108 protein-coding genes (2 of these 108 cut by a window edge) are annotated in these 114,783 nt (G+C 62.0%); 70 read left to right on the top strand and 38 right to left on the bottom strand.

The features are described from left to right. The 18 genes from nuoF to BLP76_RS11010 form a co-directional block, all read left to right on the top strand. Positions 1-121, top strand: the end of a protein-coding gene (gene nuoF, locus BLP76_RS11095) for an NADH-quinone oxidoreductase subunit NuoF (protein ID WP_092812634.1). 1,187 nt of this gene lie to the left of the window's left edge; the window shows 121 of its 1,308 coding nt (coding positions 1,188-1,308); its start codon lies off the left edge, out of view; the stop codon is at positions 119-121. Positions 122-123: 2 nt separating this feature from the next. Further along, positions 124-453 (top strand): hypothetical protein, encoded by a 330-nt coding sequence (locus tag BLP76_RS11090; RefSeq protein ID WP_092812631.1) that lies wholly within the window; start codon positions 124-126, stop codon positions 451-453. Positions 454-478: 25 nt separating this feature from the next. Then, positions 479-2,584 (top strand): NADH-quinone oxidoreductase subunit NuoG, encoded by a 2,106-nt coding sequence (gene nuoG, locus BLP76_RS11085; RefSeq protein ID WP_092812628.1) that lies wholly within the window; start codon positions 479-481, stop codon positions 2,582-2,584. A 5-nt stretch (positions 2,585-2,589) separates the two neighbouring features. Next, positions 2,590-3,651, top strand: coding sequence for an NADH-quinone oxidoreductase subunit NuoH (gene nuoH / locus BLP76_RS11080; protein WP_092812625.1), 1,062 nt, complete (start codon positions 2,590-2,592; stop codon positions 3,649-3,651). Between the two features lie 6 nt (positions 3,652-3,657). Next, the gene (locus BLP76_RS11075) at positions 3,658-3,873 is read left to right on the top strand and encodes a M48 family metalloprotease (RefSeq protein WP_092812622.1); all 216 of its coding nucleotides are present in this window, start codon (positions 3,658-3,660) and stop codon (positions 3,871-3,873) included. Continuing rightward, the gene (nuoI, locus tag BLP76_RS11070) at positions 3,873-4,364 is read left to right on the top strand and encodes an NADH-quinone oxidoreductase subunit NuoI (protein ID WP_092812619.1); all 492 of its coding nucleotides are present in this window, start codon (positions 3,873-3,875) and stop codon (positions 4,362-4,364) included. The genes BLP76_RS11075 and nuoI overlap by 1 nt, the downstream gene beginning before the upstream one ends. Before the next feature lie 71 nt (positions 4,365-4,435). Beyond that, entirely contained in the window at positions 4,436-5,050 is a 615-nt protein-coding gene (locus BLP76_RS11065; protein ID WP_092812616.1) for an NADH-quinone oxidoreductase subunit J, read from the top strand. Then, positions 5,047-5,355 carry an NADH-quinone oxidoreductase subunit NuoK gene (gene nuoK / locus BLP76_RS11060; protein ID WP_092812613.1) on the top strand — a complete coding sequence of 103 codons (309 nt, stop codon included), beginning with the start codon at positions 5,047-5,049 and terminating at the stop codon, positions 5,353-5,355. The genes BLP76_RS11065 and nuoK overlap by 4 nt, the downstream gene beginning before the upstream one ends. Before the next feature lie 3 nt (positions 5,356-5,358). Next, entirely contained in the window at positions 5,359-7,407 is a 2,049-nt protein-coding gene (gene nuoL, locus BLP76_RS11055) for an NADH-quinone oxidoreductase subunit L (RefSeq protein ID WP_092812610.1), read from the top strand. 10 nt (positions 7,408-7,417) lie between these two features. Continuing rightward, a complete protein-coding gene (locus BLP76_RS11050; protein ID WP_092812608.1) occupies positions 7,418-8,932 on the top strand; it encodes an NADH-quinone oxidoreductase subunit M in 1,515 nt (504 codons plus the stop codon). A gap of 24 nt (positions 8,933-8,956) precedes the next feature. Further along, a complete protein-coding gene (nuoN, locus tag BLP76_RS11045; protein WP_200170518.1) occupies positions 8,957-10,378 on the top strand; it encodes an NADH-quinone oxidoreductase subunit NuoN in 1,422 nt (473 codons plus the stop codon). A 2-nt stretch (positions 10,379-10,380) separates the two neighbouring features. Further along, positions 10,381-11,205 (top strand): biotin--[acetyl-CoA-carboxylase] ligase, encoded by an 825-nt coding sequence (locus BLP76_RS11040; RefSeq protein ID WP_092812605.1) that lies wholly within the window; start codon positions 10,381-10,383, stop codon positions 11,203-11,205. Between the two features lie 2 nt (positions 11,206-11,207). Further along, complete coding sequence (locus BLP76_RS11035) at positions 11,208-12,890, top strand: ribonuclease J (RefSeq protein ID WP_092812810.1); 1,683 nt, start codon at positions 11,208-11,210, stop codon at positions 12,888-12,890. Between the two features lie 8 nt (positions 12,891-12,898). Further along, positions 12,899-13,303, top strand: a complete 405-nt coding sequence (gene mce / locus BLP76_RS11030; protein ID WP_092812602.1) for a methylmalonyl-CoA epimerase — start codon at positions 12,899-12,901, stop codon at positions 13,301-13,303. A 3-nt stretch (positions 13,304-13,306) separates the two neighbouring features. Beyond that, complete coding sequence (locus BLP76_RS11025; protein WP_092812599.1) at positions 13,307-13,558, top strand: DUF1467 family protein; 252 nt, start codon at positions 13,307-13,309, stop codon at positions 13,556-13,558. Positions 13,559-13,925: 367 nt separating this feature from the next. Next, positions 13,926-15,251, top strand: coding sequence for a proline--tRNA ligase (gene proS / locus BLP76_RS11020; protein ID WP_092812596.1), 1,326 nt, complete (start codon positions 13,926-13,928; stop codon positions 15,249-15,251). A 110-nt stretch (positions 15,252-15,361) separates the two neighbouring features. Then, a complete protein-coding gene (locus BLP76_RS11015; RefSeq protein WP_092812807.1) occupies positions 15,362-16,591 on the top strand; it encodes a lipoprotein-releasing ABC transporter permease subunit in 1,230 nt (409 codons plus the stop codon). Then, entirely contained in the window at positions 16,588-17,289 is a 702-nt protein-coding gene (locus tag BLP76_RS11010) for an ABC transporter ATP-binding protein (protein ID WP_092812593.1), read from the top strand. The genes BLP76_RS11015 and BLP76_RS11010 overlap by 4 nt, the downstream gene beginning before the upstream one ends. Positions 17,290-18,012: 723 nt before the next feature. Here BLP76_RS11010 and BLP76_RS11005 read toward each other — a convergent pair. Beyond that, entirely contained in the window at positions 18,013-19,194 is a 1,182-nt protein-coding gene (locus tag BLP76_RS11005; RefSeq protein ID WP_146612145.1) for an esterase-like activity of phytase family protein, read from the bottom strand. Between the two features lie 213 nt (positions 19,195-19,407). Between BLP76_RS11005 and dnaE the strand changes: the two genes are divergently transcribed. From dnaE to lpxB, 15 genes are all read left to right on the top strand, one after another. After that, positions 19,408-22,890, top strand: a complete 3,483-nt coding sequence (gene dnaE, locus BLP76_RS11000; RefSeq protein ID WP_200170517.1) for a DNA polymerase III subunit alpha — start codon at positions 19,408-19,410, stop codon at positions 22,888-22,890. A 259-nt stretch (positions 22,891-23,149) separates the two neighbouring features. Continuing rightward, positions 23,150-24,307, top strand: coding sequence for a 30S ribosomal protein S2 (locus BLP76_RS10995; RefSeq protein WP_092812587.1), 1,158 nt, complete (start codon positions 23,150-23,152; stop codon positions 24,305-24,307). Between the two features lie 31 nt (positions 24,308-24,338). Further along, positions 24,339-25,265, top strand: a complete 927-nt coding sequence (tsf, locus tag BLP76_RS10990) for a translation elongation factor Ts (protein WP_092812584.1) — start codon at positions 24,339-24,341, stop codon at positions 25,263-25,265. 86 nt (positions 25,266-25,351) lie between these two features. Further along, positions 25,352-26,101, top strand: coding sequence for a UMP kinase (gene pyrH / locus BLP76_RS10985; protein WP_092812801.1), 750 nt, complete (start codon positions 25,352-25,354; stop codon positions 26,099-26,101). Beyond that, a complete protein-coding gene (frr, locus tag BLP76_RS10980) occupies positions 26,098-26,658 on the top strand; it encodes a ribosome recycling factor (RefSeq protein ID WP_092812581.1) in 561 nt (186 codons plus the stop codon). Before pyrH ends, frr begins: the two co-directional genes overlap by 4 nt. A 149-nt stretch (positions 26,659-26,807) precedes the next feature. Next, on the top strand, positions 26,808-27,563 hold the full coding sequence (locus tag BLP76_RS10975; protein WP_092812578.1) for an isoprenyl transferase: 756 nt from the start codon (positions 26,808-26,810) through the stop codon (positions 27,561-27,563). Further along, complete coding sequence (locus BLP76_RS10970; protein WP_092812575.1) at positions 27,556-28,440, top strand: phosphatidate cytidylyltransferase; 885 nt, start codon at positions 27,556-27,558, stop codon at positions 28,438-28,440. The genes BLP76_RS10975 and BLP76_RS10970 overlap by 8 nt, the downstream gene beginning before the upstream one ends. Position 28,441: 1 nt before the next feature. After that, positions 28,442-29,623, top strand: coding sequence for a 1-deoxy-D-xylulose-5-phosphate reductoisomerase (gene dxr / locus BLP76_RS10965; protein ID WP_092812572.1), 1,182 nt, complete (start codon positions 28,442-28,444; stop codon positions 29,621-29,623). A 70-nt stretch (positions 29,624-29,693) separates the two neighbouring features. Continuing rightward, entirely contained in the window at positions 29,694-30,827 is a 1,134-nt protein-coding gene (gene rseP / locus BLP76_RS10960) for an RIP metalloprotease RseP (RefSeq protein WP_092812569.1), read from the top strand. Between the two features lie 159 nt (positions 30,828-30,986). Further along, a complete protein-coding gene (gene bamA / locus BLP76_RS10955) occupies positions 30,987-33,350 on the top strand; it encodes an outer membrane protein assembly factor BamA (protein ID WP_092812566.1) in 2,364 nt (787 codons plus the stop codon). A gap of 40 nt (positions 33,351-33,390) precedes the next feature. Then, on the top strand, positions 33,391-34,446 hold the full coding sequence (gene lpxD / locus BLP76_RS10950; RefSeq protein ID WP_092812563.1) for a UDP-3-O-(3-hydroxymyristoyl)glucosamine N-acyltransferase: 1,056 nt from the start codon (positions 33,391-33,393) through the stop codon (positions 34,444-34,446). 37 nt (positions 34,447-34,483) lie between these two features. Further along, the gene (gene fabZ / locus BLP76_RS10945) at positions 34,484-34,942 is read left to right on the top strand and encodes a 3-hydroxyacyl-ACP dehydratase FabZ (RefSeq protein WP_092812560.1); all 459 of its coding nucleotides are present in this window, start codon (positions 34,484-34,486) and stop codon (positions 34,940-34,942) included. 3 nt (positions 34,943-34,945) lie between these two features. Beyond that, positions 34,946-35,746, top strand: coding sequence for an acyl-ACP--UDP-N-acetylglucosamine O-acyltransferase (gene lpxA, locus BLP76_RS10940; RefSeq protein ID WP_092812557.1), 801 nt, complete (start codon positions 34,946-34,948; stop codon positions 35,744-35,746). 2 nt (positions 35,747-35,748) lie between these two features. Beyond that, on the top strand, positions 35,749-36,597 hold the full coding sequence (locus BLP76_RS10935) for an LpxI family protein (RefSeq protein ID WP_170130433.1): 849 nt from the start codon (positions 35,749-35,751) through the stop codon (positions 36,595-36,597). Further along, positions 36,594-37,787, top strand: a complete 1,194-nt coding sequence (gene lpxB, locus BLP76_RS10930) for a lipid-A-disaccharide synthase (protein WP_092812553.1) — start codon at positions 36,594-36,596, stop codon at positions 37,785-37,787. The genes BLP76_RS10935 and lpxB overlap by 4 nt, the downstream gene beginning before the upstream one ends. Before the next feature lie 12 nt (positions 37,788-37,799). Here the strand turns inward: lpxB and gltA are convergent, their stop codons facing one another. Both gltA and gltX read right to left on the bottom strand, forming a co-directional pair. Next, complete coding sequence (gltA, locus tag BLP76_RS10925; RefSeq protein ID WP_092812551.1) at positions 37,800-39,095, bottom strand: citrate synthase; 1,296 nt, start codon at positions 39,093-39,095, stop codon at positions 37,800-37,802. A gap of 202 nt (positions 39,096-39,297) precedes the next feature. Then, complete coding sequence (gene gltX / locus BLP76_RS10920; RefSeq protein ID WP_092812548.1) at positions 39,298-40,722, bottom strand: glutamate--tRNA ligase; 1,425 nt, start codon at positions 40,720-40,722, stop codon at positions 39,298-39,300. A 97-nt stretch (positions 40,723-40,819) separates the two neighbouring features. Between gltX and BLP76_RS10915 the strand changes: the two genes are divergently transcribed. Further along, a complete protein-coding gene (locus tag BLP76_RS10915) occupies positions 40,820-43,024 on the top strand; it encodes a ComEC/Rec2 family competence protein (RefSeq protein ID WP_092812546.1) in 2,205 nt (734 codons plus the stop codon). A 27-nt stretch (positions 43,025-43,051) separates the two neighbouring features. On the opposite strand, the gene lexA is transcribed toward BLP76_RS10915, so the two are convergent. The 8 genes from lexA to BLP76_RS10875 all read right to left on the bottom strand — a co-directional run bounded on the left by lexA (position 43,052) and on the right by BLP76_RS10875 (position 51,517). Continuing rightward, a complete protein-coding gene (gene lexA / locus BLP76_RS10910; RefSeq protein ID WP_092812544.1) occupies positions 43,052-43,765 on the bottom strand; it encodes a transcriptional repressor LexA in 714 nt (237 codons plus the stop codon). Between the two features lie 100 nt (positions 43,766-43,865). After that, a complete protein-coding gene (locus tag BLP76_RS10905) occupies positions 43,866-45,071 on the bottom strand; it encodes a molybdopterin molybdotransferase MoeA (RefSeq protein WP_092812542.1) in 1,206 nt (401 codons plus the stop codon). Beyond that, complete coding sequence (gene moaC, locus BLP76_RS10900; RefSeq protein ID WP_092812540.1) at positions 45,068-45,550, bottom strand: cyclic pyranopterin monophosphate synthase MoaC; 483 nt, start codon at positions 45,548-45,550, stop codon at positions 45,068-45,070. The genes BLP76_RS10905 and moaC overlap by 4 nt, the downstream gene beginning before the upstream one ends. Next, positions 45,547-46,359, bottom strand: a complete 813-nt coding sequence (trpC, locus tag BLP76_RS10895) for an indole-3-glycerol phosphate synthase TrpC (protein WP_092812538.1) — start codon at positions 46,357-46,359, stop codon at positions 45,547-45,549. Before trpC ends, moaC begins: the two co-directional genes overlap by 4 nt. Then, positions 46,356-47,396, bottom strand: coding sequence for an anthranilate phosphoribosyltransferase (gene trpD / locus BLP76_RS10890; RefSeq protein WP_092812536.1), 1,041 nt, complete (start codon positions 47,394-47,396; stop codon positions 46,356-46,358). The genes trpC and trpD overlap by 4 nt, the downstream gene beginning before the upstream one ends. Then, positions 47,393-48,013: an anthranilate synthase component II gene (locus BLP76_RS10885; RefSeq protein WP_092812534.1), complete on the bottom strand. Its 621-nt coding sequence runs from the start codon at positions 48,011-48,013 to the stop codon at positions 47,393-47,395. The genes trpD and BLP76_RS10885 overlap by 4 nt, the downstream gene beginning before the upstream one ends. A gap of 110 nt (positions 48,014-48,123) precedes the next feature. Beyond that, positions 48,124-49,632: an anthranilate synthase component I gene (gene trpE / locus BLP76_RS10880; RefSeq protein WP_092812532.1), complete on the bottom strand. Its 1,509-nt coding sequence runs from the start codon at positions 49,630-49,632 to the stop codon at positions 48,124-48,126. A gap of 1 nt (position 49,633) precedes the next feature. Continuing rightward, entirely contained in the window at positions 49,634-51,517 is a 1,884-nt protein-coding gene (locus tag BLP76_RS10875; RefSeq protein ID WP_274605694.1) for a peptidylprolyl isomerase, read from the bottom strand. A 134-nt stretch (positions 51,518-51,651) separates the two neighbouring features. On the opposite strand from BLP76_RS10875, the gene tpiA reads away from it, so the two are divergent. The 7 genes from tpiA (at position 51,652) to eno (ending at position 58,714) form a co-directional block, all read left to right on the top strand. Beyond that, positions 51,652-52,416: a triose-phosphate isomerase gene (tpiA, locus tag BLP76_RS10870; RefSeq protein WP_092812528.1), complete on the top strand. Its 765-nt coding sequence runs from the start codon at positions 51,652-51,654 to the stop codon at positions 52,414-52,416. Positions 52,417-52,483: 67 nt separating this feature from the next. After that, positions 52,484-53,218: a preprotein translocase subunit SecG gene (gene secG, locus BLP76_RS10865; protein ID WP_092812526.1), complete on the top strand. Its 735-nt coding sequence runs from the start codon at positions 52,484-52,486 to the stop codon at positions 53,216-53,218. Positions 53,219-53,351: 133 nt separating this feature from the next. Then, positions 53,352-54,980 carry a CTP synthase gene (locus tag BLP76_RS10860; protein ID WP_092812524.1) on the top strand — a complete coding sequence of 543 codons (1,629 nt, stop codon included), beginning with the start codon at positions 53,352-53,354 and terminating at the stop codon, positions 54,978-54,980. Positions 54,981-55,073: 93 nt separating this feature from the next. Next, entirely contained in the window at positions 55,074-55,934 is an 861-nt protein-coding gene (locus tag BLP76_RS10855) for a VOC family protein (RefSeq protein ID WP_092812522.1), read from the top strand. Beyond that, positions 55,931-56,794 (top strand): 3-deoxy-8-phosphooctulonate synthase, encoded by an 864-nt coding sequence (gene kdsA, locus BLP76_RS10850; RefSeq protein ID WP_092812519.1) that lies wholly within the window; start codon positions 55,931-55,933, stop codon positions 56,792-56,794. Before BLP76_RS10855 ends, kdsA begins: the two co-directional genes overlap by 4 nt. 222 nt (positions 56,795-57,016) lie before the next feature. After that, positions 57,017-57,322, top strand: coding sequence for a hypothetical protein (locus tag BLP76_RS10845; protein ID WP_139163734.1), 306 nt, complete (start codon positions 57,017-57,019; stop codon positions 57,320-57,322). Positions 57,323-57,436: 114 nt separating this feature from the next. Next, entirely contained in the window at positions 57,437-58,714 is a 1,278-nt protein-coding gene (gene eno / locus BLP76_RS10840; RefSeq protein WP_092812515.1) for a phosphopyruvate hydratase, read from the top strand. Positions 58,715-58,758: 44 nt separating this feature from the next. Here eno and BLP76_RS10835 read toward each other — a convergent pair whose 3' ends face one another. After that, complete coding sequence (locus tag BLP76_RS10835) at positions 58,759-59,517, bottom strand: class I SAM-dependent methyltransferase (protein WP_244514550.1); 759 nt, start codon at positions 59,515-59,517, stop codon at positions 58,759-58,761. 417 nt (positions 59,518-59,934) lie between these two features. Between BLP76_RS10835 and BLP76_RS10830 the strand changes: the two genes are divergently transcribed. The 6 genes from BLP76_RS10830 (at position 59,935) to BLP76_RS10805 (ending at position 65,693) form a co-directional block, all read left to right on the top strand. Beyond that, the gene (locus BLP76_RS10830; RefSeq protein WP_092812511.1) at positions 59,935-60,258 is read left to right on the top strand and encodes an FtsB family cell division protein; all 324 of its coding nucleotides are present in this window, start codon (positions 59,935-59,937) and stop codon (positions 60,256-60,258) included. 137 nt (positions 60,259-60,395) lie between these two features. Then, the gene (gene pdhA, locus BLP76_RS10825) at positions 60,396-61,541 is read left to right on the top strand and encodes a pyruvate dehydrogenase (acetyl-transferring) E1 component subunit alpha (protein WP_092812509.1); all 1,146 of its coding nucleotides are present in this window, start codon (positions 60,396-60,398) and stop codon (positions 61,539-61,541) included. Positions 61,542-61,552: 11 nt separating this feature from the next. Continuing rightward, positions 61,553-62,995, top strand: a complete 1,443-nt coding sequence (locus tag BLP76_RS10820) for a pyruvate dehydrogenase complex E1 component subunit beta (RefSeq protein ID WP_092812507.1) — start codon at positions 61,553-61,555, stop codon at positions 62,993-62,995. Between the two features lie 88 nt (positions 62,996-63,083). Further along, the gene (locus BLP76_RS10815) at positions 63,084-63,674 is read left to right on the top strand and encodes a Uma2 family endonuclease (protein ID WP_092812504.1); all 591 of its coding nucleotides are present in this window, start codon (positions 63,084-63,086) and stop codon (positions 63,672-63,674) included. A gap of 22 nt (positions 63,675-63,696) precedes the next feature. Then, positions 63,697-65,082 carry a pyruvate dehydrogenase complex dihydrolipoamide acetyltransferase gene (locus BLP76_RS10810; RefSeq protein WP_092812502.1) on the top strand — a complete coding sequence of 462 codons (1,386 nt, stop codon included), beginning with the start codon at positions 63,697-63,699 and terminating at the stop codon, positions 65,080-65,082. A gap of 14 nt (positions 65,083-65,096) precedes the next feature. Then, positions 65,097-65,693 (top strand): DUF2585 domain-containing protein, encoded by a 597-nt coding sequence (locus BLP76_RS10805; RefSeq protein WP_092812500.1) that lies wholly within the window; start codon positions 65,097-65,099, stop codon positions 65,691-65,693. Positions 65,694-65,707: 14 nt separating this feature from the next. Here BLP76_RS10805 and BLP76_RS18945 read toward each other — a convergent pair whose 3' ends face one another. After that, entirely contained in the window at positions 65,708-65,947 is a 240-nt protein-coding gene (locus BLP76_RS18945) for a Flp family type IVb pilin (RefSeq protein ID WP_092812498.1), read from the bottom strand. A gap of 172 nt (positions 65,948-66,119) precedes the next feature. Here BLP76_RS18945 and BLP76_RS10795 point away from each other — a divergent pair, with 172 nt between their 5' ends. Together BLP76_RS10795 and BLP76_RS10790 are read left to right on the top strand one after the other, a co-directional pair. Further along, complete coding sequence (locus tag BLP76_RS10795) at positions 66,120-67,526, top strand: L-serine ammonia-lyase (RefSeq protein WP_092812496.1); 1,407 nt, start codon at positions 66,120-66,122, stop codon at positions 67,524-67,526. A 143-nt stretch (positions 67,527-67,669) separates the two neighbouring features. Next, positions 67,670-68,107, top strand: coding sequence for a DUF1489 family protein (locus BLP76_RS10790; RefSeq protein ID WP_092812494.1), 438 nt, complete (start codon positions 67,670-67,672; stop codon positions 68,105-68,107). Here BLP76_RS10790 and panC read toward each other — a convergent pair. Then, positions 68,104-68,946, bottom strand: coding sequence for a pantoate--beta-alanine ligase (gene panC / locus BLP76_RS10785; protein ID WP_244514549.1), 843 nt, complete (start codon positions 68,944-68,946; stop codon positions 68,104-68,106). The genes BLP76_RS10790 and panC overlap by 4 nt on opposite strands. Before the next feature lie 105 nt (positions 68,947-69,051). Here panC and BLP76_RS10780 point away from each other — a divergent pair, with 105 nt between their 5' ends. Together BLP76_RS10780 and BLP76_RS10775 are read left to right on the top strand one after the other, a co-directional pair. Then, positions 69,052-69,774 carry a hypothetical protein gene (locus BLP76_RS10780; protein WP_092812796.1) on the top strand — a complete coding sequence of 241 codons (723 nt, stop codon included), beginning with the start codon at positions 69,052-69,054 and terminating at the stop codon, positions 69,772-69,774. 7 nt (positions 69,775-69,781) lie between these two features. Next, positions 69,782-70,474 (top strand): DnaJ domain-containing protein, encoded by a 693-nt coding sequence (locus tag BLP76_RS10775; RefSeq protein WP_092812492.1) that lies wholly within the window; start codon positions 69,782-69,784, stop codon positions 70,472-70,474. Positions 70,475-70,510: 36 nt separating this feature from the next. Here the strand turns inward: BLP76_RS10775 and BLP76_RS10770 are convergent, their stop codons facing one another. Continuing rightward, on the bottom strand, positions 70,511-71,989 hold the full coding sequence (locus tag BLP76_RS10770) for a D-alanyl-D-alanine carboxypeptidase (protein ID WP_244514548.1): 1,479 nt from the start codon (positions 71,987-71,989) through the stop codon (positions 70,511-70,513). A 323-nt stretch (positions 71,990-72,312) separates the two neighbouring features. On the opposite strand from BLP76_RS10770, the gene BLP76_RS10765 reads away from it, so the two are divergent. From BLP76_RS10765 to BLP76_RS10745, 5 genes are all read left to right on the top strand, one after another. Further along, positions 72,313-72,642: a phasin family protein gene (locus tag BLP76_RS10765; protein WP_092812491.1), complete on the top strand. Its 330-nt coding sequence runs from the start codon at positions 72,313-72,315 to the stop codon at positions 72,640-72,642. Between the two features lie 229 nt (positions 72,643-72,871). Further along, on the top strand, positions 72,872-73,207 hold the full coding sequence (gene clpS, locus BLP76_RS10760) for an ATP-dependent Clp protease adapter ClpS (RefSeq protein WP_092812489.1): 336 nt from the start codon (positions 72,872-72,874) through the stop codon (positions 73,205-73,207). Between the two features lie 29 nt (positions 73,208-73,236). Further along, positions 73,237-75,651, top strand: coding sequence for an ATP-dependent Clp protease ATP-binding subunit ClpA (gene clpA, locus BLP76_RS10755; protein WP_092812487.1), 2,415 nt, complete (start codon positions 73,237-73,239; stop codon positions 75,649-75,651). 160 nt (positions 75,652-75,811) lie between these two features. Then, positions 75,812-76,540 carry an AzlC family ABC transporter permease gene (locus tag BLP76_RS10750; protein ID WP_244514547.1) on the top strand — a complete coding sequence of 243 codons (729 nt, stop codon included), beginning with the start codon at positions 75,812-75,814 and terminating at the stop codon, positions 76,538-76,540. After that, positions 76,537-76,881, top strand: a complete 345-nt coding sequence (locus BLP76_RS10745) for an AzlD domain-containing protein (RefSeq protein ID WP_092812483.1) — start codon at positions 76,537-76,539, stop codon at positions 76,879-76,881. The genes BLP76_RS10750 and BLP76_RS10745 overlap by 4 nt, the downstream gene beginning before the upstream one ends. On the opposite strand, the gene BLP76_RS10740 is transcribed toward BLP76_RS10745, so the two are convergent. The 4 genes from BLP76_RS10740 to BLP76_RS10725 form a co-directional block, all read right to left on the bottom strand. After that, entirely contained in the window at positions 76,882-77,313 is a 432-nt protein-coding gene (locus BLP76_RS10740; protein WP_092812481.1) for an HIT family protein, read from the bottom strand. Between the two features lie 33 nt (positions 77,314-77,346). Next, positions 77,347-78,522, bottom strand: coding sequence for a GNAT family N-acetyltransferase (locus BLP76_RS10735; protein WP_092812479.1), 1,176 nt, complete (start codon positions 78,520-78,522; stop codon positions 77,347-77,349). 66 nt (positions 78,523-78,588) lie between these two features. Beyond that, positions 78,589-79,308, bottom strand: a complete 720-nt coding sequence (locus BLP76_RS10730; protein ID WP_171904391.1) for a glycerophosphodiester phosphodiesterase family protein — start codon at positions 79,306-79,308, stop codon at positions 78,589-78,591. A 4-nt stretch (positions 79,309-79,312) separates the two neighbouring features. Further along, positions 79,313-79,774, bottom strand: coding sequence for a RidA family protein (locus BLP76_RS10725; RefSeq protein WP_092812475.1), 462 nt, complete (start codon positions 79,772-79,774; stop codon positions 79,313-79,315). 124 nt (positions 79,775-79,898) lie between these two features. Between BLP76_RS10725 and BLP76_RS10720 the strand changes: the two genes are divergently transcribed. Next, complete coding sequence (locus tag BLP76_RS10720; RefSeq protein ID WP_092812473.1) at positions 79,899-80,762, top strand: cell envelope integrity EipB family protein; 864 nt, start codon at positions 79,899-79,901, stop codon at positions 80,760-80,762. A gap of 23 nt (positions 80,763-80,785) precedes the next feature. Here BLP76_RS10720 and BLP76_RS10715 read toward each other — a convergent pair whose 3' ends face one another. Together BLP76_RS10715 and BLP76_RS10710 are read right to left on the bottom strand one after the other, a co-directional pair. After that, complete coding sequence (locus tag BLP76_RS10715; RefSeq protein ID WP_092812471.1) at positions 80,786-82,105, bottom strand: DNA polymerase IV; 1,320 nt, start codon at positions 82,103-82,105, stop codon at positions 80,786-80,788. Further along, positions 82,102-82,398, bottom strand: coding sequence for a DUF3572 domain-containing protein (locus BLP76_RS10710; RefSeq protein ID WP_092812469.1), 297 nt, complete (start codon positions 82,396-82,398; stop codon positions 82,102-82,104). The genes BLP76_RS10715 and BLP76_RS10710 overlap by 4 nt, the downstream gene beginning before the upstream one ends. A gap of 96 nt (positions 82,399-82,494) precedes the next feature. Here BLP76_RS10710 and BLP76_RS10705 point away from each other — a divergent pair, with 96 nt between their 5' ends. Together BLP76_RS10705 and BLP76_RS10700 are read left to right on the top strand one after the other, a co-directional pair. After that, complete coding sequence (locus tag BLP76_RS10705) at positions 82,495-82,866, top strand: response regulator (protein WP_092812467.1); 372 nt, start codon at positions 82,495-82,497, stop codon at positions 82,864-82,866. A gap of 10 nt (positions 82,867-82,876) precedes the next feature. Further along, the gene (locus tag BLP76_RS10700) at positions 82,877-84,241 is read left to right on the top strand and encodes a PleD family two-component system response regulator (RefSeq protein WP_092812465.1); all 1,365 of its coding nucleotides are present in this window, start codon (positions 82,877-82,879) and stop codon (positions 84,239-84,241) included. Between the two features lie 463 nt (positions 84,242-84,704). Here BLP76_RS10700 and rpmG read toward each other — a convergent pair whose 3' ends face one another. From rpmG to topA, 6 genes are all read right to left on the bottom strand, one after another. Continuing rightward, a complete protein-coding gene (rpmG, locus tag BLP76_RS10695; RefSeq protein WP_092812463.1) occupies positions 84,705-84,872 on the bottom strand; it encodes a 50S ribosomal protein L33 in 168 nt (55 codons plus the stop codon). Between the two features lie 62 nt (positions 84,873-84,934). Then, positions 84,935-86,119: an MFS transporter gene (locus BLP76_RS10690; protein WP_170130436.1), complete on the bottom strand. Its 1,185-nt coding sequence runs from the start codon at positions 86,117-86,119 to the stop codon at positions 84,935-84,937. 10 nt (positions 86,120-86,129) lie between these two features. Next, a complete protein-coding gene (locus tag BLP76_RS10685; protein WP_092812459.1) occupies positions 86,130-86,870 on the bottom strand; it encodes an NUDIX hydrolase in 741 nt (246 codons plus the stop codon). Then, positions 86,867-87,277 (bottom strand): DUF983 domain-containing protein, encoded by a 411-nt coding sequence (locus tag BLP76_RS10680; RefSeq protein ID WP_092812457.1) that lies wholly within the window; start codon positions 87,275-87,277, stop codon positions 86,867-86,869. Before BLP76_RS10680 ends, BLP76_RS10685 begins: the two co-directional genes overlap by 4 nt. A gap of 14 nt (positions 87,278-87,291) precedes the next feature. After that, the gene (gene rnr, locus BLP76_RS10675) at positions 87,292-89,589 is read right to left on the bottom strand and encodes a ribonuclease R (protein WP_244514545.1); all 2,298 of its coding nucleotides are present in this window, start codon (positions 89,587-89,589) and stop codon (positions 87,292-87,294) included. A 2-nt stretch (positions 89,590-89,591) separates the two neighbouring features. Beyond that, positions 89,592-92,225 carry a type I DNA topoisomerase gene (topA, locus tag BLP76_RS10670; protein ID WP_092812453.1) on the bottom strand — a complete coding sequence of 878 codons (2,634 nt, stop codon included), beginning with the start codon at positions 92,223-92,225 and terminating at the stop codon, positions 89,592-89,594. A 178-nt stretch (positions 92,226-92,403) separates the two neighbouring features. On the opposite strand from topA, the gene BLP76_RS10665 reads away from it, so the two are divergent. After that, a complete protein-coding gene (locus BLP76_RS10665) occupies positions 92,404-92,604 on the top strand; it encodes a hypothetical protein (RefSeq protein ID WP_092812451.1) in 201 nt (66 codons plus the stop codon). A gap of 27 nt (positions 92,605-92,631) precedes the next feature. Here BLP76_RS10665 and dprA read toward each other — a convergent pair whose 3' ends face one another. From dprA to BLP76_RS10650, 3 genes are read right to left on the bottom strand one after another with little or no spacing between them, the layout of a single operon-like run. Beyond that, positions 92,632-93,765 (bottom strand): DNA-processing protein DprA, encoded by a 1,134-nt coding sequence (gene dprA, locus BLP76_RS10660; RefSeq protein ID WP_092812449.1) that lies wholly within the window; start codon positions 93,763-93,765, stop codon positions 92,632-92,634. After that, positions 93,762-94,376, bottom strand: a complete 615-nt coding sequence (gene plsY / locus BLP76_RS10655; RefSeq protein ID WP_244514544.1) for a glycerol-3-phosphate 1-O-acyltransferase PlsY — start codon at positions 94,374-94,376, stop codon at positions 93,762-93,764. Before plsY ends, dprA begins: the two co-directional genes overlap by 4 nt. A 24-nt stretch (positions 94,377-94,400) precedes the next feature. Next, positions 94,401-95,708 (bottom strand): dihydroorotase, encoded by a 1,308-nt coding sequence (locus tag BLP76_RS10650; protein WP_092812447.1) that lies wholly within the window; start codon positions 95,706-95,708, stop codon positions 94,401-94,403. A 78-nt stretch (positions 95,709-95,786) separates the two neighbouring features. On the opposite strand from BLP76_RS10650, the gene BLP76_RS18595 reads away from it, so the two are divergent. Both BLP76_RS18595 and BLP76_RS18940 read left to right on the top strand, forming a co-directional pair. Further along, entirely contained in the window at positions 95,787-96,356 is a 570-nt protein-coding gene (locus BLP76_RS18595; RefSeq protein WP_139163733.1) for a hypothetical protein, read from the top strand. After that, entirely contained in the window at positions 96,349-96,588 is a 240-nt protein-coding gene (locus tag BLP76_RS18940) for a hypothetical protein (RefSeq protein WP_200170512.1), read from the top strand. Before BLP76_RS18595 ends, BLP76_RS18940 begins: the two co-directional genes overlap by 8 nt. Before the next feature lie 19 nt (positions 96,589-96,607). Here the strand turns inward: BLP76_RS18940 and BLP76_RS10640 are convergent, their stop codons facing one another. Further along, complete coding sequence (locus tag BLP76_RS10640) at positions 96,608-97,558, bottom strand: aspartate carbamoyltransferase catalytic subunit (RefSeq protein ID WP_092812443.1); 951 nt, start codon at positions 97,556-97,558, stop codon at positions 96,608-96,610. A gap of 163 nt (positions 97,559-97,721) precedes the next feature. Here BLP76_RS10640 and BLP76_RS10635 point away from each other — a divergent pair, with 163 nt between their 5' ends. Continuing rightward, positions 97,722-99,377: an isovaleryl-CoA dehydrogenase gene (locus BLP76_RS10635; protein WP_244514543.1), complete on the top strand. Its 1,656-nt coding sequence runs from the start codon at positions 97,722-97,724 to the stop codon at positions 99,375-99,377. A 3-nt stretch (positions 99,378-99,380) separates the two neighbouring features. On the opposite strand, the gene ruvX is transcribed toward BLP76_RS10635, so the two are convergent. Continuing rightward, positions 99,381-99,863, bottom strand: a complete 483-nt coding sequence (gene ruvX / locus BLP76_RS10630; protein ID WP_092812439.1) for a Holliday junction resolvase RuvX — start codon at positions 99,861-99,863, stop codon at positions 99,381-99,383. Positions 99,864-99,927: 64 nt separating this feature from the next. Here ruvX and parC point away from each other — a divergent pair, with 64 nt between their 5' ends. Beyond that, a complete protein-coding gene (parC, locus tag BLP76_RS10625) occupies positions 99,928-102,195 on the top strand; it encodes a DNA topoisomerase IV subunit A (protein WP_092812437.1) in 2,268 nt (755 codons plus the stop codon). 23 nt (positions 102,196-102,218) lie between these two features. Here parC and BLP76_RS10620 read toward each other — a convergent pair whose 3' ends face one another. The 6 genes from BLP76_RS10620 to BLP76_RS18790 all read right to left on the bottom strand — a co-directional run bounded on the left by BLP76_RS10620 (position 102,219) and on the right by BLP76_RS18790 (position 107,657). Further along, positions 102,219-103,190 carry an endonuclease/exonuclease/phosphatase family protein gene (locus BLP76_RS10620; RefSeq protein WP_139163732.1) on the bottom strand — a complete coding sequence of 324 codons (972 nt, stop codon included), beginning with the start codon at positions 103,188-103,190 and terminating at the stop codon, positions 102,219-102,221. Next, positions 103,184-103,930, bottom strand: a complete 747-nt coding sequence (locus BLP76_RS10615) for an arginyltransferase (RefSeq protein WP_092812433.1) — start codon at positions 103,928-103,930, stop codon at positions 103,184-103,186. Before BLP76_RS10615 ends, BLP76_RS10620 begins: the two co-directional genes overlap by 7 nt. A gap of 11 nt (positions 103,931-103,941) precedes the next feature. Next, complete coding sequence (locus BLP76_RS10610) at positions 103,942-105,744, bottom strand: SLC13 family permease (RefSeq protein ID WP_092812431.1); 1,803 nt, start codon at positions 105,742-105,744, stop codon at positions 103,942-103,944. A gap of 92 nt (positions 105,745-105,836) precedes the next feature. Then, a complete protein-coding gene (locus BLP76_RS10605) occupies positions 105,837-106,328 on the bottom strand; it encodes an RDD family protein (protein WP_092812429.1) in 492 nt (163 codons plus the stop codon). Between the two features lie 70 nt (positions 106,329-106,398). Further along, on the bottom strand, positions 106,399-107,430 hold the full coding sequence (hemB, locus tag BLP76_RS10600) for a porphobilinogen synthase (protein ID WP_092812427.1): 1,032 nt from the start codon (positions 107,428-107,430) through the stop codon (positions 106,399-106,401). Between the two features lie 83 nt (positions 107,431-107,513). Beyond that, the gene (locus tag BLP76_RS18790) at positions 107,514-107,657 is read right to left on the bottom strand and encodes a hypothetical protein (protein ID WP_170130437.1); all 144 of its coding nucleotides are present in this window, start codon (positions 107,655-107,657) and stop codon (positions 107,514-107,516) included. Positions 107,658-107,713: 56 nt separating this feature from the next. Here BLP76_RS18790 and BLP76_RS10590 point away from each other — a divergent pair, with 56 nt between their 5' ends. The 6 genes from BLP76_RS10590 to BLP76_RS10565 form a co-directional block, all read left to right on the top strand. Beyond that, complete coding sequence (locus BLP76_RS10590; protein WP_092812423.1) at positions 107,714-108,787, top strand: enoyl-CoA hydratase/isomerase family protein; 1,074 nt, start codon at positions 107,714-107,716, stop codon at positions 108,785-108,787. Next, positions 108,784-109,191: a DUF6163 family protein gene (locus tag BLP76_RS10585; protein ID WP_092812421.1), complete on the top strand. Its 408-nt coding sequence runs from the start codon at positions 108,784-108,786 to the stop codon at positions 109,189-109,191. The genes BLP76_RS10590 and BLP76_RS10585 overlap by 4 nt, the downstream gene beginning before the upstream one ends. A 237-nt stretch (positions 109,192-109,428) precedes the next feature. Continuing rightward, positions 109,429-109,944 carry a transcriptional regulator LdtR gene (gene ldtR / locus BLP76_RS10580; protein WP_092812419.1) on the top strand — a complete coding sequence of 172 codons (516 nt, stop codon included), beginning with the start codon at positions 109,429-109,431 and terminating at the stop codon, positions 109,942-109,944. Between the two features lie 384 nt (positions 109,945-110,328). Further along, the gene (locus BLP76_RS10575; RefSeq protein WP_244514542.1) at positions 110,329-111,435 is read left to right on the top strand and encodes a L,D-transpeptidase family protein; all 1,107 of its coding nucleotides are present in this window, start codon (positions 110,329-110,331) and stop codon (positions 111,433-111,435) included. A gap of 171 nt (positions 111,436-111,606) precedes the next feature. Then, complete coding sequence (locus BLP76_RS10570) at positions 111,607-112,518, top strand: DMT family transporter (RefSeq protein ID WP_092812415.1); 912 nt, start codon at positions 111,607-111,609, stop codon at positions 112,516-112,518. Between the two features lie 143 nt (positions 112,519-112,661). After that, positions 112,662-114,783, top strand: the 5' portion of a protein-coding gene (locus tag BLP76_RS10565) for an esterase-like activity of phytase family protein (RefSeq protein ID WP_092812413.1). Its footprint extends 68 nt past the window's final position; the window shows 2,122 of its 2,190 coding nt (coding positions 1-2,122); its start codon is at positions 112,662-112,664; its stop codon lies off the right edge, out of view.

Here is a 114,783-nt window from a genome sequence, read left to right as displayed (position 1 = left end):
GGCGGCATGGCCGGTTCAGGGTCTCATTCGGCATTTCCGCCCCGAGATCGAAAAGCGCATCGACCAGTACGCGGCCAATCCGAAAACGGAGAACAGGGTCGTTCTGGAGGCTGCGGAGTAGGTTTGTTTCAGGTTGCGGCAACAATGAGAGGGACGCGCATGCGGAGGGACGGTCACCGATTCGGCGGTCTGCCTGCTTTTGCCGCCTGCGCGACCCGCGGCCCGCTTGTCGGCCTGCAAAATTCCGGGACCGACCGGGTAAAAGAGGCTGACGCTATTGGCGTCTCGCTTGAAATCATTCTAAACGAGCCCGGCATCGTTCATTTCCAAGAGATGGCAGATCGGGACGGGGCGGAGATCGCCTGGAACAACGGATATATTGACCGCAAGCGCTACATGGGATGCAGCCGTTCGCTGCCGCATGCAGCGTCTTTGATGGCCGCCGGTCGGTGAAACGGCGACAGGCGCAGGACGGATCATGGCAGATACGCGAACACTCATAGTCGACGGCACCGAAGTCGAGGTCCCCGTAACGTACACGCTTCTGCAGGCCTGCGAGGCCGCAGGTGCGGAGATCCCGCGCTTCTGTTTCCACGAGCGGCTCTCGATCGCAGGCAATTGCCGCATGTGCCTCGTGGAGCTGAAGGGGGCGCCGAAACCCGTCGCTTCCTGCGCTTACGCGGTGCGCGACTGCCGGCCTGGACCGAATGGCGAACCGCCGCAGGTGCTGACGAAGTCGCCTTTGACCAAAAAGGCGCGCGAAGGGGTGATGGAGTTTCTGCTCATCAATCATCCGCTCGACTGCCCGATCTGCGACCAGGGCGGAGAATGCGATCTGCAGGACCAGGCGATGGCCTACGGTGTCGACACCTCTCGCTTTGAGGAAAACAAGCGCGCGGTGGAGAACAAATATATCGGTCCGCTGGTGAAGACGATCATGACGCGTTGCATCCATTGCACGCGCTGCGTCCGCTTCACGACCGAAGTTGCCGGCGTCTCCGAGCTCGGCGCCACCGGTCGCGGCGAGGATATGGAGATCACGACCTTCCTCGAGCGGGCCATGACCTCTGAACTGCAGGGCAATGTCATCGATCTTTGTCCGGTCGGAGCCCTGACCTCGCGGCCTTACGCGTTCAAAGCGCGGCCGTGGGAGCTCAACAAAACCGAATCGATCGACGTCATGGACGCGCTCGGCTCTGCCATTCGCGTCGATTCGCGCAACACGGAAGTGATGCGCATCCTCCCGCGCACCAACGAACTGGTGAACGAGGAATGGATCTCCGACAAAACCCGCTTCGTCTTCGACGGGCTTCGGACCCAGCGCCTCGACCGTCCCTATCTGCGTGAGAATGGCCGTTTGCGGGCCGCAACCTGGCAAGAGGCGTTCGCCGCCATTGCCGATAAGGTGAAGGCCGCAGCACCGGAAAAGCTCGGCGCCATCGCCGGCGATCTCGCCAACGTGGAAGAAATGTTCGCGCTGAAGGAGCTGATGTCCTCACTCGGCTCGCCGAACATCGATTGCCGGGAGCCGTATTCGCCGCTGCATCCGAAAAACGGGCGAGCGAGCTACGTTTTCGGCTCCACGATCGCCGGCATCGAAGACGCCGATGCGATCCTTTTGATCGGCACCAATCCGCGTGTCGAGGCGGCGGTTCTGAATTCGCGCATTCGCAAGGTGTGGCGCGCTGGACAGACGCAGATCGGCTTGATCGGTGAGCCGGCGGATCTCACCTATTCCTACGCGCATCTTGGGGCCGGACCTTCCTCCCTCGATTCGCTCGCTGCCGGTGAACTCGATTTCCTCGATGTTCTGAAAAAGGCCGAGCGGCCGATGATCATCATCGGGCAGGGGGCGCTCAATCGCGCCGACGGCGCTTCGATCCTGTCTCGGGCTGTGAAGCTTGCCGATTCGATCGGGGCCTTCGGCGAGGAATGGAACGGCTTCAACGTTTTGCACACGGCGGCGGCAAGAGTCGGTGGTCTCGATCTCGGTTTCGTGCCGGGCGAGGGCGGCCTAGCGACCGCCGAGATGCTCGGGATGGAGGGAACGGCACCGCTTGACGTGCTCTTCCTCTTGGGAGCCGACGAATACAAGCTCGATGCGATCTCTGACACGTTCAAGGTCTATATCGGCAGCCATGGCGATCGTGGGGCTCACGGTGCCGACGTCATTCTCCCGGGTGCGGCCTACACCGAGAAATCGGGAACCTACGTGAACACGGAAGGGCGGGCCCAGATGGCGAACCGTGCGATCTTCCCCCCGGGACAGGCTCGGGAGGATTGGTCGATCCTGAGGGCGCTCTCGGCTGTCGTCGGAAAAACGCTGCCCTTTGATTCGCTCACGGAACTGCGCAATCGTCTTGCAGAGAGCGATCCCCGTTACCTGGCGCTCGACGAGATCGGCGATGTGGCGATGGATGGCCTCAAATCTCTCTCAGGCCACGCCGGCGAAAAGCCGGGCAGCGAGCCTTTCGTCAGCTGCGTTCCGGACTTCTTCCTGACAAACCCGATCGCCCGTGCTTCGGCAGTGATGGCAGAATGTTCTTCGCTGCGGCTCGGCCCGCGCGCTGAAGCCGCGGAGTAGGCCCGATGGATACGTTTCTGCACAGCTACCTCATCCCGGGTGCGATCATCGTCGGCCAGAGCCTTCTGCTTCTGGTCGTGCTGCTCGTCGTCATCGCCTATCTGCTTTATGCCGACCGAAAGATCTGGGCGGCCGTGCAGATGCGACGCGGTCCGAACGTCGTTGGGCCCTGGGGTCTGTTTCAGTCTTTCGCCGATTTGCTGAAGTTCGTTCTGAAGGAGCCGGTCGTTCCCGCGGCGTCCGACAAGACGATTTTCCTTCTGGCGCCGTTGATGTCGACGGTTCTCGCGCTGGCGGCCTGGGCGGTGATCCCGGTCGGCTCCGGATGGGTCATTTCCGACATCAATGTGGGCGTTCTCTATGTTTTCGCCGTCTCCTCGCTCGAGGTCTATGGCGTGATCATGGGCGGCTGGGCCTCGAATTCGAAGTATGCTTTCTTGGGATCGCTGCGGTCTGCGGCGCAGATGGTGTCCTACGAAGTTTCGATCGGCTTCATCATCATTGCTGTGCTCTTGTGCGTCGGCTCGCTCAATTTCTCTGACATCGTGTTGGCACAGACCACGGGCATCGGCACGGTGCTGGGCCTTCCCAACTCCTTCCTCGACTGGCACTGGCTGCCCTTGTTCCCGGCGTTCGTGATGTTCTTCATCTCGGGTCTGGCGGAAACGAACAGGCCGCCCTTCGACCTTCCGGAAGGTGAGTCGGAGATCGTCGCCGGCTTCATGGTCGAATATTCTTCGACCCCGTACATGCTGTTCATGCTCGGGGAATATGTGGCGATTACGGTCATCTGCGCCTTGATGACGACGCTGTTCCTCGGCGGTTGGCTGCCGCCCTTCGACTTCGCGCCGTTCACCTGGATCCCCGGGGTCGTCTGGTTCACCTTAAAGCTGTGTTTCGTCTTTTTCATGGTTTCGATGGTGAAGGCGATCGTGCCGCGCTACCGCTACGACCAGTTGATGCGGCTTGGTTGGAAGGTGTTCTTGCCCCTGTCTCTCGCCTTCGTCGTGATCGTCGCGGTCGTGCTTCAGTTCACGGGCTGGGGCGGCGTTCCGACGGCCGGGTGAGGCGCGATGAGTATCGCTCTCATCGGTTTGGTCGTCGGGCTGGTCTTTGCCATTGCCGACTACATGTTATTCGGCATGGTGCTTGAGCGCGCCAAAAGGCGCGGGGAGAGCGGTTCCGGCGTCGCTGCAATCGATCTCGCCCGCAAGGCGCAGCTGGTTCTGTTTCCCATTCTCGGCTGGTTTCTTGGACCGCTGCTTTACAGATATTTCGGAGGTGGATGATGGCGTCTCTGCGTCAGGCGGCCGGATCCTTGTTGTTGAAGGAATTCGTCTCCGCCACCATGCTGGCCATGCGCTACTTCGTGGCGCCGAAGGCCACGCTGAACTACCCGCACGAGAAGGGGGCATTGTCGCCGCGTTTCCGTGGCGAGCATGCGCTTCGGCGTTATCCCAACGGTCAGGAGCGGTGCATCGCCTGCAAGCTTTGCGAGGCGATCTGCCCGGCGCAGGCGATCACCATCGAAGCCGGTCCGCGGCGCAACGATGGCACCCGGCGCACGGTCCGCTACGACATCGACATGGTGAAATGCATCTATTGCGGCTTCTGTCAGGAAGCCTGCCCGGTCGATGCCATCGTGGAGGGGCCGAACTTCGAGTTTTCCACGGAGACGCGCGAAGAACTCTACTACGATAAGGAGAGACTGCTCGAAAACGGTGACCGCTGGGAGCGTGAAATCGCTCGCAACATCGCTCTCGACGCGCCTTATCGGTAAATTGAGCCTGGCCCCGCTGGACGCTCCGGCGGGGCTTCGTTAAAGACTTTCAGCACCCGAAGCCCGGACCCATGATCCTGCAGCCGATCTTTTTCTACCTCTTCTCCGCCGTGACGATTGCCGCGGCTTTGATGGTGATATCGTCGCGCAATCCTGTGCATTCGGTGCTCTTCCTCATCCTCGCCTTCTTCAACTCCGCCGGCCTCTTTGTGCTTCTCGGAGCCGAGTTCATCGCCATGATTCTGGTGGTGGTCTATGTCGGGGCGGTGGCTGTGCTCTTCCTCTTCGTCGTCATGATGCTCGACGTCGATTTCGTGGAGCTTCGGCAGGGCTTTCTGCAATATCTGCCGATCGGCGCACTGATTGGAATCATCTTGCTCGTGGAGCTCGTCGCAGTGCTCGGCGGCACCATCATCGCGCCTGAGGTTGCACAGCAGGTGGCGCAGCCGATCCCACCGCTTGCGGAGGCGAGCAACATCGCCGCGATCGGCGAGCTTCTCTACACCAAATACATTTTCTTCTTCCAGACGGCCGGACTCGTTCTGCTCGTGGCGATGATCGGGGCGATCGTCTTGACGCTGCGCCATAAGGAAGGCGTCAAGCGCCAGGATATCGGGGCTCAGGTGGGCCGCACGCGCGAAGCCGCCGTCGAGCTGGTAAAAGTCAAATCGGGGCAGGGGATATGATGATCGGTCTCGGCCAGTACCTCACGGTCGCCGCCGTGCTGTTCACGCTCGGCGTCTTTGGCATCTTCCTCAACCGCAAGAACGTGATCATCATCTTGATGTCGATCGAGCTCGTTCTCTTGGCGGTCAACATCAATCTCGTCGCGTTCTCCGCGTTCCTTGGCGACCTCGTCGGTCAGATCTTCGCGCTTCTCGTCCTGACGGTCGCTGCAGCGGAGGCGGCGATCGGCCTCGCCATTCTCGTCGTCTTCTTCCGCAACCGCGGTTCGATCGCGGTCGAAGACATCAACATGATGAAGGGCTGAGCTTTGTATACGGCGATCGTTTTTCTGCCTCTGCTCGGCGCCATTCTCGCCGGCTTGATCACGATGGCAGGCGCGCAGGCGCGCCATCCTGTCGGCCAGACGTCGGAGCGGCGTTCGCTGCGTGACCGGCACGCCGAGGGTGATGATCATCATCACGCACCGGCGGCGGCCGGATCTCGGGCCGCCGAAATCATCACCTGCGCGCTGCTTATCCTGTCTGCGATCCTCTCCTGGGTCGGCTTCTTCGACGTCGCGATGGGCGAGCGCCAGGGCTTCACCGTCCCGGTGATGACCTGGGTGCAGTCGGGCGGCATGTCGGCCGATTGGACGTTGCGCATCGATTCCCTGACTGCGGTGATGCTGGTCGTGGTCACGACCGTCTCGGCCGTCGTCCACGTCTACTCGATCGGCTACATGGCGCATGACCCGCATCGGCCGCGCTTCTTTGCCTATCTCTCGTTCTTCACCTTCTCGATGCTGGCGCTGGTGACGGCGGACAATCTCCTGCAGATGTTCTTCGGCTGGGAAGGTGTCGGTCTCGCCTCCTATCTCCTGATCGGCTTCTGGTATCAGCGGCCCGCGGCCAATGCGGCTTCGATCAAGGCCTTCGTCGTCAACCGCGTCGGCGATTTCGGCTTCATGCTCGGCATTTTTGGCCTCTTCGTGCTTTTCGGCTCGATCAATTTCGACACGATCTTCGCCAACGCTGAGGCTCTCGCGTCCGACCAGAGCGCCACGCTGAATATGTTCGGGACCGTTTGGAGCGGCGAGACGGCGCTCACGGTCGTCTGCCTGCTGCTTTTCATGGGCGCGATGGGCAAGTCCGCTCAGGTGCCGCTGCACACATGGCTGCCGGACGCCATGGAAGGCCCGACGCCTGTGTCCGCTCTCATCCACGCCGCGACGATGGTGACCGCGGGCGTCTTTATGGTGGCCCGTCTTTCGCCGATCTTCGAGTTCTCCATCAGCGCCTTGACGGTGGTGACCTTCATCGGAGCCGTGACCGCGTTCTTCGCGGCAACCGTCGGTCTCGTGCAGAACGACATCAAGCGGGTGATCGCGTATTCGACCTGCTCGCAGCTCGGCTACATGTTCGTGGCGCTTGGCGTTGGCGCCTATCCGATCGCGATCTTCCACCTTTTCACGCATGCCTTCTTCAAGGCGCTGCTCTTCCTGGGAGCCGGCTCGGTCATCCATTCCGTCTCCGACGAGCAGGATATGCGTAAGATGGGTGGCCTGTGGCGGAAGATCCCGGTCACCTACGTCATGATGCTGGTCGGCACGCTTGCGCTCACCGGTTTTCCGATGACGGCCGGCTATTTCTCCAAGGACGCCATCATCGAAGCCTCTTTCATGGGCCATAACGGGATGGCGGGTTTTGCCTTCGTCCTTTTGACCGTGGCCGCCGCCTTCACGTCGTTCTATTCCTGGCGGCTCATCTTCATGACCTTCCATGGGCGCCCGCGCGCGTCGACCGAGGTGATGAACCACGTGCACGAGAGCTCGGCTGTCATGCTGGTTCCTCTCTTTGTGCTCGCGGCCGGCGCGCTTTTCGGTGGCATCCTGTGCAGCGCCGCCTTCATCGCTCCCGAGGAGTCGGCTGAATTCTGGAAGGGCGCGCTCTACGCGGCTCAAGACAACCATATCATTGAAGAGATCCACCATGTTCCGGGTTGGGTGAAACTGGCGCCCTTCGTTGCGATGGTGGGGGGCTTCCTCGTCGCTCTCTTCTTCTACATTCTGCGTCCCGAGACGCCGAAGACGCTGGCCCGACAGATGGGCAGCCTCTACCGGTTTCTTCTCAACAAGTGGTACTTCGACGAACTCTACAACGCGATGTTCGTGCGGCCGGCTTTCGCCTTCGGCCGCTTCCTGTGGCATCGCGGTGACGAGGGGACGATCGACAGGCTGGGGCCCGACGGGATCTCAGCGCGTGTCGTGGACATCACCGGGCGCGTTGTCCGGCTCCAATCCGGCTATCTCTATCACTATGCCTTCGTCATGCTGATCGGTGTCGCTTTGCTCGTCACCTGGATGATGTTTGCAGGATGACGGTGCGAAAATGCTGAACTGGCCCATCCTTTCGACGATTACGTTCCTGCCGCTGGTCGGCGCCGGGATCATTTTCTTCTTCATTCACGGTGATGAAGAGGTGCATCGGCGCAATATGCGCCATGTCGCTCTCGGTGTGACCGTCGTGACCTTCCTTGTCTCGCTGCTGCTGTGGATCGGTTTTGATCCTCAGAACCCGGGCTTCCAGTTCGTCGAGAATGCGGATTGGCTCGGCGGCTTCATGAGCTACCGGATGGGCGTCGACGGCATATCCATGCTGTTCGTCATCCTGACGACGTTTCTGATGCCGCTTTGCATCCTGGCGAGCTGGGAATCCGTGCAGAGCCGCGTCAAGGAATACATGATCGCGTTTCTCGTCCTCGAAACGCTGATGATCGGCGTGTTCTGCGCGCTCGATCTCGTGCTCTTCTATGTGTTCTTCGAGGGTGGCCTCATTCCGATGTTCCTGATCATCGGTGTGTGGGGCGGTCCGAGGCGGGTCTATTCCGCCTTCAAGTTCTTCCTCTACACGCTGCTCGGCTCGGTTCTGATGCTGCTGGCCTTGATGGCCATGTACTGGGATGCGGGAACGACCTCCATTCCGGAGCTCCTCAATCATCAGTTCCCGGCAAGCATGCAGTTCTGGCTGTGGCTCGCGTTCTTCGCTTCCTTTGCGGTGAAGATGCCGATGTGGCCGGTGCACACCTGGCTGCCGGATGCGCATGTGGAGGCGCCGACCGCCGGATCGGTCATCCTGGCTGGCATCCTTTTGAAAATGGGCGGCTACGGATTTCTGCGCTTCTCTCTGCCAATGTTCCCGCTGGCGAGCGCGGAGTTCGCGCCTCTCGTTTATACGCTTTCCGTTATCGCCATCATCTACACCTCCCTCGTCGCACTGGCGCAGGAGGACATGAAGAAGCTGATCGCCTATTCCTCCGTCGCCCATATGGGCTTCGTGACGATGGGCATCTTCACGGTGACGGCGCAGGGCGTGCAGGGCGGTATCTTCCAGATGCTTTCGCACGGGCTCGTTTCGGGTGCGCTCTTCCTCTGCGTCGGCGTGATTTACGACCGCCTGCACACGCGCAAGATCGACGCCTATGGCGGTCTGGTGAACCGCATGCCCTGGTATGCCTTCGCCTTCCTTCTTTTCACCATGGCCAATATCGGTCTGCCCGGCACGTCCGGCTTCGTCGGCGAATTCCTCACCATGCTCGGTGCGTTCCGAGTGAACACCTGGGTCGCGCTCTTCGCGGCGTCAGGCGTGATCTTCTCGGCCTGCTATGCGCTGTGGCTTTATCGCCGTGTCGTGCTCGGCCAGCTGGAGAAGGAAAGCCTCAAGGCGATGCTCGATCTTTCCGGGCGCGAAAAGCTCATATTGGTGCCATTGATGTTGCTCGTTCTCTTCTTCGGCGTTTATCCGCAACCGGTGATGAACGTCACCGCGGCTTCCGTCGACAATCTCGTGGCCCAGGTGGAGGCCGCCCGCGAGGGTGCCACTTCCGCCGCAATGCTTGGCCGCTAGGAGGTCTCTGTGCCGGAAGTGATCATGATGCCGACCCTGACACCGCTCCTGGCGGAACTGGTTCTCGCCCTTGGCGCCTTGGGTCTCTTGATGTTTGGCGTGTTTGCGGGGGAGCGTTCCGCACCGACCGTGACGGGCGTGTCGATCGGGCTCCTGGGGCTTGCCGTGCTTCTCGTCTTGTTTGCGGGAGGCGACGGCACAACCTTCAACGGCGCCTTCATTCAGGACAGCTTTGCGCGGTTCATGAAGGTCTTGACGCTGATCGCGTCGGGCTTCGCGATTGCCATGTCCGTTGGCTATGCGCGCCTCGCGGGCTTTCAGCGCTTCGAGTATCCGATCCTCATCGTGCTTGCCACGCTCGGCATGCTTTTGATGATCTCGGCCAACGACCTGATCAGCCTTTATCTGGGCCTCGAACTTCAGTCGCTGGCGATCTACGTGCTCGCCGCCATCCACCGCGATTCCATTCGCTCCACGGAGGCCGGCCTCAAATATTTCGTCCTCGGTGCACTGTCGTCCGGCATGCTCCTCTACGGATCATCGCTGGTCTACGGCTTTACCGGCCACACCAATTTCATCGAGATCGCCAACGTCCTCGCCGATGGGCGCTCGACCGGCCTCGTGATCGGCCTCGTCTTCGTCATGGCTGGCCTTGCTTTCAAGATTTCCGCAGTGCCGTTCCATATGTGGACGCCGGACGTCTATGAGGGGGCACCGACGCCGGTCACCGCCTTCCTGGCGGCCGCGCCGAAGCTTGCCGCGATGGCCCTCACCATCCGCGTCGTGACCGAAGCGTTCGCTCCGATTTCGATGGATTGGCAGCAGATCGTGGCCTTTGTCTCGATCGCATCGATGGTGCTTGGCGCATTCGCCGCGATCGGCCAGCGCAACATCAAACGGCTGATGGCCTATTCGTCGATCGGCCATATGGGTTACGCACTTGTGGGTCTTGCTGCCGGAACCGAGCTCGGCGTGCAGTCGGTCATCGTCTATCTCGTGATCTATGTTCCGATGACGCTCGGCGCCTTTGCCTGCATTCTCTCGATGCGCCGCCAGGAACACATGGTGGAGGACATTGAGTCCCTGGCAGGGCTCTCGCGCACCCAGCCGATGACGGCCTTCATGCTGGGGGCGATCATGTTCTCGCTCGCGGGCATCCCACCGCTCGCCGGCTTCTTCGCCAAGTACTACGTCTTCCTCGCGGCGATCGAAGCCAATCTGTATTGGCTCGCGGTCATTGGCGTCGTGATGAGCGTCGTCGGCGCCTTCTACTATCTCAGGATCGTCAAGCTCATGTACTTTGACGAGGCGGAAGCGAGCTTCGAGCGTATGCCGGGCGAGTTGAAGGCGGTGCTGGTCCTCTCCGGTGCCTTCGTGGTTGCGTTCCTGGTGTTTGCCTCCCCGATCATCAACGCGGCTGGCACTGCGGCAGCAAGCCTCTTTTAGGGATGGGGTTCACCCTAGGCGCCAAGGCTCGTGCCGCAGGCTTCAGGCTTCTGGCGCTTCCCTCCGTCGGGTCCACCAACTCGGAGGCGATGCGGCTCGCGCGCGAAGGCGATGCGGGTCGCCTGTGGGTGGCGACGACGCATCAGACGGCCGGGCATGGACGGCGTGGGCGGGCATGGTCCACGGAGCCGGGCAATCTTGCTGCAAGCCTGCTTCTCCTCGTGCCGCGAGGCGTGAACGCGGCCAATCTGGGCTTCGTGGCGGGCCTTGCGCTTCACGATGCACTCGGGGCTTGCGCTCCGGCTCTTCGGCTTAACGTCGGTCTCGACGGGGCGACGGATGGCAAGAAAAACCGACTGACGCTCAAATGGCCGAACGATGCGCTGATCGACGGTGGTAAAGTGTCTGGTATCCTGCTCGAAGCGTCGAATGTGGGCGACGGCTTTATGGCTGTGGTCATCGGGATCGGCGTCAACGTCGTTCAGACGCCTCCGGATCTGCCTTATGCCGCGACCTCGCTCGTTGACCTCGGCGTTGATGGAATCTGTGCGGAAGACGTGTTTGTGAGACTGGCCGACGCCTGGGTGGATCAGGAGAATCTATGGGCCGGCGGCCGCGGCTTTGCTTCCGTCCGTGATGCGTGGTTGAAGCGTGCCTCCGGCCTTGGCGCACCTGTCGCCGTCAAACTGGGTGAAGAGATTATCCGCGGCACCTTCGATTCCATCGACGACGAAGGACGCCTACTTGTGCGGACAGCAAGCGGAGCGATGAGAGCGGTGACCGCGGGCGAAGTTCATTTTAGCGCCGCTGCGACCGTACGGATTTGATGATGGTTCATACGAACAAAGAAAAGAGCGAAGGCCTCGTCTTCGTACCCTTGGGTGGTGTCGGCGAGATCGGCATGAATCTCGCGCTTTACGGGATCGGCCCGGCACGCCGGCGACGCTACATCGCCGTCGATATGGGCGTGGCTTTCGGCCACGACAATTTGCCCGGGGTCGATGCCGTCCTGCCGGATATCTCCTATCTCGTGGAGCGGGCGGATCGCCTCGATGGGATTTTCATCACCCATGCGCACGAGGATCATTTCGGCGCGCTCTTTGATTTCTGGCCGAAGCTGAAGGCTCCCGTCTACATGACGGCCTTCGCCGCAGGCCTTCTGGCCGCCAAGCGGGCGGGCGAAATCGGTGCGCCCGACATCCCGGTGACGGTGGTCGAACAGGGTGACAGGGTCTCTGCCGGCCCGTTTGACGTCGAGTATGTGCCGGTTTCCCACTCGATCCCAGAACCGAGTGCCCTGGTCATCCGCTCCGAAGCCGGCACGGTGGTCCATTCCGGCGATTGGAAGATAGATCCGACGCCGGGCCTCGGTAAACCGATCGACGAGGTGCGCCTCGCCGAAATCGGTCGAGAGGGGGTGCGGGCGCTCGTCTGCGATTCGACCAATGCCGTGCGCGACGGCATCAGCCCGAGCGAGGCCGAGGTCGCTGTCGTTTTGAAGGAAATCATCGCCGGTGCCAGGCAGCGCGTTGCGGTCACCACCTTCGCCAGCAATGTGGCGCGGTTGAAGGCGGTCGCGGAGGCGGCCCTGGCGGCAGAGCGTGAGGTGGTCGTCGTTGGACGGTCCCTCGATCGCGCCATCAATGTGGCGCGCGAGCTCGGCTATCTCGACGGGCTTCCACCGTTCCACAATCAGGACGCTTACGGCTACCTCCCGCGCGATAAGGTGGTTGCCTTGATGACGGGAAGCCAGGGGGAGCCGCGTGCAGCGCTGGCGCGTATCGCCGCCAACGATCATCCCGCCGTGGCGCTTTCGCCTGGCGACATGGTGATTTTTTCCTCGCGCACGATTCCCGGCAATGAGCGGGCGGTCAACGGCATCATCAACGGTCTGATCGATCTCGGCGCCGAGGTGATTACCGACCGGCTCGGCCTCGTGCATGTCTCCGGGCATCCAAGGCGAGACGAGCTGCGCCGGCTCTATGAGCTTCTTCGCCCGGAATTGCTGGTGCCCGTGCACGGCGAAGCTCTGCATCTCCACGAGCAGGCGAAGCTCGGGCGCGCTGCCGGAATCCCTGAAGTTCTGGAGGTGCGCAACGGCGACCTCGCGCGTCTTGCCCCGGGTCCCGGAGAGGTTCTCTCCAAGGTCGGGGGAGGGCAGATGTTCCGCGACGGGCGGCTGCTCTTGGCACCCGAACAGAGCGGTGTCGTCGAACGGCGCCGCCTGTCTTTCGCAGGCGCCGTTTTCGTCTCCCTCGTCATGAGCGAGAAGGGCGAGCCCCTCGACGACCCCCAGGTTGCGATGATCGGCCTGCCTTCATGCGACAGCGACGGCGAGTTGCTGCAGGCCATCGTGGAGGACACGGTGGACGACACTCTCGATTCCCTGCCCAAGGCAAAGCGTCGCGATGAAGCAAGTGTCCAGGAATCGGTTCGACGCGCTATACGCAGCGAGATCGCGGCGATCTGGGGCAAAAAGCCTTCCGTCGCCGTCACCGTCAGTTACGTCTGAGGAATACCATGCTGGGTCGGCTCAATCATATTGCTATCGCCGTCAGTGATCTTGCCGCCGCCACGGCGCTTTATCGCGACACGCTCGGAGCGGAGGTCTCTGAGCCGCAGCCCTTGCCGGAACATGGTGTGACCGTCGTGTTTGTGGTTTTGCCGAACACCAAGGTAGAGCTTCTGGAGCCGCTCGGGGAAAACTCGCCGATTGCTGCCTTCCTTGAGCGCAGCCCGGCCGGCGGCATCCACCATATCTGCTACGAAGTCTCCGACATTCTCGCGGCCCGTGACCGCCTGAAGGCTGAGGGAAAGCGCGTGCTGGGCGATGGCGAGCCGAAGATCGGCGCGCATGGCAAGCCGGTTCTGTTCCTTCACCCCAAGGACTTCAACGGCACGCTCGTGGAGATCGAGGAGGCCTAGGTCGTGTCCTGGATCAGCGCCCTTGCCGTATATTTCGTGATCTGGTGGCTGGTGCTGTTCGCCGTCCTGCCGTTCGGGGTGCGTACCCAGGAGGAGGAGGGGGAGGTGATCCTTGGCACAGACCGTGCCGCGCCGGCAGTTCCGCGTATGTGGTGGAAGCTTCTGGCGACATCTCTGGTCGCGGCCGTCCTCTTTGGCGCCGTCTATATCGCCATCGCCGTCTTCGGGGTGACGTTGGAAGATCTCGTGGTCTAAGCTGGTCGCGACCTGCGCTGAGGCGCGAGAATCGCCAATAAAAAAGGCAAGGCCTCAGCCTTGCCTACTCGTTTAGTTCTTTGTTCTGTTGCCGCTTCTCGTTTGACGCGGGAGCAGCTTGATTCCGTTTCCTTCCTAGACCGGCCGCCGTTTATGCGTTGTTTAATCGCATGAGGCAGAGGCAACAGTAACGAAGTGACGCAGGCTTGTCACCTGGCTTCCACAAGAAATGCGTCTTTTTTGATCGAAGGCTGCCCAAACTTGGTGCAGGCGATTGTTGGCTTGGGAAACACCGGCTGCGCGCTTGCCAAGCCGCCCCCGATACGGTTTCAGTGCGCGCGAACAATCTGACCTATGGATCGCTTCAATGCGACTGTCCCGATATTTCCTTCCCATCCTTAAAGAAGACCCCAAGGAAGCGGAGATCGTCTCCCATCGCCTGATGCTCCGCGCGGGTATGATTCGCCAGCAATCTGCTGGGATCTATTCGTGGTTGCCGCTCGGCAAGCGCGTGCTCGACAAAGTGAGCGCTATTGTCCGGGAGGAGCAGAATCGCGCTGGTGCGCTCGAAATTCTGATGCCGACGATCCAATCGGCGGATCTCTGGATCGAAAGCGGGCGCTACAACGATTACGGACAGGAGATGCTGCGCATCCGCGACCGTCATGATCGGTCGCTGCTCTATGGTCCGACGGCGGAAGAGATGGTCACCGACATCTTCCGCAGCCATGTGCGCTCCTATCGGGATCTGCCGCTCAATCTCTATCATCTGCAGTGGAAGTTCCGCGACGAGGTGCGTCCGCGCTTTGGCGTCATGCGCTCGCGGGAATTTCTGATGAAGGACGCATATTCCTTCGATCTCGATTATGAGGGCGCCCGTGCGGCCTACAACCGGATGTTCGTTGCCTATCTGAGGACGTTCTCCCGCTTCGGCCTGCAGCCGATTCCGATGCGTGCGGAAACCGGACCCATCGGCGGCGATCTCAGCCACGAATTCATCATTCTCGCCGACACCGGCGAAAGCGCGGTCTATTGCGACAAGGCGCTATTGGATCTGCCGATTCCGGGGGAAGACACAGATTTCACCGCCGATCTGACGCCGATTTTCGACGCTTGGACGGGGCCTTATGCGGCGACCGACGACATGCACGATCCTGCGGCCTTCGAGGCGGTGCCGGAAGAGCGGCGGGTTTCCGCACGCGGTATCGAAATCGGCCATATTTTCTACTTCGGCACCAAGTACTCAGAACCGATGAAGGCCATGGTGACGAATCAGGACGGGGAAATGGTGCCGGTGCATATGGGCTCCTATGGCATCGGCCCGTCTCGCGTGGTCGCGGCGATCATCGAGGCGAGCCACGACGATGCGGGTATCATCTGGCCGAAGAGCGTCGCGCCGTTCGACCTTGGTCTCGTCAATCTGAAGCCGGGCGACGCGGCGACGGACGAAATCGCGGAAGGGTTGACCGTGCGCTTGGAGAAGGCCGGCCTTGAGGTTCTCTACGATGACGTCGATGCGCGCGCCGGTGCCAAGTTCGCAACGATGGACCTGATCGGCCTGCCCACTCAGCTCGTTGTCGGCCCGCGCGGCGCGGCCTCGGGAGAGGTTGAGGTCAAGGATCGCGCCACGGGCGCCAAAGAGACATTGTCGCTGGATGAAGCGGTCAATCGCCTCGTGCACGAAAAGGCCTGAGCTTGGTGGAAAGAGCCGCAAAGGGGGAGGCCGAGGCCGCCGGAGAATCGGCAGGCAAACGCCGCAGCACATCGAACGCTGCGACGCGGCCTTTCTCGGCCTATGAATGGATGTTGGCGCTGCGCTACCTTCGGCCGCGGCGCAAAGAGGCTTTCATCTCCGTCATTGCGGGTTTTTCCTTCCTTGGCATCTGCTTAGGCGTCGCGACGCTCGTGATCGTCATGGCCGTGATGAACGGCTTCCGTGCCGAGCTTCTCGACAAGATCCTCGGGATCAACGGCCATCTCATTCTGCAGCCGATCGACACGCCTTTGACCGATTACGATGCGGTCTCAAAGCGTGTGACCGCTGTGCCGGGGGTACGCGCGGCGATACCTTTGGTCGAGGGTCAGGCGCTCGCCTCGGGTGCCACGAGTGGCGGCTCGGGCGTGCTGGTGCGCGGCATCCGAGGAGCCGACCTCGAAAAGGTCCCGGGCATTGCCGGCAACATTCAAGAAGGCGGCGGGATTGCCGATTTCGATACGGCGGGGGGCGTTGCCGTCGGCAGTCGGCTTGCCCAGTCGCTCGGCCTCTTTGTTGGCGACAACATCACCCTGGTCAGTCCGCGGGGCGCGGTGACCCCGATGGGTGTTGCGCCACGGGTCAAAGCCTATCCGATTGTCGCGATCTTTGAGATCGGCATGTCGGAATACGATTCCACCTTCGTGTTCATGCCGCTTCAGGAGGCCCAGGCCTATTTCAACAAAGGCGAAGAGGTTAGCGCGATCGAGGTCTATATCGACAACCCCGACGATGTTGAGGCGATGCGCGGCAAGGTCGAAGAGGCGGCCGATCGACCGATCTATTCGTCCGATTGGCGGCAGCGCAACGTGACGTTCTTCTCCGCGCTTGAGGTTGAGCGCAACGTGATGTTCATCATCCTGACGCTGATCGTGCTCGTCGCGGCCCTCAACATCATCTCCGGCCTGATCATGCTGGTGAAGGACAAGGGACACGACATCGCCATCCTTCGCACGATGGGGGCGACGCGCGGGGCGATTTTGCGGGTCTTCTTCATCACCGGCGCAAGCATCGGTGTCGTCGGCACGCTCGTCGGCGTGGCGCTCGGTGCGCTCGTCTGCGCCAACATAGAAAGCCTGCGCGAATTCGTGACCTGGATCACCCGCACCGAAGTGTTCTCGCCCGAGCTCTATTATCTCAGCCGTCTTCCCGCCGACATGGACGTGGGGGAGACGATGTCGATCATGGTGATGGCGATCATTCTCTCCTTTCTGGCGACGCTCTATCCCGCCTGGCGCGCGGCCAAGCTCGATCCTGTTGAGGCATTGCGCTACGAATGAGCGACACGAGAGATATCCCCGCGCTCAGCCTTGAGAAGGTCGTGCGCGTCTATCAGAGCGGCAGTGGAGACCTCCCGATCCTGCAAGGGGCGGATCTCACGCTGTTTCCTGGCGAGCTCGTGGCGCTCGTCGCCCCTTCGGGCGCCGGCAAGTCGACGCTCCTGCATATGGCCGGACTGCTCGAGAAGCCCGATGACGGGCAGGTCTGGGTAGCCGGGGAGGCGACGGTGGGGCTAGATGATGGCGAGCGCACCGCTTTGCGGCGACGCACCATCGGCTTTGTCTACCAGTTCCACCATCTTCTGCCGGAATTCTCCGCTCTCGAGAACTGCGTCATCCCGCAAATGATCGCCGGCCTTTCCCGCCAGGAAGCGATGGAGCGGGCGCGCCAGCTGCTTGCCTATTTGCGCGTCGATCATCGCGCCGATCATCGCCCAGCCGAGCTCTCTGGCGGCGAACAGCAGCGCGTGGCGATCGCCCGGGCCTTCGCCAATGCGCCGCGGCTCCTTCTTGCGGACGAACCGACCGGCAATCTCGATCCGAAGACGTCGGATCATGTCTTTGATGCCTTGACCCGCCTCGTGCGCGAGACCCGCCTGGCTGGGCTGGTTGCGACCCACAATCTCGCTTTGGCAAAGCGCATGGACCGCACTGTCACGCTGAGAGACGGCAAGATCGTACCTTACGAGGGCGCCTGACGCCGCCGGCCATCGCAAGCCGGATAGCTGAACGACGTCGTGCCGTTTCGAGAGCACGCCTTGCCGGCGATTTCAAATCCAGACGATTCTCTCCGGGCAATCGCCGATTGAGCGCGCATGCCACTGGGCTTTTGTGCCCTTGGCGTGTCGGTAGTCCGCGCTCCCTCTGCTCGCGCACCTCCTCGTCACGATAGGCGCCGTGCGGCCAAGTGCGTTCAGCGTCCGGACGCGGGCCCATGAGGGCCATGAGGGGCCATGGGGGGCGGCGACGCCTTCGCTGACGAGCGTCCGTATCAGAGCTGGTCTCGTCATTTTGCGAAAATCGTACCGCGCCGAGCCTTGCGACACAGGAGACCCGCCCACGCCGTGTGAGACGGCCAGGCGGAGGCGGGGTTGACAGAAATCAAAAAGCAGAACAGGATGAGAACAAAGAGGGAGTATACGATGAATATGTTCGCTTCTGAGCTTCTGTCTTTCGCTGCAACCGTCGTGCTCACGGCCTCTTTATACGTCCTGAGCCTTGGAATGTTCGCGCCCCTTTGAGGCCTTTCCCGTACGAACGGCCGGGAGGGATCTTCGGCCGCGATTCTGGAAGTCCATCTTGTCGCCGGCAAGCGACCGGTAGGTCTTGGCCGGTCTAGAATGGTGCCGGACGGGTCCCGGAACGGCCGGGCAGGGCGTGATGGTCGCCTCTACCGAGGCGGATCGGTCGACCACGTCGGATCAGTCGGGGCTGCCGGGTTTTTGCGGTGACACGGGCAGTGCACCTGACGGTTCTGTGCCCGGAATGGCGTTCGGCGCGGTGAAGGTGAAAAGCAGGAACTGTGTGACCTGGCCGAGCGGATTGAAATTGTCGTCTGAGGCAAGGACGAGCGACGGGTGGCCGTCGATCATCGGGCCGAAGCTTGCGGCCTCGATGTTGTCGAGGTCGAGGCCAAAACTCCCCTCGTCGAGGATGAGCCAGGGCGTCTTTCGCACCGCGCGGACATCGTGATCCGCGATGCTTTCAAGACCCGAAATGTCGTCTGCACCGTCGAGGTCGATGACATAGATTGCGATGTGGTTGCCGACGCCTGCCGCATAAGAGCGTTCGATGACGAGGAGCCGGCCGTCGGGCAGCGCGAGCGCTTCTGAGACGCCGCTGTCTGCGCCGCCCAGCGGAAATGCCGGGGCGCGAAAAATCGGATCGGTTTCGTAGACGTATTCGGCAGCGACTTTGCCGGAGGCGAGGTCGAAGACGATGATGCGTGACGGGCTTCCCGCATAGAGCGTCGCCTGGCTGCCGTCCTGGATGAGCGCGTTTTCGGTGATCGCGTAAAGGCGTGTGTTGTCTGGGGAGAGGGCGATCGCCTCAAAGCCGAGATTGTCGCGCACACCCTGGGTACCATTGGGGCGGCTGCCATCGAGATTGGGCAGATAGGCGTCAGGCACAGAGAGCTGACCATTCGTGTTGCCGTCGAGGTCGGAAATGAAGATCTCCGGAGTGCCGTTCCCGTTGCCTTCGCTCGACCAGTAGAAATGTGTGCCGGACGGAGCGAGCCTCAAAGCCTCCGGATCGATATCTCCTTCAGAGAACTCGCCGCCATCCGGTGGCCTGAGGACATGCATGGACGTGATGTCGATGCCGTGGATGCCGTCGGCGTCGAGGGTCAGGCGGAGCGTGTAATATCGTGCCGGACCACGCTGCGCGCGGTCGTCTGAGAGCGCGTAAAACGTGTCACTGACCGCATCATAATCGAGGCCGGAAATTCCCCCGAAAGGCGTTCCCGCCATCTTGAGGTTTTTCGGCAGGATCAGGGCTCCGCGGAAGACGGGCGTGGGGAGGCTTTCGGTCTCTTCGGCGTCTCCCGGGCTCGGCGCTGCGATGGCGGCGAGAAAGACGAAGAGGAGGGGGGCGAGGGACACGGGAGACAGGGTCAAGGAGGGGACGGAGGGCACGGTAGGTCTTCGAGCGATTCGTATCGTTCTTACGAAGCGCAACTTGGCGACGGATCCGTGACGGCGCCATCGCGGGTTGGCTGACGCGGCGTCGCAGCGGGGGCGGAGTGCAACGACGGGACTGAGAGAGATGGGTGGGGACGAGGACCGCTCGTGCCTGTCGCTCGGGCGCCAGCGGCGATACAAGAGGCGTGGAGGAGTTCACCCTTGGCACCGCATTTTATCCATCTCAATTGTCATTCAGCCTTTTCGCTGCTGGAGGGCGCGCTCCCGGTTGCAAAGCTCATCAAGCTCGCCAAGAGCGCGGGCATGCCCGCTGTGGGGGTGACCGATTCGGCCAATCTTTTCGGCGCGCTCGAATTCTCGCAAAAAGCTTCCGGCTCGGGGATCCAGCCGCTCATCGGCTGCAAATTGCCCGTGGCTTTGTCGGAGAATGTGGAGCGCCGCGCCGAGCCGCACTTCCGGGCCGCCGGGCGCGAGCATCTCTTCCTGCTCTGCGCCAACGAAACTGGCTGGCAGAACCTCGTTCACCTCGTCACCGCCTATTATCTCGGGGAAGATTCCGCCGGGCTGCCGCTGACGGCGCCGCTCTTGCAGACGTATGGCGACGGGCTTCTGGCGATGACGGGCGGCCATGACGGCGTGCTCTATCCGTCGATCTTCGGCAATCGCCCAGAGGATGCCGCCGGACGGCTAACGGCGCTTCAGACGATTTTTCAGGACCGGCTTTATGTGGCGATCGAGCGCCACGGAATGCAGATCGAGACGGCTGCCGAAGCGGGCGTTCTGGAGCTCGCCTATGCACGCGACGTGCCGATCGTCGCGACGAATGAACCGTTCTTCGCAAGCGAGGACGATTACGAATCGCATGATGCGCTCCTTGCGGTCGCCGAAGGCCGCGTCGTCTCCGAAGACGATCGCCGGCAGCTCACCCGCCAGCACGGATTCCTATCGGCCGAGGCGATGGCGGAGAAATTCGCCGATCTCCCCGAGGCAATAGAAAACACTGTCGAAATCGCTGTCCGCTGCCAGATGCGGCCGAAGACGCGCCGGCCGATCCTGCCGCGTTTCGTGGGCGGGACGGCTGCCGATGCCGAGACAGCGGAGGCGCACGAGGCGACCGAACTGCGCGAGCAGGCAGAGGCCGGGCTCAAGATGCGTCTCGCCAAACATGGCTGCGCCCCGGGCCTCAGCGTGGAGGATTACGAGAAACGTTTGAGTTTTGAGCTCGGCATCATCGAGAAGATGAAGTTCCCGGGCTACTTCCTGATCGTTTCCGACTTCATCAAATGGGCGAAGGAGCACGGCATCCCGGTCGGTCCCGGCCGTGGATCGGGTGCCGGTTCGGTGGTCGCCTGGTCGTTGACGATTACCGACCTCGATCCCTTGCGGTTCAATCTCCTGTTCGAGCGCTTCCTCAATCCGGAACGCGTGTCGATGCCGGACTTCGACGTCGATTTCTGTCAGGAACGGCGCGACGAGGTGATCTCCTACGTCCAGGAGCGCTACGGCAAGGCACAGGTTGCGCAGATCATCACCTTCGGAACGCTGCAGGCGCGCGCGGCTCTGCGCGATGTCGGCCGTGTGCTCGAAATGCCGTATGGTCAGGTCGATCGGCTCTGCAAATTGGTGCCGGCCGATCCCTCGAACCCGGTCACTCTGGCGCAGGCCGTCGCCGACGAACCTCGCTTCCAGGAGGAGATCGAGCGCGAACCGGTGGTCGGTCGTCTGATCGATATCGCCACGCGGCTTGAGGGGCTTTATCGCCACGCCTCGACGCATGCTGCAGGTATCGTGATCGGTGACCGCCGGCTTGAGGAGCTGGTACCGCTTTACCGCGACCCGCGCTCCAACCTGCCCGTTACCCAGTTCAACATGAAATGGGTGGAACAGGCCGGTCTCGTCAAATTCGACTTCCTCGGCCTCAAGACGCTGACCGTGCTCGACAAGGCGGTGCGTCTCCTGCGCAAGCGCAAGATCGATTGCGATCTCGCAGCTTTGCCTCTCGATGATCCGACGACCTTCGCCATGCTCGCCCGCGGCGAAACGGTTGGCGTGTTCCAGCTGGAAAGTCAGGGCATGCGCCGCGCGCTCGTCGGCATGCGCGCCGACCGCTTCGAGGACATCATCGCTCTCGTCGCGCTCTACCGGCCGGGACCGATGGACAACATCCCGACCTACAACCGGCGCAAGCACGGGGAGGAGGAGCCGGATTATCTCCTGCCCGAGCTCGAGCCGACGCTGAAGGAGACCTACGGCGTCATCATCTATCAGGAGCAGGTGATGCAGATCGCCCAGCTCCTGTCAGGCTATTCGCTCGGCGAAGCCGATCTTCTTCGCCGCGCCATGGGCAAGAAGATCAAGGCGGAGATGGACGCCCAGCGTGAGCGCTTCGTGGAAGGCGCCAAGGCGCACGGCGTGAAAGCCGCCGATGCCGCCATGGTCTTCGACCTCGTGGCGAAATTCGCAAGTTACGGCTTCAACAAGTCGCACGCGGCCGCCTACGCGCTGGTCGCCTATCAGACCGCCTTTCTGAAGGCCAATCACCCAGCCGAGTTCCTGGCGGCGTCTATGACGCTCGACATGGGCAACACCGACAAGCTCAACGAATTCCGGCTGGAAGCGAAGCGCCTCGGCATCGAGGTGCTTCCGCCCGACATCAACCGCCCGCGCACATTCTTCGATGTGGAGGAGGGCGCCATCGTCTACGCATTGTCGGCGTTGAAGGGCGTTGGTCAACATGCGGTCGAGCATATCGTCGAAGCCCGGCGCGACGGGCCGTTCACCGATCTTGCCAACTTCGTGGCGCGCACGGATCCGAGGGTGATCGGTCGGCGCGCGATGGAATGCCTGGTGCAGGCGGGCGCCTTCGATTCGCTCGGCCTGGACCGCGCCACCGTCTTTGCCAATGTCGGCCGGCTTCTGCGTTCCGGCACCGAGCATCATGCGCGCCAAGAGGCTGGGGTGGTCGATCTCTTTGCTGCGCCGACCGATGCGCCCGAACTCAACCTTCTGCCCGCCGACCCCTGGATGCAGTCGGAAAAGCTCATGCGCGAGCTTGCCGCCGTCGGAGCCTATCTGTCCGGACATCCGCTCGATGCCTACTCCGACATCGTGAGGAAAAAGGGCGGCAGCTCATGGAAGGATTTTGCAGACAAGGTGAGACGGTTGGGGGCGGAGGCCGGCCTCGTCGCCTCGACTGTCGTACGCAAACAGGAAAAGCGTACGCGCTCCGGCGGGCGGATTGGCATTCTGACGCTGTCCGATCCCTCGGGGCAGTTCGAAGCCGTGCTTTATCAGGAGCAGCTTTTCGAATGGCGCGACAAGCTCGAGCCAGGCCGCTCTTATCTCTTCCGGCTGACCGCCGAGATGGAAGATGAGACGGACGATCTCCGGGTGCGCATTGTCGGCGTGGAACCGCTCGAGGAGACGGCCGCGCAGCTCAGCATGGCGCTGACGGTTTATTTGAACGACAGCGATCCCGTCGAGAGACTGGCGAGCCGCCTGAACGGCCCCGGCCAATCACAAGTTTCCCTGGTCCTTCTCCGGCGTGACGAAAACCGGGAAATCGAGATCAGATTGCCCGGGCGCTATCAGGTTACCCCGCAAGTTGCGAGTGCAATCAAGGCAGTACCGGGCGTCGTTCACGTCGACCTTCAATAACCTGAGAGGGTGGTGGAGAGCCTGGTACGGTCCGTCACGACCGCACTTGGTGCGGTTTTCGGTCTTCCGGCGGCCATCGCGCGAGGCAGTTGAACTCTCTTCAACTTGCGAAGCGCGTCTCGCATGCCCATTTGGGCGTTGCAAAAAAGCGGCCCGCCCCTTATAGGGCCGGCCATCACACACGCAGGGTATTTGCTTTAGAGGCATCCGGTGGCGGTCTGCCGTCCGTCCCTGCGGAGGTACAACCGGAGACGAAAAAATGGCGCTTCCTGACATCTCTATGCGCCAGCTGCTCGAGGCTGGCGTTCATTTCGGTCATCAATCTCACCGCTGGAATCCGAAGATGGCTCCGTACATCTTTGGTGAGCGGAACAATATCCACATCATCGATCTCGCCCAGACGGTGCCGATGTTCTATCGGGCGCTGCAGGCTGTGAGCGATGTGGTGGCGCAGGGCGGTCGCGTGCTGTTCGTCGGCACGAAGCGTCAGGCGTCCGAGGTCGTGGCCGATTCGGCGCGGCGTTGCGCCCAGTATTACGTCAACTCCCGTTGGCTGGGCGGCATGCTCACCAACTGGAAGACGATCTCCAATTCCATCCAGCGGCTGAAGACGCTGGAGGGGATGCTCGAGGAAGGCGTCCAGGGCCTCACCAAGAAAGAGCGTCTGTCGCTGACGCGTGAACGCGACAAGCTTGAGCGCGCGCTTGGCGGCATCAAGGACATGGGCGGTATCCCGGATCTCCTTTTCGTCATCGACACGAACAAGGAATCGATTGCCGTCGCTGAGGCGCGCCGTCTCAACATTCCGGTCGCGGCCGTCGTCGACAGCAACAGCGACCCCCAAGGCATCTCTTACCCGATCCCGGGCAACGACGACGCCGGCCGGGCTCTCGCGCTTTATTGCGATCTCGTCACGCGGGCGGTGCTCGACGGCATTTCGCGCGGCCAGGGCGACATGGGTGTCGATATCGGCGCCTCCGAAGAGGTGAGCGAGGCTGCGCTCGATGATGCAAGCTTCGGCGGCGAAGTGCCGGAAGCCGGACCCGTGACCGAGGAAAGCGCGGCCAACCGCGACGTGCTCGTCGCGGCGGAAGCCGAGGCTGCCAATCCGGATCCGGAATCGAGCGTGCAGGCCGACAAGGCTCCGCCGTCGCCGGGCAAGGCCGGGGAAGTCGAGCCGCTGTTTGCGCGCCCTGAGGGTGATGCGGACGATCTGAAGAAGATCAACGGCGTCGGCCCCGTTTTGGAGCAGAAGCTGAACCAGCTTGGAATCACCCGCTATGCGCAGATCGCCGGTCTCGATCAGGCGGACACGGAGCGTCTCGACGCTGCGCTTGGTTCCGCCGGTCGTGTTGAGCGCGAGGATTGGATCGCGCAGGCGACCGCGCTGGTGAAAGAACAGGAAGCCGCAGCCTAAGGCTGCGCACACGCAAGAGAGGACATGATCGATGGCTGTAACGGCCCAGATGGTCAAGGAGCTGCGCGACAAGACCGGCGCCGGCATGATGGACTGCAAGACGGCACTGCAGGAGGCGGATGGCGACATGGATGCCGCCGTCGACTGGCTGCGTGCGAAAGGTCTCGCGAAGGCTGCCAAGAAGGCGGGCCGCGTTGCCGCTGAAGGCCTCATCGGCATCGCCGAGGCGGACGGCAAGGCCGCCATCGTCGAGGTGAACTCCGAGACCGACTTCGTTGCCCGCAACGATCAATTCCAGGCGCTCGTGTTGAAGGTCGCGGAAGCGGCCCTCTCCACGGACGGCTCTGTCGCCGCGGTCAAGGCCGCCGACATGGCAGGTGCCGGCAAGAGCGTTGAAGGCGCTCTGACGGATGCCGTCGCGACGATCGGCGAGAACATGGTGCTGCGTCGCTCGGCGGTGCTTGAGGCCAATCCGGGTGTTGTTGCCACCTACGTGCACGCAGCTTCCGCGCCGGGCCTTGGCAAGATCGGTGTCCTGGTCGCGCTGCAGTCGAACGGCGACAAGGAAAAGCTTGCGGCTCTCGGCCGCCAGATCGCGATGCATATCGCGGCCGCGAGCCCGCTTTCCGTCGATGTCGATGGGCTTGATGCGGACGTGGTTGCGCGTGAACGCGCGGTCTTTGCCGAGCAGGCACGCGAATCCGGCAAGCCGGCCAACATCATCGAGAAGATGGTCGATGGCCGGATGCGCAAATTCTACGAGGAATCGGTGCTTTTGAAGCAGGCTTTCGTCATCGACCCGGACAAGTCGGTCGAGCAGGCGATTGCCGATGCCGAGAAAGACGCTGGCGCTGCGATTGCTCTGACCAACTTCGTTTGCTTCCGCCTGGGTGAGGGCGTGGAGCGCGAAGAAGAAGACTTCGCCGCCGAAGTTGCCGCTGCTGCCGGCAGCCGCTGAATAGACCCGCGCACTCTTCGCGCGGCGCAAAGAGACAGGGGCGCGAACGTGTCGGGCCGCAAACCGAGTAAGGAATGCAGGCATTTATGAGCGAACGTCCGCGCCCCAAAAGAATTCTTCTCAAGCTTTCCGGCGAAGCCCTGATGGGCAATCAGCCCTTCGGGATCGACGACAACGTCGTCCGCGCCTTCGCAACGGAAATCGTTGCCGTCCACAACGCTGGCACTGAGCTTGCGATCGTCATCGGCGGCGGCAACATCTTCCGCGGAGTGGCCATTGCCGCACGCGGCGGGGACCGCGTCACAGGCGACCATATGGGCATGCTTGCGACGGTGATGAACGCGCTTGCCGTCGAAGCGGCGATCGAGCGCTTGGGCGTTTCAGCCCGCGCCATGTCGGCGATCGAGATGCCCTCCGTCTGCGAAACCTACGTGCATCGGCGTGCCGCCTGGCACATGGACGAGCGGCGCGTGGTCGTGCTTGCGGGCGGTACGGGCAATCCCTTCTTTACGACGGATTCCGGAGCGGCGCTGAGGGCGCTTGAACTGGAGTGCGATGCGCTCCTCAAGGGCACCCAGGTCGACGGCGTCTATTCGGCAGATCCGCGGCTGGATCCGACTGCGACCCTCTACGAGACGGTGAGCTATCAAGAGGTCATCGCCAAGGATCTCCAGATCATGGATACGGCGGCTTTCTCGCTTGCTCGCGACAATAGCTTGCCGATAATTGTATTCAACATTCACCAGCCGGGGGCGCTCGCCCGCATCGTCGCTGGGGAGGCCGTCGGAACCCTCATTTCCGGCGACCGCAAAAACGAAATCCGGGGAAAACCATGAGTGAAGGCGTCGATTTCAAGGACATCAAAAGACGGATGGACGGAGCCGTCTCCGTGTTGCGCACCGAGCTTGCGGGTCTGCGCACCGGCCGGGCTTCTCCGAACCTTCTCGATCCGATCACGGTGAGCGCTTACGGCTCGCAGATGCCGATTTCGCAGGTCGGCACGGTGAGCGTCCCTGAATCGCGTATGCTTTCGGTGCAGGTCTGGGACCAGTCGCTTGTCGGCGCAGTCGACAGAGCGATTCGGGATTCCAATCTCGGCCTCAACCCGATCATGGAAGGCACTCTTCTGCGCATCCCGATCCCCGAGCTCAACGCCGAGCGTCGGCAGGAGATGGTGAAGGTGGCCCACAAATATGCCGAGAACGCGCGTGTGGCCGTCCGCCATGTGCGCCGTGACGGCATGGAGGCACTGAAGAAGTCCGAAAAGGACGGAGAGATCAGCCAGGACGAGAGCCGGGGTCATTCTGACCGGATCCAGTCCCTTACGGACGAGCATATTGCCGCAATTGACGACATGCTCGGCCATAAGGAAAAGGAGATTATGCAGGTCTAAAGACGGTTGCGCCTTCGCGCTGGCCACCGGACCTCTGGTTGCGTTAGCCTCTCGCGATAGCACTCGTTCAGCCGGTAGGGGCACTGGCTTTACGTTTTCCGCTTATGATTGGCGCAACTGGAGCGCGAGCACGCAGGCGGCACAGAGGCATGGGCACACTAGCGCAGATCGATCCGGTGCCGCGCGCGCGGTCCGGTGGAGAAATTCCCGCGCACGTTGCCATCATCATGGATGGCAACGGCCGTTGGGCAAGCGCCCGTGGCCTGCCCCGAATCGAAGGTCATCGCCGCGGGGTCGAATCGGTTCGCCGGACAGTGCGCCATGCGGGCGATCGCGGTGTACGGGTCCTGACCCTCTTCACATTCTCCTCTGAAAACTGGTCGCGACCGCGCAGCGAGATCAACGACCTTTTCAATCTTCTGCGCTTCTTCATTCGTAACGATCTTGCCGAGCTGAAAAAGAACGGCGTGCGCATCCGCGTCATCGGCCGCCGTGAGGGGGTGCCGAAGGATATTGCCGCTCTCGTCGAGAAGGCCGAAACGGAGACCCGTGGCAATGAGGGTCTCGTGCTGCAGGTCGCCTTCAATTATGGCGGTCGCGACGAACTGGTGCGCGCCATGCGGCGGATCGGCGAGAAAATGGTTCGTGGCGAGATCGATCCGGCGGACTTCTCAGAACGCGTTTTTGCCGAACATCTCGATACGGCCGGCATCTCAGATCCGGATCTTCTGATCCGCACATCCGGCGAAGCGCGGATCAGCAATTTTCTTCTCTGGCAGCTCGCTTACACGGAATTCGTCTTTCTTCCTGTCTATTGGCCGGATTTCGACGAGAACGAATTCGACGCTGCAATCGCTGAGTTTCACAGTCGCGATCGCCGTTTTGGAGGGCTGACAGGTGTCTGAGGGCAGGGGCATTTTTTCATTCGACAAGAGCGATCTTCCGACGCGCGTGGTCTCCGCGGCGATCCTGCTGCCGCTCGCGATCCTGCCGACCTGGTTCGGCGGCATTGCCTTTCTTCTTCTCGTTCTCGTTCTGGCGCTCCTCGTTTTCTACGAATGGACGCGCATGAGCGAATGCGAGCAGCCTCAGGCCTGGCGGATCGGTGAGGGGCTGCTTCTGGCCTTCGCGCTGCTCGTGACCTTCGGTGGCTTGCCGGGGGGTGGGATCCTGCTTCTGTTGCTGCCGCTCGTGGCGGTCCCGCTCGTCGCCTCGGGGACGGTTCTGTTCGATCAAGGCGTGGCGAGCGGCCAAAGCGCCGGCGTGCGCGACCGGCGGCCGCTTTGGCTCGCGCTTGGCGTTCTCTATGCCGGCGTTCCGAGCGTGGCCCTCTTGGCTCTGCGCGCTGATGCCGAGACGGGCCGCCTCGTGCTCTTCTTCTTGCTGTTCGTCGTCTGGGTCACGGATATCGCGGCTTATTTTGGTGGGCGCGCCATCGGCGGGAAGAAGCTCTGGCCGCGCGTCTCGCCGTCGAAAACCTGGTCGGGCGCTGCGACCGGCGCGGCCGGCGCGCTCGTCGTGGGAATTTTGTTCGCGGTCTTCACGGAATCTCGATGGGCGTCCGCGATCGGTGCCGCATTGATCCTGTCGGTCGCGGCGCAGCTTGGAGACCTCGGGGAATCGGCGATGAAACGTCGGTTCGGCGCCAAGGATTCCGGCCGTCTTATCCCGGGGCACGGTGGTCTGATGGACCGGATCGATGGGCTTTATGCGGCGGCCGTCGTCGCCGTCCTTCTGGCGCTCAGCGGTTTTGCCGCCCCCATCCCTGATTGGACACAGTAAAATGGCACGTATCGTCACCATTCTCGGCGCCACAGGGTCCATCGGCAAAAGCACCGTCGACCTGATGGAGCGCGACCTCGCCCGCGAGGGTGGCCCGGCGTTCAAGGTGCGTGCGGTGACCGCGGGGACGAAGGTCGACGAACTTGCGGATGTCGCTCGTCGCGTCAAAGCCGAAAGTGCCGTCATTCGCGACAAGAGCCGTTATGGCCGTTTGAAAGAGGCGCTGGATGGGACCGGGATAAGGGTATCGGCCGGTGATGACGCCGTTTGCGAGGCTGCGGCCGAGCCTGCCGATCGGGTTCTCTCCGCGATCGTTGGTGCGGCCGGCGTCGCGCCGACGGCGGCGGCGATCCGCGCCGGCAATGACATTGCGCTTGCCAACAAGGAGTGCCTCATCTGCGCCGGCTCGTCGTTCATGGCGCTGGCACGTGAAAAAGGCGTGCGCATCCTGCCGGTCGATTCGGAACACAACGCCATTTTTCAGTTGCTGGTCGACGTCGATCCGGCGTCGGTCGATCGGCTCGTCCTGACCGCTTCGGGCGGGCCGTTCCGTGCCAAGAGCGCCGACGAGCTCGCCCAGGTGACCGTCGACGAAGCTCTGCATCATCCGACCTGGTCGATGGGGCCGAAAATCACCGTCGATTCGGCGACCTTGATGAACAAGGGGCTGGAATTGATCGAGGCACGGCATCTCTTCGGCTTCCCGCCGGAGCAGCTCGGCGTGCTCATTCATCCGCAATCGAAGGTTCACGCCTTTGTCGTCTTCCGCGACGGTTCGTGGCACGGAGAGCTTGGCGCGCCCGACATGCGCCGCCCGATCGACTACTGTCTCAACTGGCCGGACAGGGCAGAGCGGGCGACAAGCCATCTCGATCTCGCCGAGGTCGGGACGCTCTCCTTTGAAAAGCCCGATTCGGAGCGCTTTCCCGCACTGAGGATCGCCCGCGAGGCCATGGTTGCAGGCTGCGGCGCGCCCACAGTCTTGAATGCGGCCAACGAGATTGCTGTTGCCGCCTTTCTCGAACGGCGCATCGGCTTCATGGCGATCCCGCAGCTCGTCGAACGCGTGCTGGAAGAGGCCGACAAGGCAGGGCTGCTGCATGAGCCGGCGACGGTCGAGGCGGCACTTGTTCTCGACGGCCAGGCTCGGGATCTCGCGGCCGGGCGTCTACTGGCGGCCTGAGACTGCAACGAACGGCGCGCCAGACGAGGCGAATGCCGATCAAAGATACGAATAAGGAGGAAGCGCACACATGCTAGAAACCCTGAGTTCGGCTGGTGAGGTCGCTTTCTTCTACGTCGTGCCGGCGCTCGTCGTGCTGACGGTCGTCGTGTTCATCCATGAGCTCGGCCATTTTCTCGTTGCGCGTTGGTGCGGGGTAGAAATCTCCACGTTCTCCATCGGCTTCGGGCGTGAGCTCTTCGGTTTCGATGACCGACACGGCACGCGCTGGCGGGTGAGCGCGATTCCCCTCGGCGGCTATGTGAAGTTCGTCGGCGACGAGAATGGCGCGAGCTTCCCGGATCCTGAGGTTTTGGCGGCGACAACGCCTGAGGAACGCGCGGGTCTCTTCCATTTCAAGCCGGTCTGGCAACGGGCGGCCGTCGTGTTTGCCGGACCATTCGCGAACTTCATTCTGGCCGTCGTTCTCTTCGCGGCCGTCTTCGGCACGATCGGCAAGCCGGTCACGACGCCTCTGGTGGAGATTGTCAACCCGGGCAGTGCCGCAGAAGAAGCGGGCTTTAAGCCCGGCGACACGATTGTCGCGATCGACGGAAGCCGTGTTGAGACGTTCACCGACGTTCAGCGTGTTGTTGCGCTCGCCTCGGGCGAGACGCTGCATTTCACGGTCGAGCGCGATGGGCGCGAAATTGCGCTGACGGCGACCCCGCAGCGTCAGGAAATTCCTGACGGGCTCGGTGGGACGCAACGCATCGGCGTCTTGGGCGTCTCCCGCGCGGCCGACGTGAAGCTCGAGCGCTTCGGCCCGATCGGTGCGATCGGCGAGGGCATGCGGGAAACCTATGTCGTGGTCGAACGCACGCTGACCTATGTCGGTCGTATCTTCAGGGGGCGTGAAAACGCCGACCAGCTGAGCGGTCCGCTGCGCGTGGCGCAGGTCTCTGGCGTGGTGGCCGAATCGGGCGGCATCCCGGGGCTCGTTCATCTCGCCGCGATTCTCTCCGTCTCGATCGGTCTCTTGAACCTTTTCCCGGTTCCGATGCTCGATGGTGGGCATCTCGTGTTTTACCTGATCGAGGCGATACGCGGTCGGCCGCTCGGGCCACGGGCCCAGGAGATGGGGTTCCGCATCGGCTTCGCGCTCGTCATCATGCTTTTCGTCTTCGTGACATTTAACGATATCGTAAGGATGACCGGGATTTGAGTGCAGTTGCCGAATGGCCACTTGGCCATCAAAAACGGCCGTATCGCTTGGGTTGCCAGTTGCTTCGTGCCGGTATCCCTGCGATACGAACGGCACAATCCGCGGCCCTTCACGCGTATCTGGGCGGCTCCGCAGACAAGAGACCGGGCAAAACGGCACATGAAACATAGATCCTTAGCGGGCTTCATCCGCGGCGCAGTTTTCGCCGCACTGACGATCATGGCGACGGGGCTTGTCTCCGGTCCCGGCTTCGTCTCTCAAGCTGAAGCCGCTGTCGTCAGCTCTGTTGCAGTGAATGGCAATCAGCGTGTCGATGCTGACACCATTCGCGCCTACCTTCTCGTCAAGCCAGGCCGCAGCTTCTCGGCGGAAGACGTCGACGAATCGCTGAAGGCCCTGTTCGAGACGGGGCTGTTCTCCGATGTTCAGATCAATCAACGCGGCAGCACCCTGGTGGTGCACGTTGAAGAGAATCCGATCATCAACCGCATCAATTTTGAGGGTAACAAGAAGTTCAAGGACGACCAGCTGAAGGGCGTCGTGAGCTCCCAGCCGCGCGGTGTTTTCACGCGCGCCAAGGTGCAGAACGACGTGCAGCGCATCCTTGAGCTCTATCGCCGCTCGGGTCGTTTCCAGGGCTCCGTGACGCCGAAGGTCATCGACCTGCCGGAGAATCGGGTCAACCTCGTCTATGAGGTTTCGGAAGGCCCGAAGACGGGCGTGTCCCGCATCACCTTCATCGGCAATCAGCATTACAGCGACGGACGCCTGCGCAACGTCGTTCAGACGCGCGAGAGTGGTCTTCTCAGCTTCCTGCGCTCTGGCGACACGTATGATCCCGATCGCCTGTCTTCGGACGAGGAGCGGCTGCGTCGCTTCTACCTCAATCGCGGCTTTGCCGATTATCAGCTCGTTTCGTCTGTTGCCGATCTCGACCGTGAGCGGAATGCCTTCTTCGTGACCTTCACGATGGACGAGGGCCCGGAATACCGCTTCGGCCAGATCCAGGTCGACAGCATCATCCCGGGCATCGATCCGCAGTCGCTTATGCGTCTGGTCACCACCGACGAGGGCGACGTCTATTCGAGCGAGAAGGTCGAGAAGTCGATGGAGGCTATCACCATCGAGCTCGCCAGCTCGGGCTATGCGTTCGCCCAGGTGCGGCCGCGTGTTGATCGCGATCCGGTCAACCATACGATCGGCATCACCTATATCGTCGACGAAGGGCCTCGCGCCTACATCGAGCGCATCGAGATCTCCGGCAACGACCGTACCCGCGATTACGTGATCCGTCGCGAATTCGATATTTCGGAAGGCGACGCCTACAACCGCGTTCTCATCGATCGCGCCGAGCGTCGTCTGCGGAACCTCAACTATTTCGACAAGGTGACTGTCGGCGCTCAGCCGGGCAGCGCCCCTGATCGTGTCATCGTGACCGTCTCAGTGCAGGAAAAGGCGACGGGCGAACTCTCCTTCGGCGCCGGCTATTCCACGAGCGACGGCGTCCTGGGCGATGTTTCGCTGACGGAACGCAACTTCCTCGGTCGCGGCTATTTCGTTCGCGCCGCGGTTGGTGCGGGTGAATCCTCCAAGACCTACGAGTTCGCGTTCACCGATCCGTACTTCCTCGGACGGCGTGTTTCGGCTGGCTTCAACGTCTATCGCAAGGACTACGAGGACAACGATTACCGTTCGTACGACTACACCACGACGGGTGGCGGCATCACGTTCGGCTTCCCGATCACCGAGGACTTCACCGTCCAGCTCGGTTACAAGATCGAGCAGCAGGAGATCGATGTCCCCGATTTCGACATCGACACGGATCCGATCTCCGCATGCCGGAACTCGTCGAAGGCCGTGTGTCTGGCCGAAGGCGACACGCTGGTGTCCTCCGCGGTGTGGAGCATGATCTACGACACGCTCGACAACCGGCTCGATCCGCGTGACGGCATGTATGGCAAACTGACCCAGGAAATCGCTGGTGTCGGTGGCGATGTGAGCTTCGTGCGCACGACCGCTTCGGCCTCTCTTTATCGCGAGCTTTTGGTCGACCAGGAAGTCATCGGCATGCTCCGCGTTCAGGGTGGTAACATCACGGGCCTTGGCGAGGATGTGCGGCTGCTCGACGCCTTCTATAAGGGTGGCGAGACCATCCGCGGCTTCGAATCCTCCGGTATCGGGCCGCGCGATATCGCCTCCGACGATCACGATGCTCTTGGTGCGAAGTACTTCGCAGCGGCCACGGCTGAAGTTGTCTTCCCGTTCCCGGCGCTGCCGCGGGAGCTTGGGCTGCGGGCGGCTCTCTTTGCCGATGCCGGCACCGCCTGGGGCACCGACATCAGCGAATCCGACGTGCCGGGTATCGATGTCGTCGATGAGAACGGCATCCGCTCCTCGGTTGGCGCCTCGCTTCTCTGGGCCTCTCCGCTTGGCCCGATCCGCGCCGACTTCGCCTATGTGCTGAGCAAGGAAGACTACGACGAGACGCAGTTCTTCCGCATCGGCGGCGGTACCAAATTCTGATCCTCAGGCCGGCCTTGTGCCGGCCTAACCTTTTTTGACCATGACAGATCGCACGCGCTTCTTTCCGCCCTTCGGGCCGCTCTGCCTCGGTGACGTCGCAGAGCTCTCCGGCGCCACGCTTTTGCGTGGCGATCCGGATTGTCAGATTTCCGGTTTCGCTCCAATCGAGATGGCGGGGAGTGGGGATCTGACCTTCCTCGACAATCCGAAATATGTGCGCCATCTGGACGGGACGCACGCGACGGCCTGCCTGTGCGCGCCGCGCTATTCCGGCAAAGTGCCCGAAGGTGTCGCGGTCCTGGAAACCGGCGAGCCGTACCGCGCTTATGCGCGCATTCTGGCTGCCGCCTTTCCCGCCGCGGTCGCGCCGAAGAATTTCGCCAGCACCCCAGAGGAGCCGCTCATCGCCGGCACCGTGCACCCGACGGCGCGCCTTGAAGACGGTGTGCGGGTGGAAGTGGGGGCAATCGTCGGCCCCAATGTCGAGGTTGGCAGTGGCACGGTGATTGGCGCCGGATCTGTCCTTGCTCACGACGTTGCGGTTGGCCGCGACTGCATCATCGGACCGAACGCGACCGTGCAGCATGCGCTTCTCGGCAATCGCGTCCGACTTTATCCGGGTGTCCAGGTTGGCCAGGATGGCTTCGGCTTCGCGATGGGCGCTGGCGGCCATATGAAGGTCGCGCAGATCGGGCGTGTGATCATCCAGGACGATGTCGAGATCGGTGCCGCGACCACCATCGACCGTGGTGCGAACCGCGACACGGTGATCGGTGAAGGCACCAAGATCGATAATCAGGTTCAGATCGGCCACAATGTCGAAATCGGGCGGCACTGCGTCATTGTCGCCCAGGTGGGGATTTCCGGCTCTGCCCGGATCGGAGACTTTGTTGCGATCGGCGGAAAAACCGGCATAAACGGCCATGTCACGATCGGCGATGGGGCGCAGATTGCCTCCGTGAGCGTCGTCCATGGCGACGTTCCTGCGGGCGCGCGTTTTGGGGGTGTTCCTGCGCAACCGGTCAAGGATTGGTTCCGCGAGGTGACGATTCTGCGCCGGATCGCTCGGCGTGAATTGGGGCTGGACAAAGACTGACGACGCCGGAGAGAGGGCGTCGTAATCGGAGAAGATAATGAACGAGATGCCGACGCAGTTGGAGGCGACAGACATCCACGGGATTCTGCAGGCCTTGCCGCATCGCTACCCGTTTCTCATGGTCGATCGAATTCGCGACATTCGTGGCGATGAATCGGGTGTCGGCATCAAGAACGTCACGATGAACGAGCCGCATTTTCAGGGACATTTCCCCGGATTTCCGATCATGCCGGGTGTGCTCCTGATCGAGGGCATGGCGCAGACTGCGGCCGCTCTCTGCGTTCTCTCCTCGGAGACGAAGGCGCCGAAGCGGGTCTTCTTCATGACAATCGACAAAGCGAAGTTCCGGCACCCCGTCACTCCGGGGGATACGGTCGAGTATCACGTGAACAAGCTGAAGCGCCGCGGCACGATCTGGAAATACGCGGCGGTTGCGGAAGTGGCGGGCAAGAAGGTGGCCGAGGCGCAGGTGAGCGCCATGGTCCTCGACGAGTAGCGCGTGGCTTCCATCCACCCAACTGCGATCGTTGCAGACGGCGCGAAGCTCGCTGAAGACGTCGAAATCGGTCCGTTCTGCGTGATCGGGGCCGGCGTCGAACTCCGTTCCGGTGTCGCGCTGCGTTCGCATGTCGTCGTCGACGGTACGACGACGATCGGTGAATGCACCACAATCTTTCCCTTTGCGTCGGTCGGCATGCCGCCGCAGGACAAGAAGTTCCAGGGTGAGGAAAGCCGGCTAGAGATCGGTGCGCATTGCGTTATTCGCGAGCATGTGACGATCAACCCCGGCACCCAAGGTGGGGGCCTCGTCACGCGCATCGGTGATCGCTGCCTGCTTCTCGTTGGGGCCCATGTGGCCCATGATTGCATCATTGGGAACGACGTCATCCTCGTGAACAACGTCCTTCTTGGTGGCCACGTCACGATTGCTGATTTCGGCATCATTGGCGGCGGCGCGGCTCTGCATCAATTCGTGCGCGTCGGCGAGCACGCCTTTGTCGGTGGAATGTCGGCAGTCGAAAACGACGTGATCCCCTTTGGCTCCGCCATCGGCAATCGCGCCAATCTCGGAGGGCTGAATATCGTCGGCCTGAAGCGGCGCGGCTACGAACGTGAGGCCATTCATGCCTTGCGGCGGGCCTACCGGCTCCTGTTCGCGCAGGAAGGTACGCTGCACGAACGCCTGCGTGATGTGGCGCAGGAATTCGCCGACGATGCGAACGTGCAGAAGATCGTCTCCTTCATCGAAGAGGGCGGAAGCCGCGCCATCTGCACGCCGCGCGGAGGCCGCGAGGTCTGAACGTGGTGGAGATTTCCAAGGGCGGCCCGCTCGGTATCCTCGCCGGCGGCGGGGGACTTCCCAATCTGGTGGCGCAGGCGGCCGCGCGCGCGGGGCGTGAGCCGTTGATCTTTGCGCTTGCCGGCGATGCGGAAGAGCGGAAGACGAGTGGCTTTCCCGTTTTCCGCATCCGGTGGGGCGAGATTGGCCGTCTGGAGCGGCTGCTCAAGGAACACCATTGCAAAGAGGTGGTGCTTGTCGGCGCTGTGAAGCGGCCGGAGATCAAGGACATTCGTCCGGATTTCGGGGCTTTGCGGCTGATGCCGCGCATCATAAGTGCAATTCGCTCCGGCGATGACAGCGCGCTCAAATCTGCGGCCGGCATTTTCGAGGAATACGGCGTAGAACTTCTCGATCCTCTGGCTGTCGCGCCTGAACTTGCCTGCCCGCCCGGTCTCCTCGTCGAGGGGCGTACGGCGCTCGATGCTGATGAGCTTGCGAAGGCTGCAGAGGCCGCCCGCATGATCGGCGATCTCGATATCGGGCAGGCGGCGGTTGCATGCGGACGCCGCGTGGTGGCGCTTGAAGGGGCGGAAGGCACCAACGGCCTCTTGTCTCGCGTTCGGGAGATGCGCCTGACGAAGCGTATCCCGAGGCACGGCGGGATTCTGGTGAAATGCATGAAGCCGAGCCAGGACCCGAGACTCGATATCCCGACCATCGGTCCTGAGACGGTGGAAATGGCTCGTGAGGCGGGACTTGACGGGATCGCATGCGAGGCGGGCCGCACCATGCTCGTCGGGCGCGATGAGACGTTCGCCGCCTTTCGCGCGGCCAGGCTCTTTCTCTACGGCATTCGCCGACGCCCATGACCACCCGTCCGCTTCGCATCGCGCTCGTCGTCGGTGAAGCTTCGGGCGATCATCTCGGCGCCGCTCTCCTGAAGGAAATCCGCTCTCGGCATCCCGAGACGGTGTTCTTCGGGGTTGCGGGCGAGCGGATGACGGACGCTGGTGTCGCGAGCCTGTTTCCGCTGGGCGATGTCGCGGTAATGGGCTTTGCCGCAGTCGTTGCACGTCTCCCGCGCATCATCGGGCGGATCCGCGAGACTGTGGCTCATATCGTGATTGAGCGGCCGGATGTTCTCGTCATCATCGACAGCCCCGGCTTTACGCAAAGCGTCGCGAAGCGCGTCGCGCGGCAGCTTCCCGATCTTCCGATCGTCAATTACGTGTCGCCCTCCGTCTGGGCCTGGCGGGAGGGACGGGCGCGCAAGATGGCACGTTACATCGATCACGTGATGGCCCTCCTGCCGTTCGAGCCGGCGGTCCATAAGCGTTTGGGCGGGCCGCCCTGCACCTATGTCGGCCATCCGCTGATTGAGAACCGTGAGAAGCTCCGTCCGGCGCCTGGAGAAAGGCCCGGTCTCGATGCGGACCCGCACGTTCTCATTCTGCCCGGCAGCCGTCTCAGCGAAGTAAAGCGGCTGATGGAGCCCTTCGGTGAGACCGCGCGCCTGATCGCGCAGTCAAAGCCGGATGTGCGTTTCGTGTTGCCGGCCGTCGCCCATTTGCGGTCGGAGATCGAAAGGCGTGCGGCGGAGTGGCCTGTGAAAGTCGAATTGGTCGTCGGCGAGGAGGCAAAGCTCGCGGCCTTCCGAAAGGCGCGTGCCGCGCTCGCGGCCTCGGGAACCGTGACGCTCGAGCTTGCGCTCGCCAAAGTGCCGATGGTTGTCGCCTACCGCGTGGAATGGCTGGCGCGCAGCTTGAAATGGCTTTTGAGCGTGCACTCGATCGTGCTCGCCAACCTCGTGCTCGGCGACAATACGGTGCCTGAATTCTTGGATGAGGCCGGCTCTCCAGAGGTGCTCGCCCGCGAAATTCTGTGCCTTCTGGAGGAGGGGCCGGCTCGTGAAGCACAACTGTCCGGTTTCGCGCGGCTCGATGCGATCATGGAAACGCCGGACGGCCAGACGCCGAGCGAACGCGCTGCCGATATCGTTCTCGACTATGCGCAAAAAGGAAAGGCGGCCAGTGGCCGCCCTTCCAGCATTGCGCAGTGAGGCGAGGAGGCCTCAGGCTGTCCGATCGGACAGATTGACATAGTCGCGCTTGGGCGAGCCCGTATAGAGCTGACGCGGACGGCCGATGCGCTGGCTCGGATCCTCGATCATTTCCTTCCACTGGGCGATCCAGCCGACGGTACGAGCGACGGCGAAAAGGACCGTGAACATCGTCGTCGGGAAGCCGAGAGCCTTCAGCGTGATGCCCGAATAGAAGTCGATGTTCGGATAGAGCTTCTTCTCCAGGAAATACTCGTCGGTCAGCGCGACGCGTTCGAGCTCCATCGCCACATTCAAAAGCGGATCGTCCTTGACGCCGATTTCTTCGAGAACCTCGTGGCAGGTGCGCTGCATGATGCGGGCGCGCGGGTCGTAGTTTTTGTAGACCCGGTGCCCGAAGCCCATGAGCCGGAACGGGTCGTTCTTGTCCTTCGCACGAGCCACGAACTCCGGAATCCGCTCCGGCGTGCCGATCTCCTGCAGCATGTTGAGGGCGGCCTCGTTGGCGCCCCCATGAGCGGGACCCCAAAGACAGGCGATGCCCGCAGCGATACAGGCGAATGGATTGGCACCGGAAGAACCGGCAAGCCGCACCGTCGACGTGGACGCGTTCTGCTCGTGATCCGCGTGGAGGATGAAGATCCGGTCCATGGCGCGCGACAGGATCGGATCGACTTCGTATTCCTGGCAAGGAACGGCGAAGCACATCCGAAGGAAGTTCGTCGCGTAATCGAGGTCGTTCTTGGGATAAACGAAGGGCTGTCCGATATGGTACTTATACGCCATTGCAGCGATGGTCGGCACCTTGGCGATCATCCGAAGCGAGGCGACCATTCGCTGGTAAGGATCGGCGATGTCGGTGGAGTCGTGATAGAAGGCCGACATTGCACCGACCATGGCCACCATGATCGCCATCGGATGCGCGTCGCGCCGGAAGCCCTGGAAAGAGCGGGACATCTGCTCGTGCACCATCGTGTGGTGCGTGACGCGGTAGTCGAAGTCCGCTTTCTGCTCCTTCGTCGGCAATTCACCGTACAGAAGCAGGTAGCAGGTCTCCAGAAAATCGCCATGTTCGGCAAGCTGTTCGATCGGGTAGCCGCGGTAAAGAAGGGTACCCTCGTCACCGTCGATGTAGGTGATTTCAGATTCGCACGCAGCCGTTGAGGTAAAACCCGGATCGTAGGTGAATCGCCCGGTTTCTCGATACAACGATGAGATGTCGACGACCGATGGCCCGATTACTCCCTCGCGAACCGGGAAGTCCCAGTTCTCGTTACCGATGCTCAAGGTCGCCTTGGAATCGCTCATACACTTCACCCCTTTGTGGATCGACACGAGACTCCAGCATGCGCAACTTGGGCTGCGCCTCCCCCCGGAAGAGTCAGCGTCGTGGATGTTTGGCTGTTCCGAGTGCTATCGGCTTTTGCGCTGCACCGCAAGATGAGAGCGGGCCTTGAGCTTACGTGAACGGCAGGGCGGCGCCTGAGGAGGCAGCGCCCCGCCATGAAGCTTACGCAGCGCTCGCTTGGTCGCCGATGCGGGCGAGCGTCTCTTCCCGTCCAAGGGCCAGCATCACGTCGAAGATCCCCGGCGACGACGTCGAGCCGGTCAGTGCAGCGCGCAGGGGCTGTGCGAGCTTGCCGAGCTTGACGCCTTCCGATTCTGCCAGAGTGCGCACGGCGGCTTCCAGCGGCTCGGTTTCCCATGCGCAATGGCCGAGGGCATCCCGCAGAAGACCGAGGCGGCGACGGGCATCCGCGTCGAGAAGGCCTTCTGCCTTGGTGTCGAGCGTCAATGGCCGCGCCGCGAACAGGAAGGCCGCGTTGTTGGCCAGTTCGACGAGTGTCTTCGCACGCTCTTTCAGACCCGGCATGAGTTGCATGAGCTGCGAACGCTGCGCCGCACTCAACTCTGCGGGAAACGCCGGCGGTGTCTCCATCTCCGGGAGGATCTTGAGCATATCGGCAACAAGCCGCTCATCGTCCGCCTGGCGGATATAATGCCCGTTCAGATTTTGCAGTTTGACGAAATCGAAGCGCGCCGCACCCTTGCCGATCGCGTCGAGATCGAACCATTCCGTGGCCTGCTCGGAGGAGAAGATTTCCTCGTCGCCATGGCCCCAGCCGAGGCGTGCAAGATAGTTTCGAAGCGCTTCCGGCAGGTAGCCCATCGCCCGATAGGCTTCGACGCCGAGCGCACCATGGCGTTTGGAGAGTTTGGCGCCGTCCGGACCATGAATGAGCGGGATATGCGCCCATTGCGGCACCTGCCATCCGAGCGCCTCGTAGATGATGCCCTGTCTGGCGGCATTTGTGAGGTGATCATCGCCGCGAATGACGTGGGTGACGCCCATATCGTGATCGTCGACGACGACGGCCAGCATGTAGGTGGGCGTTCCGTCCGAGCGCAGGATGATGAAATCATCGAGATCACGGTTCGGGAAGGTGACACGGCCCTGCACGTGGTCTTCGATGACCGTCTCTCCGTCCTGCGGAGCCTTGATGCGGATGACGGGCTTTACGCCTTCCGGCGCTTCGGAGGGATCGCGGTCGCGCCAACGCCCATCATAACGGGGAGGCCGTCCCTCGGCGCGTGCGGTCTCGCGCATCTCCGCCAGCTCTTCCTGCGACGCATAGCAGCGATAGGCATGGCCGCTTTCAACGAGCTGCCAGGCAACTTCCGCATGGCGGTCCATGCGGGCGAATTGCGAGATCGGCTCGCCGTCCCAATCGAGGCCGAGCCAGGAGAGCCCGTCCAGAATGGCTGCGATGGCAGCATCGGTCGAGCGCTGGCGGTCGGTGTCCTCGATCCTGAGCAGCATCTTGCCGCCTCGGCCCCGCGCATAGAGCCAGTTGAAGAGCGCCGTGCGTGCGCCGCCAATGTGCAAGAAGCCGGTTGGCGAGGGAGCAAAGCGGGTAATCGGATGAGATGACATGGTGGTTTTGGCTGGCAAAGGGGCGGGGCGATTGGTTGATGCCCGGCCCACGTGTAAGATGGGCTCGGTCTAGCCACAGCGCCGGGTGCTTGCAAGCATGGAACCGAGCGGCGGACAGTCAAGCGCGGCGGATGGGGAGCGGCCTTCGCAAGACGATCGCCGCCTCGAAGGCTTCGTGCCGCCCGGCCGGCTCAGGCGCTTCCGCTACGGCGTGGCCTCGCATGCGGCACATCTCAGAGGTCAGGCCTCGCGCGATTTCGAGGAGCGACGCGGCTTTCTGTTTCTGGCGGTTGGTTTTTCCTGTGGCGCAGCCGCCTATTTCATTTTGCCGCGCGAACCTTTGCTCTCCGCACTTCTGCCAGCGACCGCCGCTGCGACGGTTGCGTCATGCCTTGCGTGGTGGCGCGGTGGCGGCGCTTATCCATTGGTGCTCGTCGCCTGTTTTCTCGCCGGGATGTCCGCGGGCAAGCTTCGCGTCGAAGTCCTGCTCGCGCCCGTGCTCGAACATCCGTTGAGCCGTGAACTGACCGGCCGGGTGGTCGCCGTCGAAACACGTGCTGAGCGAACGCCGCGGATCGTCCTCGACCAGGTGCACATTGAACGTCTTCCTGCCGAGGAGACGCCGCACAGGATCCGGCTCACGTTGCGCACCGATCTGCCGCCGATCGGCGCAACGGTGAAGGGTGCGGCGCGGCTCGCACCTTTGCCGGGCCCGGCGATGCCCGGGGGTTACGATCCTGCTCGGGCGGCGTTTTTCGACGGGATCGGCGCGTCGGGCTTTGTCTTCGGCACTTTGACGGTCGTCGAACCACCGAGCGGCGTTCATGTGTTCCTCGCGATTGCGGCCATCCGCCGGGCGATCGCACAGCGGATCACCGATGCCGTGGCGGGCCCGCCCGCTGCGATCGCGGCAGCGCTTCTCGTCGGCGATCGCGGCCAGATCGCGGATGCGGACGTCGATGCGCTCCGGATTGCGGGGCTTGCGCATATCCTCGCAATTTCGGGCCTGCATATGATGCTGATCGCCGGCACGGCCTTCTGGCTCGTGCGGGCGGTGCTGGCTCTGTCGGAACACGCCGCACTCGTTCTGCCGATCCGTAAGATCGCAGCCGCCATCGCGCTCGCAGTCGGCGCCTTCTATTTGTCGATCTCTGGCGGCAATGTCGCGACGATCCGGGCCTTCGTGATGATCGCGGTCATGCTGACGGCCGTCTTTCTGGATCGTCCCGCTCTGTCATTGCGCAACCTCGCGATTGCAGCGTTCGTGGTGGTCGCGCTTCAGCCTGAGAGTGTGCTTGAACCGGGCTTCCAGATGTCTTTTCTGGCCGTGGCAGCCCTGGTGGCCGCCTGGGAGGCCTGGCGCGACCGTCCGCGCCAAAATCTGACCGAGCCCGCCCGCGGGCTTTTGCGGTTTTTCCGCAGGCCTGTGGTGGCGATCGGCGCGGTCGGCTTGACCTCGCTCGTTGCGGGTCTGGCCACATCGCCTTTCGCGGCTTTCCATTTCGGACGGCTCGCGTCCTACTCGCTCCTCGGCAATCTCATTGCGATGCCGCTGGTGTCGCTTCTCGTCATGCCGGCGGGGCTCATCAGCCTGATTGCAATGCCGTTCGGTCTGGAAGCCGTGCCGTTGACCGTGATGGCCTGGGGCATCGATCTGGTCCTCGCCTCTGCGCATTTCGTGGCGTCACTGCCCGGCGCGACGGTTATCGTCCCACCTTTTCCTGCGATCGCACTCATTTTGATGTGCGGCGGTCTTCTGTGGCTCAGCCTCTGGCGCTCGCAGCTCCGTCTCTACGGTTTCGCTCCGCTGCTACTGGGAACACTTCTCGCCTGGTTGCTCGGCGCCGAGCCCGACCTTCTGGTGGACGAGGCGGGCAGGGCAGTGGCCGCCCGTGACGTCACCGGACACCTCCACGTGGTCGGTGCGCGGCAAGGCTCCTTCCTTCACGAGGTCTGGCGCGAAGCTGAGCCCAAGGAGGAGGCCGTCGGAACTCAAGGCTTTCGCTGCGATGCCGAAGCCTGCGTTCTGGAGATGCCCGAAGGACTGACCCTTTCGCGCGTCACAGATCCGGTGGCCTTTTCGGAAGATTGCCGTCGCGCCGAGATTATCGTGACGCAGCTGCGTGCGCCTGAAGATTGCGCGGCCCGAGTGATCATCGACCGCACCGCGCTCGCCGCCCACGGGGCCCATGCTCTTTTTATCTCGCAGATCGGACCGCACGGCGTCGCAGCGCACCTTGATCTTCGTACGTCGCGACCATCCATCCGGCGACCCTGGCAGGGATCGCCGGCGCTCAGATGACCTAAGGCCAGGAAGATCGACGAGCGCTCAGTAGCGGCGCAAAAGCCCCACGAGGCGCCCCTGGATACGAACCCTGTCCGGGCCGAAGATGCGGGTCTCATAGGCGGGGTTGGCGGCTTCAAGCGCGATCGATGCGCCTTTGCGGCGCAGCCGCTTCAAGGTCGCTTCTTCGTCGTCGATCAGCGCAACCACGACATCTCCGCTATCGGCACTGTCCTGGCGGCGGATGACGACGGTGTCCCCATCGAGAATGCCCGCCTCGATCATGGAATCGCCGCGCACCTCAAGGGCAAAATGCTCACCCTTCGAGAGGAGTTCCGGCGGGACGACGATGGAATGGCTCTGGTTTTGAATGGCCGAGATCGGCACGCCTGCCGCAATCCGACCCATCACCGGAACGCTCGCGCCTCGCTCACTCTCTTCGAACGCTTCTTCCTCGACAGGTTGCGGCGCCTTACCGAGCCGGCCTTCGATCACGCTCGGCGTAAAGCCCCGCTGCTGCGGCCGTCCGAAACTCGGATTGACCGCATCGGGAAGGCGCAGAACCTCAAGAGCTCGCGCACGATTCGGCAGCCGCTTTATGAAGCCACGCTCTTCCAAGGCCGTGATGAGGCGATGAATTCCGGATTTCGATTTCAGATCGAGCGCGTCCTTCATCTCGTCGAACGACGGCGGGACGCCTGATTCCTTCAGTCTTTCATTGATGAAAAGCAGAAGCTCGAGCTGCTTCTTTGTCAGCATTGCCGTCCCCTCGCGATGCGAGTCGCATTTCGTGTACAAATCACGAACGCACACTACCTGTTCATGGCGTGTTCCACAAGCCTTGGGGCTGCGTGCGGGCTTAGGAGAGGGCTTGCGCGAGATCTATGACGGATACCACATCACCAGCCGGGGCTGCCGAAGCAAAGGGTGGGCGTATGATAAGGGCGTCCGAACGGGCAAGTGTCGCAAGAAGAGACGAATCCTGGTCGTCAGCGACCGTGACGGCCGTCCGTCCCTGCCATTCGACGAAGCGTGCCCGCAAATATTGTTGGCGGTTGCCGACTTCTGGCAAGTCTGCGGCAAGCGGCAACAGCCGCGTTGGCTCGGCGCCCTCGGCGCCCTGCATTGCCGCGATAAGCGGCTTCAGAAAGACGAGCGCGCAGATGAGGGCGGAGACGGGGTTGCCGGGCAGGCCGAGCACACATGTGCGCCCGAGCGTGCCGAACATGACCGGTTTTCCCGGCCGCATGGCGACCCGCCAGAAATCGACCTTGAGACCTTTTTCGGAGAGCGCTGGCTGGACGAGATCGTGGTCGCCGACCGAGGCGCCGCCGATCACCACCAGGATATCGGCATCCTCCGCGCCCGCTGCAGCGTCGGCAATCGCTTGTTTGTCGTCGACGGCGACACCGAGGTCCCGCGCGACACCGCCGCAGGCGGCAACCATCGAGGCGATCGCCACGCCGTTCGAAGAGACGATCTGATCGGGACCCGGGTCTTCTCCGGGTTCGACGAGCTCGTCGCCGGTCGAAAGAACAGCCACGATCGGCCGCTGGCGCACCGGAACGACGCCGTGGTTCATGGCTGCGGCAAGCGCCGTCTCGCGCGTTCCGATCCGACGTCCGGCCTGAAGAAGCGTTTCGCCCTCCCGGAAATCGACTGCCGCGGCACGTATGTGCCGGCCTGCCGCCACCGGTTCCAGAACCTCGATGCGCTCGCCGTCGGCGCGGGCATTTTCCTGAATGAGGATGGCATCGGCCCCGTCGGGTACAGGCGCTCCCGTAAAGATGCGGACCGTTTCCCCCGGCCGGAGGGTGCCGGAAAAATGCGATCCCGCGCGCGCTTCGCCGATCTGGTGCAGCCATGCGCCCGCGGGCGTGTCTTCCGCACGGACGGCATAGCCATCCATTGCGGAGGCACGGAAAGGCGGCTGGTCGCGCTTTGCTGCAAGATCACGCGCCAGCACACGACCGCGCGCTTCCCTCAGAGGAACACTCTCTTCGCCGAGGTGCGTGACGCCTGCGAGCATCCGGGCAACGGCATCTTCAACGGAGATCAGGCTCATGTGTTGGAACTCCAATCGCCGGAAGCGCCGCCGCTCTTTGCCTCCAGGCGTATCTCCGAAATCGTCATGCCGCGATCGACGGCCTTCGCCATGTCGTAGATGGTGAGACAGGAGACCGAAACCGCTGTGAGGGCTTCCATCTCGACACCCGTCTTGGCTTCGACACGTGCCATCGCACGCACCCGAAGCCCTGGAAGCTCTTCATCGGGAAGAATATCGACGGCGATCTTCGACAAAGCCAGGGGGTGACAAAGCGGGATGAGATCGGAGGTGCGCTTGGCCGCCATCACGCCGGCAATGCGCGCTGTCGCAATCACGTCGCCCTTCTTCATGTCGCCATCGAGGATCAGGCGCAGTGTCTTTGCATCCATACGCACGCACCCGCTTGCGACGGCCACGCGCACGGTGACGGCCTTGTCTCCGACATCGACCATTTCCGCGCGCCCATCTTCGGAAAGATGGGTGAGGTGAGCCTTCATTCTGCTGCCTGCGGAGCCGGTGAGGCGAGGAGCCGACGGGTTGCCTCGGCCACGTCGTCTGAGCGCATAAGGCTTTCGCCGACGAGGAAGGCGTGGATGCGGCAGGCTTTCAGGCGAGCGATATCAGCAGGCGAAAAAATACCGCTTTCTCCGACAATTAGCCGATCTTCCGGAATCAGTTTCGCAAGTCTTTCGGAGGTTGCGAGATCGGTATGAAAGCTGCGCAGGTCGCGGTTGTTGATGCCGATCATCGGCGAAGCGAGGGCGAGCGCGCGCTCAAGCTCCGGCTCGTTATGGACTTCGATAAGCACATCCATACCGTGTTCGAAGGCGCTGTCTTCGAGGGCTTTTACCTCGTCGTCGGAGACCGCAGCCATGATGATCAAGATGCAATCGGCGCCCCAGGCACGCGCCTCCGCCACCTGGTAAGGCGTGAACATGAAGTCCTTCCGCAACGCCGGCAGTGAGACGGCCGCGCGTGCCGAGGTCAGGAATTCTGGCGCCCCCTGGAAGGACGGAGCATCGGTCAGAACGGAAAGGCACGCGGCGCCGCCTTCCTGATAGGCTTGCGCAAGTTCAGGCGGATTGAAATCCGGCCTGATCAATCCCTTTGACGGACTGGCTTTTTTGATCTCGGCAATGAGGCCGGGACGGTCAGCCTCTGCCTTGCTACGCAGAGCCGCCAAAAACCCGCGCGGCGCTTCCTGATCGCCGAGGCGGGCTTTTAGCTCTTGCAGCGGGATGGCAGCCTCCGCGGCTTCGATTTCTCGCCGCTTGTAGGCTTCGATTTGCTTCAGGATGTCGTTCACGAGGCTGGTGCCGCTTCGTTAGAGACACGCAGGAGCGCTTCGAGCGCGGCTTTCGCTTTGCCGGAGTCGATCGATTCCTCGGCCATGTCGGCGGCTTCCTCGACGAGCTCGGACTTGCCGGCGACGATCAAAGCGGCCGCCGCATTGGCGACGACCACATCGCGGTATGGGCCAAGCTCACCGTCGAGAAGCGCGCGCAGGGCAGCGGCGTTTTCCTCCGCAATGCCGCCCTTCAGATCCTCCGGCAACGCTTCTTTGACATCAAAATCCTGCGGATGGACCTCAAAGGTGCGCACATGCCCCTCCTTGAGCTCCGCCACATAGGTGCGGCCGGTGGTCGACACCTCGTCGATGCCGCCGGCCTCGCCATAGGTGCCGTGCACAACCCACGCCGTTTCTGCGCCGAGGTTTTTCAAAGCATTGGCAATGGGTTCTACCCATTCTTTAGAGTAAACCCCGAGCATGTAGCGCTTGACTTTCGCCGGATTCGCAAGGGGTCCGAGGATGTTGAAGATCGTCCGCGTGCCGATTTCGACGCGTGAGGGACCGACATGGCGCATGGCCGCATGATGGTTTGGCGCGAACATGAAGCCGATCCCGGCCTCACGGATGCAGCGTGCAATCCCTTCCGGCTTGAGATCGACATTGACGCCGAGTGCCGTCAGGCAGTCCGCGGCACCCGAACGTGAGGAAAGGGCGCGGTTGCCGTGCTTGGCGACCGGAACGCCGACACCCGCAACGACGAGCGCTGCACCCGTCGAGATGTTGTAGGTGCCGGAGGCATCGCCGCCCGTGCCGACGATGTCGATGGCGCCTTCGGGCGCCTCGACCGGCGTCATGCGGGAGCGCATCGAGGTGACGGCACCCGCGATCTCCTCGATCGTCTCGCCGCGCACTCTGAGGCCCATCAAGACGGCACCGATCTGCGTCGGTGTCGCTTCGCCCGACATCATCACGTCGAAGGCCTGCTGCGCTTCGGCTTCGGTCAGGCTTTCACGGTTGGCAAGCTTGGCAATCAGCGGCTTGAGATCGCTCATGAGAGCACCTTGGGGCTGGCATCTGCCGCGCCCGTCGTCTGACGGAAGTTAGCGGCGAGCTTCAGGAAATTGTCCAGGATGCGATGGCCGTGTTCGGAGGCGATGCTTTCGGGATGAAACTGCACCCCGTAGACTGGATGAGATCGGTGCTGCACGCCCATGATCACGCCATCGGCGGTATGAGCCGTCACCTCGAGGCTTTCCGGCATACTCTCCGGCAAGATGGTGAGAGAGTGATAGCGGGTCGCCTGGAAAGGTCCGTTGATGCCGTGGAACACGCCGGCGCCCTCATGTTCGATGAGGGACAGCTTGCCATGCATGAGGGATGGCGCGCGTACTACCTCGCCGCCATAGGCCTGGCCGATCGCCTGATGGCCGAGGCAGACGCCGAAGATCGGCATCTGGCCGTTCGCCTTCTTGATCAGGTCCAGCGAAATGCCGGCCTCATTCGGGGTGCACGGGCCGGGAGATAGAATGATGCCGTCGGGCTCTGCGGCGAGCACATCTTCCGTCGACCATTCGTCATTGCGCAGAACCTTCGTCTCGGCGCCGAGTTCGCCAAGGTAATGCACGAGATTCCAGGTGAAAGAATCGTAGTTGTCGATGACGATGAGCATGGGCGGCTCGCGTTTGTCTGTCATCTGCACGGATTAGGCGGGCAGGGCGCGGCGGTCAAGAAACGCCGCGCCGCACGGATGCAAGCGGCCTCTCAGATGTCGGAGAAGTGCTATTGTCCGCGGCCGGCTTGGTTGGCGAAGCGGCGCGCCTCTTCGGCTGCTCGAAACAGGGCTTTCGCCTTGTTCACGCATTCCGCCTGTTCCGAATCCGGATCGGAATCGGCGACGATCCCGGCCCCGGCCTGAACATAGATGGTGTCGTCTTTGACGACCGCGGTTCTCAAGACGATGCAGGTATCCATGTCGCCATCGGCTGTGAAATAGCCGACGCAGCCGGCGTATGGGCCGCGCTTCGATTCCTCCAGCTCGTCGATGATCTGCATCGCCCTGATTTTCGGCGCTCCGGAGACGGTGCCGGCGGGAAAGCCTCCCGCGAGTGCATCGATTGCGTCGCAATCCTTGCGCAGATCGCCTTCCACGTTGGAGACGATGTGCATCACCTGGCTGTAATGCTCGAGGAAAAATTTGTCGGTCACGTGCACCGAACCGATCTCGGCAACGCGCCCGACATCGTTGCGCCCGAGATCGAGGAGCATGAGATGCTCCGCGAGTTCTTTCGGATCAGCCAGAAGCTCCTCGCCGAGGCGCTTATCCTCGGCCGAATTGGCGCCGCGCGGCCTCGTGCCGGCAATCGGACGGATGGTGACCTTACCGGCGCGCGCCCGCACCAGGATCTCGGGGCTCGAGCCGACAATTGAGAAGCCGCCGAAATCGAGAAAATAGAGAAATGGCGCCGGATTGACCCGCCGCAGCGCCCGGTAGAGCGAGAAAGCGGGAAGCGGAAAGGGCGTTTCGAAACGCTGCGACAGCACCACCTGAAAAATGTCTCCGGCTGCGATGTACTCCTTCGCGCGGCGAACCTTCTCTTTGTACGCGTTCGGAGTGGTGTTTGACGTGGTTTCCGAGGCGAGCGGCACGTCGGCGGTTTCGACGCCGCGCTCCAGCGGCCGATCAAGCGCGTCGACGATCTCTGTGAGCAGGTTGACGGCCGTCTCATAAGCGGCGCGTGCCGCGACGCCCTGCGTCGGCCTGACGGGCGTGACGACCGTGAGCTCGTCCTTGACGGCATCAAAGACGACAACGGCCTGCGGGCGCATCAAAACGGCATCAGGCAGGTTCAGGCTGTCCGGTGGAACGTTCGGCAAACGCTCCATCTGACGCACCATGTCGTACCCCAGATAGCCGAAGACACCGGCGCCCATGGAAGGCAGACCTTCCGGCACGTCGACCCGGCTTTCGGCAAGGAGGGTGCGCAGCGCCTGCAGCGGCGGTTCGTCGAGCGGCGTGAAATCCTCAAGATTGGGCGCGCGGGCGATGGCGGCCTGGCTGCCCTCGGTGCGGAAGATGAGGTCGGGCTGGAGCCCGATCATCGAATAGCGTCCCCTTACCGCGCCGCCTTCAACCGATTCCAGGAGGAAGGAATTGGCGCGCCCGGCGGCGAGCTTGAGGAAGGCGGAGACGGGTGTCTCGAGATCGGCGACGAGGCGGGTGTAAAGCAGTTGCGCTTTGCCCTCGCCGTAAAGCTGCTCGAAGGCGCCGAAGGCTGGCTCGACTTGCATGTTATTGCTGGCTTTCTCCGACGATCTGCCCGTAGATCGCCTGATTGACGGAGATCGATCGCTCATCGATGAGATGAGCATTATAGGCCTGCAAGAGGTCGCCTGCGATGGCTTCCCCGAGGTTCTCCCGCAGTTGCGTGGCGCCGGCCGCTTCCTCGAAATAAGCGGGCACGGTGACGCTATCGACGTGCAGCAGGATCCGATTCTGCGGATCTTTTCCTTCCGCATTGGCGACGTGATTCTGCGGACCGGCGAAGGCTTGTGCGACGGCATTCGGGCTGAGCGGGCTGTCGGGCTGCTGCGAGGCCGTGCGCGTCACGCCCTCGGCCGTCTCTACCTCTTTCCCGATTTCGGAAGCGATCTCGGAAAGTGGCGTCCCACTCTTGAGGCGCTCGAACAGAGCATTGGCGCGGTCGCGGATACGTCCGGCACGCTGATCGGCCTCCCATGCGGCGACGACGTCTGGCTTGACCTCGTCGAGGGTCCGGTCGCGAGCGGGTGTGGTTTCGGTCACGTCATAGAAATAGAACGTGTTGGTGCCCACGTGGATCGGGTCGTTTTCGAGCCCGACATCGCTTTGAAACGCGTCCGCGATCAAATCACGGCCACCCGGCACGGACACCTCGTTTCCGTCCGGGTCGGTCCCGTCCGCGGCAACCGCGTCGATCTTCTGGTAGGGAAGGTTGAGCTTCTGGGCGACTTCCTGGAGCGTTGCGCCACCGGCGCGTTCGTCCTCGATCTGATCGTAGAGCGAAAGAACCTCGTTGGAGCTCTGGCGCTCGGCCATCTCCTTTCGCAGTTCCGGCTCGACCGCGGAGAACGGTTGGGTGGAGCCTTCCTCGACATTCACGACCTTGATGATTGCCGGCCCGAGACGGGCGTCCAGGACCGGAACCGTTGTCCCTTCGTCGGCCGAAAAGGCGGCGTCGGCGACGTTCTGGTCGACGATTTCGGCTTTTGATTTCAGGCCGAGGTCGACGGCGGAGAGATTTCTCTCGCTTGCGACCTCTTCAAGCGTGTCGCCGGACGAGATTTCGTCGGCAGCCTTCTTGGCATCTTCAGGGTCGTTGAACCGCAGCTGAAGCACGCGGCGTCGCTCAGGCGTCGAGAAGCGCTGAGACTGGCTGTCGTATTCCTGCCTGACATCTTCTTCGGAGATGGAGGCGGGATCTGCGATGGTGGCTGGCTCGAGCGCGATGATGCCGAGAGAGCGGTATTCGGGCGCCCGAAATTGCGACTGATTATCCTCAAAGAAAGCCTGAAGGGTCGCGTCGTCCGGCTCGCCCACCGGTTCGATCGCGCTCGTATCGACGGTCACATAGGAGATCGTCCGCGCCTCATTCTGATACCGGTAGAAGGCATCGAGCATGGGCTTCGGCGCGCTGACATCGCCGGCTATGGCGGACGCGATCTGGCGGCGCACCATGCGCTCGCGCATATCGTCGATATAGTCTTCTTCGCGCAGTCCCGCATTTGCGAGGAGGGCGCGGAAGCGCTGCCGGTCGAAGCTGCCGCCCACGCCCTGGAACGTGGGATCGGAGGCGATCTCCTGAGCGAGCTTATCGTCGGAGACGCCGAGATTGTATTGTGAGGCCTGGTCGTCGAGAGCCGCTTCGGAGACGAGCTGCGAGAGAACCTGTTGAGGCAGGCCGATATTGCGGGCCTGCTCCATCGTCATCACCTGGTTCATCTGCTGCGAGAATTGCTGCATGCGTTGGCGCAGCGCGCGGTCGAACTGGACCGCCGTCACCTCTTCGTCACCGACAGAGGCAAGCGTGCCTCGGCCATAGCCGCTGAACTGGTTCGCCACGCCCCAGATACCGAAGCTGACTATCAGCAGCCCCAGGAGCAGCTTGGCCATCCAGCCGCTTGTCGCTTGACGCATTCGATCGAGCATGGAACACCCTCGGCCCAACAAAAACGCCGGGCAAGAGCGCCCGGCCCGCGCATCATAGGCATCGGTCGGTGCCCTGCCAAGCACAGCGCCGCCGCCACATCAACCCACAGGGACGACGCATCATGAAATGGGTGATCGGCAATTGGAAAATGAACGGCCTTTCGGAGAGCCTTCATGAGGCCCGTTCGATCGGAGACGGCGTCGGCGGCTGGACCGGCAAAGTCGTTTCCATGGTCTGTCCGCCCGCGACTTTGATCGCACGCATGACCATGCATTGCGCTGGCACGCCGCTGGAATTCGGCGGCCAGGATTGCCATGCGAAAGCCTCAGGCGCGCATACTGGGGATATCGCCGCCGAGATGCTGCACGACGCGGGTGCACGCGCAGTGATTCTCGGACATTCGGAACGCCGCACGGATCATGGCGAGACGAACGAAGAGGTGCGGGCGAAGGTCGATGCCGCATGGCGCGCCGCCCTGACGCCGATCGTCTGCGTCGGTGAAGTGGAAGCAGAGCGCGATGCGGGCCGTGCCGAAGCCGTGGTGGAAGAACAGCTCACCGCCTCCCTGCCGGATGCGCTTCCGGCGCAGGAGAACGAAGACCTGATCGTCGCCTATGAGCCGGTCTGGGCGATTGGCACCGGCCGTGTGCCGACCGAGGCGGATATCGGCGCCATGCACGGGCAGATTCGCGCGCATCTGGTGAGGCGCTACGGCGAAGCGGGTCACCGCGTCCCGATCCTTTACGGCGGCTCGATGAAGCCGGACAACGCCAAAGCGATCATGTCCATCGCCGACGTCGATGGCGGTCTTGTCGGCGGCGCGAGCCTCAAGGCTGACAGCTTCCTGGCGATCGCCGAAGCGGCTGCGGCAGCAGAAGCGGCCTAACCGCCTTTAAGTCGACACCGGCCTCGTGTAGAAGGCCGACCAAATTCCAAAAACGGCAATTGATCTGATGACTACTGTTGTGATCGTCATCCACTTGATGGTGGTTTTGGCCATGATCGCCCTCGTACTCCTGCAGCGCTCGGAAGGCGGTGCGCTCGGCATCGGCGGGGGCGGCGGCATGATGAGCGGCCGCAGCGCCGGCAATCTACTGACGCGCTCGACCGCAATTCTGGCTGCGGCGTTCTTCGCGACTTCGATCGGGCTGACGGTCCTGGCGAGGCTCGATACCGGGCCGAGCGACATCTTCGAGCGCTTGCAGAACCGTCCGGTCGCTCCTGCGACCACGTCGGAGCCGAATGCGCCCGCAGCGCCGGCAGACACGTCCGGCGATCAGCCCGTGACGCCGCCGAGCGCGCCGAGCGGAGCGCAGGACGGGCCGGGCGTTCTCGACGCTCTGAAGAGCCTGTCGAACTCTCCGCAGCCGATGCAGCCAACGTCTCCTTCGACGTCCGGCCCGCAGACGCCTCCGGCTGAAACGCCCTCTGAGGCTCCTGCCGATACGGCGCCCGAGCAGACTGCTCCCGAGCAGACATCTCCTGCCCAGAGTGCGCCCTCGGATGCTTCGTCTGACACCTCGTCGGCGGGTGACAACACGGGTAGCCCGGCAACCGAGGCAACGCCTTCGGACGAGGCTGCGCCGTCCACTGCGGAAACTCCGGCGAGCGAAGACGCCCAGTCTGGCTCCGACAATTCGGCTGGTTCGCAAAATCCGGATCAGCCGCTCGGAGGCTCGGCTCAGTAATGTTGTTTGTTTCCTGGGCACCCGCCGCGTTCACCGCGGCGGTGGTGCCTTTGCGTCACAGCCGTGCCCTTCTGCACGGCTGTTTCATTTTCGACTCCACGAATCGTTCCAGCTTAGGTAAGCGTTGAGGCCCATGGCGCGGTACATCTTCATCACCGGCGGCGTGGTCTCTTCCCTCGGCAAAGGTCTTGCATCCGCAGCGCTTGGCGCGCTGCTGCAGGCCCGTGGCTACAAGGTCCGCCTCCGCAAACTCGACCCGTATCTGAATGTGGATCCGGGTACGATGAGCCCTTATCAGCACGGCGAGGTCTTCGTGACCGACGACGGCGCTGAGACCGATCTCGATCTTGGCCATTACGAGCGTTTCACCGGTCGCTCGGCCAATCAGCAGGACAACATCACGACCGGGCGGATTTATCAGGAAATCATCGCCAAGGAGCGGCGCGGCGACTATCTCGGCGCGACCGTTCAGGTGATCCCGCACGTGACGGACGCCATCAAGGAATTCGTCCTCGACGGCAACGAAGATTACGACTTCGTTCTTTGCGAGATCGGCGGAACCGTCGGCGACATCGAAGGCCTGCCGTTCTTCGAGGCGATCCGTCAGCTCGGCAACGAGCTGCCGCGTGGACAGGCGATCTTCATCCATTTGACGCTGATGCCGTTCATTCCGGCGGCCGGCGAGTTGAAGACGAAGCCGACGCAGCATTCCGTGAAGGAGCTGCGTTCGATCGGCATTCAGCCGAACATTCTGCTGGTGCGTTGCGACCGCCCGATCCCGGCGGCGGAGCGCCGCAAGCTCGCGCTTTTCTGCAATGTGCGTGAGAGCGCGGTGATCACGGCGGAAGACGTCGGTTCGATCTACGATGTGCCGCTCGTCTACCATCGCGAAGGGCTCGACGCCGAGGTGCTGGCAGCTTTCGGCATCGATTATGCCCGCGGCATGGAGATCACGCGCTGGCAGGACATCTCCGACACCATCCACAATCCGGAAGGTGAGGTGACGATCGCCATCGTCGGCAAATACACTGGCTTGAAGGACGCCTATAAATCGCTGAGCGAGGCGCTGCAGCATGGCGGCATCGCCAACAAGGTGAAGGTCAATCTCGAATGGATCGAGAGCGAGATCTTCGAGAAGGAAGATCCCGCACCCTGGCTCGAGCGCGTCAACGGCATTCTCGTCCCGGGCGGATTCGGTGAGCGCGGAGCGGAAGGCAAGATCGCTGCGGCGACCTTCGCACGCACGCGCAAGGTTCCTTATTTCGGCATCTGCTTCGGTATGCAGATGGCGGTGATCGAAGCGGCCAGAAACATGGCCGGCATCGACAACGCCAATTCGTCGGAGTTTGGGGCGACCGAAGAGCCGGTCGTTGGCCTGATGACGGAATGGCTGAAGGGAAACCAGCTCGAGAAGCGGGCCGAGCAGGGCGATCTCGGTGGCACCATGCGACTTGGCGCCTATCCGGCCTCTTTGTCTGATGGGAGCCGCATCGCGTCGATTTATGGTCGCAAAAACATCTCCGAGCGCCACCGTCACCGTTACGAGGTGAACATCGAATACCGCAAACGGCTGGAAGAGGCGGGGCTCACCTTTGCCGGAATGTCGCCCGACGGGCTGCTGCCGGAAACGGTGGAGCTTGCCGAGCATCCCTGGTTCATCGGCGTGCAGTACCATCCGGAGCTGAAATCCCGGCCGTTCGAGCCGCATCCGCTCTTTGCGTCCTTCATTGCCGCGGCGGTGGAACAGAGCCGGCTGGTGTGATCGTGCAAGCGCGGGCCGTTCCGGTGCCGCACTTGTCCGAGCTTTTGCCGGGGCCTATGCCTGCGATCCTGAAATGATTGCCGAAAGATCACCATGCGCCCGATCGATCACCTCGTCTTGCCGGTTACCGCGCTCGCTACGGCGCGAGAGCGCCTGACCGAGCTCGGCTTCGAGGTCTCGCCGGATGCACGGCATCCGTTCGGCACGGGAAATGCGCGCGTGTTCTTCAAGAACCGCACCTATCTGGAGCCGATCGCGACGCTCGATCAGGCCGTGGTCGATAAGGGGATCGCCGAAGGGTTGGTCTTCCTCGACCAGATCGAGAAGGCGAGCGCGCGTGCCCCGGAAGGCTTTGCGATGCTCGCTTTGAAGGGCGACGACGCGGAGGAAGCTCTGGACGCCTACCGGCAGAAGGGTTTTGGCGTCGGGGAGCTCTTCTCGTTCGTCGGCAAGGCGCGCAGCGATGCCGGCGAAGAAAGCGAATATGGGGTGCGCCTTGCTTTCGCGGCCGACCCGAAAGCGCCGGAGGCCGCGATCTTCGTCTGTCAGCCTGTCGGCATGAGTGTGAATACCGGCACGCACTACTGCGACCATCCGAACGGATCAGAAGGCGTCGTCGCCGTCGCTGCGGTCGCCGAGAACCCGGCCGACTTCCACGTCTTCCTGTCGGCGGCGACCGGGCAGCGTGAGCTTCGCGCAACGTCGTTTCTCGTCGAGGCGGAGCTTGGTTCACAGAGGCTGCTCCTCATGACGCCGGCGGGCTTCGAGAATCGCTACGGCGTCACCGCTCCCGATCCAGGCGACGGCTTCGTCTTTGCGGCCTTCGAGGTCCTGGTCGACAATCTTGAAAAGACGCGCAAGTTTGCACCGGACGGGATACGTCATGCGGAGCGGCTTATCGTGCCGCCCGCGCCAGGCCTCGGAACCGTCCTTGCCTTCGTGGAAAACCGATGAATGACACCGTGCAGCCTTTAATCCCCAATGCGGTTGTTGAAGCCGGCAACGTCAGCTTCGGCAATCACCTGCCGTTTTCGCTTATCGCAGGCCCCTGTCAGCTGGAGAGCCGCGATCACGCCTTTGATATGGCGGGTGCGCTCAAAGAGATGACCGAAAGGCTCGGCATCGGCCTTGTTTATAAAACGAGCTTCGACAAGGCGAACCGCACGAGCCTTTCGGGGCGCCGGGGCGTCGGCCTTGAGGCGGCGTTGCCGGTTTTCGCCGATATTCGCAAGGAGCTCGGCCTGCCGGTTCTGACCGACGTCCATGAGCGCGGCCAGTGCGCAGAGGTGGCCGAAGTCGTCGACATCCTGCAGATCCCGGCCTTCCTGTGCCGACAGACCGATCTTCTCATCGCCGCCGCAGAGACCGGCCGGGTGGTGAACGTCAAGAAGGGCCAGTTTCTGGCACCCTGGGACATGAAAAACGTCGTTGCCAAGCTCCTGGCGAGCGGCAATCCTAACGTCCTTCTGACCGAACGCGGGGTTTCTTTCGGCTACAACACGCTCGTGTCCGACATGCGATCACTGCCGCAAATGGCGGAGACCGGCGCGCCGATCATTTTCGATGCGACCCATTCGGTGCAGCAGCCCGGCGGGCAGGGTGGCTCCTCAGGAGGAGATCGCCGCTTCGTGCCGGTGCTTGCCCGCGCGGCGATCGCGGTGGGTGTCGCCGGCCTCTTTGTCGAGACGCACCAGGATCCTGACAACGCGCCCTCTGACGGGCCGAACATGGTCCCGCTGTCTGAGATGGAAGCGATGCTTGAGCGGCTGATGGCGCTCGATGCGGTGGTGAAAGCCTCTCCAGGCGGCCGGTAAGCAGCGTCACGTCGGCGGCCAAAACGTGGCCGTGCCTTTTCCCTGCCGAGACGCCGGAGCGCTGGTCCGCTCGGCGCCTTCTTGCCTCCAAACCTTTGACGAGATCGGGCCACACGCTAGACGTTCCGGCGGAATGCGGCCGTTTGCCGACAGGCTTTTATTATCTTTTTTTCATTCGTGCGGATTCGCCATCTCCCTTAGCGTGGGGCCGCGAATGGTTGGGTGAGATCAACTCCAGCCAAGATCGACACGAAAATGGGATGGTATTTGATGCGCGTGCTTCTCGTTCCGGTCGCTCTCGCGATTTCCCTTGTGTCCGCGGCCTTCCTGATGGGGCGGCAGGCCGATGTGCAGACGACACCGGCAATCGATGCTCCCCGACACGAGATCCGGATGGCCACCGGGCAAAGTCCGCATTTTTGGGTCGATTGGCCGTCTGAAGGCTGCGCGGCCTCCAAAAGGGTCGTCGTCACCTATCGTGGTGAAACGTCGTTCTTCTGCGCTGACGATCTCGGACGGTCGAGCTAAAAAGCCAGCGGATGCGCGCGACGAAGGACGTCAGCCGCGCGGCAGCTCTGCCGCCAAGGGGCTTTTGTTGCGCGCTCACATCGAATAGGAAAACGCCCTGAAGGGGGATCCCATATGACTGCGATCATAGACATCATCGGCCGCGAAATTCTCGACAGCCGTGGCAACCCGACCGTCGAGGTCGACGTGCTTCTTGAGGACGGTTCGACGGGACGCGCCGCGGTGCCGTCTGGAGCCTCGACCGGGGTGCACGAGGCCCACGAGCTGCGCGATGGCGACAAGTCACGTTACGGCGGCAAAGGCGTGTTGAAGGCTGTCGAGGCCGTCAACAGCGAGATTTTCCAGGCGATCGGCGGCCGCGAGGCCGAGGAGCAGATCGCCATCGACCGCGCCATGATCGATCTCGACGGCACGGAGAACAAGGGTCGGCTCGGTGCCAACGCCATTTTGGGCGTATCTCTTGCCGTCGCCAAGGCGGCCGCCGCCGCCCGTGGCCTGCCGCTTTACCGCTATGTCGGCGGCGTCGCGGCCCGCACGCTGCCGGTTCCGATGATGAACATCGTCAACGGTGGCGCGCATGCCGATAACCCGATCGACTTCCAGGAATTCATGATCATGCCGGTCGGCGCCGACACCTTTGCCGAGGCGCTGCGCATGGGCTCCGAGATCTTTCACCGCCTGAAGGCCTCCCTTCACGATGCCGGACACAACACCAATGTCGGCGATGAGGGTGGTTTCGCGCCGGGGCTCGCCTCCACCGACGAAGCGCTCGGTTTCGTCGTGAAGGCGATCGAGGCGGCCGGCTACAAGCCGGGTGAAGACGTTTACCTGGCGCTCGACCCGGCATCATCCGAGTTCTTCAAGGACGGAAAGTATGTGCTGGAAGGCGAGGGGCGGACGCTCTCGCCGGCGGAGATGGTCGACTATTATGCCGATCTCGTCGCTCGCTATCCGATCGTCTCGATCGAAGACGGAATGGCCGAGGACGACTGGGACGGCTGGAAGATCATGACGGACAAGCTGGGCGACAAATGCCAGCTGGTCGGTGACGATCTCTTCGTGACCAACGTCAAGCGCCTGAAGCGTGGCATCGACGATGGCATCGCCAATTCGATCCTCGTCAAAGTCAACCAGATCGGCTCGCTGACGGAGACGATGGAGACGGTCGAGATGGCGCATTTCGCCGGCTACACCGCCGTCATGTCGCATCGTTCCGGCGAGACGGAAGACGCGACGATCGCTGACCTTGCCGTCGGCACCAATTGCGGACGTATCAAGACGGGTTCGCTGGCGCGTGCCGATCGGACCTCGAAGTACAATCAGCTTCTCAGGATCGAGCAGGATCTCGGCGCTTCCGCACATTATGCCGGTCGCGCAGTTCTGAAGAAGTGATTTTCCGAAGGCCCGCCGCGCGTGACGTGGCGGGCCTTCGAGACTTAGGCCGCGAGAACCTCGAAAACGGCCGTATCGATTGTAAACGAGCCGTCGTCCTCGATGGCGAAGTGGCGGGAGACATTACCGCTCGCCGTCTTTTGCAGAAGACGAATCGCGGACGAAAATTCCGGTTCGGTTCCGATGCGCTCCACCCAAGACGTGAAGTCGAGCCGCAATCGTGCCCCCATGCTGCGGCGGAGCGCGAAACCGGCACTCTGCAGTTCCCGCAGCCATTCTGAGACCGAGTAGTCGCGCACATGCGACGGGTCTCGCAAAAGCTCCACCGCCTGCAAATGCGTGTCGAGGAGCGGAATGCCCGGAGAGACGACATCCATGAAAATGGCCGTCGAACCTTCCTTTAGAATGCGACGCGTCTCCCGCAATGCGCCTGGAAGATCGGTCCAGTGATGGGCGCTGAAGCGGCTTGCGACGAAATCGGCCTCGCCATCACCGAAGGGCAGGGCGTGGATATCGCAGACTTGCGTCTCGATATTGGGAAGTCCGCGATTTCGTGCCGTCTCGGCAACGGCAGCGAGCATCTCCTGGGATAGATCGCAGGCGACGACGCGGCGCGCGAAGCCCGCCATCGCGTAGCTGACATGCCCGCCGCCTGCGCCAAGATCGATGGCCGTTTCCGGGTTAAGCTCGGCGATGCGCTCGGCGAGATAGGCGAGGTCGGACCCGCTCGCATGCACCGCGCTTGCCACATATGACGCGGCGCGAATCCCGAACTGGCGGTCGATGAGTACGTTCTGTGACATGCTCGAGGCCATGGGAGGTCCCTCTCTCAATCCGGCTTTTTGGGCACGTATGAGCCATATGCCGCCAGATGCAGGTTTAAATCCAGTCTCCTTGTTCTTCCTTTCTGAACGCATGATGACGGTGGTGGTCACCGCTCCCGCGTCGACTTCGCCCGAAAGATTCCGAAGAGAGGGTCGGAAACACGCGTGATTGCGGGAAAGAGGATGGCGAAAGCCCGCCGGGCGTCTGCGATGTCGGCTTCGATGTCTTAACATGAAAGCAAGGAAGCCGCCCCGATTTGGGACACTTCCATACCGGGCACCACACCGTTTCTTTACCCTGGGTCCTCTAATGTCCAACTCGTGGGGACGGAAGGGTTCTGCGTACGTCCCCGCCGATCACCTCCAGTCTGAGTGAGCGTTGGGGTAGAGCGGCCGATGGCAACCCGGCAGCGTAAACAGTCGAAGCTTAAGCCGCTTGCCCTTCCGTTGGGCTGCCTCCTTGTGCTCGCCTATTTTTCCTATCATGCCGTTGAAGGGCATTATGGATTGGAGGCACTGGAGACGCTGGAAGCGCGCAAGGTCGAGCTCAACAAAGAGCTCGACGAGCTGCTTGCGAAGCGCGCCAAGCTTGAGCGCCGGGTCGCTCTTCTGCGTCCGGACAGCCTCGACCGCGATATGCTCGATGAGCGCGCACGTCAGGCGCTCAATCTCGTTCATCCCACAGATATCGTGATTTACGACGCAGCTGACGGCAGCTGAGCATCGGCTTTTGTCGAGGCGCTTTTTCCCCTTCCTCCGGTCCGTGGGACGGCATGCAACCCTGCCTGTCTTGCGAAACGGGTTTCCCCGCCCATTTTCCCGTAATAGTGTGCGGCAGAAATTTCAGGAGGACTGGAATGGCGGCAGCCAAGACCCCGTCACAGACGGGGACCGGCCAGCGTAGGTCACGCTCGCGCTCGCAAAACTCTTCCGCGAAGACCCGCGGGAAGGCGAATGAGAACGGAAATCCCCCGGTAGGTGCAACGGCCGAGCGGCCGAACACCGAGACCGCTGAAAAATCGGCGTTCGATCCGATCGTCTTTTCCAAGGACGAGGATCTGAAGGCCTATCGCGAGATGCTTCTCGTGCGGCGATTCGAGGAGAAGGCAGGCCAGCTTTACGGCATGGGCCTGATCGGCGGATTCTGCCATCTCTATATCGGCCAGGAGGCCGTCGTCGTCGGCATGCAAATGGCGTTGAAGGAGGGGGATCAGGTCACCACCACCTACCGCGACCATGGTCACATGCTTGCGACAGGTATGGACCCAAAAGGCGTCATGGCGGAGCTGACGGGTCGTCGCAGCGGCTATTCGCACGGCAAGGGCGGCTCCATGCATATGTTCTCGCGGGAGAAGAACTTCTTCGGCGGACATGGCATCGTTGGCGCTTCGGTGCCGATCGGGACGGGCCTCGCCTTCGCGAATCGCTATCGCGAGAACGATTGTGTCTCGATCACTTATTTCGGCGATGGCGCTGCCAATCAGGGACAGGTCTACGAGAGCTTCAACATGGCGAAGCTCTGGAGCCTGCCCGTCATCTATGTGATCGAGAACAACCAGTACGGCATGGGCACGTCGGTGGCGCGCGCTTCCGCTACCACCGAATTGTGCAAGCGGGGCGAATCCTTCGATATCCCGGGCCACCAGGTGGACGGGATGGATGTGCGTGCCGTGAAGGCCGCCGGTGATTTTGCCGCCGAGCATGCTCGCTCCGGCAAAGGCCCGATGATCCTAGAAATGCTCACCTACCGCTATCGCGGCCATTCGATGTCGGATCCGGCCAAATATCGCTCGAAGGAGGAGGTGCAGAAAATGCGCACCGAACACGATGCGATCGAGCAGGTGAAGAAGCGGCTGATGGAAAGCCACGGCATGAGCGAAGATGACGTGAAGGCCGTCGACAAGGAAATTCGCGGCGTCGTCAACCAGGCGGCGGAATTCGCCCAGAACGATCCCGAGCCCGATCCGTCCGAATTGTGGACGGACGTGTACGTAGAAGCGTGAGGCCCTGCTGAATGCCGACCGAGATTTTGATGCCGGCCCTGTCGCCGACCATGGAGGAGGGAAAACTCTCCAAATGGACGGTGAAGGAGGGCGATGAGGTCGCCGCCGGAGATGTGATCGCCGAGATCGAAACCGATAAGGCGACGATGGAGGTGGAAGCCGTCGACGAGGGCAAGATCGCCAAGATCCTCGTCGAAGAGGGCACCGACGCCGTCAAGGTCAATACGCCGATCGCGTTGTTGCTTGGCGAAGACGAAAACGAAAGCGATCTCGAAGAAGCCCCCTCTGGAGACAAGGGGAGCAAGGCCAACGGTGGCTCTGCTCCCTCAGCGCCAGAGCCGGAGGCCAAGGGGAAGGAACCTCAAAAGGAGGACGAAAAGCTCGGCCGCAAGGACGGCCCCGTCTCCGTGCTCGTGGCGATGGATAAGGCCGAGCCGCCGGAAGATCCGGACGTGCCGGAAGGCACCGAGTTTGAAGAACAGACGGTGCGTGAGGCGCTGCGTGACGCAATGGCAGAAGAGATGCGCCGCGACGGCGATGTCTTCGTCATGGGCGAGGAAGTGGCCGAATATCAGGGTGCCTACAAAGTCACCCAGGGGCTTCTCGACGAGTTCGGCGAACGCCGCGTCATCGATACGCCGATCACCGAACATGGTTTCGCCGGCCTCGGCGTGGGGGCGGCGTTCGCCGGCCTGAAGCCGATCGTGGAATTCATGACCTTCAACTTCGCCATGCAGGCGATGGACCAGATCATCAATTCGGCCGCAAAGACGCTTTATATGGCAGGCGGTCAGATGGGCTGCCCGATGGTCTTCCGTGGGCCGAACGGTGCCGCCGCGCGCGTGGCCGCTCAGCACAGCCAGGATTACGCCGCCTGGTATTCGCAGATCCCGGGCCTCAAAGTCATCCAGCCGCATACGGCGGCCGATGCAAAGGGTCTTCTCAAGGCGGCGATCCGTGATCCAAATCCCGTGATCTTCCTGGAGAACGAGATCCTTTACGGCCAGTCGTTCCCTGTTCCGAAGCTCGATGATTTCGTCCTGCCGATCGGCAAGGCGAAAATTGCGCGCAAAGGCTCGGATGCGACGATCGTTTCCTTTGGCATCGGCATGACCCACGCCCTGAAGGCGGCGGAGCAACTAGCCGAGCAGGGCATCGATTGCGAAGTGATCGACCTCAGAACGTTGCGGCCGCTCGATATCGAGACGGTCATCCGTTCCGTGAAGAAGACCAATCGCTGCGTGACGGTGGAAGAAGGCTGGCCGCAGAACTCGATCGGCTCCTGGATCGCCTCGCAGCTGATGGTGAAGGCCTTCGATCATCTCGACGCGCCGGTCCTGTCGGTGACCGGCAAGGATGTGCCGATGCCTTATGCCGCCAACCTTGAAAAGCTCGCCCTTCCGAGCGCCAAGGAGGTGGTCGAAGCCGTGAGAGCGGTGAGCTATGCCGACTAGGCTGGCATTCGGAGGGTTGGGCGGGGCTTGTCTTGCTGGTCCCGCTCGCTCCGAGTTTCGCCATTTTGTGTGGAGCTGAAAACGAGCGATGGCTGAGCCCGCGGAAAGACAGGCGACCTATGCCGATCTCCAGGCGGTGCCGTCGCATCTCGTCGCCGAGATCATCGACGGGACACTCGTCACGCATCCACGGCCGACACCTCGGCACAGCGTTGCTTCGTCAGTGCTGGGCATGAAACTGGGCGGCTTCCAGCTCGGCGGTGATGGACCGGGGGGCTGGATATTCATGGACGAGCCCGAACTTCACCTCGGCCACAATATTGTCGTGCCCGATATCGCCGGGTGGCGCCGCGAGCGCCTATCGGTCCTGCCTGAGACGGCATATCTGGAGACAGCGCCCGACTGGGTTTGCGAGGTGATCTCGGCCTCGACCGAAACCTATGACCGGGTGTCGAAGCGCAGGATTTATGCCGGTGCCGGTGTCTCGCATCTCTGGCTGCTCGACCCGCGCTCCAAGGTTCTGGAGGTCTTCGCGCTCACCGGCGATAGCTGGCTGCTCGTCGACACCTTCCGCGACGGGGACGATGTCGCTGCGCCCCCGTTTGACGTCATGACGTTTTCGCTGAGCGCGCTCTGGCCGCTCGATGTCAAGGGCGAAGCCTCGCCCAACGCGCACTAAAGAATTTCCGGAGAACCGGTTTATGTCGATCAATATCCTGATGCCCGCCCTGTCGCCCACCATGGAGAAGGGCAATCTCGCCAAATGGCACGTCAAGGAGGGCGATGCAGTCGCTCCGGGCGATGTCATTGCCGAGATCGAGACTGACAAGGCGACCATGGAAGTGGAAGCCATCGACGAGGGCACGGTCGCCAAGATCCTGGTTAGCGAGGGAACGGAGGACGTTGCAGTCAACGATGTGATCGCGATCCTCGCTGAGGAAGGCGAGGACGCGGACGCCGTCGAAGCGCCTGCAGAGGAAACTGCGGCACCTCAAAACGGCAAAGGCGCTGATGCGGCGCCTCCGGAACCGAAAGAGACAGAGGGCGGTGAAGCCGTCCCGCGCGAGGGGCTGCACGAAGCCGGCGCCGCGGACAAATCGAAGCCATCTCGCGAGAAGGAGAAGTCGAACGGCAAGTCGTCCGGCCGAATTTTTGCCTCGCCGCTGGCAAAGCGCCTCGCGAAGGAGAAGGGCCTCGATCTGTCGGCACTTTCAGGTTCCGGCCCTCACGGGCGTATTGTCAAACACGACATCGAGGAAGCGGTCGAAAAGGGGGAGGGCAAGGCCGCTGCCCCGGCTGCGGCAGAAGCGGCACCCGCTTCCGCTCCGAAGACGCCGGCTCCGGCCGGAATGAGCGACGAGCAGATCCGCAAAATGTTCGACGAGGGCAGCTACGAAGTCGTGCCGCACGATTCCATGCGGCGCACCATTGCCCGCCGTTTGGTCGAGGCGAAGACCACGATCCCGCATTTCTACCTGACCAGCGATTGCGAGATCGACGCGCTCCTGAAGCTGCGTTCGGAGATCAATGCCGCTGCACCCGTCATCGATGACAAGCCGGCCTATAAGCTGTCTGTGAACGACTTCGTCATCAAAGCGATGGCCATGGCGCTGCAGGCCGTGCCGGAGGCGAATGTCACCTGGACGCAAGAAGCGATGCTGAAGCACGAGGGATCGGATGTCGGCGTCGCCGTCTCGATCCCGGGTGGCCTGATCACGCCGGTGATCCGCGATGCGGAGAAGAAGACACTCTCTGTCATCTCCAACGAAATGAAGGATATGGCGGGACGCGCGCGGCAGCGGAAGTTGAAGCCTGAGGAATATCAGGGTGGAACGACCGCAGTCTCCAATCTCGGCATGTACGGCATCCGTGATTTCGCGGCCGTGATCAATCCGCCCCACGCGACCATCCTGGCCGTTGGTGCTGGCGAAAAGCGGGCCGTCGTCCGTGACGACAGGGTGACTGTCGCTTCGATCATGACAGTGACGTTGTCGACGGACCATCGTGCTGTCGACGGAGCGCTGGGAGCCGAGATGCTTGCCGCTTTCAAACGCTATATCGAGAACCCGATGACGTTGCTGATCTGAGCGGCACAGAATTGATGCGTCTCATAAGTGACCGCCCGCGATTGCGGGCGGGACTGGCGGTTGCCGGCATCCTTGCCGTGACGGCCGCCATCCTCCTCGCCATGGGGCGGATCCCGATCTGCGAATGCGGTCGCGTCGAGCTCTGGTACGGCGATCCGAACGGGCCGGGGAACTCCCAGCACCTGTCGGATTGGTACACGCCCTCGCATATCATCCATGGCTTCTTGTTTTACGGTGCGCTGTGGCTCCTGGCCCGAAATTGGTCCGCGGTCAGGCCGGTCGGCGTGCGTCTCGTCCTGGCGACTTTGGTCGAAGCGGCCTGGGAGATCGTCGAAAATTCGCCCTGGATCATCGATCGCTACCGCGAAGTGACGATCGCCGCCGGCTACAATGGCGACAGCGTCCTCAATTCTCTGTCAGATATCGTTGCGATGATGGCTGGATTCTGGTTCGCACGCATATTGCCCGTTTGGGCGACAGTGTTGATTGCCGTTGCGATGGAGCTCCTGGTCGGATGGCTGATCCGCGACAATCTCACTTTGAATGTGTTGATGCTGTTGTGGCCGCTCGATTCCGTGCGCGAGTGGCAGGCGGGCGCGGCACCCCTTTGAAATCTCGGCTTAAGCTATCTGGACTGGCGTATGGAGCCGGTGATGATCGTGTCTTCGCGATCCTCGCTTGCCGCCACAAGCGCTCCGGCGTCCATCCTCTGCATCGCGAGTTCCGTCGCGAGTTTATCGAGGCTATAGCTGGTGAGCTTGACACCGGCGACTGAGACGACGGCGATCAGCGCTGCAATCAGCGCATATTCGCTCGTACTGTTGCCGGCGTCGTCGCGCCAAAATCGTCTTGCGGAACCGCCCATATCCCATCCCCCAGGTTCTCCACAAGATAGAGAAGAAGCCTTGCAGGATGGTAAACCGCGCGTTTCCGGCAACGGTGAAAATGCGCGAAACATGGTGCGGCAGCTTTTGTCGCGCCCAGAACGTTGCATGCAGCAGGCTGAGATAGCGTGTTGTCGCGTGAGAGGGTCCCGGATGTTTCTGTCGGTTTTCGATATCTTCAAAATTGGCATCGGTCCGTCATCGTCGCACACGATGGGGCCGATGGTTGCGGCGGGACGCTTTCTCAATCTCATCCGTGATGGCGACTGGCCGCGTCCTGCGGGCGTCGAGCCGGCTCGTATCGCCGTCAGCCTGCACGGCTCGCTCGCGTTCACAGGCAAAGGCCACGGCAGCGATCGCGCGATCCTTCTGGGCCTGATGGGCGAGAGCCCTCGAGACATCGATCCGTTCCGCATCGACGAGATCATCGCGGAAGTTCACGAAACCGGGATGGTGACCCCGGCGGGGCACCCGGCCTACCAGTTCAATCCCGGAAATGATCTTGTCTTCGACTTCGAGACGCCGCTCCCGGGCCATGCGAACGGCATGCGGTTTTCGGCTTTTGCCGCCGATGGGCGCCGGCTCGTGCAACAGATCTATTATTCAGTCGGTGGCGGTTTCGTCGTCACCGATGAGGAACTGGCGCGCACCTCCGCTGACGATTCCCCGGTTACCGACACCTCTCCCGTACCTTATCCCTTCGCAAGTGCCAGGGAGATGCTGGCGATGGGAGAGAGCTCCGGGCTCAGCATCGCAGAGATGAAAGAGGCGAACGAGATCGCGCGCGGGCAAGAGAGGCAAGGTCTGGTCTCGGGCGTGGAGCGCATCTGGGACGAGATGCGCGCCTCGGTGGAGCGCGGGCTGTCAGGCGAAGGCGATTTGCCCGGCGGCCTCGGCGTCAGGCGCAGAGCGCGCGAACTCCATGATCGTCTGCAGCATGAGAGCGGTGCCAACGCGCTGCAGCCGCACCGCGTGATGGATTGGCTGAGCGTCTATGCCATGGCGGTCAACGAGGAGAACGCCGCCGGCGGCAAGATCGTCACCGCCCCGACCAACGGGGCGGCGGGGGTCGTGCCGGCGGTCGTCCACTATTACCTCGACCATTGTATCGGAGCATCGCGGGAAGGTGTGCGCACCTTCATTCTGACGGCGGCAGCGATCGGCGGCATCATCAAGCACAATGCGTCGATCTCGGGCGCCGAGGTCGGCTGTCAGGGGGAGGTGGGTTCGGCCTCGGCGATGGCCGCTGCGGGGCTTGCTGCGGCTCTCGGTGCGGCGAATGCGCAGATCGAGAACGCCGCCGAGATCGCGCTTGAACACCATCTCGGTATGACCTGCGATCCAATTGCGGGGCTCGTTCAGGTCCCCTGCATCGAGCGCAATGCGCTGGGCGCGGTGAAAGCCGTCACCGCCGCCTCTCTCGCCATGCGCGGTACCGGCGACCATTTCGTCCCGCTCGACAAATGCATCGAGACGATGCGTCAGACCGGCCGCGATATGCACGAGAAGTACAAGGAGACCTCGAAAGGCGGTCTCGCGGTCAACGTCATCGAGTGCTGACGCCTCGGCTCTGCGTGCCCATGCGGGTCGTGGCTTGGTGCGTAGCCCCGATCGTACGATTTTAGCCTGAAGCGACTGTCGAAGCTGGGGAGGGCGCCGGCTTTCCCCTTCACGGACGAAGCCGTCAGGACTAAATCGAAGGCATGGCGCTGCATCTTCTGAAGCTCTGTGTGGGCGCGGAATCAATCGACGACCTGAAGGACTGGATCGAACGGCGGCTCGCTGAGCGCGAGCGCGCTGGCGAGCCGGCTGAGCATGCCCATGTCACCCGCATGGTGCCGCGTCGCCGCGACGAACTCCTTGCCGGCGGCTCCCTCTACTGGGTCATCAAAGGCAATGTGCAGGTCCGTCAGCGGCTCTCGGATATTCGCGTCTTTCAAGATAGCGAAGGCGTTCAGCGCTGCCGTCTCGTGCTCGATCCGGAATTGGTGCCGACGGCCTGGCAGCCACGACGTGCCTTCCAGGGATGGCGCTATCTGAAACCGGAAGATGCTCCTGCGGATCTCGGCGGCGATGTCGACGGCTTCGGGGAGCTTCCCGCAGAGCTGCGTGGCGAACTCGCCGCCCTCGGCCTGCTTTAGACCGCGATATTGTCGATGAGACGTGTGCCTCCGAGCCAGGCAGCGGCGAGGAGGCGGCCCGGACCATTCGAGAGCTCGGCGAGCGGCTGCAATGTCTCGCTATGTCGGAGCGAGATGTAGTCGACGCGGAAGCCCGCCTCACTCAGCCGCTCTTTGACATCATTGACGGTGCTAGCGACCGGCGCACCGGCGCGCAGAGCTTCTGCTGCTTCTTGCAGAGAGGAATAGATCAGCGGCGCCTTCCGGCGTTCTTCTGCGCTCAGATAGGCGTTGCGCGAGGACAGCGCGAGCCCGTCGGCCTCACGTGCAGTCGGTGCCGCCACGATGCGCGTGGGCAGGCGCAGATCGCTCACCAGCCGCCGAACGACGAGGAGCTGCTGATAGTCCTTTTCACCGAACACCGCCTCGTCGGGAAAGCACGAGATCAGAAGCTTTGAGACGACGGTGGCGACACCTTCGAAGAAGTGTGGCCGGAAATCGCTCTCCAGCCCTTCGCTCGGTCCCCCCACTTTGACAGTCGTGGCGTATCCTGCCGGGTACATTTCCTCGGCACTCGGCGCGAAGACCAACGGCACGCCGACCCTTGCGAGTGCCTCCAGGTCGGCCTCGGGACGCCTTGGATAGCGAGAGAAATCCTCTTCTGGCCCGAACTGCGTCGGATTGACGAAGATGCTCACCACCACCCGGTCGCAGCGTTCTGCCGCAAGCTCCACGAGCTGGAGATGACCGGAATGCAAGGCGCCCATCGTGGGCACCAGCGCGATCGTTTCGTCAGCCGCACGCCAGCTGTCGATCCGGTCCCTGAGATTGGCGATACTCGTCGCGATATCGGGATGCACGTCGATCCTCTGATATGTGAAAGTTGCCGAAGCGGTAATCGGCCGTGCTGGCTTGCGCAAGGTGCCGCGCAGACCACATCCTGCGAAAAGGAGATGCGCAAGGCGATGACCAAGGGCAAAGACATTACGACCCCCGGGCGGGATCTGCCGTCCGAGAAAAACCGCTCGAGCCGCGGAGAGATAGACGCGTTTCTGCAACAGGCGAAAAGCCTTGAACCGGTGAGCGACGCCGCGCGCGGCCGGCTGGTCTTTGCGCTCGATGCCACGATGAGCCGTCAGCCCACCTGGGATCTCGCCTGCGGCTTGCAGGCGGAAATGTTCAAGGCGGCGAGTGATGTCGGCGGCCTGACGGTTCAGCTCGTGTATTTTCGCGGCTTCGGCGAATGCCGCGCCTCCCGCTGGGTTGCCGACCCCGCGGCCTTGCGGGACTTGATGGTCCAGATCGGCTGCCGTGGCGGCAAGACCCAGATCAAAAAAGTGCTCGCCCATACCCGTCGCGAGGCCGAGAAAAGACCAATCGCTGCTCTCGTTTATGTGGGCGATGCGATGGAAGAGGAGGTCGACGAATTGTCGAATATCGCAGGCGAGCTCGGCCTCCTCGGCGTGCGCGCCTTCATGTTTCACGAAGGGCGCGATCCGCGTGCCGAAGCGGCCTTCCGTGAGATCGCGCGCCTGACGCGCGGCGCCTATCTGCCGTTCAATTCCGCCTCGGCTGCGGAGCTCAAAGATCTGCTGGGAGCAGTTGCGACTTACGCGGCAGGCGGCCTCAAAGCCCTGGAAGCATCGGGCTCATCAGCCGCCCGTCGGCTGTTGCCATCGCTGAAGTGAGCTCACGATGATCAGAGGTCTTTTCATCCTGATTGCGGCTCTCGCCGCAATCTATCTGTTCTTTCGCGTCTTCTTGACGGCGTCTCCGGCGAGGCTTGCTGGGACGCTGCGACTGGGGGTGGGGATTGCCTTAGGTCTCGTTGCGCTCGGCCTTTTGATCGTGGGGCAGTTCGCCTTTGCCCTGCCGGTGGCGATCTTTGCGTTCTCGCTTCTGCGCAAGAGCTGGGCTCGGCGAGGAGGGGCTGCAAGGAACCGGTCGACGGTGCGCTCGGCCGGGCTTGAGATGACCCTCGATCATGCGACCGGCGAGCTCGATGGCACGGTCCTGGCCGGGCGCTACGAGGGGCGGGTCTTGTCGGAACTCACGTTTGAGGAACTCACCTTGGTCGCCCACGATATGACGGGCGACCCGGAATCACTCAGGCTTCTGGAAAGTTATCTCGACCGGGCGCATCCCAGATGGCGAGACGACATGCAGGCTGATGCCGACATGGGGGCAGGCCCGGCGAGCGGCTCGAGCGGAATGAGCACGCAGGAAGCCTATGATATTCTTGGGCTTCAGGCGGGCGCCGGCGAGGCGGAAATCCGCCAGGCCCATCGACGGCTGATGAAGCAGGTCCATCCCGACCGCGGCGGCTCCGCCGCTCTGGCTGCCAGAATCAACCAAGCCAAAGATTGGCTTTTGAGAGAACACCGCTGAACTCCGATTACGCAACGAACACTCCAGAGAACGGGGTCAGTTCGGCAGAGCGAGGCAGGAGAAGGATTTGCGCTTCAAGCTTGCGCAGGCAGCGCGGGCCTCGTTCTTTCCGGAAAAGCCGGCGAAGCGGGCCCGATACAGCGTTTCACCGCTCTTTTCGACCGGCTGCGTGAACGGCGTTGCCGATGCGAGCACCGTGCCGCCGTTGCGCTTGGCTTTGTCCAGGAGGGTGCGTGCACCTTCTTCGCTCGGCGTCGCGCCGATCTGGATGTGCCATCCGCCGGGCGCAAGGCGCGGCTCTGAATAGCCCTTCCGGGTCCGGACAGAAACGAGCGGCTCTTCGTCGGCTGCACCTTCAGCCGTGTGCAAGGCGGGTTCACCAAGAGCCGCGGCGCGGCGATCTGCCATCCGCGTGAGGGCGGCAATCGGATCTTCGCCGGCAGCGTCGGATGCGTAGGCGAGGCGGGCAACCTCTGTCGCCTCCTCGATGCGTGCGGCGATCGGGTCATAGCCGCTGGCAAGCTGCCGCGGCGCGGCAGGCCTGTCGGCCGGGGCCGAGACGGCGAGGATGGCGGCCTGCGCTGAGTCGCCGCTGCTGATGCCGGGAGCGGCCGAGGCAAAGGCCATCGTGGGCGCTAGCGCCGGACGCGCATGCGGCAGCCGCGACGGTTCCGGGACATGGGCCACGACCATCGGCGCAGTCCTGAGGCCGGGCTTCGCATCGTCGAGATAGCGATGGATGAGATCGACCATATGGGAGTTGCGGGAGGCGCCGCTGCGTCCGCCCATCACCACGGCGATGATATGGCGACCGTCGCGCTCAACCGACGTGACGAGGTTGAAACCGGAGGCGCGGGTGTAACCGGTCTTGATACCGTTCATGCCGTTCACCTTGCCGAGAAGATGATTGGTGTTGCGGTATGTGCGGCCTTTCCAGGTGAAGGTGCGGGTGCCGAAATATTTAAAATAGCGAGGGAAGCGATCGTGGAGCGCGAGGCCGAGGCGGGCCATGTCGTGCGCGGTGGTCATCTGCTCGGAGTTCGGCAGGCCGTTCGCCGTGCGAAAGGTGGTGGAGATCATTCCGAGGCTATGCGCTTTCGAGGTCATCTTGCGGGCGAAAGCCGCTTCGGAGCCCGAGATGTTCTCAGCCACGACCACGGCGACGTCGTTTGCCGATTTCACGCAGAGAGCCTTGATGGCATCTTCGACCCGGATCGTCTGGCCCGGGCGCAAACCGAGCTTGGAAGGCGGACGGCTCGCCGCTTCCTTGGAGACCTTGAGCTGGCTGTTGAGGCTGAGACGACCGCTGTCGAGCTCCTCGAAGAGGAGGTAGAGGGTCATCATCTTCGTCAGGGATGCAGGATAACGCAGCTCATCGGCGCGATCCTCATAAAGGATGCGCCCGGTCTTTGCGTCCATCACGAGACCAGCGTATTTCTCATTGGCCGAGGCGCTGCCTGCGAAAGCAACAAGGAATACCGCCACGGCAATGGTCACCCATGTGCCTGAGCGCAAGATTCCTTCGACCGGATTTAGACGACCCTGTCTCAATTTTGACCCCACTGACGTCAGCCGCACGGGAGCCTATGACGCCGCTACCCCTTGATCCTCCGTGCTTATGCTTGCCCCAAGCTAGGAGGAGCGTCGTTACCGGACGGTAAACAGACGCCATTTTGATTGCACTGAATTGCGTGCGAATGGCAACCGGGCGGAAGCCTTTTTCATGTTGCGCTGCAACATATCGCTTGCGAATTTTGTGCGATGCACATATATGGAAGTCACGCATCAGCGGAGCCAGACGATAGGCCCGTGTAGCGCCACTTACTTGGGGGTTTGTGATGACCAACGCATTTGAAGATTTGCAGAAGATGAGCACGCTCGGCATGGACAAAGCGATGCAGAGCTTCGGCCTGGTGTCGAAGCGGATGCAGGCCATTGCCGCGGAAACGGCGGATTATTCCAAGAAGTCGTTCGAGGACACGGCGGCTCACGTGGAAAGCTTGATGGGCGTCAATTCGCTCGACAAAGCGATCGAAGCCCAGACGCAATATGCCCGGTCGAGCTACGAGGGCGCCGTTGCTCAGGCAACCCGCATTGGCGAGCTCTACGTCGACCTCGCCCGCGACATGATCAAGCCGTTCGAGGACTTCGCTGCAAAGCGCGCCTGAACGAGACGCCAGACTTTCCAGTCTCTCAAAGCCCGGCCTCGGCCGGGCTTTTTTGTTGCCCGGTTTACGCGGAGGCATGTCGCCCGTGACATGTCACAGCCAACCGGGCGTTTTTCATTTCCTGCATCCCCACCCCTACCCACCGCCCCATTACGGCTCTAACATTCTCGTCGTGCCTACCTAAATAAGGCTGGCAGGAGGGTATGATCAGGGGAGACCGAGGCGTTTCATGGCCAAAGACGACCGCGACGATTCCGGCAACAAAAATGGCACCGGGACGGTTGTCGTCACAAAGACGAAGCCGAAGACCCAGCGTCCGAACCTCTACCGCGTCCTTCTCCTCAACGACGATTACACGCCGATGGAGTTCGTCGTGCACGTTCTGATGCGTTTCTTCCAGAAGAACCAGGAAGCCGCGACGCAGATCATGCTTCACGTGCACAACAACGGCGTCGGCGAGTGCGGCGTGTTCACTTACGAGGTGGCAGAGACAAAAGTGACTCAGGTGATGGACTTTGCACGCCAGCACCAGCATCCTCTGCAATGCGTAATGGAAAAGAAGTAGCGAACGGAGTCGATCGGAAGGGCTAAGACGTGCCATCATTTTCCCGCTCACTGGAGCTGGCGCTGCACAGAGCGCTCGCTTCGGCAAACGAACGTAGTCAGGAATACGCAACGCTTGAGCATCTGCTCTTGGCGCTCGTAGATGACAAAGACGCCGCCGCCGTCATGCGTGCTTGCGGCGTCGATCTGGACCGGTTGAAAGCTGATCTGACGGAATACGTCGATACAGAGCTTGCCAACCTCGTGAGCCAGACGGAGGACGATTCAAAGCCGACAGCCGGCTTCCAACGCGTCATCCAGCGTGCCGTCATCCACGTTCAATCCTCCGGCCGTGAAGAAGTGACGGGAGCCAATGTGCTCGTTGCGATCTTCGCGGAACGGGAGAGTCATGCGGCCTATTTCCTGCAAGAGCAGGACATGACGCGCTACGATGCGGTGAATTATATCTCGCACGGCATTGCGAAACGTCCCGGCCTTTCTGAGCCGCGGCCGTCGAAGGGCGCTCCGGAGACCCCGGGGAAGGCCGCGCCGGACGAGGAAGGCGAGGCTTCCGCCGGCAATGCGCTCGACGCCTGGTGCGTGAATCTCAACGAAAAGGCGATCCGCGGGAAAATCGATCCCCTGATCGGCCGTGAAGGCGAGGTGCGGCGTACCATCCAGGTCCTGTGCCGCCGCTCGAAGAACAATCCTCTCTATGTGGGCGATCCCGGCGTCGGCAAGACGGCCATCGCCGAGGGGCTGGCCAAGCGCATCGTGGACGGCAATGTGCCGGACGTTCTCAAGGACGCCACGATCTTTGCTCTCGACATGGGTGCTCTCCTGGCCGGCACGCGCTATCGCGGTGACTTCGAGGAGCGTCTGAAGCAGGTCATCAAGGAGATCGAGGCTTTCCCGGGCGCCGTGATGTTCATCGACGAGATCCACACCGTGATCGGTGCGGGTGCAACGTCGGGCGGTGCGATGGATGCGTCGAACCTCCTGAAGCCGGCTCTGGCTTCCGGTTCCATTCGTTGCATCGGCTCCACCACCTACAAGGAATATCGTCAGTTCTTCGAGAAGGACCGGGCGCTTGTCCGGCGCTTCCAGAAGATCGACGTGAACGAGCCGTCGATCCCGGACACCGTCGACATCCTCAAAGGCCTCAAGCCGTATTTCGAGGAGCATCACGAGGTTCGCTACACCAACGATGCCATCCGCACGGCGGTGGAGCTCTCGGCCCGCTATATCAACGACCGAAAGCTCCCCGACAAAGCGATCGATGTCATCGACGAGAGCGGTGCCTCGCAGAAGCTGATGCCGGAGAGCCGGCGCAAGAAGCTGATCGGCGTGAAGGAGATCGAATCCACGATTGCGACGATGGCGCGAATCCCGCCGAAGTCGGTTTCGAAAGACGACGCGGAAGTGCTCCAGCATCTGGAGACCAATCTGAAGCGCGTCGTGTTCGGGCAGGAGCAGGCGATCGAAGCGCTTTCCTCGGCGATCAAGCTCGCGCGTGCGGGCTTGCGTGAACCGGAGAAGCCGATCGGCAACTACCTCTTCTCCGGCCCGACCGGTGTCGGCAAGACGGAAGTCGCGCGTCAGCTCGCGGACCTTCTCGGCGTGCATCTCCTGCGATTCGATATGTCGGAATATATGGAAAGGCACACCGTCTCGCGTCTGATCGGTGCGCCTCCAGGCTATGTCGGCTTCGACCAGGGCGGCATCCTGACGGATGGCATCGACCAGCACCCGCATTGCGTGCTCCTGCTCGACGAGATCGAGAAGGCGCATCCGGATATCTTCAATATCCTTCTGCAGGTGATGGATCACGGCAAGCTGACCGATCACAACGGCAAGCAGGTCGACTTCCGCAACGTCATTCTCATCATGACGACCAATGCGGGGGCCGCCGATATGGCCAAGCCGGCAATCGGGTTCTCATCGAGCAAGCGCACCGGTGACGACGAGGAGGCGATCAACCGCCTGTTCACGCCGGAATTCCGCAACCGCCTCGACGCGACGATCGCGTTCGGCGCGTTGCCGCCGGCGGTGGTCAATATGATCGTGCAGAAGTTCATTCTGCAGCTCGAGGCTCAGCTCGGCGACCGCGGTGTGACCTTCGAGCTCGACGAGGCGTCCACGACCTGGCTTGCCGAGAACGGCTACGACGAGCGGATGGGCGCGCGCCCGCTTGGCCGCCTCATCCAGGAGGTGATCAAGAAGCCGCTGGCCGAGGAAGTGCTGTTCGGGCGCTTGCAGAAGGGCGGCATCGTCAAGGTGACGGTCGAGGAGAAGGAAGACGGGAAGACCGGTCTGAAGCTCGAATCGATCCCCGACGAGAATGCCCGGCCGAAGCCGAAGCCTGCGCTCAAGAGCAAGACCTCGCGTCGTGCCAAGGCGGAAAGCAAGAAACCGCCGAAAAAGGGCGGAGGCTCCGTGCCGAGCGTGCCTTTGAAGGTGGAGTAATACCCTCAAAGAGGACGATGGACCTCAGGCCCATTGTCCTCTTCTCCACAGCGAGCCGGTCCGCCTTCTGGCGTACCGGCTTTTCCATGTAGTGTCCGGCGATCTCCCGCTCCGGACGTTTCCCTATCCTCCCGCCATCTGCCGAAGAATGCAGGAGACAATGCGCAACGAAGACACAGGCCTGCGCTGGTTCCTGCGTGGTGTCGGCGGCATCGTTTCGGTGCCCGCCTTCATTCTCATGGCGTCCTTTATCGGCTTCGGAGTCTTGTGCCGGGAATCCGGAATCACGCTCGGGGAAGCCGTCTTCATGACAGGCTTCGTGTGGGCGTTGCCGAGCCAGCTCGTGCTCGTGGGCGCCATCGCCGCGGGAACGCCCGTTCTTGTCGCGGGCCTCGCCGTCGCTCTTTCTGCCATTCGCCTCATGCCGATGACGGCGGCGTGGGTGCCGCTTGTACGTGGCCCGAAGACCCGCAAATGGCAGCTCATCCTTATGTCTCACTGCGTCGCGGTAACGGCCTGGGTGTGGAGTGTGATGCGCCTGCGCGACACGCCGCCGGACAAGCGCGCGGCTTATTTTGCCGGTTTCGGCGCGACGCTCATTTCGGTGAATGTCTGCATTACGGCGGTCAGCTATGTCAGCGCGGCCGCTCTGCCGCCACTGTTGGCAGCCGGCCTCTTTTTTCTCACGCCGATCTATTTTCTGACCGCTCTGACGGCCTCGGCACGCCAAGCCGCGGAGCGTCTCGCTCTCGCATTCGGTCTCGTTCTCGGGCCGCTTTTGCGGGCGTCCGGGCTCGGCTTCGACCTTCTTTGGGCGGGAGTGATCGGCGGCACTCTGGCTTTTGCAGGACACAAGCTTCTGTTGCGTTCTAAGAAGGCCGGCACGTGACGCAAAGCGATCTCGGGCCCTATCTCTTCATTCTCGTGGCCGGGACATTCGCCACCGATGTGTGGCGCTGGCTCGGTGTCCTCGTCGGCGCGCGCCTCAAGGAAGAATCGGACCTTCTCTTGTGGGTTCGTGCCGTCGCGACGGCACTCGTCGCAGGCGTCATCGGCAACCTGATCGTATCGCCGAGCGGGGCTCTGTCTGAAGTGCCTCTTTTGATCCGTCTGGCGGCGGGCCTTTTCGGCTATGTGGCCTTCTGGCTCGGTCGGAAGAGCGTGCTTGTCGGGGTGCTCGCCGCAGAGGCGGCGCTGCTCGGCGCCGCCTGGGCTTTCAGCGCGCCGTAATCAAGCTCCGCCGAGTGCGGCCTTGATCTTTACCGCCTGCTCCTGGAGCACAGCCTGATCGGCCATGTCGCCGCTATGCGGCTTCAGCTCGACACCCTCGAAGCGCGGCAGAACGTGGAAGTGTGTGTGAAAAATCACCTGACCGCCGGCGGGTTCTGAAAACTGGCTGATCGTGAGACCGTCGGCTTCGAAGGCCTTGACCACGGCCCGACCGAGCCTTTGCACAGTGGCCATCACATTCTGCAGATCTTTAAGATCGATATCGAGAATGTTGCGTGACGGCGCTTTCGGAATGACCAGGCAGTGACCGTCGCCACGGGGCATGATGTCCATGATGGCGAGCGTGTGGTCGTCCTCGAAGAGCTTGATGGCCGGGATCTCACCACGCAGGATTTTGGCGAAGACGTTGTCGTTGTCGTAGGGCTGGCTCATTGCGCGCTCCTTGAATATGCCGCTGGGCTCGCCTCAAGCCTCTCCCTTTCGGAATGGCGTGTGCTCGGCGAGGATGCGATTTTCCAATTCCACGTGTCGCCGCTCGCTGGCAAGGTAATCCGCCACGGCGCGACGAAATCTCGGTTCGGCGATGAGATGAGCCGAATAGGTGGTGACTGGGACATAGCCGCGGGCGAGCTTGTGGGGTCCCTGAGCACCCGCTTCCACACGCGTGAGCCCATGCGCCAGGGCGTAGTCGATCGCCTGATAGTAGCAGAGCTCGAAATGCAGGCAGGGATGCTCTTCGATGCAGCCCCAATAGCGCCCGTACAGCGTCTCGCTTCCGATAAAGTTGAGAGCGCCAGCGACGTAGCAACCGGCGCGCCTGGCGAGGATCAAGACAATCTGGTCGGCCATACGTTCGCCGATCAGTGAGAAGAATTTTCGATTGAGATAGGGATGGCCCCATTTGCGGGCGCCGGTGTCCATATAGAATTCGAAGAAGGCGTCCCAATGTGCCTCGGTGAGGTCGGAGCCCCTGACCCACTCAACCTCGATCCCGTCCTCCAGGGCCTCGCGGCGTTCCTTGCGGATGCCCTTGCGCTTGCGCGAGGAGAGGTCGCCCAGAAAATCGTCGAACGTCTCATAGCCCTTGTTCGTCCAGTGAAACTGTTGGTCCGTACGGACGAGGTAGCCGACGTCTTCAAGTTCTGACGCCTCCGCCTCCGGCAGAAAGGTGACATGGGCCGAGGAAGCATCGTGCAGACGGGTGACTTCGGCAATGCCGGCCGCAAGGATTTGGCGCCGTGCCTCGGCTTCGGCACCCGGTGCCACGAGAAGGCGGCGGCCGGTGGCTGGGGTGAAGGGGACCGACACCTGGATCTTCGGATAATAGCGGCCGCCAGCCCGCTCGAAAGCGTCTGCCCAGCCGTAGTCGAAGACGTATTCGCCCTGCGAGTGGCTTTTCAGATAGCACGGGACAACGCCCCAGATCTCGCCGCTCTCACCGCCTGCAACGAGATGACGGGGCGCCCATCCGGTGCGGGCCGTCGCGCAGCCGGCCCGTTCCAGCGCCTCCAGAAAGTCCCAGGACAGGAAGGGGTTGAAATCGGTGCCCGGCGGATTGGCGCAGCGATCCCACGCGGAGCGATCGATCTCGCTCAAGCCGGAGATCACACGCAGATTGATGGAAGAGGAGCCGTTCTCCATGCCGGCAATGGTAATGCGAAAGAAGCCTGCCGCAATGGCGAGACGGCAAGAATCGCATGAAGCTTCTCAGGCCAAGAAACCTTCGAACGTGATCTGGTCGCTCCACCTTTCGGCGGTCTCCCGCTGCCTTTGACTCCGGACGGTCCAGCAGATGAGCGGTTTGTTCGGCGCGATATGCCGGAAGAGTGGCGCAAAATGAGGAAGGTCGGCGACCCGGCACGAGGCGAAATCGAGGCCCAGTCGTTGGATCGCCGCGATATGGCAATGGCAGGCGGTGACGTTGCCTTCGAGGGTCAGGCCGAGCGGACGCGCAGCAGTCACCCGCTGCATATCGTGGAGCAAAAAAGGATCGAACGACATGATGGCGAGCGGGCCATCGTAATCTCTCACCGCTTCGCCGATCACCTCCGCAAATCCCGCATCCCGCGACGGGATGCTTTTCAGCTCAAGGACGATCGGAACGCGGCCCGCCACGAGCGAGAAGAGGTCGGAAAGCCTCGGGATGGTCTCTTTGGTGCCCGAAAGCCGAAGGGGCAGCAGATCCTCCGCCTTCCGATCGCGAAACGCGCCCTCGGCCCCGGTTATGCGCGCCAGCTCGTCGTCATGAAAGACCATTGCGACGCCGTCGGCAGAGGGATGTGCATCACATTCGATTCCGTAGCCATGCTCGATCGCGGCCTCGAAAGCCGCGAGTGAGTTTTCAGGCCGACCCTTCGAGACGTCGTGCAGACCGCGATGGGCGAGGGGATGCGAGGCGATGAACGAGAGGGAGCCGAAATCCGACATGGCTTCAGCCAATCGCGACGATGGCTTCGATCTCGACCGCTGCATCGAGCGGTAGCGCGGGCACGCCGACTGCCGAACGGGAATGCGTCCCGCGCTCGCCCAGGACCTCTACGAGGAGATCGGAGGCGCCGTTGATCACGAGATGCTGTTCGGTGAACGACGGATCGCTGGCCACGAAGCCGGTGATCTTCACAAGAGCACCGAGCCTGTCCCAATCGCCCTCGAGTGCGGCACTGATCTGCGCCAGAATATTGATGGCGCACAGACGGGCTGCCTTTTGGCCGTCCGCCACCGCGAGTGCGCCGCCGAGCTTGCCTGTCACGGCGAGCTGGCCCGCTTCCATCGGCAGCTGGCCGGAAATGAACAGGAGGTCTCCGTGACGGCTGTAAGTCTTGTAATTGGCCGCAGGTGCCGCTGCCTTCGGCAGTGTGATGCCCAGCGATTCCAGCTTGTCCGTAACGTTCATCTCATATCTCCCGCACGTTGCGCACTGCAGTCTAATCGGTTGATTTTCTGACAGTCGCGTTCATTCTGAAGGCCGAAGCGAAAGCCGTCTCGGTTTCGCCGCACTCCTGGTCTTGAAGCCGCCCATGCAGACGATCCGCCCTGTTCATCTTGCTGTCGCGATGCTTGCCGTGGGTTTTGTGACCGCGGCAACGCCTCTGCCTGCCCCTCAGCCGGTGGATGCGCCAGTGCCGCATCGCGCCGTCTACGCCATCACGCTGGCGAAGTCGACGGATGCCTCAGGCATCACCGATGCTCGCGGGCGCATGGTGTTCGAGGTCTCTGGCAACGCCTGCGAAGGCTATACGATGACGCAGCGCCTCGTCGTCAATCTGGTCGGCGGAGAGGGGGGAGACCGTCTCCTCGACTTCCGTGTGTCGACGTTCGAAGACGGGCAGGGCGGGCTCTACCGCTTTTCCTCAGACACCTATCTCAATGATCAGGTGGTCGAGCAGATCGAGGGCGTGGCGCACCGACAGAACGGCAAAGTGGTTGTCGATCTCACGACGCCAAAGGACAAGACGGTCGAACTTGGCACAGCCCCGCTTTTCCCCGGTCAGCATCTCAATGCGCTGCTTGCTGCCGCCCGAACCGATCAACGGTTCTTGTCGAGCGTGATTTATGAAGGTTCGGGCTCGGGTGAAACGGCGGACACGGCGACCGCAGTCATCGGTCTGCCGGACAAACTGACGGCCGAGGCCGCTCCTTCTGGTCTGCCCGACAGTCCGCTCGTCAAGTGCCGGCACTGGCCGGTATCGGTCGCCTACTTCAAGGATGGCGAAGAAGCGAAGCCCGAAAGCGGTGAAGAAATGCCATCTTATCAGATGAGCTTCACCCTTTACGAGAACGGTGTCACGCGCAATCTGGTAATGGATTATGGCGACTACGTTCTCAACGGAGAGCTGGAGCGGATTGAGCCGCTCGCCAGCAAGTCCTGCAAGAGCCAATAGCGCAGCTCCGAAAAAGCACAGGATCAGATGCGTGTGTCGCCTTCTCGCTTCTTGGGCTTTCCCGCCTCGAAGGTGAGGCCGAAATCGACGCCGTGCGCTCCGAATTTCGCGCGGATTCGGTCGATCGCTTCTTCCACCTGAGCGCGGCGGCCGGCTTCTGGATCGAGAAGATCGAGCGGGTCGGCCCGCGCGGCATCCTGAAGCTCGCTGACGCCGATACCGAGAAGCCGGTAGGACGAACCGCCGATCTCTTTCAGAAGAAGCTCACGCCCGTTGCGAAAGATCTTGTCGGCAAGAGACGTTGGATCGCTGAGGGCGCGGCTGCGGGTCAGTGTGCGAAAATCAGATGTCTTGAGCTTGAGGACGACGGTCTGGCCCGCAAGCATCTTTTCCTTGAGCCGCGCCGAGACCTTTTCGGAGAGCCGCCGCAGGACGGGCATCAACTCACCCTCGAGGGCGAGGTCGGTTTCGAATGTGGTTTCGGCCGAAATGCTCTTCGCTTCTCTCTCGGACTTGACGGGCCGGGCGTCGTGACCCTGCGAAAGCTGGGCGAGCCGCAATCCCATGGCGCCATAGCGGCGTGCGAGAACGCTTTCCTCCATGCTTTGGATCTGGCCGATCGTGGCAATGCCGTCTTTCTCCAGCCGGCGCTGCATGGCGGCCCCCACGCCCCAGATGACCGACACCTTTTGCCGGGCGAGAAAGGCCATCGTTTCGTTGCGACCGAGAACGGAAAAGCCGCGTGGCTTGTCGAGATCGGAGGCGATCTTGGCGAGGAACTTGTTGTGGCTGAGGCCGACCGAGACGCTGATGCCGATCTCTCTCTCCACCCGCTGCGCAAAGGCGGCGAGAACCGCCGCTGGCGGGGCATGATGCAGCCTTTCCGTTCCCGAGAGATCGAGGAAGGCTTCGTCGATCGAGAGCGGTTCGACGGCCGGCGTCAATTCCAGCATCATGGCGCGGACGTCGCGGCCGACAGCGGCGTACTTTGCCATATCCGGACGGATGACGATGGCTTCGGGGCAGAGCTGTCGCGCCTTGAACATCGGCATGGCCGAACGTACGCCCTTGATTCGGGCGACATAGCAGCAGGTCGAGACGACGCCCCTTTTGCCTCCACCGATGATGACGGCGTGATCGGCGAGGCTTGGATCGTCGCGCTTCTCGATCGCGGCATAGAAGGCGTCGCAGTCGACATGGGCGATCGCAAGCTCAAAGAGTTCGCCATGCTGGATGGCCCGGGGGCTGCCACAGGCCCGGCAGCGCGACAAGGACACGTCATAGCGGGCGAGGCAGTCGCGGCACAAAGTCTTTGAGGAAGCCCCTTCCACGGTCCCGCTCATCCCACCTGCGGCAGTTCTTTGGCCCCCAATTGGCGCGCTGCTTCGACGACTTCCTCCGGGTGCAGCTTTGCGGCTTCGGCGAAATCGAAAAGGTCCGGCTCATGCGCCAATAGAAAGCTCAACGTGCCGGCGAGGAAACCGGGCTCGCTCGCGGCTTGTCGAAGGCCGTCGGGCCGCAAACCTGTGAGGTCGAGATAACGTCCAAGCAGGTCTGGCCTGGAGGCGATATGGCCGAGGGCCATCACCGCGATTTCCTCGGCGCGGTCTCTGGATATTCGGCGGGCTCTGATCATGTTGTGTTTGCCTTTCCTTAAAAGGCTTATGTCAAATTATGCGCGGTTTCGGCGGATCCTCAACCGCTTCGACCCATCGTCCAAAGAGGCGTATTCATGCCGAAGACAGTCATGATCGTTGAAGACAATGAGCTCAATATGAAGCTCTTCAACGATCTTTTGAGGGCCAAGGGCTACGGGACTCTCCCCATGCGCAACGGGTACGAAGCGCTGGAGACACTGAAGACCGAACGGCCCGATCTCATCATCATGGACATCCAGCTGCCGGAGATTTCGGGACTGGAGGTCACCCGCCTCATCAAACAAGACGATGAGCTGAAGCACATTCCCGTTATCGCTGTAACAGCTTTCGCCATGAAGGGCGACGAGGAGCGTATACGGCAAGGGGGGTGCGAAGGCTATTTGTCGAAGCCGATCTCTGTCGCCTCCTTCATCGAAAACGTTCGCAATTACATCGGCGACGCATGAGGGCTGAACCGTGACAGCGCGTATCTTGGTCGTCGATGATGTTGCTGCGAATGTAAGGTTGCTCGAAGCGCGGCTTCAGTTGGACTATTTCGACGTCCGGACCGCTCTTTCCGGCGAGGCCGCCCTCGAGATCGCCTCGCGCGAGCGTCTCGATCTCATTCTTCTCGACGTGATGATGCCGGGGCTGACCGGTTTCGATGTCTGCAAGGCGCTCAAGAACCAGGCCGAAACGGCCGATATTCCGGTCATTATGGTGACCGCCCTCGATTCTGCGGAAGACAAAGTCAAAGGGCTCCGCTGTGGGGCCGACGATTTTCTGACCAAGCCCGTGAGCGAGATCGAACTCCTCACTCGGGTGCGCAGCCTGGTGCGGCTGAAGAGTGTGACGGACGAGCTCAATCTGCGCGCCGCTGCCATGCAGTCTGTCGGGGTCGATTCGCGAGCCATCTTCACGAGCCCGCAGCTCAAAGGGTCGCGGATTCTGGTCGTCGATGACCGGGAAAGTTCCACCCGCCATCTGCGCAAGGCGCTTGGCCGCGAGGTCGACGCCGATTTTGTTTCCACGGCTCCGGAGGCTCTCGCGGCTGTCGAGACCTCGGTCTACGACCTTCTCATCGTCAGCCTTTCGTTGTCGGGTCAGGACGGTCTGCGCTTATGCTCGCAGATCAAATCGATCGATCATCTGCGTTACGTTCCCATCCTCATCGTTTCCGACCCGGACGAAAGCGCGAAGCTGCGTCGCGCGCTCGACTTCGGGATAAACGATTACATCGTTCGCCCGCTTGACGAAGCAGAACTCCGCGCGCGTGTGACGACCCAGTTGCGGCGCAAACGTTATTCGGACCGGCTGCGTTCGATGGTCACCAACGCCGTTGAGCTGGCGATTACCGATCCCCTGACCGGATTGCACAACCGCCGCTATCTCGACAGCCATCTCGTGTCGCTACTCAGCCGTTCGGTCGAGCACGGCAAGCCGGTCTCCATCCTTCTTTTCGATATCGACTTCTTCAAGAGCATCAACGACCGTTATGGCCATGATGCCGGCGATGACGTGTTGCGGGAGTTTTCCACGCGCCTGCGGAAAGGCGTGCGTGGCATCGACCTCATCGTCCGATTCGGGGGAGAAGAGTTCCTCGTCGTCATGCCGGAGACGGCCATCGAGCAGGCTGTGATGATTGCCGAGCGCCTGCGCGGCGATGTCGAGGCGGAGCCGTTCACCACCCGCGAAGGGCAAAAGCTCCCAGTGACCGTGAGCATCGGCTTGTCGCGCTTGGAAGGGCCCGAGGACACTCCGGGCAAACTCATCAAACGCGCCGACAAGGCGCTCTACGAGGCGAAAGCCGCAGGCCGTAATCGCGTGGCGCAGGCCGCTTGAGCGACATGCCGTAAGATCCGGCGACGTCCGCCGGGCGATCCTGCCTTGTCTGACCATTTCGATGGCCCGCGCTTTGTGCGCAGTTGTCCCCAACTTTCGGGGATAGAGTAAGGGGCTATAAAATAAGCGCTTTTCCCTTGGTAGCGACAGTCTGTTCCATTTTGGTACAATTGTGCACGTTAGAATTTACCAATTGTTTACCGCGGACTGGATTCGCACCGTTCCTTGCGTTCAATTGCATACTGAGCCCAACGATCGGGTTTAGAGTTTTGCGAGATACCCCATGGACTTGCTCAGGTCCGCCGCATCTCCTGGGCGCCGTGGGGTCGGCCGGTCCGGCCGCGACACGTGGCCTCCTCGATTGTCGCGACCGGCCGGCCACATTTTCCAAGCCAGCAGCCGAATGCACAAAAAGAAAGGCGCCCCGCAGGGCGCCTTTCTTGAATCCGCTGATGCAGCGAAGCTACTTGATCTTCGCTTCCTTGAAGACGACGTGCTTCTTGAGCTTCGGATCATATTTCCGCTTCGTCATCTTCTCGGTCATCGTGCGCGCATTCTTCTTGGTGACATAGAAGGTGCCTGTACCTTCTTCGCTCACCAGACGAATCTTAATGGTCGCGGCCTTGGCCATCGCTTCAGTCCTTGCTCAATGGCGGGAATTTGAGGGTGACATGACCCCTCTGGCTTCGGAAGTCAAGGCGTCTCGGTGCGCGAACGCACCAGGCGTGCCGCGGCGATGATGCAATAGGCGCCGAAGGCAGCCCCGATCGCGATTGGGAAGCCGGTCGTGGGCATGCGATTCATGGCATCGCCCACCATGACGGGCCCGATCAGCATCCCGAGAGCATAGCAAAAGACGAACGCGGAATTGGCAGAGGCGAGGTCACCTCCGGAGAATCGCGCCGCAAGATGTGCCAGGCCGACGGTGTAGAGGCCCGCCGAGGCTCCACCCCAAAGAAACAGGACCGCGGCAAGCACAAGCCAGTTTGCCGTCGCCGCACTCGCGATCACCATGCCGATGCAGCCGACCACTCCGCAGACGAGCAGAATCAGGCGCTTGTCGATCTTATCGGCGACGAGACCGAGCGGGATCTGGAAGACGACATTGCCGAGCGTCATCGCCGAGGCGAGCAGCGGAAAAATGGCTGGCGCATATCCAAGATGCTGGCCCCAGAGCGGAAGGAAGGCAAAGCCGGACGATTCGGCCATGGCGAAGACGAGCACGCCGAACGTCGCGATCGGGACCGCGAAAATGAAAGAGAAGAATGAACCGGAGGGCTTCTCGGAGAAATCGGGCGACACATCGCGTGCGAGCCAAGTCGGTATGACGGCGATCACGAACAGCGCCGAGCCGAGGAAGAAGGGAAGGGGGCTGGAGAGCCCCGTGATCGAGATCAGAACCGGCCCGAAGGCGAATCCGATGGACAGGCAGGTGGCGTAGATGCCCATGACGATGCCGCGTCGATGATGCGGCGTCACGGCGTTGATCCAAAATTCCGACAACGCGAAGCAGATCGACACGCACATGCCGTAGACGAACAGCAAGACGAAAAGGATGGGCAGGGCCGTCACGTACCATGCGAAAGGGATGAGGCACGCCGCTGCCGGCAGAAGATAAGAGATGGTTCTCGCGGTTCCGAAGCGGTGTGCAATCCGGGGGGCATATGGGGTCGAAAACAGAGCGGAGAGTGCGAGGGTTGCCACCAGAAAGCCGATCGTCCGCTCCGACACGCCGCGACCGGACAACGTCAAGGCAACGAGAGGAGACAACAGGCTGATCGCCGTGCCCACGGCAATCATGGTGGAAATCGCCGCGATCGCGCCCCTGGTCAGCCCCAGTGCTGCGAGGCGTCCGCCGAGCGCGGTGCTGAAGCTCACCCCAAAACTCCTAGAGAATCTCGCTCTGTCTGCGACCGTAATGCATAAAATGGAAGGGAACGCCAGCTCCCGGCTGCAGGTCGGGATCCTCATCCAGGCGTCCTGCAAGATCCGTCAGGACGCGCCGGGTGATATTTGCAAGTCCGGTTTCGTGGGCCTCTTCGAATGTCAGCCAGCGCGGCTCCAACAATTCTTTGTCGAGGCTCTCCTGACGGCCCACGACGGCATCTTCGAACACCGCAAAGAAGCGTGCATCGAAGCGCCTTGTCAGGCCCGGCGGCGTGATGGCCCGGGCAATCAGACGCATTGGAGAAAGTGAGGGAAGGGCGCCTGCATCCGTAAAGGCACGCCATGCCGGATTGGATGGCCTTGCCCCATCGACTGCCGGTTCGGCTTTCTCGCCGACAATGTATCCGGTCTCTTCAAAGGTCTCTCGGATTGCAGCAAGCGCGAGCGCACGCGCCTGGCGGTGTGTCGCGCATCCGGCTCGCCCGGCCTTCAGTTTTGCCGCAACCACCGGGTCGAGATCGCTCGCCATCACCGCTGAATAGTCGCTTCGCTCGACGCGCCCGCCCGGGAAGACATACTTGCCGGGCATGAAGGCGTGGTGTTCGGAGCGCTTGCCCATGAGGACGCGCCATTTGCCTCTCTCGCCGCTGAGAATGATCAAGGTGGCGGCGGGTTTCGGGCGCAGCCGAGGCGGCTTTTCTAACGCCTGTTGCGGCTGTTCGAGCGATTGCGATGCGCTCATTGCCAGGCCGTATCGACGTTCTTGTCGGCGGCATCAGCGTTCTCCGGATCGAAGCCGTGCATCCGAAGCGCCCATTGGAGGCCGATCACGCCGCCTTTGACCGGACGCAGAAGGGCAAGCGAGAGAAGCGTGGCGAGCGGCACCCACAGCGCCATGTGCACCCAGATCGGAGGTTGAAACATCAGCTCCACGGCAAGCGCCAAGGCCACGATCACATGTCCTACGATGAGAATGATGAAATAGGGCGGGGCATCGTCGGCGCGATGGTGATACAGCTCTTCGCCGCAAACCGCGCAGGTGTCGGGCACCGTCAGGAAGCCACGGAAGAGGGAACCTTTTCCGCATTGCGGACACCGGCCGGCAAGCCCCCGGAGAATGGAGCCGATCACTGGGCGTGGTCGCTTCATACGTGTCCTTTCCGCTATTTGCGTTTTCGGGACGGGGCTCCCCTTTTGGGACTTCGGGGTCCCCGTGGCCTCGTGGTGCCAGGGCGTTTGCGTCCGGCATTGTTGTGCCCCGAGGGCCTTCCGCCGGGCTTGCCGCGTGTGCCCTCGCTGAGCATCTCAAGCCTCAGATCGCCGGCATAGGGCGTCGCCTCGGCAAGCCGCACCTCGACACGGTCGCCGAGCTGATAGGTCGTGCCGCTGTCGGCTCCATAGAGCCGGTGCAGCGCTTCGTCATAGATGAAGAACTCGCTGCCGAGAGTGGAGATCGGCACGAAGCCGTCCGCGCCGCTTTCTTCCAGTTCGACGAAGAGACCGGCTCGGGTCACGCCGCGGATGCGACCGAAGAAGCGTGCGCCCACTCTTTCCGAGAGCCAGGAGGCCACCAGACGGTCGAGCGTATCTCGCTCGGCCGTCATGGCGCGGCGCTCGGCGAGCGAAATCTCGGCCGCGACCTTCTCCATCGCCGCTTCATCCATGTTGCCGAGGCCGCCTTCGCCAGCGCCGAGAGCTGAGATCAGCGCGCGATGGACCAGCAGGTCCGCATAACGTCGGATCGGGGAGGTGAAATGGGCATAGCGGCGCAGGTTGAGGCCGAAATGGCCGATGTTCTGCGTCGAGTATTGCGCTTGGCTCTGCGAGCGCAACACCACCTCGTTGACGAGTATCGAGTGGGCCGTGTCGGCCACGCTCTTCAAAATGGTGTTGAATTCGGACGGGCGCAGATTGCCCTTCTTCGGAAGGCTCATGTCGAGCGAACCAAGAAAATCGCGCAGCCCTTCGAGCTTGTCGAAGGACGGCTCGTCGTGGATCCGGTAGACGAGCGGCGAGTTCCGGCCTTCGAGCTCCTCGGCGGCAGCCACATTCGCCTGGATCATGAATTCTTCGATGAGCTTGTGCGCGTCCAGGCGCGGCGGCACATAGACCCGCTGAATGGCGCCGCTCTCGTCCAGCTGGACCTTGCGTTCCGGCACGTCGAGTTCGAGCGGCTCGCGCGAATCTCTCCCCGCTTTCAGCGCCTCGTAGGCATCCCACAACGGCTTCAGGACGGTGTCCAAAAGCGGCTGCGTCCGCTCGTTGGGACGTCCGTCGATCGCCGCCTGGCTCTCTTCGTAGGAGAGGGCTGCGGCCGAGCGCATCATGATGCGGCTGAAGCGGTGCGAGGTCTTGCGGCCGTGCTTGTCGAAGACCATGCGCACGGCGAGCGCAGGCCGGTCTTCTCCCTCTCGCAGCGAGCACAGATCGTTGGAGATGCGCTCCGGCAGCATCGGCACAACCCGTCCCGGAAAATAGACGGAGTTGCCGCGCTTCACGGCTTCCTTGTCCATGGCCGAGCCGGGTCGCACGTAATAGGCCACGTCGGCGATGGCCACGGTGACGATATGGCCACCCGCGTTGTCGGGGTCGGGCTTCGCATACACCGCATCGTCGTGGTCGCGTGCATCGGCCGGATCGATGGTGATGAGAGGAAGATCGCGCCAATCGTCCCGGTGCGCCATCCCAGCCGCCTTTGCGGCCTCCGCCTCGTCGATCACGCGCTGAGGAAAGACATAGGGGATGTTGTTTTCCTCAAGGGCGATCAGGCTTATCGCCTTCTCCGAGGAGACATCGCCGATGCGTTCCGACACCCGCGCCGATGGCAGCCCGAGACGCTTTTTGGACAGCGGCTCGACGGCAACAAGCTCACCATCCACCGCGCCGGCAGCTTCGCTGGGAGGCACGATGTATTCCTTCGCGCGCCGGTTCGTGGGCACGATGCGTCCGCCGCCCTGTTCTCCGGCATCAGCTTTGAAGATGCCGACAATCCGGTCGGGCACACGCTCCAGAAGCTTCATGATCCGGCCGCGATAAGGGCCGTCGTTTCCGCTTCGCTCGATGCGGGTAAGAACCCGGTCGCCGACACCTGCCGCGGGCTTGCCGCGTCGCTTGCCGGCCGGGGGCAACGGCAATCTCACTCGCGGAGGTTTGCCTTCCGCCTCATCCCATTGCTCGGGCGTCCCGACGAGATCGCCATCGTCGTCGACGTCGATCACGCGCAACACGGTGACGGAGGGAAGGGTGCCGGAGGCCCTGATCGCCTTCCGAGGTGAGGCGATCAGGCCTACGTCCGCCATTTCCTTGAGGGTGCGCTTGAGTGCCACACGGTCGGGGCCGGTGATCCCAAAAGCACGCGCAATCTCCCGCTTGCCGACTTTGCCCTCGGCGTCTTGGACAAAGTTCAGGATATCCTGCTCGCTTGGCAGGCGCGGACGTGTGCTCTTGGGTTTCTTCGGCAAGCTCAGCCTTCTGCCTTGGCTTTCGCCTTGGCGCTTTTGGTTTTGGATGCAGCCGGCTTCTTCGCCGTGCTTTTCCTGGCTGGCGTCTTGCGAGCGGTGGCCTTCTTCGTCTTGCCACCCTTCTCCGCCTTGGCCTCGATCAGCTCCAGCGCTTCTTCCAGCGTGATCGCCTGCGGATCCTTGTCCTTCGGCAATGTCGCGTTGATCTTGCCGTGATTGACATAGGGGCCGTAGCGCCCCTCCATCACGGCGACCGCGCCGCCATCGGGATGTTCGCCAAGCGCTTTCAGCTCCTTGGCCCCGGAGCGTCCGCGCCCTTTTTTCTCGGCGAGGAGAGAAATGGCCCGGTTTGCGCCCACGGTGAAGACGTCTTCGATGCTCTCCAGATTGGCGTATTTGCCATCATGCGAGACGAACGGGCCGTAGCGCCCGAGACCCGCCGTGATCGGCTTGCCGGTTTCCGGATGACTGCCGACCTCGCGCGGCAGAGACAGCAGTTGAAGGGCTTTCTCGAGCGTCATCTCGTCGGCCTGCCAGCCACGAGGCAGGCTCGATCGCTTCGGCTTTTCTTCGCCTTTCGCCGGATCGGGGCCGAGCTGCACATAGGGGCCGAAGCGTCCGGAGCGCAAAATCACGGATTCTCCGGTCTCCGGATCCTCGCCGAGTTGCATCCCTTCCGCCGTCATCGCCTGTTGCGCGACCTCGCCCTCCGCATCGGGCTCGGTGATTTGCCGCGTGTATCGGCACTCGGGATAGTTGGAGCAGCCGATGAAGGCACCGAAACGCCCGAGCTTCAAAGAAAGCTTGCCGTCGCCGCAGCTGGGACAGCTGCGCGGGTCGCTGCCGTCTTCGCGGGGAGGGAAGACGAAGTCGCCCAGCATTTCGTTGAGCGCTTCGAGAACCTGCGAAACGCGCAGATCCTTGATGTCATCCAGATTGCCCTGAAAGTCGCGCCAGAAATCGCGCAGCACCGCCTGCCATGAGAGTTCGCCGGCCGAAACCTTGTCGAGCTTCTCTTCGAGATCGGCAGTGAAATCATACTCTACATAACGCCGGAAAAAGCTCTCCAGGAAGGCCGTCACGAGCCGTCCCTTGTCCTCCGGCATGAGGCGCCGCTTATCCATCCGCACGTAGCCACGGTCGCGCAGAACGGTCATTGTTTGCGCGTAAGTGGATGGGCGGCCGATACCGAGCTCTTCCATCTTCTTGATGAGAGAGGCTTCCGTGTAACGCGGCGGCGGTTCCGTGAAGTGCTGATCGGCACTGACGGACTTCGCGTCGAGACCATCGCCGGCGGCAACGGCCGGCAGACGCCCGTCCTCTTCGTCTTCCGGCTCGTCGCGACCTTCCTGGTAGAGGGTCAGGAAACCGTCGAAGCGGACAACGCTGCCAGTGGCGCGCAGACCGAGCTGGTGCTCACCATTCCTGGCATCGACCTCGATCGTGGTGCGCTCCATCTCCGCAGAGCTCATTTGGCTGGCGACGGTGCGCTTCCAGATGAGCTCGTAGAGCTTCGCCTGATCGCGATCGAGCTGACGTGCGACATGGGCGGGCAAGCGCGCCGGATCCGTCGGGCGGATCGCTTCGTGCGCCTCCTGCGCGTTCTTTGCCTTGACGAAATAGCGCCGCGGCTGGTCGGGCAGATAACGCTTGCCGAAATCGCCGCTGATCAAATCGCGCACGGCCGCGACCGCTTCCGGTGCCATGTCGACACCGTCGGTTCGCATATACGTGATGAGGCCGATCGTCTCGCCGCCAATATCGACGCCCTCATAGAGGCGCTGGGCGACCTGCATCGTCCGACTCGCATCGAAGCCGAGCTTGCGCTGCGCTTCCTGTTGCAGGGTCGAGGTGGTGAAAGGGGGCTGCGGATTGCGCGAATGCGGTTTCGATTCGACACTCGCGACGGAAAAATCCGCCCCTTCGAGAAGTGCCTTCAGGCCCGTGGCCTGTGCCTCGTCTCCAATGGAGAGCTTCGTGAGCTTCTTGCCGTCGGCAGCCACCAGGCGGGCGACGAAGGTATCCTTGGCGGGTGTCGCGAGATTGGCCACCAGCGACCAATATTCCTGCGGTCGAAACCGTTCGATTTCCGATTCGCGCTCACAGACGAGACGCAGAGCCACCGACTGCACGCGCCCGGCGGAACGTGCGCCAGGGAGCTTGCGCCATAGGACCGGCGACAGGGAAAAGCCGACGAGATAATCGAGTGCACGGCGGGCGAGGTAGGCTTCCACCAGCGCGTCGTCGATCATGCGCGGATGCGCCATCGCCTCTTCCACCGCACGCTTCGTGATGGCGTTGAAGACGACGCGGGCCACAGGCTTGTCCTTCAAGCCTTTGCGGGAGCGCAGCACCTCAAGCACGTGCCAGGAAATGGCTTCGCCTTCGCGATCGGGGTCAGTGGCGAGCAGAATGCGGTCGGCCGACTTGGCCGCCTCCGCGATGTCGCTCAAACGCTTCTTGGCCTTATCAGCGACTTCCCACGACATGGCGAAGTCCTCGTCGGGTCGCACCGAGCCGTCTTTGGAAGGCAGATCTCGCACATGCCCATAGGAGGCGAGCACCCGATAATCGGGGCCGAGATACTTATTGATCGTCTTCGCCTTAGCGGGCGATTCGACAATCACGAGGTCCATACGGGTACTCCATTGGGCGGGAAAAAAGGCGGCACGCGCACGGCCTCACTTGGATTGGGAAACAGGCGCGGTCAAGGCCACGGGACGACAAGGTGCGCCGGCGACGCACTTTCGCCCCCTGTTCTCTTAGCTTAAAATCAACTAAAGCGTGTAATCAGATTTACGAATCGCGCCAAAGATGCAACGCGCCTTGCAGACATTGAATGAACAGGAACGGCGGGATTTAGCCGAAGATATCGCTGTCGAGGCAAGCCAATGGCGCCGCCGCGCCGATGAGGCGAATCTGCCATTCCTCGCTTATCTCATCGAGATGGTCGTACTTGAAGCCTGGCGTGAAGCCACAGAAGAAAATCTGAATGATTTCAATCCCAAGAACTGAACTGGGAGAGCCGGCGGAGCTCCTGCTTCAGTAGATGAGAGAGATCCGGCCACCAGGATGGCGCTCCAGACGCCCTGCAAGTTCAAGTTCCAAAAGGACGACGGCCACGAGGCGGGCGGAGAGCCTGGTATGGGCTATCAATTCATCGACATGCACCGGAGTCGGCCCCAACGCCTCAAGGATGCGACTGCGATCATCATTTGCGGGCTCAACCAAAGGTTGCTTTTCAGGTTCTTCGGGCGGGAGTTCGAAACCCTCTCGCGTGGGTGGTGCGAGGATTTGCGGCAAAGCCTGGATGACGTCGGCAGCCTCCGTGATCAGATGAGCCCCCTGCTTCAACAAACGATTTGTGCCGGCAGCACGGGGATCGAGTGGCGATCCGGGGACAGCCATGACCTCCCGGTTTTGTTCGAGCGCAAGGCGCGCCGTGATGAGCGAGCCCGATCTTTCGGCGGCTTCGACGACGACGGTCGCAAGGCTCATGCCTGCAATAATTCGGTTGCGGCGCGGAAAATCGCGTGCCCGTGGCTGCCAACCCATCGCCATCTCGCTGATGGCGGCTCCCCGCTGTGCGAGGATCTTGTCGAGTAGGGGACGATGTTCCTCTGGATAGACGATGTCGACACCGCCGGCAAAGACGGCGACCGTCCCTGTCGCAAGGGCGGCCTGGTGCGCACTTTGGTCGATGCCGCGGGCGAGGCCGGAAACGATCGCGAAGCCGGCCTCTCCGAGCCCAGATGCGAGACGCTGCGCCATCCTTTGTCCCGCGAGAGAGGCATTGCGGGCGCCGACGATGGCAATGGCTGGGCGGGCGAGCACCTCGGATGCGCCCCGCATGCAAATAAGTGGAGGTGGCTGGTCGGCATGACGCAGCCACGGCGGGTAGTCCGGCTCACCCATGCCGATGAAGCGTGCTCCGGCGCGCTCAGCGGCGGCGAGCTCGCGATCGATGTCGTCCTCGCTGGCAATCCGGATGTTGCGTCTCGCGCCGCCTCGGCGGGAGAGATCGGGAAGCGCTTCGAGAGCCGCAGAGGCCGAGCCGAAATGATTGATCAGGGAGCGAAATGTCTGCGGACCGACATTCTCGCTCCGGATGAGACGGAGCCAGGCCCGTCGCTGCTCTGCCGTCAGGCGGACGCCTTCCGGGGGAGGCGTGCTCACTTCTGTCCGATCTTCGATTCGGTGCCGTTGAGGAGACGCCGAAGGTTCTCCCGATGCCGGTACCACAAGATGAAAGTGACCGCGAGGAAGAGCTCGGCCAGGAGCGTCTGGCCGCTGACGAACAGGATGACCGGCGTCAATGCGCTCGTCAGCAGCGCCGCAAGGGACGAATAGCGTGTGAACCACGCGGTTCCGATCCAGATCGCCGCCGCCGCAATCAACGTCGGCCAGGAGAGCGGCAGGAGAATGCCGAAAAAGGTGGCGACGCCTTTGCCGCCCTTAAATCCGAGCCAGACCGGAAAGCAATGCCCGAGAAAGGCGCCGAAAGCGGCAGCAAGCGCAGGCTCGAACCCCCATTGCCAGGCAATGAGAATGGGGATCGTGCCCTTGAGCGCATCGGCCAGAAGCGTCGCTGCCGCGAGCTTCTTGTTGCCGGTCCGCAAAACGTTGGTGGCCCCGATATTGCCGGAGCCGATTTTGCGAATGTCGCCAAACCCGGCCAGCCGCGAGAGGATCAGGCCGGAGGGTATGGACCCGAAGAGGTAGCCGAGAACAAGGCCGCCGATCAGGGTTGGCAGGAGAAGTGTCCAATTGCTCGCATCGGCGGTCACAGCTTCTGCCCCCGTTTCTGTGGCCTAATTTCGTTGCCCATCTCCATAAGGATAGACGGTTTTGCCGGCAACCAGTGTGCGAACCACCTGGCCAGTCAGCCGCGCCCCTTCGAAGCAGGTGTTCTTCGAGCGGGAATGCAGGCTTTCTTCCTTCACAACCCATGGCTTGTCGAGATCGACGATCGCCAGATCCGCCGGCGCGCCAGGGCGAAGTGTCCCAACAGGCAGGCCGAGAAGGCGTGCCGGCGTTGTCGCCATCGCTTCGATGAGACGCATCAGAGGGACCTCGCCGCTGTGGACGAGACGCAGGCCCACCGAGAGGAGGGTTTCCAGGCCCACGGCTCCGTCCGCTGCCTCCGCGAATGGTTGCCGCTTTCCTTCCACGTCCTGCGGGTCGTGCCCGGAAACGATGACGTCGAGCGTCCCGTCGGCAAGCGCTGCCACCATCGCCTGCCGGTCGTCTTCGCTTCTAAGAGGCGGCGACATTTTGAAGAACGTTCGGTAGGAGCCGATATCGCCCTCGTTCAACGCGAGATGCGCGATCGCCGCTCCCGCTGTAACGCCAGCACCATTTTCTTTCGCCTGGCGCAGAACGGCGATGGAATCTGCGCAAGAAAGCTGGGCTGCGTGGTAGCGCCCGCGGGTAAGCTTGGCCAGCCGCAGGTCGCGGTCGAGCATGATCGTTTCGGCTTCGCGCGGTATCCCCGGAAGTCCGAGCCGCGTCGCGATCTCTCCGGCATTCATGACGCCTGCGCGGGCGAGGTCGGCGTCTTCGGTATGGTGGACGATGAGCGCGTCAAAATCGCGCGCATAGGTGAGGGCATTGCGCATCACCTGAGCCGAACGAAGGGATTTTCGCCCCTCGGAAAAAGCGACGGCGCCGGCGTCTTTGAGGAGACCGAACTCGGAAAGTTCCTCCCCCTTGAGGCCCTTGCTGACCGCCGCCATCGGATGAACGTGCACGAGCGCGTTGTGCGTGGCGCGGCGCAGGACGAAATCGACGAGCGCGGGATCGTCGATCACCGGGTCCGTGTCCGGCATGGTGACGATGGTGGTGACGCCGCCGGCTGCGGCCGCACGGCTTGCTGTTTCCAGCGTTTCCAGATGTTCAGCGCCGGGCTCGCCCACAAAGACCCGCATATCGACGAGGCCAGGGATGATCGTCTTGCCGGTGCAGTCGACGACCTCCCAGCCTTCGGGAACACCATGGTTATGAGCTTCGGGACCCGCGGCGACGATGCGCCCGTCGGAGACGACGACGGCGCCGGGGCTGTCGAGACCGCGTGCGGGATCGACGATGCGGGCATTGGTAAGTATCGCAGGTTGCGTCATGTTGCGCCTTGGCTTTCTATTCGTTGCATCCGATGCGATTTCAAATAAATTCGGAGACTACGATCTTGGGGGAGTACGATGCAGGTCTCAGTTGATCAAAATCACATCACAGTCACGAAATCGAATTCAATCGAACGGTATGCAATTAGCCATATACGTAAAACACAAAAAATAATCCGTCATTTTCGCCATGATAACGATGAAGATATTTGGGTTCGTATTAAGATATTATCTTTTGTGTCTGTGTCTTGTTTTGTGGTATTCTATATATCCGAAGCCGCACCGGCGTTCATAATATTTTTAATTTGTTCCGCAGCTTTGGCGTATTTCGTATATGATGTGAAAACGAATGATAAATATAAACCAACGTTCACGACATTGTACTGGGGATTTTTTATGTCTGGAGACAATGAGAAGTACAGCCTTGTATCTAGAAAAGAGGCGGAAATAGATGAGTTTTTGGGGGCAATTTCATCCGCATTGAGTGAGACATTGGTCAAGACGTATAATTTCCATGTTGATAACTCTGTAAATAGTTCGGATATAAACATCCGAGAGTTTGTTAATAAGGCTGGTGCAGAAGCAATATTCTATGAGGGAGCTGTTCCGCCAGAGGACAATGAAACGAGGAGGAAGGCTGATGGTTAATATTGGAAATATAAACAATGAAACTGGCGGACAAATCAGCATAAATGATTTGCGGCATATAAGTCTCCCGCCCGAGTTAGTCGATAAAATTCTACAACTAAACGCGGCCGATAAGGATATCCAGAGCAGAATTGGTGAAGTGAAGGCGGTCTCAAGAGAGGTATTGAAAAAGGTTTTCGTGAAGGCTGGGGCGGAAAAGCTAATTTCCGTGTTAGACGACATATTTTTATGAATATTGCGTTTGCGTGTATTTAGGTCTGTGTGCTGTTCGGCAGGTGTTGGGCGAGGGCTTCGAGGACGGCCATTCGCACGGCCACGCCCATCTCCACTTGTTCGCGGATCACGCTTTGCGGACCATCGGCCACGAGAGGATCGATCTCCACGCCGCGGTTCATCGGACCGGGATGCATGACCAACGCATCCGGCTTGGCGAGGGCGAGCTTCTCCTCGTCGAGCCCGTAATAGCGGAAATATTCTCGGATGCTCGGGACATACGCGGCTGTCATGCGTTCGCGCTGGAGCCGCAGCATCATGACGACGTCGGCGTCCTTGAGCCCGGTGCGCATGTCGTTGAAGACTTCCGCGCCGTAGCACTCGATGTTGGACGGCAGCAGAGTGGATGGAGCGATCAGCCGGATCCGTGCGCCCATCCCCATGAGCAGAAGGATGTTCGAACGTGCGACGCGCGAATGACGAATGTCGCCGCAGATCGCGACGGTCAGCCCGTCGAGGCGGCCCTTGTGACGGCGGATCGTGAGAGCATCGAGGAGCGCTTGCGTGGGATGCTCGTGAGCGCCGTCGCCAGCGTTGATCACCGAACATTCGACCTTTTGAGCAAGAAGCTCGACGGCGCCGGCCGCATGATGGCGCACGACCAGAATATCCGGCCGCATGGCATTCAAGGTCATGGCCGTGTCGATCAGGGTCTCGCCCTTCTTCACCGAGGAAGAAGAGACAGCCATATTCATGACATCGGCGCCGAGCCGTTTGCCGGCGAGCTCGAAACTCGATTGCGTTCGTGTCGACGCCTCGAAGAACAGATTGATCTGCGTGCGTCCGCGCAGGGTCTGCTTCTTCTTTTCAATCTGGCGAGAGACGGCGATTTGCTCCTCAGCGAGATCTAAAAGCGAACCGATCTCGAGCGGAGACAACCCTTCAATACCGAGAAGGTGCTGATGGGAGAAAGAGGATACTGGGGTCATTAAAGGGGTGCCTATAGGCACAATCGTCCAATACGGCAACATGGGAGAGGGCGACCGCGGCGTTTTTCCCCCACGTTTGCAGCTCCGACACGGGCTTGTGAGCGCCGCTTAAAGCTCTGCGGAAAAAGCTTTAATATTGCGCGGATTCGTGCAGGCTCAACCTATGACAGAGACAATGAATCCAGGCCGGGAAGCCACGCATGCGGTGTTCAATCAGACGCCGCCGCGCATCAATCTTGACCTGTTTCAAACGGACCCGCTCCTCGATTTGATGTGCGCCGGGTTCGCCGATCCGATCCGCGAGAATCTGCAGCAGAATGGCCGCTTCTGGGGAAGCGGCGAGGCGCGCGAATTCGCTCGCCTCGCCAACAGCGATCTGCCGGAATTGAAGCGTTACGATGCCTGGGGCCGGCGCATCAACGAGGTCGAGTTCCATCCGGCCTATCACGCCTTGATGCGTCGCTCGGTCGCCTCGGGCCTGCATTGCTCGGTCTGGGAGCGCGGCGGGGAGGAAGAACCCGTCCGGCACCGGGCCCGCGCCGCCCGGCTCTACATGACCGCGCAGGCCGAGTGCGGCCATATTTGCCCGATGACGATGACGAATGCGTCGATCGCCACTTTGCGGCACAGCCCAGATCTCTTGAGCGAATGGGGGCCGAGGCTTCTGTCGCGCACCTACGACCGCGCCTCGCGCAATCCTGCCGAAAAGCAGGGCGTGACGATCGGCATGGGCATGACGGAGAAGCAGGGCGGCACGGATGTGCGCCAGAACCGCACCCATGCCGAGCCGACGAACCAGGGCTTCCACCGATTGACGGGCCACAAATGGTTCATGTCGGCGCCGATGTCGGACGCCTTCCTCGTCCTTGCACAGACGGAAAACGGCCTGAGCTGCTTTTTGATGCCTCGCTTTTTGCCGGATGGAACGGCGAATGCCATCCGCTTCGAGCGCCTGAAGGATAAGCTCGGCAATCGCTCCAACGCCTCGTCGGAGGCGGAATTTGATGGCGCCCACGCCTGGATGGTGGGCGAAGAAGGCCATGGGGTGAGGACGATCATCGAGATGGTGACCTATACCCGCCTCGATTGCGCCGTAGCCTCGACCGGGCTGATGCGTGCAGGGCTCGCCGAAGCAGTGCACCATAGTCGCCATCGCCACGTCTTTGGCTCTGAGCTCATCGACAAGCCGCTGATGCAGCGCGTCTTATGCGATCTGACGCTCGATCTCGCAGCGGCGGCAGCTCTGTCCTTCCGCCTCGCGGAGGCCTTCGATCTTGCCGCCGACAGGCCGGAAGAAGAAGCCTTCGCGCGGCTCATGACGCCCGTTGCAAAATACTGGATCTGCAAATCGGCGCAGCCCTTCCTGGCCGAGACGATGGAATGCCTCGGCGGCAATGGCTATGTCGAGGAAAGCATCATGACGCGCCTGGTGCGTGAGGCGCCGGTCAACGCCATCTGGGAAGGTTCCGGCAATGTCATGGCGCTCGACGTGCTGCGAGTGCTCGGTCGCGATCCTCAGATCCTGGCGATGGTTCTTGAAAACTTCCGCCAGGAGCTCGGCAACAATGGCCGTGCAGCCGTTGACGTTCTCGCCGCCGCCGCCGAAGTCGCCATGGAGGACGAGGGAAGCGCACGTGTGCTGACGGAGCAATTGGCATTGACCGCGGCCGCCGCTGCCTTGCGACGCGATTTCCCGCCGGTCTTCGCCGACGCCTTCATCGAGACGCGGCTCGGGCGTCCCTGGCGCTCGACCTATGGAATGCTGGACCGGCGCTTCAACATGCGTGCGCTCCTGGATTACGCATTCCCCGAGCCTTGATCCTCAGACGCGCTGGCGCCGCAATGTCGCCAGCCGATCGAGCGCGCCTTGCAGAATATAAGCGGCCGCCGCCGCATCGACCCGCTCGGCGCGCTTGCGCCGTGACAGATCGGCTTCGATCATCGCCCTCTCGACCGCCATCGTGGACAGGCGTTCGTCCCACAAGGTGACCGGCAAGTCCGTGAGCGTCTTCAGATTGCGAACAAATGCCCGGGTCGCCTGACAGCGCGGGCCCTCGCTGCCGTCCATGTTGACGGGCAGGCCGAGGACGAGGCCCCCGATTTTCTCCGTGGCGCACAGTGACAGAAGGCTCGCCGCGTCCTGTCCGAACTTGACGCGGCGGATGGTCGTCACCGGGCTCGCCACGTTTTGACCTGGATCGGAAACGGCGATCCCGATGGTCTTCGTGCCAAGGTCGAGGCCCGCAAGCCGCGTTCCGATGGGGGCGGCGGTGGAAAACTCTTCGATTGTGAGGTCAGCAGCCATTCGATTCGCCTAGCACGGCCCGCGTGCATTGTCGCGGCTTCAAGAATTCGCCACATAGGGCGCCATGGGCAAGGAACTGATTCCGCCTCCAGGCGGAGGCGAGGGCGACGGGAACATCGTCCCCATCAATCTGCGTGAAGCGCTTGAAGAGCGCTATCTCGCCTACGCGCTTTCCACGATCATGAATCGGGCGCTGCCGGACGTGCGCGACGGGCTGAAGCCCGTCCACCGGCGCATCCTGCACGCCATGCGTCTGATGCGGCTTCTGCCGGGGTCGGGCTTCAAGAAGTCCGCGAAGGTCGTGGGCGAGGTGATGGGTAATTTTCACCCGCATGGCGACCAGGCGATCTATGACGCGATGGTCCGCTTGGCCCAGAGCTTTGCTGTTCGCTATCCGCTCGTCGACGGTCAGGGCAATTTCGGCAATGTCGACGGCGATAACGCGGCCGCCATGCGCTACACCGAGGCGCGGCTGACCGAAGTCGCGAACCTTCTGCTTGAAGGCATCGACGAGAATGCCGTCGACTTCCGTGCCACCTACGATGGCGAGGATGAGGAGCCGGTCGTCCTTCCGGGTGCCTTCCCGAACCTTCTGGCGAACGGCGCATCCGGCATCGCCGTCGGCATGGCGACCAACATTCCTCCGCACAACGCGGCCGAATTGTGCGACGCGGCTCTCCACCTCATCAAGCACCCGAATGCGAGCGCCGAGAAGCTGCTCGAATTCGTCCCAGGCCCGGATTTTCCGACCGGCGGCGTTATTGTCTCCCCCGCCTCTGATCGCCTCGAAGCCTATTCGACCGGACGCGGCATGATGCGCGTGCGTGCCCGTTGGGAAAAAGAGGAAGGCAGCCGGGGGTCGTGGTCTGCGATCATCACCGAAATCCCCTATCAGGTGCAGAAGGGGCGGCTGATCGAGCAGATCGCAAACCAGATCGAGGCGCGCAAATTGCCGCTCGTCGGCGACGTTCGCGACGAGAGTGCAGAAGACGTGCGCATCGTCATCGAGCCGAAGAGCCGCACGGTCGATCCCGACCTGATGATGGAATCGCTCTTCAAGCGTGCCGATCTCGAAGTGCGTTTCTCGCTCAACATGAACGTCATCTCGCAAGGCCGCGTGCCGAAGGTGATGTCGTTGCGAGACGTGTTGAACGAATGGGTGCACCACCGGCGCGACGTGCTTTTGCGCCGCACGCGCCATCGCCTGGATAAGATCGCCCACCGTCTGGAAATTCTCGGCGGTTATCTGATCGCCTATCTCAACCTCGACGAGGTGATCCGCATCATCCGCGAAAGCGATGAACCCAAGCCGGAGCTGATGCAGGCCTTCGATCTGACCGATGTCCAGGCGGAAGCGATCCTCAATATGCGCCTGCGCGCATTGAGGAAGCTCGAAGAGCTCGAGATCCGCAAGGAGCACGAGGCTCTGACCGCCGAGCAGACGGATCTGACCGGCCTTCTCGAAGAGGAAGACCGCCAATGGAAATGTGTCTCCTTTGAAATCTCTTCGGTGAAGAAAAAGTTCGGTCCCGATACCGAGCTCGGACGTCGGCGCACGACGTTTGCGGACGCGCCGGAAATCGACGTCGAGGAGATTCAGCAGGCGATGATCGAGCGCGAGCCGATCACCGTCATTCTGTCTGAAAAAGGCTGGCTGCGCACGATGCGTGGCCATATGACCGATTTCTCGTCGCTGAGCTTCAAAGAAGGCGACCGACTCAAGATCGCATTCCCGGCGCACACGACCGACAAGATCTTGTTCTTCTCCACCGCCGGTAAGGCATTCACCCTCGAGGCTGCCCGGCTGCCCGGTGGCCGCGGCCAGGGAGAGCCGGTCCGCCTGATGGTGGAGATGGACAAGGACAGCGACATCCTTGCCGCCTTCGTGCACGACCCGCAGGTGAAGCGCCTCGTCGCTTCCACTGTCGGAAACGGCTTCATCATCGCCGAAACCGATATGGTAGCAAACACCCGTAAGGGACGGCAGATATTGAATGTATCTGGGGCGGATGAGGCCCGGATATGCGTTCCGGCCGCCGGCGATCATGTCGCCGTCATCGGAGAGAATCGGAAACTTCTGATTTTCCCGAGGGAGCAGTTGCCGGAAATGACGCGCGGCAAGGGCGTCAGGCTGCAGCGCTACAAGGATGGCGGCATTTCGGACGTGCGCGTCTTCGAAGGCGAACAGGGGCTTTCGTGGAGCGATTCCGCCGGGCGCACGCATGCCCGCTCTTATGGTGATCTGTCGGAGTGGCTCGGCGAACGCGCCCAGGCCGGACGCATGGCGCCGCAGGGCTTTCCGAAGTCGAACCGCTTCAGCCCCGCATCCTGAGGGCGCTCAGTTGATAAGGGTGTTCAGTTGATCAGTTTGAGGTCGGCGATCACCGGGTAATGATCAGAGCCGAGATAGGGGCCCCGTCTCACATCGATTTTGCGAATGGCTTTGCCGATGAAGATATGGTCGAGCGGCATGAACGGGCCGAAGGCGCGAACCGTATTTCGGCCGCGAAAGACGGCCTTTTCGCTCGGCCAGGTCGGCATGGCGCGTGTGATGCGCCGCAACGGGATCGCCGCGCCGAATCTCTGCAAGGCAAAGGACCACGGCGTTGAATTGAAGTCGCCTGCGAGGATCGTGTTGGGTCCCGCATCCTGCAGATCCTTCCTCATCGCCTCAAACTGCATCGTCTGGCCCCGCGCCGGGACCGGCCAGTCGAGATGCGTACCCCAGACGGTGACGGGAATGCCGTCCTTCTCAAACGTGACACTCATGAGGGAGACGTTGTTCTCGCGAGGCTCTCCGGCGGGAGGATCCCACACATAGGTATTGGTGAACGGGTGGCGGGCGAGGATCGCGACGTCGCAGAAATGCGCCGAGAAGCAATCGAGCCGATAGGGCAGAAAAGGCTTCAACTTCGCCAGAACATGCGCGGTATTGGGCCAGGCCTCGATCAAGACGAGGACATCGGGGCGCTCCCGCTCCACCATGCGAGCAAGGCCCTCGGCGTCGACGCGTTTGTCGAGCATGTTGAAGCTGATCACTTTGAGCGGAACGCCGGCGGGTTCGGCTGCGATGCTTCCGAAATGCGCTTCGGGCAAAATCTCCGCGATCAGGAACCACCCTTGGGCGAGCGCGAGGAACAGGCTGAGCGCAAATGCCAGCCTCAAGCGCGCGAGGAGGCCGATTGCCGCGACCAGCGCGAACCCGACGAAGAGAAAGGGGCGGAAGTGATTGATGCTGTCGAAAGACGGCCACCAATAGCCGCCAAAGCTGATCAGGCTCGCCAGCATCGCACCGACGAGCCCCACCCACACGAGAAATCTTAGCAAAAGCGTTCCCAGCCTCGCATGGTCAGCCGTTCCTGCGGTCGGAAACGCGATTTGTACGCCATCTTTCGGGAACCCTCGACCCAATAGCCGAGATAGACATAGGGCTTTCCGAGCCGCTTGGCGCGCTCGATGTGATCGAGGATGATGAAGGTGCCGAGGGAGCGGTCTTTCGCCTCCGGATCGAAGAACGAGTAGACCATCGAGAGCCCGTCGGCGAGCACGTCCGTGAGCGCGCAGGCGATGAGTTCGCCGTCGCCCCGACGCCCCGTGGCGCTGTCTGCGGTGCGGCGCCGGTATTCAACGAGCTTCGTCTCGACATGGCTGTCTTCGACCATGAGTGAATAGTCGAGGACCGTCATCTGCAGCATGCCGCCGCCGGAATGGCGTTCTTCGAGATAGCGGTAGAAGAGCGAATACTGATCAGTGGTTGCGATGTTGTCACGCCAGTCGGAGACGAGATCGCGGTTGCGCTGCGTGATTCGACGCATGGAGCGTGTCGGAGAAAAAAGGTCGGCGCAGACCCGAACGGACACGCAGGCCGCGCAACGGTCACAGGCCGGGCGATAGGCGATCGTCTGGCTGCGCCGGAATCCGCCCTGGCTCAGAATGTCGTTCAAGGGGGCCGAATGCGGTCCTGCGAGCTGGGTGAAGACTTTGCGTTCCTGCCGACCGGGAAGGTAGGGGCAGGGGCCGGGGGCTGTGAGATAGAATTGCTGAGCTTCAGCGATCGGCCGCGTCATATGAACCTCACTCAGATGCCATAATACCACGGCGCGAACAGTGAAAATACAAGCCATGAAATGATGGTGAGCGGTCCGCCCGCCAAGAGGAAATCGACGAAGCGGTAGTTCCCGGGTCCCATGACGAGGAGATTTGTCTGGTACCCGATCGGTGTCGCGAAGGATGCATTGGCGGCGAAGATCACGGCGATGACGAACGGCAGGGCCGGAGCCCCGATCGCCGCGGCCGCTGACACTGCGATCGGCGTGAAAAGCACCGCCGTCGCATTGTTCGACAAGACGTTGGTGAGGATCGCGATCAATGCGAAGAGCGCCGAGAGGAGCAGGCGCGGCCCTCCGTGTTCCGTCAGGGCGACGAGATGTTCAGCCAGGAATTGCGCGCCGCCTGTTCGTTCCAGTGCGGTTGCAAGGGCGATGGAGGCACCGATCAGCATGAAAATGCGGCTGTCGAAGGCCCGTCGCGCCTGGCGGATGTTGAGGCAGCCGAAGACGAGCATCAGGAGCGCTGCGCCGAGGGCTGCAATGGCGATGGGGACGAGCCCGGTTGCGGCGAGAACGACAAGGCCCGTGAAGATGAGGATCGAGCGAAGCGAATCGCGGCGAGCCGGCAGCGGTGCGAACGACTTTTCGAGGAGAAGCAGATCGCGGCTGCCCCGCAGACGATCGAACGATGCGTCCGTGCCGGAAAGCAGCAGCACGTCGCCTTCTTCCAGGCGAACTTCGGAGAATGCCTGACGGGACATACGACCGCGGCGCTCGACGGCGACGACATTGATGCCGCTCGTCTGCTCGATACCCGTTTCGGCCGGCGAACGACCGATGATGCGGCCACCGGGCGCCACGATCGCCTCGCCGACGGAATGTGTGCCACCGCCGGCGGTATCGGCCCCGCGTTCGCCGCGCGCGGGCTTGATGATGCCGTGACGGGCCAGATCCTCGCGCACGCCGCTGAACACGGCGAGATCGCCCGGCTGCAGCTCGAGATCTTCGAAAGGCGGCAGATGGATGGCGGCGCCGCGCCGCACGAGGCGGACGGTGACGTCGCGAAGCCCTGGGAACAACCCGGCGACCGAGCGCATGCCGACGAGCGGATGCCCCTCCGGCAGAACGATTTCGGTGATGAACTGCTTGCCGCTCGCGAACTTGACCGCTTCCTGGGGACGTTTCCCGAAGAACCGGGGAATGACGAACAGGATGTAGGGGACTGCCACAGCGGCGATTGCAAGTCCGGGCGCCGTGAGATCGAAGAGCCGGAGATTGATGCCGGCTTCGTGATGCGCCACCTGCGCGACGAGAAGATTGGTCGATGATCCGATCAATGTGGTCGAGCCGCCGATGATCGTCGCGAAGTTCATCGCCATGAGAAGCTTGGCTGGCGAGATCCGCTGCTCACGGGCGAGCGACATCAGCACCGGGATCATCATCACCACGACGGGCGTGTTGTTGAGGAAGGCCGAGAGTGCGCCCGCAAAGACGATGAGGAGTATGAAGACCGCAGATGGCGGCAGGCGGGTGTTGCGCGCAAGGTGCCGGCTCGGAGCGTCGAGCGCGCCTGTCTGAAACAGCCCCTGTCCCACGACAATCAAGCTGAGCACAGCCACCAGCGCGGGATTGGAAAAGCCCAGCAGCAAATCCGCGAACGACAAGGGGGACGAAAGGTCGAAAGCTTCGGGAAAGACGACGAAGACGAGCGTCAAAAGAAAGAGCGAGGCGAGCGCGGTCGTCTCGACCGCCACGCGCTCGAGCGAAAAGCCAACGATGGTCAGCGCGATCACCCCGAAGGTGAGCCACATCTGCAAATCGGAAAAAGTCATGCCCGGCTCCGTCGGCAAAGTACCGGCGGAGTCAAGACCCTACAATCCCAGATTGTCGCGGGGCTCGATCAGTGACATGCGCTCGGTGCGCGTCAGATCCGGCCGTCATCCCTGCGGATGACCGTCGTCCCGAGAACGATGTCGTGCAGAAGTCTCTTGCGCGGAGAGAACAGGGAAACAAGCAGAACAAAGGGCGTGAGCACCGTCACCGAGAACCAGAAGAGGACAGCATGAACCAAGGCGAGGAGGCTGTACATGCGCCCGCCGTCGAAGGTGCGCATCTCGATCCCCATGGCGCGCATGCCGGGTGTCGCCGATTCGGAGCTGCCCAGGGTGAACATCGTGTAGAGGATCGGCACGACGGGCCAGATCAGCCCGAAGAGAAGCCAGCCGAGGCCGAGGGTGAAAAGGCCAAGGAAAGTGATGACGACGAACGATATGGTCATCAGCACGACCATGATGACTGCGTCGACGAGAAAGGCCGAAATACGGCGCGTTCTGACGTTGTCGTAGAGCTCAGGATGCTGTGTCGGATCAAGCATCCGCGTCTCGTCCAGATCGATTGCGTCGTGAATTGCAGTCATGGGCCTCTCCTTCGATCCTGAGGAAGTGGGGAGGCCCATGCTTTGTTTCAAGCTCTGCCAGACGGAGCTTTTAGCGGTTGGCGCGCAGGATCTCCGCGGCGCGGGGGGCGAAATAGGTGAGGATGGAATCGGCACCCGCGCGCTTGAACGCGATCAGCTGCTCCATCATCGCTCGATCGCCGTCCAGCCAGCCATTGGCGGCAGCCGCTTCGATCATCGAATACTCGCCGGACGTGTTGTAGGCGACGGTCGGCATGCCGAACGTGTCTTTCAGGCGCCGGATGATATCGAGATAGGGAAGCCCGGGCTTCACCATGATCATGTCGGCGCCCTCGGCGATGTCGAGTTCGGCCTCGCGCAAAGCCTCGTCCGAATTGGCGGGATCCATCTGGTAGGTCTTCTTGTCGCCCGACAGCATGGTTCCGGAGCCGACGGCATCGCGGAACGGCCCGTAGAAGGCCGATGCGTATTTCGCCGTGTACGCGACGATCTGCACATGGCCGTAGCCGGCAGCGTCCAGCGTCTCGCGGATGGCCCCGACGCGGCCGTCCATCATGTCGGACGGCGCGACGATGTCGCAGCCGGCCTGCGCCTGCACGAGTGCCTGACGCGCCAGCACCGACACGCTTTCGTCGTTGATGATCTCGCCTTCGCGCAGAAGGCCGTCATGACCGTGGCTCGTGTAAGGATCGAGCGCGACGTCGGTCAAAAGGCCGACTTCGGGAACCGCTGCCTTGATCTCTCGGCATGCGCGGCAAATGAGGTTGGACTCGTTGAGCGCCTCGCTGCCTTGATCGTCACGCTTTTCCGGATGCGTATTGGGGAAGAGCGCGAGCACCGGAATGCCGAGATTTCGTGCGCGTTCCGCGGCTTTGACTGCGAGATCGACTGAAAAGCGCTCCACACCCGGCATCGAAGGGACGGCTTCGCATTTGTTCTCGCCTTCGATGACGAAGATCGGCCAGATCAGATCGTCGAGTGTCAGACGGTTTTCGCGAATAAGCCGCCGCGACCAGTCGGTGCGGCGATTGCGGCGCATGCGCCGCCGCCCCGTGATGCGATCAACATCGGGCAGCGCGTCACTGTGAAAGGACAAGTTCATGGAAACCCCCGGTTTCGTCGCGCGGACCATAGACCCGCGCAAAGGCCGCGCCAAGGGAATGGCTCCCTTGCAAAACCGCGGCGTCATTGACGCTCGATCGGGTGCTGCATAAAGCTCCGGCCATGGAATTTGACCTTTGCGGCGATCGGCTCCCGCTCGTGGCGAGAGCGTGGAGCATTGAGCGCGACAAAATGGCGCTCCTTGCGCAGCTGCTCGCCGAAGCGCATCGCTTTCGCCCCCACGATGAAGAACGGATGCAACAAGAAATGGCTGCGGGACTGAGATGCTGAAAGCCGAAGACGACATCCGGATTGAAAAACGTGGCCGGCTGGGCCTCATCAGCCTCAACCGCGGCCGCGCCTTGAATGCGCTCAACCTTGATATGGTCCAGGCTTTGCTGCGGGCGCTGAGCGCGTGGCGGGACGATGACGAGGTCGCGCATGTGGCGATCCGCTCGCTCGACGAAAAAGCCTTTTCTGCTGGCGGTGATCTCCACCGCCTTTGGGAGGCAGGTTTCTGGGCGAAGGCGGAAGGTGGACCGCTGCCCCTGACGTTCTTTCAGGAGGAATACCGCCTCAACCACCTCATCAAGACTTATCCGAAACCCTACATCGCCTTGCTCGACGGGATCGTCATGGGCGGGGGTTTCGGCATTTCGGTTCATGGAAGCGTGCGTCTTGCCGGCGAACGGATCAGCTTCGCCATGCCTGAAGTCGGCATCGGTTTCTTCCCCGATGTCGGCGCGACGCATTTTCTTCCCCGGCTGCCATCTTCCACCGGGACCTTTCTCGCTCTGACCGGAAGCCGTATTGGTCGCGATGACTGCCTCTGGAGCGGTATCGCCACGCACGCCGTGCCAGGGAACCGTTTCGACGCCGTGATCGATGACCTGGCACGCGAGGACGATCACCGGCCGGTCGTCGAGAGATATGCACAGGCCCCAGAGGAGGTGCGATCTGGCCTGGCAGATGATGCCGAGCTGATCGACGGCGTTTTCTCAGCGTCCTCGATGGCCGAAATTCGGGCTCGTCTTGCCGACCGGCCCGAATGGGAACGTGGTCAGAAGGCGTTGCAGGCGATCGGCCGAATGTCGCCGACAAGCCTGGCGATCGCGCTCTGTCAAATGCGGCTTGGCAGGAAGATGGATTTTGCCGAGGCGATGCGTTTGGAATACCGCATCGTCAATCGCATTCTTGCGGGCGAGGATTTTTACGAAGGGGTGCGCGCACAGCTGATCGACAAGGATCATAGACCGCGCTGGCATCCAGCTGACCTTGCCGATGTGAAAGAGACCGAGATCGACGCCTATTTCGCGCCGCTCGAAGACGAGCTCGCTTTATCGGGAGATCGGGGATGAGTGACGCTGTCGATCTCCTTGACTACGACCCGAACCGCGGTCGCCTGACACGCTACTATCTGCGTGTGGTCGCTTTCCTCCTGCTCTCTGCGGGACTTGTGAGGGCGGCCCAGATCATGGGTGTCGGTTTTGATGCCGGTCATTTCCTGACGTTTGAACGACCGTGGCAGGCTGCCATGATCGTCCTTTGCATCCTCGACCTCCTCGCGGCCGTCGGCCTGTGGATCAATGCCGTGTGGGGGCCGGTGATCTGGGCTGTGGCCGCGATCACCGAGATCGCGATGTACACGCTTTTCCGGGATATCTACGGACAACACCAGGAGAGGATCCTCGCGCATGCGGCTTTGATGGGCCTCTATATCGCCGTTCTCCTGGGCGATCGTCGGCGCCGCCGCGACGAGTGAGGCAGCCGCCGCGCGAGCGCGGAGCAGGGGATGAGACGCGAGAGACGGGGGTGCGGTACCGCCGTCAGAAAGCGCCATCTGTCGGCGTTCAGGAGTAGTTGATGTGCGGCAGCAGAAAATTTACCCTTTTTCGAGCAAGATTTCATTCATGCTGACGCTTAAATCTCCATTTAAATTGGCTCTCTATCCTGCACAAGTAACGGGGAGAAGGCTGAAGAAAAATGACGGAGAGGCGTAATGTTGCTAGCAGAGCGGACAGCGCTCGCCTACGAGAGGGGCGAGTCTGAGCCAGAGGACCTCAAGACACTTTATCTTGATGCTCTGACGTTGGTGGAGCGGCTGCATCGGCGGCTGCTTGATGTCATCAAAGATGAATTTGATCGGATGGGCCGCTCCGACGTGAACAGCGTCCAGGCGCTGCTTCTGTTCAATATCGGGGATGCGGAACTGACAGCCGGTGAGTTGCGGACTCGCGGCTATTATCTTGGTTCCAACGTGTCCTACAATCTGAAGAAGCTCGTCGATGCCGGCTTTATCTATCACGAGCGCTCGCGCGTCGACCGTCGGTCGGTCAGGGTCTCGCTGACAGAGAAGGGCAAGGAGGTGGCCGATGTCGTCGACCGCCTCTATGAGCGCCATATCGGTTCGATCGAAAAGGTCGGGGGCGTTTCAGAGGACGATTTCAAGCGCCTCAACAAGACCTTGCATCGGTTGGAGCGGTTCTGGACTGATCAGATTCTCTATCGTCTCTGACAGATCTATATTGACATCTTTGCAACAGGGCCCGGCATGACCGGGCCCTTTTGTTTTCGATCACGGATTGGCCATAAATCCATGAAAGGTGGGCATTTGTGCGCTTCGAATGATTCACAATGTTGATCGCTGGATGCGATGCATTTGTGGAGTGCGGGTCCTTGATGGTAATCCGTTCTCAAAGGGTGCGTTCGGGGGCGCATTCACCGGCATTTGTCTGACGAGAGGCACACCATTCCTATGACCGCTTTTTCGCTTCTGCGATCCTCCCTTTGCGCCGCGGCGCTTGTGTTTCCGCTGGCCGCACAGGCGCAGAACATGATGCCCGTCAATCAATCGGAATGGAGCGAATCCTTTGATACGGGGCCCCGGACGGCTGCGCCGGTGACTTCTACCGTCCCGATTCTGTCGCCCTACACGGTTCCTGCCATGGATCAGGCCATCGAATGGTATCAGGGCCTGGTCGATGCCGGTGGCTGGAATTCCGTGCCCTCCGAGCCGACGCTCAAAATCGGCATGCGCCATCCCAATGTCGTAGCCCTGCGTCAGCGTCTCATCGCTTCCGGTGATTTGCGGCAGACGACCGGCTCCGACGCCTTCGATTCCTATGTGCAGTCGGCTGTCATGCGTTTTCAGGAGCGCCACGGCATTCCCGCCGATGGCGTCGTCGGTGCCGGCACCTTCAAGGCGCTCAACGTCCCCGCCGAGGTTCGCCTCAATCAATTGCGGGTCAATCGCGAGCGCATCGCCGCGATGAAGGATCCTGCCAGCCGTTATGTGATGGTCAACGTCCCCGGTGCTCAGATCGAGGTGGTCGAGGACGGACATGTCGTCTCCAGGCACACCGCGGTGGTTGGCAAGGTGGACCGGCAGACGCCGCTCTTGTCCAGCAAGATCCATGAGATCAACTTCAACCCGTACTGGACGGTCCCGAACTCCATCATCCGCAAGGATCTGATCCCGAAGATGCAGAAGGATCCGGAGTATCTGACGCGCAACCGCATCCGCATCTTCACCCAAAAGGGCGAGGAGCTGCAGCCGAGCCAGGTGAACTGGCATTCGGACGAAGCGATCAATTACATGTTCAAGCAGGACCCGGGCGATCAGAACTCGCTCGGATCGGTGCGCATGAACTTCTACAATCCTTATTCGGTCTTCCTGCACGACACGCCGTCGAAAGGCCTCTTCGGCTCCGACTATCGCTTTGAATCCTCAGGCTGCGTGCGTGTGATGAATGTGCGCGAGCTCGTCGCCTGGATTTTGCGCGACAACGGTTACACGCGTGCCACGGTCGATCAGACGATCCGCTCCGGCGAGCGTCTCGATGTGGAAGTGACCAACCCGCCGGCTCTCTACACGGTCTATTTCACGGCCTGGACAACCGGTGACGGCGTCGTTCACTTCCGCGACGACATCTACAATTTCGATGCTCCGGGCGAAGTGGCTCTCAATCAGCCGTCAGAACTGATCGGCTCGCCGCTGCCGCAATAAGCTTCGGCTCTATCGAATTTCCGGCCCCGCGAGCACGCCTCGCGGGGTTTTTTTGTGCGCCGAGATGTGGCGGCTCCCATGTGAGGCGCCGGTACGCTGGCCCCGGCGTGGGCCTGCGTTGACCTGCCGCAACGCTTCCCCTTACGTATTCCCGAACCATCCAGGGACGTGATGACGGTACGAACCTCGCGGAGGCAGATTGCTTCCGCCGACAATCTAGCCGCAGCTGCGGCCGTCATCTTGATGACGGACCTCGCATTGTCGCTGGGCGATGCGCTCATCAAGCTGACGAGCGGTACGATCGCCGTCTGGCAGCTCTTCCTTCTCCGCTCGCTGATGGCTCTGCCACTGCTCGTTCCAGCCGTCCTGGCAAGCTCGAGTGCGACGCTTCGGCCCCGCGCCTTGGCCTGGACGACGCTGCGCAGTCTGATGCTGGTCTTTATGTGGCTCGCCTATTACGCGGCGCTTCCGCATCTGCAGCTCTCTGTCGCCGCAGTCTCCTATTATACGCTGCCCGTCTTCATCACCTTGTTTTCCGCTCTGTTCGTTGGCGAACGTGTCGGGCCGGTCGGCTGGGTGGCGGTGGCGTTGGGCCTTACCGGCGTGCTCTTGATCCTGAGGCCGGATGCGGCGGCGTTCAACGCCTACGCCTTGCTGCCGCTTCTCTCGGCGGTCCTCTACGCACTGGCGATGATTCTGACGCGCACGAAATGCCGCGAGGAACATCCTCTGACATTGTCCCTCGCACTCAATCTCGCATTCGTCGTGGCCGGTCTCCTTGGCGTCGGCATTTTTGGAGACGGGAACGGAGAGGGAGGCTACCTCACGACCGGCTGGTTGCCGCTTGGTGCTGCCGAGATCGGCACGCTCGTCGTCCTCTCTGCTGCGATGATCATCGGCAGTCTGGGTGCCGCTTTCTCCTATCAGCGCGCGCCATCGAACGTTGTTGGCACTCTCGACTTTTCCTATGTCGGTTTCGCCGCCGTGTGGGGTCTTCTCCTGTTCCAGGAGATTCCGTCGCTCATCACCCTATGCGGCATGGCGCTCATCGTCGGGGCCGGCATTCTCGCTCTTCGACGCTGATTGATCACCCGTGAATGGCGCGTCAGGCTCGGCGAGGTCCCGAGGCTCCATGCAGCGTTTCTGTCATCGAAGCGTGATCTGCCGATCATAAGAGGTTTGAAGCCAAAACGGCTCGACACCCATCCTGCTTGAACGGAGATCCGATGCGCTTCTTTCTCTCCACCAGCGCGCTCGCCCTTGCCGCAGCCTGGAGCTTGCCGGCGGCGGCTCAGCAGCCCGAAGCCTTCAACCGGATCGCAACCTTCCCCGTTGCCGCCAACATGCCGATCGATCGCGATGCCGCTTCGCCCACCGTGGCGGAGATCATAGCCGCGACCGAGGATGGCGAGACGCTGGTCTACACGGATGCGGCCCAGGAGGCCGTCGGCATCATCGATATCACCGACGCGCATGCGCCGAAGCCCGAAGGCTTCGTGGCGCTTGCGGGCGAGCCGACTTCGGTTGCTGTGACGTCCGGCAAGGCGCTCGTAGCCGTCGTCACGTCGGAAAGCTATGCGGAGCCTTCCGGCGAGCTCGCATCGGTCGATATTGCCGCGAAATCCGTGGTGGCGACCTGCGCGCTTCCGGGTCAGCCTGATTCCGTAGCGCTGACGGCGGACGCCACGAAGATCGCGGTGGTCATCGAAAACGAGCGCGATGAAGATCTGAACGACGGAGCGATCCCGCAGGCGCCCACCGGTCTTCTCGTGACCTTCCCGGTCGACAAGGGGGCAGTCGATTGCTCCGGAATGCAGGAGATCGACCTGACCGGGATCTCAGAGATCGCCCCGGACGATGCCGAACCGGAATTCGTCGACGTGAATGAAGCGGGCGAAGCCGTCGTGACGCTTCAGGAAAACAACGCGATCGCCATCGTCGAAATGGCAACGGGCGAGGTCACAGGCGGCTTTTCGGCGGGCTCAGTCGATATCGATGGAATCGATACCGAAAAGGATGGCCGCATCTCGCCGACGGGCAGCCTGAAGGCCGTCAAGCGCGAGCCCGATGGCGTCCAATGGCTGGATGAAGATCGCTTCGTGACCGCCAACGAAGGCGATTACGAAGGTGGCTCGCGCGGCTTCACGATTTTCGAAAAAGGCGGCAGCGTTCTCTGGGATTCCGGCAATGCGCTCGAGCATCTCGCGATGCGCATCGGACATTGTCCGGAAAAGCGTTCCGCCAAGAAGGGAACCGAACCGGAAGCCATCGAAGTCGCCACTTTCGGCAACGATCGGCTGATTTTTGTCGGTACGGAGAGGTCTTCGTTCGTTGCCGTCTATCGTGACACCGGTGCAGCACCGCAGTTTCTCCAAGTGCTGCCGTCAGGCATCGGCCCGGAAGGGCTTCTCGCCATTCCCGCACGCAAGCTCCTTGTGACCGCCAATGAGGAAGACCTGGTGGAGGATGGCGGCGCCCGTGCCACGGTCATGATCTATGAGCAGGGTGGGGAAGCTGCCTCGTATCCGATGATCGAAGCGGCTGAAGATGTGGGCGGATGGGGAGCGCTCTCCGGTCTTACGGCGGATCTGAGCGTCGCCGGGAAACTCCATGGCGTCTCCGACAGCTTCTACAAAGAAGCCAAGATCTTCACGATCGATGCCACCGCGACCCCGGCGAGGATTACGTCTGCAATCACCGTCACCAAGGATGGGAAGCCCGTTGAGGATCTCGATCTGGAGGGCATCGCGGCCCGCCGCGACGGAGGCTTCTGGCTTGCCTCCGAAGGAAATCCGGAAAAAGGGAAATCCAACAGGCTCCTCCGTATTTCCGCTGAGGGCGAAGTCGAGGACGACCTTGTGCTTCCCGAGGAGGTCGCCTCAAAGGCGTCGCGTTTCGGTCTGGAAGGTGTCACGGCCATCGGCAACGGCGATGACGAGACGGTCTGGCTCGCTGTCCAGCGCCCGTGGGGTGATGACGGGGACGGTCTCGTCAAGCTCCTGTCCTACAAGCCTGCGAGCGACACGTGGGGCGTCGTGCGCTATCCGCTCGAAAAGGCCGAAAATGGTTGGGTCGGATTGTCGGAAGTCACTGCGGCGGGAGAGGGGCGCCTTCTTGTAATCGAGCGCGACAATCAGATCGGTGAAGCTGCCAGGATCAAGCGTCTCTATGCGGTGTCGCTCGACGGGGTGACGCCGGCCGCCCCTGGCGACGATGCGCCGATCGTCGAAAAGACGCTGGTGCGTGATCTTCTGGGCGATCTCAAATCGACCCACGGCTATGTCGTTGACAAGGTCGAAGGCTTCGCAGTCGACAAGGACGGCGCCGCTTACATCGTGACGGACAATG

It is taken from the genome of Afifella marina DSM 2698, assembly GCF_900102695.1.
Classification (GTDB): domain Bacteria; phylum Pseudomonadota; class Alphaproteobacteria; order Rhizobiales; family Afifellaceae; genus Afifella; species Afifella marina.
Note: the sequence above shows the minus strand (reverse complement) of the source record. Positions and strands in the feature narration are given on the sequence as shown.

Coding starts and splice junctions, on each gene's coding strand:
- nuoG (WP_092812628.1), top strand. CDS start 479: ATGGCAGATACGCGAACACTCATAGTCGACGGCACCGAAGTCGAGGTC.
- nuoH (WP_092812625.1), top strand. CDS start 2,590: ATGGATACGTTTCTGCACAGCTACCTCATCCCGGGTGCGATCATCGTC.
- BLP76_RS11075 (WP_092812622.1), top strand. CDS start 3,658: ATGAGTATCGCTCTCATCGGTTTGGTCGTCGGGCTGGTCTTTGCCATT.
- nuoI (WP_092812619.1), top strand. CDS start 3,873: ATGGCGTCTCTGCGTCAGGCGGCCGGATCCTTGTTGTTGAAGGAATTC.
- BLP76_RS11065 (WP_092812616.1), top strand. CDS start 4,436: ATGATCCTGCAGCCGATCTTTTTCTACCTCTTCTCCGCCGTGACGATT.
- nuoK (WP_092812613.1), top strand. CDS start 5,047: ATGATGATCGGTCTCGGCCAGTACCTCACGGTCGCCGCCGTGCTGTTC.
- BLP76_RS11050 (WP_092812608.1), top strand. CDS start 7,418: ATGCTGAACTGGCCCATCCTTTCGACGATTACGTTCCTGCCGCTGGTC.
- nuoN (WP_200170518.1), top strand. CDS start 8,957: ATGATGCCGACCCTGACACCGCTCCTGGCGGAACTGGTTCTCGCCCTT.
- BLP76_RS11040 (WP_092812605.1), top strand. CDS start 10,381: ATGGGGTTCACCCTAGGCGCCAAGGCTCGTGCCGCAGGCTTCAGGCTT.
- BLP76_RS11035 (WP_092812810.1), top strand. CDS start 11,208: ATGGTTCATACGAACAAAGAAAAGAGCGAAGGCCTCGTCTTCGTACCC.
- mce (WP_092812602.1), top strand. CDS start 12,899: ATGCTGGGTCGGCTCAATCATATTGCTATCGCCGTCAGTGATCTTGCC.
- proS (WP_092812596.1), top strand. CDS start 13,926: ATGCGACTGTCCCGATATTTCCTTCCCATCCTTAAAGAAGACCCCAAG.
- BLP76_RS11015 (WP_092812807.1), top strand. CDS start 15,362: ATGTTGGCGCTGCGCTACCTTCGGCCGCGGCGCAAAGAGGCTTTCATC.
- BLP76_RS11010 (WP_092812593.1), top strand. CDS start 16,588: ATGAGCGACACGAGAGATATCCCCGCGCTCAGCCTTGAGAAGGTCGTG.
- BLP76_RS10995 (WP_092812587.1), top strand. CDS start 23,150: ATGGCGCTTCCTGACATCTCTATGCGCCAGCTGCTCGAGGCTGGCGTT.
- tsf (WP_092812584.1), top strand. CDS start 24,339: ATGGCTGTAACGGCCCAGATGGTCAAGGAGCTGCGCGACAAGACCGGC.
- pyrH (WP_092812801.1), top strand. CDS start 25,352: ATGAGCGAACGTCCGCGCCCCAAAAGAATTCTTCTCAAGCTTTCCGGC.
- frr (WP_092812581.1), top strand. CDS start 26,098: ATGAGTGAAGGCGTCGATTTCAAGGACATCAAAAGACGGATGGACGGA.
- BLP76_RS10975 (WP_092812578.1), top strand. CDS start 26,808: ATGGGCACACTAGCGCAGATCGATCCGGTGCCGCGCGCGCGGTCCGGT.
- dxr (WP_092812572.1), top strand. CDS start 28,442: ATGGCACGTATCGTCACCATTCTCGGCGCCACAGGGTCCATCGGCAAA.
- rseP (WP_092812569.1), top strand. CDS start 29,694: ATGCTAGAAACCCTGAGTTCGGCTGGTGAGGTCGCTTTCTTCTACGTC.
- bamA (WP_092812566.1), top strand. CDS start 30,987: ATGAAACATAGATCCTTAGCGGGCTTCATCCGCGGCGCAGTTTTCGCC.
- lpxD (WP_092812563.1), top strand. CDS start 33,391: ATGACAGATCGCACGCGCTTCTTTCCGCCCTTCGGGCCGCTCTGCCTC.
- fabZ (WP_092812560.1), top strand. CDS start 34,484: ATGAACGAGATGCCGACGCAGTTGGAGGCGACAGACATCCACGGGATT.
- lpxB (WP_092812553.1), top strand. CDS start 36,594: ATGACCACCCGTCCGCTTCGCATCGCGCTCGTCGTCGGTGAAGCTTCG.
- gltA (WP_092812551.1), bottom strand. CDS start 39,095: ATGAGCGATTCCAAGGCGACCTTGAGCATCGGTAACGAGAACTGGGAC.
- gltX (WP_092812548.1), bottom strand. CDS start 40,722: ATGTCATCTCATCCGATTACCCGCTTTGCTCCCTCGCCAACCGGCTTC.
- BLP76_RS10915 (WP_092812546.1), top strand. CDS start 40,820: ATGGAACCGAGCGGCGGACAGTCAAGCGCGGCGGATGGGGAGCGGCCT.
- lexA (WP_092812544.1), bottom strand. CDS start 43,765: ATGCTGACAAAGAAGCAGCTCGAGCTTCTGCTTTTCATCAATGAAAGA.
- BLP76_RS10905 (WP_092812542.1), bottom strand. CDS start 45,071: ATGAGCCTGATCTCCGTTGAAGATGCCGTTGCCCGGATGCTCGCAGGC.
- moaC (WP_092812540.1), bottom strand. CDS start 45,550: ATGAAGGCTCACCTCACCCATCTTTCCGAAGATGGGCGCGCGGAAATG.
- trpD (WP_092812536.1), bottom strand. CDS start 47,396: ATGAGCGATCTCAAGCCGCTGATTGCCAAGCTTGCCAACCGTGAAAGC.
- BLP76_RS10885 (WP_092812534.1), bottom strand. CDS start 48,013: ATGCTCATCGTCATCGACAACTACGATTCTTTCACCTGGAATCTCGTG.
- trpE (WP_092812532.1), bottom strand. CDS start 49,632: ATGCAAGTCGAGCCAGCCTTCGGCGCCTTCGAGCAGCTTTACGGCGAG.
- BLP76_RS10875 (WP_274605694.1), bottom strand. CDS start 51,517: ATGCGTCAAGCGACAAGCGGCTGGATGGCCAAGCTGCTCCTGGGGCTG.
- tpiA (WP_092812528.1), top strand. CDS start 51,652: ATGAAATGGGTGATCGGCAATTGGAAAATGAACGGCCTTTCGGAGAGC.
- secG (WP_092812526.1), top strand. CDS start 52,484: ATGACTACTGTTGTGATCGTCATCCACTTGATGGTGGTTTTGGCCATG.
- BLP76_RS10860 (WP_092812524.1), top strand. CDS start 53,352: ATGGCGCGGTACATCTTCATCACCGGCGGCGTGGTCTCTTCCCTCGGC.
- BLP76_RS10855 (WP_092812522.1), top strand. CDS start 55,074: ATGCGCCCGATCGATCACCTCGTCTTGCCGGTTACCGCGCTCGCTACG.
- kdsA (WP_092812519.1), top strand. CDS start 55,931: ATGAATGACACCGTGCAGCCTTTAATCCCCAATGCGGTTGTTGAAGCC.
- eno (WP_092812515.1), top strand. CDS start 57,437: ATGACTGCGATCATAGACATCATCGGCCGCGAAATTCTCGACAGCCGT.
- BLP76_RS10835 (WP_244514550.1), bottom strand. CDS start 59,517: ATGTCACAGAACGTACTCATCGACCGCCAGTTCGGGATTCGCGCCGCG.
- BLP76_RS10830 (WP_092812511.1), top strand. CDS start 59,935: ATGGCAACCCGGCAGCGTAAACAGTCGAAGCTTAAGCCGCTTGCCCTT.
- pdhA (WP_092812509.1), top strand. CDS start 60,396: ATGGCGGCAGCCAAGACCCCGTCACAGACGGGGACCGGCCAGCGTAGG.
- BLP76_RS10820 (WP_092812507.1), top strand. CDS start 61,553: ATGCCGACCGAGATTTTGATGCCGGCCCTGTCGCCGACCATGGAGGAG.
- BLP76_RS10815 (WP_092812504.1), top strand. CDS start 63,084: ATGGCTGAGCCCGCGGAAAGACAGGCGACCTATGCCGATCTCCAGGCG.
- BLP76_RS10810 (WP_092812502.1), top strand. CDS start 63,697: ATGTCGATCAATATCCTGATGCCCGCCCTGTCGCCCACCATGGAGAAG.
- BLP76_RS10805 (WP_092812500.1), top strand. CDS start 65,097: ATGCGTCTCATAAGTGACCGCCCGCGATTGCGGGCGGGACTGGCGGTT.
- BLP76_RS18945 (WP_092812498.1), bottom strand. CDS start 65,947: ATGGGCGGTTCCGCAAGACGATTTTGGCGCGACGACGCCGGCAACAGT.
- BLP76_RS10795 (WP_092812496.1), top strand. CDS start 66,120: ATGTTTCTGTCGGTTTTCGATATCTTCAAAATTGGCATCGGTCCGTCA.
- BLP76_RS10790 (WP_092812494.1), top strand. CDS start 67,670: ATGGCGCTGCATCTTCTGAAGCTCTGTGTGGGCGCGGAATCAATCGAC.
- BLP76_RS10780 (WP_092812796.1), top strand. CDS start 69,052: ATGACCAAGGGCAAAGACATTACGACCCCCGGGCGGGATCTGCCGTCC.
- BLP76_RS10775 (WP_092812492.1), top strand. CDS start 69,782: ATGATCAGAGGTCTTTTCATCCTGATTGCGGCTCTCGCCGCAATCTAT.
- BLP76_RS10765 (WP_092812491.1), top strand. CDS start 72,313: ATGACCAACGCATTTGAAGATTTGCAGAAGATGAGCACGCTCGGCATG.
- clpS (WP_092812489.1), top strand. CDS start 72,872: ATGGCCAAAGACGACCGCGACGATTCCGGCAACAAAAATGGCACCGGG.
- BLP76_RS10750 (WP_244514547.1), top strand. CDS start 75,812: ATGCGCAACGAAGACACAGGCCTGCGCTGGTTCCTGCGTGGTGTCGGC.
- BLP76_RS10740 (WP_092812481.1), bottom strand. CDS start 77,313: ATGAGCCAGCCCTACGACAACGACAACGTCTTCGCCAAAATCCTGCGT.
- BLP76_RS10735 (WP_092812479.1), bottom strand. CDS start 78,522: ATGGAGAACGGCTCCTCTTCCATCAATCTGCGTGTGATCTCCGGCTTG.
- BLP76_RS10730 (WP_171904391.1), bottom strand. CDS start 79,308: ATGTCGGATTTCGGCTCCCTCTCGTTCATCGCCTCGCATCCCCTCGCC.
- BLP76_RS10725 (WP_092812475.1), bottom strand. CDS start 79,774: ATGAACGTTACGGACAAGCTGGAATCGCTGGGCATCACACTGCCGAAG.
- BLP76_RS10720 (WP_092812473.1), top strand. CDS start 79,899: ATGCAGACGATCCGCCCTGTTCATCTTGCTGTCGCGATGCTTGCCGTG.
- BLP76_RS10715 (WP_092812471.1), bottom strand. CDS start 82,105: ATGAGCGGGACCGTGGAAGGGGCTTCCTCAAAGACTTTGTGCCGCGAC.
- BLP76_RS10710 (WP_092812469.1), bottom strand. CDS start 82,398: ATGATCAGAGCCCGCCGAATATCCAGAGACCGCGCCGAGGAAATCGCG.
- BLP76_RS10705 (WP_092812467.1), top strand. CDS start 82,495: ATGCCGAAGACAGTCATGATCGTTGAAGACAATGAGCTCAATATGAAG.
- rpmG (WP_092812463.1), bottom strand. CDS start 84,872: ATGGCCAAGGCCGCGACCATTAAGATTCGTCTGGTGAGCGAAGAAGGT.
- BLP76_RS10685 (WP_092812459.1), bottom strand. CDS start 86,870: ATGAGCGCATCGCAATCGCTCGAACAGCCGCAACAGGCGTTAGAAAAG.
- BLP76_RS10680 (WP_092812457.1), bottom strand. CDS start 87,277: ATGAAGCGACCACGCCCAGTGATCGGCTCCATTCTCCGGGGGCTTGCC.
- topA (WP_092812453.1), bottom strand. CDS start 92,225: ATGGACCTCGTGATTGTCGAATCGCCCGCTAAGGCGAAGACGATCAAT.
- BLP76_RS10665 (WP_092812451.1), top strand. CDS start 92,404: ATGCAACGCGCCTTGCAGACATTGAATGAACAGGAACGGCGGGATTTA.
- BLP76_RS10650 (WP_092812447.1), bottom strand. CDS start 95,708: ATGACGCAACCTGCGATACTTACCAATGCCCGCATCGTCGATCCCGCA.
- BLP76_RS18595 (WP_139163733.1), top strand. CDS start 95,787: ATGCAGGTCTCAGTTGATCAAAATCACATCACAGTCACGAAATCGAAT.
- BLP76_RS18940 (WP_200170512.1), top strand. CDS start 96,349: ATGGTTAATATTGGAAATATAAACAATGAAACTGGCGGACAAATCAGC.
- BLP76_RS10640 (WP_092812443.1), bottom strand. CDS start 97,558: ATGACCCCAGTATCCTCTTTCTCCCATCAGCACCTTCTCGGTATTGAA.
- BLP76_RS10635 (WP_244514543.1), top strand. CDS start 97,722: ATGACAGAGACAATGAATCCAGGCCGGGAAGCCACGCATGCGGTGTTC.
- ruvX (WP_092812439.1), bottom strand. CDS start 99,863: ATGGCTGCTGACCTCACAATCGAAGAGTTTTCCACCGCCGCCCCCATC.
- parC (WP_092812437.1), top strand. CDS start 99,928: ATGGGCAAGGAACTGATTCCGCCTCCAGGCGGAGGCGAGGGCGACGGG.
- BLP76_RS10615 (WP_092812433.1), bottom strand. CDS start 103,930: ATGACGCGGCCGATCGCTGAAGCTCAGCAATTCTATCTCACAGCCCCC.
- BLP76_RS10610 (WP_092812431.1), bottom strand. CDS start 105,744: ATGACTTTTTCCGATTTGCAGATGTGGCTCACCTTCGGGGTGATCGCG.
- BLP76_RS10605 (WP_092812429.1), bottom strand. CDS start 106,328: ATGACTGCAATTCACGACGCAATCGATCTGGACGAGACGCGGATGCTT.
- hemB (WP_092812427.1), bottom strand. CDS start 107,430: ATGAACTTGTCCTTTCACAGTGACGCGCTGCCCGATGTTGATCGCATC.
- BLP76_RS18790 (WP_170130437.1), bottom strand. CDS start 107,657: ATGCGCTTCGGCGAGCAGCTGCGCAAGGAGCGCCATTTTGTCGCGCTC.
- BLP76_RS10590 (WP_092812423.1), top strand. CDS start 107,714: ATGCTGAAAGCCGAAGACGACATCCGGATTGAAAAACGTGGCCGGCTG.
- BLP76_RS10585 (WP_092812421.1), top strand. CDS start 108,784: ATGAGTGACGCTGTCGATCTCCTTGACTACGACCCGAACCGCGGTCGC.
- ldtR (WP_092812419.1), top strand. CDS start 109,429: ATGTTGCTAGCAGAGCGGACAGCGCTCGCCTACGAGAGGGGCGAGTCT.
- BLP76_RS10570 (WP_092812415.1), top strand. CDS start 111,607: ATGACGGTACGAACCTCGCGGAGGCAGATTGCTTCCGCCGACAATCTA.